Below are 115343 nucleotides of genomic sequence, written 5' to 3' on the forward strand. Positions count from 1 at the left end.
CGTCCCTGATCCATGAAAACATACCGGGTAGCCACGCTTTGTAATTCAGATAACACATGACTTGAGATTAAGATCGTCACTTTTTTTTCCTCATTCAAGGTCTGAATAAGCTGACGGATCTCCACCTTCCCTTCCAGATCCAAACCGTTAGTCGGTTCATCCAGAAGCAGGAATGTCGGATGAGTCATCAGGGCAAGCGCCAGTCCCAGCCGCTGCTTCATCCCGAGGGAAAACGCCCTGAATTTCTTCTTCCCGGTAGTAAGAAGCCTCACTTCCTTAAGGGCTTGATCGATAGAGGTTTTGCCTGCGATGCCCCGTTGCTGGCGGTAATATTCCAGGTTCTGCCTAGCCGTAAAGTCCGGAAAAAATGCGGGTTCTTCAATGAGTGCACCTATTTTCCTGCGTTCCTGCCTAACCTCGGCAGCTTCACTTTTTCCATACAAAGTGATTTTGCCTGCCGTCGGAAAGACCTGTTCGGTAATACATTTGAATAATGTAGTTTTACCTGCGCCATTTTTACCAATTACTGCACAAATATCACCTGCAGCAATGTTCAGGTGGATATTCTGGAGTGCGTGTGATTCCCGGTAGGTTTTACTTAGTCCCTCAATCTCCAGTATACAATGCATCATCGTAATGACTCCCTTGCAATTTGATAATTCAATTGTATCCAGGTCACCCTTAATAAGCTTTAAGCAAAACCTTAAGAAACCTTAAAGAAGTTAAAGCTACACCACTTTGAACCCGATACCCCAAACCGTACGGATATATTCCTCTTCGGTAACCGCGGCGATTTTGGCCCGCAAGTTGCTGATATGTACATTAATGGTGTTGTCGTCTCCAAGATACGTCCCCTGCCAGATATTCCGGTAGATCTCACTTTTCGAGAAAATCTTATCAGGCTTGGACAGGAGCAGCGCCAGAATTTCGAATTCATATTTGGTTAAAGTCAGCAATTCGCTGTTCAAGGTGACTTCACGCCGCTGCTTGTCCATGATCAGTTCACGTACACGGATAATTTCTTCGTCAGGATTCACCGCATGCAGATACTGTAGACGCCGAAGCTGTGCCTCCACTCTAGCCATAACTTCTTCCTGATCAAAGGGCTTGGTAATATAATCATCCGCACCTAAACGCAGCAGCCCCACCTTGTCCTCCAGCGTACTTTTTGCAGAAATGACAATGATCGGAACCGTGGATTGTTCCCGGATTTGCGGAATCAACGTTTCTCCAGGCATTCCCGGAAGCATTAGGTCCATCAGCACCAGCTGGTATGCTTCAAGCGACAGCCGAAGCGATGCTTCACTTCCTGAAAATGCAGAGACGGCAGTAAGTCCTTCGCCCGTAAGCATACGGCACAGCAGGCGATTGATATCGGCATCATCTTCTATTACGAGTACTTTGATGTTTGAGTCATCCACTTAGGTTACCTCCAGCTAAAATTATGTCCAATTCCCGCTCCTTCTCTGGAAACGTAATTTGCATTGGCTCTACTACTCTATTAATCTTAACGTATTGTGACATCATCCGGTAGACCGGACAAGGGGGAATCGTTCATGGAATGGGACAACGTATTCGGAATCAGTTATCAGAAGCAGCCTGGCCTAACGGAAACAGAGCTGGAGCAATTTATGCAGAGCTGGCACAAACCGCTAACGGCGCCGGAAATCGACGAAATCATCAGCCGGCAGCGCAATCCCTTCCCGGTTGCCCATCCGCTGCATGCGCAGTACGCTCCGTTTGACCCCGGCTTATGGTCCATCCCGCACAAAGCGCTGCCTGCAAGTTATCTGGACTTTCTGCGTTATTCTAATGGCGGGGAGTTTGTGAACGGGGAACGCTACTTTCAGTTTTTTAGCGCGGCTGAATTAAGACCCATGCTTCTGGCCTATGAGTTTCCGGAGTATATGCCGGGAGCGGTGCCCTTTGCGATGGACGGGAGCGGTAATCATTACATTTGGGATATGCGCATGGAAAGGGACGCCCTGGAATATCCGATTCTTGTATCCCATTCCGGCAACCTCGGCTACGAGGATTCCATTGTTATTGCGCGATCATTCCCGGAGTTATGCCACGGAACTACTTCAGTGGACGATGAACTGCACGGGTAGGACTGCTGGAGCAAGAAATAAAAAGCCTGAAATCGTCCCAGCGCTATGCTAAGACGACTTCAGGCTATACTTACAGCTGTTTAATTCCGACCACGGGCTTGAAATACCCTTTAATATACACAGCCTTGGTTTTCTCGGCTTCAATGGTCAAATCTTTTAAGATAATTGCACCAGGTTTCAGCTCGATATTCATAATCTGCCTGGCTGTGAAAAGCCGTTGCAGCAAAACCCCTATGATGGTAAGACTGAAGATGCTCCAAACATACGCGAAATAAAGTAAAAAGCTCCCTTCTTCCGATAAATAGAGCATTGAAAAGATCGCAATTCCTATCGACACACATAGCGATATAGTCATCATAAGCTCCGCAGGACGTCTGCCTTTGTATACCTCTACCGGGTCCATACCTTCACCTCATTCTTTTAATATCCTTGTTAAACCAATGAATATAACCACAACGGTGACAAGTTAAGGTGTTCGCGGAACGGTTGGCAAAATCAAGGTTCAAAAAACTTAAGAAAGCTGTATTCAGCTGCGCGTATCCATGCTCGAATTTATCATATTGGCAATGAACACAAGTGACATAAATTCCATTGGCCTGATAATAACCGGGACCTGTTGATTCCTTAATATTCTTGGCAAACAGCTTAAAGAACCTTTTCGCCTCATTTGGCATAGCAGTTATCCTCCATTTAAATATAGCTTTATATATACATACGCTTCCGTTATTTGGGAAGTTTCGATTACTTGCTTCATACAAAAAAACAGCCTGCCGGAAAGGCAGACTGCTGTAATTCCTATAACGATTCACGGATCACTCTCTTGTAAAAGAGTACCGACAGGAAGCCGAAGACCGAATACAGTACTGTATAGAACAGCATGACCAGGATCATCGGTGTAAGCATCTCAGTACCGAAGAAGAACCAGCCGGATTTGACAGCAAAGTAGCTATGACTCAGGCCGAAGACCAGCGGAATGCCGAAATTGAACAACTGCTTGAATTGGATGCCGCGTAGAAGGTCGCTCTGGGTAAAGCCCAGCTTGCGCAGGATCGTATAGCCGCCTTTTTCCTCCTCGCCTTCATCCATCTGCTTGAAGTAAAGAATACAGCCTGAGGTAATGAGGAAGGTCAGGCCCAGAAACCCGACGATGAACATAATCATCCCCATATTACTCCGCTGGTTCATTTCGTACTCATGCTGGGAAAAGCTTGGCTCCTGCGGAGCTTGGTTCTCGTAAATTTGATTCGCGGTGTCCAATTTCGACCGGTCGGTGATTTCAATCCCATAATAATTCGCTACCTCTTTCTTTTTTTGCAGTTTGGGATCGAGCACTTTAACCAGTTTCTGATAAACGGACTCATCCACCACGAATACTCCGGAGCCGGAGGCATAATAGACAGGCAGGGTAGGCTGACTGGATACACCGTTCAGCTGCAGTTTAATCGTCCCGCTTGAAGTCAGGAACCCAACCTCTCCGGTCTCTTTCAGTGTTATTAATTTTTCCAAAGCACTGCTGTAGCCCATGAGACGGGTCTCACCGGGTTCCAATTCTACACCTTCGATGCTGATGTCACTGACAACAGAGGTGGATAGGAGGCGGTCCCGGGAGGCTGTGAACGGTGAGAAGTCCATAATTTGAGTGGCATCTACATCCACCCCAACCGGATAGATATCAATTTCCTTGTACTTGATCTGCTCCTTATTGAGCGCTTGAATAAACTTCTCCTTCGCCTCGGTCCGGGCAAAGCCAAAATCATGCGGGGAACTTTCTTTGGCTGTCGCTTCCGCCGAATAATAGGAGATATAGCTTAAAGACAACAACCCGATGGCCAGTGCAGAAACCGTCGTGATGATCGTCAAGAGCAGCGCGTTCGATTTCATCCGGAACATGATCGATGAGAGCGACAGTACCTCGTTGATGGACAGGTAACCCTTTTTGCTCTTGCGGATCGCGTTGAATACAAAGCTGACCGAACCTTTATAGAAGAGGTAGGTGCCGACAATGACTAAGCCGAGAACCAAGATCATGATAATCATTAATTCGTTCATGGCATTGAACTTTCCGCCGAAAAGCTGGGTCGACAGATAATACCCCCCTGCAACAAATCCAATGCCTAGCAAACCCATGATAATCTCCCACAGCGACATTTTTTTAATCCGCTCCTGAGTCGTGGAAGTGACCCTGAACAGGGAAAGGATGCTCTGCCCTTTAATGAACACGTAGTTCATGATCATAATCAGCAGGTATATCGCGGCAAAAACGATTACGGTCTGCAGCAGCGCCTGCGTGGAGAAACGCAGCTTGGCCAATTCATCCACTTCAAGGATTTTGAACAAAATCATCAATATCAGCCGTGACATCACAAATCCCGCACCAATTCCGATGATCATGGAACCGAAATACAGAATCAGGTTCTCCGCACTGAGCAATTTGAAGATTTTACCCTTGGTGAGTCCTATCAACTGGAACAAGCCGATCTCCCGGCTGCGCCGTTTAATGAAAATCGTATTGGCATAGAGCAGGAAAATCGCAACAATGACCACTAGCAGCACAGAAGAGGTGCCGATAGCTGCCCCACCCTTTACCGAACCTTTGACTTCGTCCATGGCCGGATCATATTTAAGGGTCACAAAGGAAAAATACAACGCCACACCGAAGATCAAGGCAAAGACGTAAAGATAATAATTTTTAATATTTTTTTTCAGATTGCGCAGAACGATATAATTCAGGCTCATTGCTGAACACCGCCCAATACGCCCTGAGTCTTGATAATATCGTTGAAGAAGGACTGCCGGGACTCATCACCTTTGTTCAACTGCGTATAAATTTGCCCGTCACGGATAAACACCACCCGGCTGCAATAGCTGGCCGCCACAGGATCATGCGTAACCATGACGATGGTCGCCTGGCGTTTGCTGTTCATGTCAGAAAGCTTGTTCAGCAGATCGGAAGCCGACTTGGAATCCAGCGCCCCTGTAGGCTCATCTGCAAAAATGATGCTCGGGTCATGCACAAACGCCCTTGCCGCCGATGTCCGCTGCTTCTGCCCGCCGGATATTTCCGAGGGGTACTTATCCTTCAACTCGTAGATTCCCAGTTCGCCCGCTACCTGTTCAAACTTCTGATGGGCATCCTTCTTGGAAATACCTGTGATGGACAGCGGCAGCATCACATTTTCTTTGACCGTTAGCGTATCCAGCAGGTTATATTCCTGAAAAATAAATCCGAGATGATGCTTGCGGAATTCAGCCAGCTGTTTTTCCTTCATGCCCGTAAATTCCTTGCCTTCGATTTCGATCGTTCCCTGGCTTACGCGGTCAATGGAGGACAGCACGTTCAGCAGTGTCGTCTTCCCTGAACCGGACGCCCCCATAATGCCGACAAACTCGCCTTTATTTACTTGAAGGTCAATGCCTTTCAAGACCTCTTGTTTATTGAATTTCTTTCCGTAGGTTTTGTAAATTTTATTAGCCTGCATAATAATCATGTTTCACCCACTCCTTTTCTATAGTTCTATCATAAGCGGGATGTTGTTCTTTTTCCTGCGATTCGCCGAACAAAGTGAAGAGGCATGTGACATTGTTGTCACATGCCCGATATCTCCTGAAAAGGCCCAGCCATTCTCAGAATGTATAGGCTGGACTTGCCGTATCCGCCCAAGCCAGCGTTCCATCCGGCGACCAACGGATCTTCGAGATAGCATAATAGTCCTGCTGGCCTTCATGTGCAAAAACATCCTTATGCAGCGGCTCTCGCGAGAAATCGTTCAAATGTGTTCACAAGCCTTCAATCTTTACAAACTCATTCTCCCGTGGAAAAATCAACGTAAATACTGTTCCTTGCCCAAATACGGAATTCACCTGAATATTGATCCCCAGCGGCTCCGCTACTTGCCTAGTCAAATACAGTCCCATCCCGGTAGCGGCCCCTTCCTGACGCCCGCTCGTTGAGGTGAAGCCTTTATCAAATATCCGCGGCAGATCCTTAGGGTCAATTCCCCGTCCGAAATCCTCAACGGTAAGCACAACATGACCATCTCTTTCCGTGCTCAGGATGAGGATATCGGAAGCTTCACTGTATTTCACGGCATTCGTCAGCAGCTGCCTGAGCATAAAGCCTAGCCACTTGCCATCGGTCAGTACTTCTTCGGACGTAAGGAATACGTCGAAACCAATGCCTTTGGGAATACACCAGGATTTCAGCGCCCGGATCTCCTTGTTCAGAACCGGCTCCAGCTTGACCCTTTCGATAAATAGGTCATTGCGCATAAAGGGAATCCGTTTCTGGTGAAGCTGCTGGTCGAGCAGATGATGGACCCGCAGCCATTCGTACATTAACTGCTTCTGTAGCGTCTCGTCCGGAAGACGTTCGATCATCAGCTGCATTGCCGTTAGCGGAGTTTTGACCTCATGAATCCACGACAGCAGATCATCCTTCTCCGATTCCAGCAGTTGAAAATTCACCGAGGTCTCCTGCCGGTAACGTTCCGTTTGGGTGATCACCGCTTCCTGCACTACCTTTTCAAACGGGCTCTCGGCTTCACCCAGAACACCAAGATCATAAGTCTGATCCCAGGCTTCCATGTTTCTGTAGAACCGGGTCTCCTTGGGATATCGGAGAAACATAAATGCGGTACAGACCAGCAGATTCAGCAGTATTATGTACAGCATCGGCATTAACGGAATAGATGTATAGTTGTACACCCGGCGTAATGTGGCTTGGATTTTGGCGATCAGCACCTCGAAATGAAACGGCTTCTGAATAAAATCATCGGCTCCCAGCTGCATAGACATCACCATATCGCTCGGATGATCGCGTGAGGACAGAAAGATAATCGGCACATTGGAATGTGCACGCAGCAGCCGGCACCAGTGGAACCCGTCAAACTGAGGCAGCTGGATGTCGATCACGACCAGCTCCGGTTTGATCACCGTGAATTCCTGCAGCACCTTGCCGAAATCCGAAATGCCATAGACCTCATAGGACCACTGGGACAACCGGTCCTTGATCTCATTGAATAACGTAACATCATCTTCGATAAGCATAATTTTAAACAAATAAAGCCACCCCGCTTTGAATCCTTGGACAGATTCATCTTTTTGTAGTGTCCATCTACATTATCATTAACTATTTCGTTATGCCAGGTCAATATTACTTAATCCCCTTTACAGGAAAAACCCGCTGCGAACAACGCAGAGGGTTCATTATGAGTATTATGCCATTTCATCCAATCGTACGAATCTAAGGTGTCTTGTCTTCAATTGCGGCAGCACCTCGTCTAAAGCCTCCAGCATAAAATGAGGTGCCTGTGAGTCTGCACCCACTGTCTCGCCGCTGTCATGCAGTAACACAACGGAGCCGCCAGTAATTTGGTCAAGCAGCTTTGACTGGAGGCGGGTCTGACAGACCCGGCTGCTCCAGTCACCTGCCGTAATTGACCATAGTGCAATCCGGTACTCCTTGTAACGGAAGTAATCAAACATATTCATTAAGCCCCAGGGCGGACGATAGTGGTCGGGTCTGGTGCCAACAATACCTTCTATAATATCTGCGGAACGATCCAGATGTTCACTGCGAATCGTTTTAGGCAGCATTAGCCAGTTGGAAGTATGACAATAATTATGTATGCCAATCTGATGGCCCTCACGGTCAATTCTGCGAACAAGCTCGGGATACCGTTCCGCTTGCGATCCCAGTACGAAAAAGGTTGCCTTAACCTGATGCCGTTTCAATAAATCGAGTAATTTCGGTGTATATTCCGGATGTGGCCCATCATCAAAAGTGAAGGCCACCTCTCCCTTTCCTTTACCTTTGCGGAAGACCCCCCATCCGGTCATCCGCGAAATTAAGCTTGGAATGAACATATAAAAAGCGGCAATACAGAGTATTCCTCCTATTAAATAGTTAAACATGGTTCGCCTCCCCCTTTATTGGCAGCTTATCCGGACAGACGCTGTTCGGGTGAGAAACGCTTCTTCAGCGATCCCCGCGAGTGAACCAGAAGCATGGGTACAAGCTGATCAGTGCGCCGGTCAATTCTTTTTCTTCCTTCCGGATGCATAGCTGACAGCAGCAGGCGGAGGTAGACTGTTGTAATTCTCGTAAAAAATCCCGATTTCATCTGCTGCTGCTCAAAGCCCAGACCATGTGTCAAACCGCGATGGAGCAGCGTGATCCCCATTAACGCTTTCACCTGCTGGTACTCCGACTGCGATTCAAAGGCTTCATTAATTTGCTTCATTGATTTACGCAGCAGCCGGGCCGTTTGCAGTGCCGCACGATCCGAGCCTTCGGACTTAATAAGCTTCAGAATTTTTTCATTGTCCAGGTGAAGCTCCCCTACCCACTCTCCTTTATGGATAACTGTTGAATCCTGGCATACAATGGCCTCGCCCCGATGTTTTTTTAGCATCACCGAGCATATGCCAAAACGCGATGTACTCGCTCCCCGAAAATATGTAAGCACCGAAAATGCCTTTTCCCACATCATCCAGAGGTTTTGAACCGTAGTTTTCCGTATTTTGATTTCCAAATGATACACCTTCCTTACTTAGCTGTTCTTTTCCCTAATTACTATAGTAGTGATCAGAAATTTCTTTTTTCTTATGTAATTCTTACGTTATTCTTAAGTTGTTATTGCCCCTAATACTCTACTCCTTTCAATGCAATCCGCTGTGCTGTCATACTTCCTTTATTTGACGCTATAGATAGGAATCCCCCTGCAACCGGACCAGCGGTCACAGAGAAATGAGAAGGGAATGCCTTCTATTGTTTATTCACATCCTTCAATCTTCCAGACTCATAATCATTGAATGTAAACGGATGCCTTCCGGCAAATCTTCCTTGGCGACACTGATAAGAGATCTGGTAAACAATTTTCCTGACATTTCTTTGTCCGATGGATTCTGATCACTTGCAGGCACTGCCTCAATTTTTAAAATTGGTTTTTCAGCTGCGGCATGTTCAGCCGGAAATGTTAGCGATTTTACCTCAAATCCCTTTGTTACCGACTCTGTTTCCCCGATGCTCACGCAAATGAAATACTCTGTGGGGGTTTCCTTCACTAGATATCCGCCGGGTGCTGAATTTTCGTACTCTTTATACCGGTCCGTTACTTCCTTCGGTAAATTTTCGGTATTACTCCACTCCCAAGTAAAATCAGTCGAATGCTTGGAGTAGAGATGTTGTGTAAACGGAATACTTGCACTCTGTTTATTACTATCTATTTCTACAGTTTTGGTTTCAGTCTTAGTTTCCGTTACTCTATGATTCCCATTTCCCTCTATGTCCGCGCTGCACCCCAGCTGCAAGCCTAACATCAGCGTGATGATACAAGCTCCATATCTTGTTCTGGACAATGATTAATCCCCCTTATTGGCAAACTCCTTTTTCGCTTCTTCCCGGAAATCATACCACAATTAGCCTTTTCTGTAAGGCTGTTCTGCACCTCAGCTCCAGCAACATCATTCAAGAAATGTTCTTTTGTCCATATTATAATGGCTACATAGAACCGGAAAAGAAGGTGCAGACAGTGACTCGTGAAGTACGCACGGTAGTCTATGATACGGACTTAAAGCTTGAAGCGTATCGGTTTGAAGGAATAATGCAGAAGTTCCCCAACCATTTCCATGACTACTATGTCATTGGATTCATTGAACAGGGCAAGCGGTATCTGGTATGCAATCATGAAGAGTATATTCTTAATAGCGGAGATGTGATTATCTTTAATCCGCAGGATCCCCACGCCTGTGAACAGCTGGACGGCAGAACGCTTGACTATCGCTGTATCAATATAGAGCCGGAGATAATGCGCCATTATGTGCTGGAAATTACGGGGGCGGGCGATCTGCCCAGATTCACACCAACTGTTCTTTACCAGAGTGAGCTGGCCATGTCCCTGCATGAGCTGCACCGGATGCTGCTGGAGGAACAGTCCGATTTCCAAAAAGAAGAACTATTCCTATTTCTGCTGGAGCAGCTCCTGAGAGAATACTCCGACGCAGAACTACCTAGCCCCAACCGGGAGCTTACCATGGAAATCAAAAGCATTTGCCAGTACATAGAGTCACATTATATGGAGAGCATTACGCTGAATCAGTTAACGGGCTTGACCGGCTTGAGCAAATATCACCTGCTGCGTCTATTTACGAAACAAAAAGGGATATCGCCCTATTGCTACCTGGAAACGATTCGGATTAACCATGCCAAACGCCTGTTAGAACAAGGGATGCTGCCCATTGAAGTGACGCTCCTGACCGGATTCAGTGATCAGAGCCATTTCACCAATTTCTTCAAGAAGCTGATCGGTCTAACGCCTAAGCAATATATGCGCATATTTACGACCCGGCAGACAGAATCAAAAGCATCTCCGGAGATTACGCCATGATGGAGGAGCGCAAGGCCACTGCCGGACATCTGCTCGCGTTGCTTACCATTCTGATCTGGGGTACAACTTTTATCTCTACTAAAATACTGTTAGTTGACTTTACACCCATTGAAATTCTGTTCTTCCGCTTTATCATCGGTTACGTCGCATTGAGTCTTATTTATTCGCGTCCGCTTCGGACGAAATCATTCAAAGAAGAGCTGCTGTTTATCGAGGCTGGGCTCTGTGGGGTAACGTTATATTTTCTGGTGGAAAATATCGCCCTTGTCTATACGCTCGCATCCAATGTTGGCGTGATTGTTTCGATTGCGCCCTTCTTCACGGCGCTTGCCGCTCACTTCTTCCTGGAGGAAGAGAAGCTGAATTCGCAGTTTATGACCGGGTTTCTGATTGCGCTGGCCGGTATTGTGTTAATCGGGCTGAACGGGAGTTTCAACCTGCAGCTGAATCCCATTGGAGATCTGCTGGCCTTCCTGGCCCCTGCCTTATGGGCAATCTATTCCGTACTGATGCGGAAAATAAGCGCATTGCAGCATCATACGATCGGGGCTACCCGCAGAGTGTTTTTTTATGGGCTGCTGTTTATGCTCCCTGCGCTTTTACTGTTTGATTTCCGTCTTGGCCTGGACAGATTACTCAGCCTTTCCAATGTATCCAACCTTCTTTTCTTAGGTCTGGGAGCCTCGGCACTCTGTTTTGTCACCTGGAACCGGGTGGTCGGAATCCTTGGAGCGGTAAAAACAAGCGTGTACATCTATATTGTGCCTGTAGTTACGGTTGCCGCCTCTGCCCTGTTCCTGCATGAGAATATCACTTGGGTCACTGTAGCGGGAACCTTGCTCACCCTCGCCGGCTCCTACATTTCCGAGCGAAAAGCAATAACGGTCCACGGGAAGAGGATCGCTGCAAAAAGTGGGGATTGAGTTTTTCCGTATGCTCATTTGAACGTAAATCCACTGTGGATGGTGCCACCTGCCTGTTTCACCTGTTCGGTGATTTCTGCAATAATATACTATATGCATGCTAAGATCGCCTGTATTATTCATGGGAATACACTTTAGGAGGTCCTCATGAATATTACAGCTTTTATCATCTATTGCGTTGTTATCACCTTCACACCCGGGCCCACCAATATTGTGATCTTATCTTCAGTGCAGCATTTCGGTGCAAGAAAAACCATGAAATATGTATACGGAGCCACGATTGCCTTTGGCCTGCTGCTTGCCGCTTCTGCTGTGCTGAACCATGTGCTTGCCGGAGTGATCCCGAATATTGTGAGTATTATGCAGATCATCGGCAGTGTCTATATGCTCTATCTTGCCTATCAAATCTACAAGATGAATACAGGGAAGGCCACACCGTTCCACAATACCAATTTTTTGTCAGGCCTAGTGATGCAGTTTGTGAATCCAAAGGTGATCATATTTACTTTAACGGTGATTCCCAGCTATGTGATGCCTTACTATTCCTCCTCTTTAGCATCATTTCAGTTTGTAGCTATCATTACGGTTATCGGGTTTCTGGCGTTTATGACCTGGGTCATCTGTGGTACAGTCTTCAAGAAATTTCTCCAGCAGCATCAAAAAATAGTCAATGTTCTAATGGCGCTGTTTCTGGTATACTCTGCAATTATGGCATCGGGAATCATATAGAGAGTGTTGGGGGTGAGAGTATGGAGCAATTTACGTATAAAAAATCTGCAGATGTCCTTGCTCTGGCGGCAAGTTTTGCCGATTTCACCTATAAAAAACATTGCCACGAGGAGTATGCTGTCGGCGTAACCCTGCGCGGCATTCAGCAATATAATTTGAGCGACAGCTTCCAGTCCTCCCACAGGAATGGCGTCATGCTGTTTAACCGCGAGCAGTATCATGACGGCAGGTCCTACGATAAGGAAGGCATTGATTATGTTATGCTCTATATCAAGCCCGAGCTGGTAGCTGAGATCCTGGGGAAGAAAGAGCTGCGTTTCCAGACCCCTATCGTATACGACGTCAGCCTGGCACGAAGCATCTGCGCCCTCAGCCGGGCCATTCTGGACGGTAACGACGAAACGCTGTGTACGGAGCGGTTGATCAATCTAATCGGCATGTTATCCAAAACAGCGATGGACGCAGAGCAGCGGAAGAATAACCGGCTAGTGAAACAGGCGAAGGAAATGATGTACGGCAGCATCGGCAATGTGCTCAAACTCGATGATCTTTGTACAGAGTTTGGGATGTCCAAATACCAGCTGATCCGCGAGTTCAAGGCCCATACAGGGATCTCGCCCTATCAGTTTTTTCTGAATTGCAAGGTGGAACATGCCAAACGGTCCATTGAGGCCAGCAAGGATATCTACACGGCCGTAGCGGAATACGGATTTGTGGATCTGACACATCTGAACAGGCATTTCAAAAGTATGTTCGGGATTACTGCATATGAGTACATGACACAATTACAATAATACAATTACGGATCACCCTAGATGCCTATGGCATCTTTTTTTTGCCGTTTTATGGCTTGGATCTCCATCATAAATTTACTCTTTACAAAATATTGACTATGGGTTATTTTAACATTAAGTAATTATTAAATATTAACCAACTATCCATAAGATTTAAAATATTCAATCCTGAAATTGGAGGACAGTATGCAAATTGCGATGAAGGATATGTTACTGAACAATATTAATTTTGCTTACAATGAGGCCATCGAATTGATAGTGTCCATGGGAATGATCGCTTGTAAGGGAGAGCTTACCTCCATGGCAGAGGATTACAAGATTAAGATGGACCCACTCGTAGCAGCCTACTTTGAGGACGCACGGGTCCGTTTGTCACCTCATTCCTACCGGGAGCTTCAGTTTTTTTTCAATTATAACTTTTTCCATAAGGCACTCGATTTTGCTTTCTACGAATCCATCTGCACATATCCTGATCCACAGACTGCAGAAGCATGGATTGAACGGCTGGAGCAGAGACCGGCAGAACAAGTGGTAGCCGAAATGGTGTATGGCGTGTATTCCGATAAATTGGAGGATCTGCTGGAAGGCAATGACTGGGAGGAAGTCAAGAAGGATGTTCATTTGATGTCTGAGCTTGTGGCAAGAACGAAACCCCAGCCTGAGGTTGCCGGGGCGCAAGGACCGCTGCTTGAATGTCTTGCTTTCCCGGAAGAAACGAAACTGCGGTATATGCAGCTGCTCCATCAATTCTACAAGGATGTCTTTACCTATTGGAAAGAGCGGTTACGAATGGAGTCTGAACAAGCCACTCTACATTACGAAGCACTTTTCCTGGCCGATCCCGTCCGCTTCATTAGGGATATTAACAAAAATGAGCCTGCGCTGTATGATGAACCGACGACTTTTCATATCAGCTTCTTTTCGCAGGTGGGCAATCATTTTCTTAATTTCTGGACGGAGGCTGGAAGGGTCGGATGGGTGATATTTGGGGTACTCAACGACCGTGTATACGGACCTGCTGCTGACCGGGAGAAAACAGAGCTTTTCTTAAAAGCATTCTCGGATAAAAGACGCCTCGACTTCCTGCTGCTGTTAAAAAAACGCCCGCATTACGGGCAGGAAATCGCCGCGGCCCTTGGCATTACACCGGCAGCTGTAAATTACCATTCCAACTTCTTATTCTTTCTGGATCTTCTGGAAATTAAAAGAGAGGATCACCGCTTATATTACCATCTGCGCATAGATAGATTAAGGGAATTGCTGGCTTTAACCACAAAAGTCATGCTGGATGAAGATTAGACTGGCTTAACAGGAGTACAGGAAAATTTGAGAATAAGGGGAGTGTCCCTCGTGAGTGAATCAAGCCATGCAGCAGCCGGCAACAAGGAATCCGCTGCTGTTTCCAGCACAACTTTCCGTTTATTTAAACTTGGCAGGCCTTATTTAGGCTGGTACATTCTATTATGCGCCCTGGCAGCAGTCATCTCTCTTACAACGGTTGGTGTAGCCGAAGCTTTACGGCGAATTATTAATTCGGCTACAAATCACAATATGCCGGGCCTGACCTCCGCCACCCTGTTTGCCGTTGTCATTATGTTCGTCGATGCCGCAGCCAACTTTCTAAAAAGCTATTTGTCAGGTGTACTTGAGGTCAAGTCGACCTCCCGGCTTCAGGTATCACTTCTGGGCAGACTGCTGAACGTGCAAATGAAAGAGCTGGATCGTTATCATTCTGCAGATCTGATCAGCCGGATTAATGATTCCGCCTCTGCGGCCCAGCATGGAATCAACCAGAAAACCATTGACCTGTTCAGCAATCTGCTGCAGATTGCTTTCCTTCTCACCTATCTGTTATCGCTTCAATTTGCGTTAACCTTGGGAACGATCATCATTTGTTCCCTGGTTCCACTCGTCATGCTTCCCTTCACTTCCCGGCTGCGCTCCATGCATGAGCAAAGACAGAAGATCGAAACCGCGCAGCAAATGTTTATTCAGGATACGGTCCAGGGTGCCGAAGTCGTGCGTGCCTTCTCTCTTGCCCCCAGGCTGCACCAACAATTTGCCGCCCGGGTAAAACAATATTTCACTATTCATATACCGCTCACCCGTTTAGAAGCTGTTGGCTATAATATGCCACTGGTCGTTATCCTTGGCGGACTGCTCTACGTCCTCTCTTTTGGCGGATATCTGGTCATCGGGGGGCGTTTGGATGTGGGGGCTGTGGCGGCCTTTCTGATCTGTTTTGAGCAGATTTCAAATCCGGTCTCGAAGCTGGCCAACCTGTGGACGGAGTTGCAGATGTCTTTAGCGCAAGGCAAAAGGATGTTTGAAGTGCTGGATTTACCGGAGGAAGCGGCAAATTACGAAGCTGCAGCTTTAAATTCCCGGATGGAGATAACTGAAGAGCCCGATCCGGAAATGATCAGCCGATCCGATATTTCTTTTAACAACGTAACTTTCCGCTATGATGCCGCTCCAGTATTAAACAATGTGCAGCTTACCATACGACCCGGGAAGGTGACTGCATTAGCAGGCCCCAGTGGAAGCGGAAAAAGCACCCTGCTTCATTTGCTGCTCGCAGCCTATGAACCGGACGAAGGGGTTATCTGCTGTGGCGCTCACCCCTTAACCAGAATCCCGCTCCGGCTCTGGCGTGAGCGAATTGCCTACGTGTCCCAGGAGCCTTATCTGTTCTCCGGCACTTTCCATGAGAATATAGCCTGGGGAAAATCCGGTGCCACAACGGAGGAGGTCATCCAAGCAGCCCAAAGAGCCGGCATCCATGAAGTCATTATGAGAACGCCCTTACAATATGAGACTACTATTGGGGAACGGGGGTTAACATTATCCGGCGGGGAACGGCAGCGTCTCTCCATTGCCCGGGCGTTTGTCCGCGAGCCCAAACTTCTGCTGCTCGATGAACCCACGGCCGCACTGGACAGCCACAATGAGGAGCTGATTCAGCAAGCCCTCAGGGAGCTCATGCATGACCGGACAACAGTCGTTATTGCCCATAGATTGTCCACTATCCGTGACGCCGATCAGATTTATTTCATGGAAGCAGGATCTGTAGCAGAAACAGGCACACATCAGGAGTTAATGGCACTAGAAGGCAAGTACTTCAAAATGGTTGAGACTTCGATGAAGCAGAATCACGATTTGCTTGAGGTCAGGGAGGGTCTGGAATGAATGCAAAAGCGTCCGCAAAACTCAAGCTTGGATATGTACTGCGCAGGTTGATGACCTTCTCAACCCCCTACCGTATCGGGTTAATGGCGGCTGTATTACTGCTCTCGGCAAGGCTAGTCTTGGACATCGGCTTTGCAGCCATCCAGCAGGTGTTTATTGATACCATCAACAGCTCTAATATGCATTCCCTTACCCGCATTACCGTTATTTGCGCCATCGTCTGTTTTATCATTATTATCTGCCTCATGCTGCAGCATTACTTCCGCTTTATTACAGAGAGCCAAATGGCTTGGGCGATTCGCGCCAAGCTGTTCGACAAGACCCACCGGCTTCCCTTCCGCGAAGTCCAGTCCATGCATTCAGGAGATTTGGTCTCGCGCAATAACCGGGATGCAGGTGCGGCCATTGGCATGATTAACGGCATCGTCTATGATTTGGGCTATAATCTGCTTTTATGTCTCGTTTCTTTTCTGTACCTGGCGAAAATGGATGTCTGGATCGCGCTGCTGGCGCTCGGTTCGGGACCGGTTGTGTTTCTTTCCGGACGCTTCTTTGACCGCAGACTCCGCAAACTGTTCACGGAGATCCATCAGAAGGAAGCTGAGCTGCGGGGTATTCTGCAGGAAACGCTGCAAGGAATGAAAGTGGTCCGGGCCTTTTCCCTGGAGGACAATCTCTTGAACCGGTATGCAGCCGGACGTGAGCAGTTGAACCGGCTGCAGCGCCAAAGAGCACTGCTGAACACGCTGCTCTGGCAGTCCTCTGCCTTTATCAACAATATCGTAATGGTGGCCTGCGCTGCGCTGATCGCAGTCTCTGCCGTAAGAGGCGGAACAACAGCCGGTGAAGTACTCGCCTTCATCATTCTGATGGGACGGGTACAGTGGCCTTTTGTCCACATGTCCCAGACCTGGGGTGGTGTTCAAGAAGCGTTAGGAGCAGCCGACCGCGTATTCGCTGTACTGGATGCAGATGAGGAAGGAGCACCACATTCTTCCCCGGCTTCGTCCCCTCCTCCCCCCGCTTCGGAGAAGTCGGCTGCATTAAGCCTACAAGAGGTCAGCTATAGCTATTCCGGCCGAATAGAAACGGAGCCGCCGCTGTTTGAAGGCTTCAGCCTGCAAATTCAGCATGGAGAAACGGTCGCTGTTGTAGGTCCAAGCGGTTCCGGCAAAACAACGCTTGCCCGCTTATGCTGTGGATTGTATGCACCCGATGCCGGCAGCATCTCAGTTTATGGAAGAGCGGTTCAGGAGCAGCTGGAAGAAGCCCGGGCACAGGTTACTTATGTACCGCAATCCCCTTATTTGTTCTCTGGTACGATTAGAGACAATATAGCCTTCAGCTCTAATTCAGCCAGTGAACAAGAAATTTACGAAGCCGCCCGGCTTGCGGGCGCAGCCGAGTTTATCGCGAAGCTTCCGGGCGGATACGATACGGTCATCGGTGAACACGGCTCGAGTCTTTCCGGCGGACAACGGCAGCGAATCGCTATTGCCCGGGCCTTTCTTCGTGATGCACCGCTGCTTTTGCTGGACGAAGCCACTTCTGCTCTGGATAACGAATCCGAGCGGCTGGTTCAGGAAGCGTTGGATCACTTGATGAACAACAGGACTACACTGGTAATTGCACACAGGCTTTCAACCGTACGGAACGCATCCAGAATTGTTGTACTGGATCAGGGGGTAATTGCCGAGGAAGGCACACATGATGTTTTGCTCGCCCAAAACGGGCTTTATGCACAGTTATATAACCTCCAGTTTAAAGCAGCAGAGGCAGAAGCATCCCTATTTGAAGAATCACATGCAGCTATACTGCCTGCTTAGTTTATAGTTGAAGCACACAAAGGCTCGAATCCCCGGCGCAGCTGCGCTAGGGTTCGAGCCTTAAATCATTCCGGCGGGGGTTGATTAACTCAGCATATTTATTGGTGTTTCCCCCAGTGAAGGGATGAGGAATTTATGATCGATAGGAGATGACATCACGATTAGAATCGTGTAGGTCCCGTATTTATCACATTGATTTCCGAACTCTTCAAGCGCTCGCGTAGAATCGCTAATCACTTTCAACAAATAGTTGTGCTCCCCGCTTATCCGGTAACATTCGACCACATCGGGAGCGGCCCGGCAGAAATCAAGGAATGCGTTACAATCTCTAGAATGAAACAATATATAGGCGGCAGCCTGCTTGCCAATCTTTTCAGGGGATATGATGGTGCGATACTCACTGATGATCCCCTTCTCCTCCATGCGTTTAACCCTCTCTGTAACTGCAGGCTGTGATAAGCCGACGTTTTTCCCCAGTTCTGTCATAGAAATTCTCGCTTGGCTCTGCAGGTGGAACAGGATTTGCTTATCCACATGATCCATTATAGTCAGCTCCTTTAAAATTCAGGTCAATTGGTTAAAACAAATATAATTTAATCGTTATACAGCCGAGTTACCTTTGTTACGTTATGTAACCAAGGTAACTTATTTTATATAATAAGCCTACAATAGTAAAGTGTCCAAGACTTTAACTATTCCGAGAGGATGGAGACCATGTATACATTATATTCAAACCCAAGTGATCCGCAATGTTTGTCGGGCCGCATCGATGAAGTATTGGATCGGACGCTTGCCGACAAGAGGTTGGTAGGAGCCGTCATTAAAGTGGCGATAGACGGAACAATAGTTTACAGCCGCGCTGCCGGTTATGCTGACCGCGGGCTGAACCGGCTCATGAGTGAAGATGCTTTATTCCGGCTCGCCTCGGTCACCAAACCTATTGTTTCCACGGCTGCCTTAGTGCTGGTTGCGCAAGGGCGCCTGCAGTTGGACGACCGTGTTGACCGTTGGCTTCCGGAGTTCCGCCCACGCTTGCAGAACGGCGAACTCGCGCAATTGACGGTCCGCCATCTAATGACGCATACGGCGGGTCTGTCTTACCGGTTCTTCCAGGAAGAGAATAGTTCCTATCAGCGGGCAGGGATTTCGGACGGCATGGATCAGTCCGGAATCACACTGGAAGAGAATATGCGCCGCCTCGCCTCTGTGCCGCTTCTCTACACGCCAGGCACCGAGTGGAGATATTCCATAGCAACGGATGTGCTGGGTGCAATCATCGCCCAGGTCACAGAAACAACGCTTAGCGAAGCCATAGATTCACTGGTAACCAAACCGCTCGGCATGAGTGACACCGGGTTCATTGCAGCTGATCCAGAACGGCTGGCCACCCCCTATGCCAACGACTACCCGGAGCCGCGGCCATTACTTGATCCCGACAAGATTGCCTTTGTGGACGGTACAGCAGGCTTCCTGCTTGCTCCAGGCCGGGCACTTGATGCCGCCGCCTATCCCTCCGGTGGAGCCGGTATGGTTGGCAGTGCCGGGGACTTTTTGCATCTGCTGGAAACATTGCGCCAGGGCGGGGCCCCTTTGCTGCCGGAATCTCTGATTCATGAAATGACTACCAATCAGATCGGTGATCTGCCTATGCCCTTTTGGCCAGGACGGGGATTCGGTCTTGGCATTACAGTACTGAAAGACCCTGCCGCCGCAAACACTCCTGAATCACCGGGAACATGGCGGATGGGCGGCACTTATGGTCATTCATGGTTCGTCGATCCTACGCAGCGGCTCAGCGTTGTGGCATTTACCAATACCTTACTGGAAGGCATGTCCGGCCAGTTTACGGTTGACCTTTGTGACGCAATTTATGCCGGCATCAGATCATAGAGAATGAGTACAGGAGAGGGTGCTACTCAAATGAGCCAAAATACAACTTCTTCCGCACAGCATGACTCCGGCACTTCTGAGCGGCTCCCATGGGCTGGCTTGCTCGCCCTCGCGATGACGGGGTTTATCTGTATTCTCACCGAAACGGTTCCAGCCGGCTTGCTGCTGCAAATTGGTGATGGGCTTGGAGTCTCTGAAGCTCTAGCCGGTCAGCTTGTCACTTTGTACGCCCTCGGTTCATTGTTGGCCGCCATTCCTTTAACCGCCGCAACACGCGGATGGCGGCGGAGGCCCCTGCTGCTGCTATGCATTATTGGTTTTCTCGTATTCAACACCGTCACTGCCTTTTCATCTAATTATATATTGACACTGGCAGCCCGCTTTTTGGCCGGCATCTGTGCCGGTGTCCTGTGGGGGATGATCGCAGGTTATGCCCGCCGCATGGTGCCGGAATCACTTAAGGGGCGGGCCATGGCGGTGGCGATGGTCGGCACGCCTCTGGCCCTGGCCATCGGTGTCCCTGCCGGAACATTTCTTGGCACCTTCGTCGGCTGGCGTGCTGTGTTTGGAATCATGTCACTGCTTGCGCTGCTGCTGGTCTTCTGGGTGCTTTGGAAGCTGCCGGACTACCCGGGCACAAGTGCCGATAAGCAGCTGCCGCTCTATAAGGTTTTTGTTATTCCCGGAGTGCGGCCGGTTCTGGCAGTCGTTCTCGCTTGGGTACTGGCCCATAACATCCTTTATACCTATATTGCGCCATTTCTTGCGCAGGCCGGACTTACCCGGCGTATTGACCTGGTGCTGCTTATTTTCGGTATTACTTCACTGGCAGGCATCGGGATTACCGGTATTCTGATCGACCGTAAATTGCGTCCATTGGTTCTGATCAGCCTCGCAGCATTTACTTTGGCCGCCATTGCACTTGGCATAAGCAACCATCCCGTCGTAATCTATCCTGTGGTTGCTGCATGGGGATTGACGTTCGGAGGCGCTGCAACAATGCTGCAGACAGCAATTGCTGAAGCTGCCGGGGAGAGTGCCGATGTCGCCCAGTCTATGTTGGTGACGGTATGGAATCTGGCGATCGGCAGCGGTGGTGTGCTGGGCGGGGTTCTAATCGAAACGCTGGGTGTCGCCTCATTCCCCTGGGCATTGTTTATTCTATTGCTGCTTGCGCTGTTCACCGCTTGGCGAGCGAAGGTATATGGATTTCCGGCGAAGCGGCCTTGAGGAGATTGACATGTGAGAGAACCGGCCAGCTTTGTTGCCGGTTGAGCCAGACAAAGCAAATACACCGTCAGCAATCTGACGGTGTATTTGTTTTCTCCCAATCCTTCTTGAACAAGTTTGCTCCCTTAAGCAGTACACCTTCTACACCCTTTTCGCAACCGGAATCCAGATTTCGCTTTTGTAAGTCGGGGACGTTACATCTTTGCTCTCATTCCATAAGATTTCCGGCCCTTCGGTCTGCTCATAGTTGGAAGAAGGGAACCACTCGGAATAGATCCGTCCCCAAATATTTTGCAGGGTAGCCGGAAAAGGTCCGATGGACTCGAATACCGCCCAAGACATTGCCGGAACCTCCAGCACCGAGAAGGTCTCGGGACATCCCAGAGTGGTAGCCACTCCGATGTAATGATCCAGTTCCCCCTTTTCTTCCATCCGCCCCTCGGAAAAGTTTGTGGACGCGCTTATCAGTCCCAGGGGTGCGACATTCGAAAGCTCCTTGAGCTTGGAGAGGGTTGGCAGATCCAGGCTTTGCCACATTGCTGAAATCTCCGGATTCACCCCCTCAAAAATAATAGGGACTCTCTTCTTGATCCCGACGATATGGAATGCTTCCTTCTCCTCAATCCGGTAGTTCATTTCATTTCCTCCTCTGATCATGAGCTGAAAAGTCATTCGAGGAAAGGACTTCAGTGAAGGTCCTGCGGTTCTTGCTTCTGAGGGCAGAACACCGTGAAACTGCTGGAATGCCTTGGTGAAGGCGTCCGGTGAACTGTATCCATAATTCAGCGCAATGTCGATAATTTTGAGCTGGCTGCTCTGCAGATCGAAGGCCGCGAGCGTCAACCGTCTACGCCGTACATATTCCGAAAGCGAAAGGCCGGCGAGAAAAGAGAACATCCGCTTGAAATGATATTCCGAGCATAATGCGCGTTTTGCCGCTTCCCGGTAATCAATCTCCCCAGTCAGTTGTTCTTCGATATAAGCCAATGCATGATTCATGTTCTCCAGCAGGTTCATCTTCGCTCCTCCTCTCCTCACATCCAGAATAGCAATAATGGAGCACAGTCACCCGACAATTCGTGCACTATTAATGACGGGTCCTTAGAAATTTAGATCATTGGTTATTCCACACCACGCACGTACTGCTCTATGTAAGTAACTGCATCAGCAAAATCTCCAGGCAATATTCATACTATAATCTTTTCTCTAAAACAGCTTCATCATGCTTAATATACCCGCAGCGTGCATATGTGGCAATCGCCGGATGATTCGTTTTTCCTGTCAAAATCTTCACTGTGCCTACACCGCGCAAGCGGAGCTTAGCTTCCAGAAAGGCAAGCAGTGCCACCGCCACGCCTTTCCTCCGGGCTGATTCCTGAACATACATTTCCGTAATTTCACCATGACTTGCTGCGTAGCAGAAGGATTGTGAGCTCTGCGCGCAGGCAAAGCCGACGACTTGGTCCCTTAATTCGGCAACGGCAACTAACTCGTTCCCAGTGTTCAAACTTTCGATAATTTCCGCCTCCGGACGCTTATCCCCGCCATTAAACTCATAATTTAACCTGGACAAAACATCCGCATCTTTTATTGTAGCCAGCCTGACTAATGGAAGCATTTATATTCACACCCTCAGCAAAAATATAATGAAACTTACATTCCCGCAGCCGCCTTAATTTGCTGCCTTTGGGTTGTGATTAACTCCTGTAAACGGTCTGTTCCGAACGCGCCTGCCGTGAAGGCATTCCCCTTGGGATAATATACCATACGGAAAGAAGTGCCGTCTTGCAGATGCACCCGCAGGAACACTCCGTATTCATGTTTTGTTTGCTTATAGACTGCATCAAAACCAACATTCTTCAGAGGCAGCAGTTCACGAATAAATTCTTCGGAGGCCTCTTTAGTGAAATCACCAATCTGACTGCTATCCATACCGCTTTCCAGACTAACTTTGTCCACTTTCCCTGCAATATCCAGCAGGTCTCCGATAGTGGCTGCCTTTGGATTCTCTTCTACTTCATAAATCTTGTTATCCGCTACCACCCGATATTCGGATCTGTAGCCTTCCAGCGCATAGATCACTGTACCCACAGGAAGAAATGCGGCATCCCCGTTTTTGACGACATGATCGGTACAGGCATTATCACTCACCTTAAAAGACACTTCCCCAACCTTATCTCCCCGTTGATCCGCAGGTACCGGCTTGGTTGCATCATAATTATGAGAATACCTGATATCATTGATCATCAAGAAATCCACCCATTCAATCTCGGCATAGCAGGGTTCTGACGTCTGCTCCGGCGCTGCTTCAGGTGCAGCAGTCCCGGCTATTGGCTTCACACTCGCCTTATTTGTCGTCCCACAACCGGCTGCGAGCAGCAGCAATATAAGCAGTATTGAAATCGGCCCGCCACTTTTTATCCATTTCATCATCGTAATTCACCTCTGTTACTATTGACGGGCTAGTATACCTTGATGTTACAGCATTTACCAAAACTTTTTCATATTCTTATTAGTTATTCGTTATGAATAACTTTTTATATAAAAGTTCTCCATATGTGCTAAAATATAAACAAATAAAGGAGGGATGCTGATGAATAACCATAAAGTTAAAGCTAATGGTCATTATGTTGAATTAGATTCGCTCAGAGGCATCGCTTCTGTTCTGGTGCTTATTACACACCTGATGATTGTCTTCCCCATGATTTACTCGCCCAGTTCGCCGCAGGATAACCTGACTCTCTTCGTGCTCAAATATTTGCCGTTCACAAGGGCTCTGTTTATCGGCGGTCCGGAAGCTGTCAAACTATTCTTCGTGCTGAGCGGATTTGTTCTGGCTTTACCCTTTCTTAAAGGAACTACAATCCGGTACTTGCCCTACTTGCTCAAGAGATTTCTCAGAATCTGCATCCCTTTCTATGTTGCCATATGTTTAGCGGTACTTCTCAGCATAGTGATCCAAAGGAGCTCCATTCCTGAACTGAGTGAGTGGTATAATTCCATGAGCTGGACTACGCCGATCTCAGCCAGACTACTCTTGGGACATTTTTTCCTGATCGGCAGCTTCAATGTGAATGCATTTAACAATGTAATTTGGTCGCTGGTTCATGAAATGCGCATATCCATTCTGTTCCCCTTGATGATGTATGGAGTGATCAGATATTCATGGCAAAAAAACGTCGCAGCCTACCTATTGGCTGGTATTATCGGTTTTTATTTAGGCGGATACGGAGATACGGTTGGTTATATGCTGCTGTTTGTGGTCGGCGCATTGCTGGCGAAACACAGAGCTTTTTTCATCAAACATTATAAAAGAACCGGATCTCTCCCGAAAATCATTCTTTTTACCTTTGCCTATGCGTTGTATTCGCTGCATGCACCAGGAAGCAACCCCTTAATCACAGGTTTGGTTTCCTATATCAACATGCTCGGGTGCGGCTCGTTAATAATCATTGCCTTATCCAGCGGGAGATTCTCAACAATCCTGAGAAATAAAATCGTCAGCTATCTGGGGCGGATCTCGTACAGCCTGTATTTATATCATTTCATTATCCTGGTAGCTTCCATTAAATTATTGTACGGAATCATCCCTATTGGCTTCATCCTCTTGCTAACAGCCGCGGCTAGTATTTCCATTGCTGCATTGTCCTATCATTTTATAGAAATCCCGTCTATTAAATGGGGTAAAACACTTACACGCAGCAGGGATACCGCCATTCAGCAGCAATACGCACTTCCCCCATCACAATAAGGTTAGCCTATTCTAAAAGGTGCAAAGTGATTGAGTCACTATGCCCTTTTTGGGCTTGACAAAAAAAACACCTTGCTCGTTTGGTATCATGGGAGCGCGAGCAACCATGCCAATAAGAAAGTGTCTGAACATTGATTAGTTGAATTTATTTAAGGAATCAATTAAGCGTCTTAAGTCGTTCAATAAACGCTGCTTTTCGTCTACGGTCCAGTCCGTCAAGGCTTCTTGTAAGATGCCATTTCGAGTGGAGTTAATTTGAGAAAAAATCTCCTTTCCGTGATTTGTTAATTCAGAAACACGAATTCTAGAATCATTCCTTGCCGGATAAGTATGGACCAATCCGGCTATTTCCAATTTATCAATTTGACGGCTAACACTGGAGTAATTTTTGCCCATCATGGCAGCCAAATCGCCGACACTAGTTGACTGAAGACGCCCAATGCCGATGAAAACACGAAAAGCTGCTGCTTCCATGTTAACGCCAGCATGGGCAATCATTTTCTTATGGCGATCTGACTGATTAAGCATTGTAGTCAATTCAATCAGTGTACTAAAAAGTTTATCTTCCATGTTCCTTATTTTATCATTATAACGGGACGAGGTGTCAATGGCGCATTCCAGGCTATTTCGATATCTTCTAAAGAAAATGTTGTTGTAGCGATGTGGATCTTTCCTTTTGAAGCAAGATCCAAAACACTTTGTGCAGATGACAGCATATTCAATTGTGAAACACTTCTGCCGCCACTGCCGACCAGCTCGATCGTAGATGCACGAAGTAATGAAGAGGGCATATTGATGGATTCTTGCCCGGACGCAGTTCCTATACTAACAAATCGCGTTGGGCGGCTCCCACCAGCTTTTGCAGCAGCAGAGAGAATGGCGAAGGCACTGTCACCCCAGAGATAATCGAGTACAACATCTACTCCATCCGCAAAAGCTGGCTCCAGGGCTTTCTCAAAAGCATTTTTGCCGTTGTCAGTATTCATGTCAAATGCAACGAATTCATCTGCTCCGATGGACTGTAGCTTTGTGTGGTTTCGTCCTGTTGCAATAATTTTTTTTGCGCCTAAATGTTTTGCAATTTGAATGGCCAAACTACCGGATTCACTAGTTGCACCGTTAATCAGAACCGTTTGACCAGACTGGAAATGCGCCCGATAGACCAAAGCAGCCCACGAGGACATAGCCGGGTTTGTGATTGCAGCGGCGGTTATTTCATCAATCTCTTTGGGTAAATGTATAATCATATTTTTTTCTACAATTGTTTGTTGAGCTAAACTCCCATAGGGTGCGGCAGGGAGCGCAAAGTAAACACGAGATCCATCTGCCAATGTGCCGACACCATCTGCACCAGCTACAAGTGGAAAGTTTGTTTCTGATGAATAATGCATGCCTAATGAACGAAACTTACTAAGTTTACTTAAAGCAGCGGCCGAAACGTTAACAATAACTTTGTCAGCGGATTCAATGGGGGCAGGAAATTGACCTAATACGGGAGGGATTCCCGCTTGCTTAACAATTGCGGCTTTAATCATTTGCATTCTTCCCTTCAATTCATTTATGTGCGTTTTGCACATATATACCATAACATAAATGCGTGCAAAACGCACATATTTTGCGGACTAGTTTATGTATTGTATTTTGCTGCTGATATTCACTCAAAAACCCGAACAATTTCTCGCCGATTTCGCGATAATTGCTCGGGTTTTCTCTATTCCCTCTATTTCTGCCATGAGGGATTCACCTGATATCTCTAGTGCGAAAGCTAAGTAACTAATAAATCAGTGCCCTTAACTCATTATGAATTCTCTCTGGGATCTCATAGCCCTGTCCACTGTCTTCAGTATCTACCAGCAGACCCGTTATCCCCTCTTGTTCGCTATCCGAAATGTTTAGCACATACTTTTTTTGCGTGCCGTCAAGGTAAGAAATATGCATTAGAAAACATGTAACATAATTCAGTTCACCATTTATTTTCACTGCCTTGTTCAAGGCATTTGCAAAGACTTCAAGTTCATGTTCATCGGTGAAGGTTTTTTCAGTAAATGGTCCAGACTTGTCTGCCCCTTCTTTGCATAAATCAGCACATTCCAGCCTGATGCTCTTGATCCTGGTGTCCTTTATTCGGAGGCTTGTCAAGATCCCGATAAATTCCTGTTTGGTTTCCGCAGCTTTATCATTGTTGGAAAAATTCAAAATATATAAAATTTCTTCTTTATGCGGAATCACCGCATAATAGGTATCATGAGTCCCTGTAAGACCGGACGCTGCAGAGCCGTTGTCGGCATCCAAAGTAAATAATCTGCTTGTTCCCATGGGAATATCAAGCTCCTCCTCAGAAGTCAGCGAGCTGTGATTGGGCATTGCCATTTTCTTGAAATCAAAGTTCTCCACAAATTCACTGGCCGATACTTCGCCCCTGGCCTCACCTTGCTCATCTTTAATTACATAAACCTTCGGATCAGAAGTATCCAATCCCCAGTTTGCCGGCAAGTCCATATGGAGTGTAGACAAATCATAGGACTGTTGAACCGCAGGAACGGCTGCGGAGGTATCCTGCTGTTCTAACGCTGTAGGGGGTGAGCTGGAGCATCCGCCAAGCGTGACTGCTGACAAGATCCATACGATCATTATTTTTTTGGACACAAGCATTACTTATTCCTCCCCATTCATGTAAATTAATGTCCCCGAATATCAAACGAGGCATCATATCCTCCATCATACAAAATGATAAAGTAATAACCGGAGTAATCTGCGATGTCTTTTAATGTATCAAAAGTCAAAGAGCCGTGTTCTAAATGTACCGAATCCACAGAAGCTCCTGTAACAGGCAGGACTTCAGTGATGACCGGGTATTCTCTGCTCCGCTTGGCATTTTTGAAAGTTTCCTTACTGTAAAAGCTTGTCAGCTCGTCAACAGATAATGAAGAATCCACTAGAATTGCAGCCAAAAAGTCCAACCCGTTGCCGTTTCCATTCAGTTTGCCAAGTATAGACTCCCTTTCTACAATCGTGGTTTCAGGCGGGAGCTGATGTTTGCTAAATTGTTTCTCGAACTTGGATAAGTTCACATTGTTAACCAATGGCATGATCAGGAACAGGGAAACGAATAACACTATAATAACCAAAGGAATGACCAGAAGGGTTAATCCTATCTTCTTCAACATAACGGGTCTACTCCTTCACGTCTTGATAGCAGGTTTCATATTGGTCCTTTAGCAGGAGGCTTCGGCAAGCAGAACCTGACTCCTCATAGATCTCGGTTTTCACTTTCAGTTCAATATTCCGGTATTCATTATATTCTGAACTTTCATTGGTGATCGAGAGAATATCCGAAGCTTGCCAGTCCATGAAAAATTCGTCTTTGTGCTCGCTGGAATATATGATTTTCTTCACGCCTGTCTTGCTTTGCTCGACTTCGACAAGATACATTACACCGCCTGCAGCGCCACCATATGGGATATAATACGCGCGTGCATTATACTCACCTTCGGGTGACTCAATGGGACCACTAAATAGGGTAGCTTTCCCAAGATCCTTAAATTGATAGAAATATCTTCTATAGCCCACTAAACCTAAAATGATGATTAGTAGCAGAATTAATACAATCGTTCTTTTTTTCACACTAAACCTCCTATGTGTAAGGATCGCAGTCCATCCATATTGTACCATATAGGGTTTATCAGAATGGACTGGATTGTCATAAGTGGAAACGGCTTCGCCGTCCTCAAAAGGACGGTATCCGTTTCAGCGAGAAATAGAAGGATAATTTATATAAAAAAACCTGCAGACGCTGTGCCATCGTGGCACTGTCTGCAGGTTTCTCGAAAAAAAGTATGATTGCACTAAATGAACTTATTTAACTTCTGTTGCTCCAGTTACTTTACCATCCACTGCTGCGGATGCTTTCACATCTTCGCTGGCAAAGTAGAGGTTACCATCAATTGTAGCGGATTCATGCAGGTTAAAACCTTTTGCTTCAACATATACATCACCTTTGATCGTCCCGCCTTGCACTCTGAAGTTTTCACTTTGTACGGTAACCTTAGGTGCGGTAAGTGTGTAATTTGCAGTGATTTTGTGATCCGCATCCTGTGCATAAAGAGCAAGCTTACGGTAAACTGCGTTCTCAGCAACACCTTTATCATGGAACTCACCGGCTACAACAACGTCCTGATCAACAGTAACATCATTCAGAATAGCAACAATCCAAGTTCCTTCTGCACTTACAGCCTTAGTAAATGCAGCCGCTTCATTAACGATGGAAGCCGCCGATGTAGCATCTGTCTGAGCTGCCGCCGGAGAAGCCGTAGCAGCCTCATTTGCTGCTGGAGAAGCAGTTGCTGTCTCATTCGCCGCCTTATCATTGTTCGCACCACAACCCGACAATAATGCAACCGATACCCCTGCGACTAGCAAACTTTTAAATAGTTTCATCTCAAATCCCCCTAATTTTTTTTATAAATTTATTATATATTAAAATTTTATAATAGTCACGTGAATTATTTCACACTACTGTGTTTTTTCATATTTCGACAAGACATGATAGACCTCCCCGGTTTGCCGCAGGAACACATAAATCCCCGCTTACCTTCAGCCTAAGGTAAACGGGGATTTATGTGTTCAATCCGTTCTTCAATTCAATCATTTCCTCCAGCAACAATCCATATCCCTGACATGGTGATTGTTATTCATATTTCGGTAGTCCCCGTGCGCTCCCTTTCGGAGTGTTGCTCCATGTCCTGCATATGGGATGAGTTCCCGCGTACTCGATGTCACGAAAAACGTTTTCACGGACGTTTCCCCTACTGTGAGCCATCGTGTTTAGTACGCATCGCTAACCTTTTTCAATGGAATCACGCTCCTTCTTCCGCAAGATGAATCCTGCTTGAATAGCTGTTCCTTGGTCCTGGTTACCTCTGGATTCCCGCATACCCACGGTCTGCGAAAAGATGTTGTCACTTACACCTTCTCCGGCAGCAGCCGATTCCGGCATGCATCGCTAACGGTAGTACATCGGGGCCTCTCCTTTCCTACATTCATTTCTAAATTTAGGAATGAGTCCATCACCTGTAACCGCTTGCTGCTGTTCTTTGTGGCTACCATCTGGTGATGTCTATATCTTAACGCATTACACCTAAAAATTAAACCTTCATAATATTATGTATTCTGTCGCAATTCCTGGAAAATCCTGATCTCTTGCAATGAACCGCCCAGACCTAAGTATTTCTTTGAATTTTGGACTATTGTGCGTAAATACGCAAAAACCGCCTTGAGATTCCAAGACGGCTGGTGATCTGAAGCCAAAAATATTAATCCCTAATCAGAAATATGTATTCAAACAGCAAAATAAAAAAGGCGGTGAACATTCCTACCGAGTTAATCACCGTAAGTTCTGCCACATAATTCTCGCTTTGAAAATGAGAAAAGAAGGCGACAGTCCAAAGCACCGCAAAAAAAAGCGGGATCATTCCGGAAACAGCTCCAACGGCTGCCCGTCTGCCCCGGTAGATAAACAATGTAATCTCCGAAACGGTATAAACGATAAAAACAATGATCTCAGATAACTTAATCGAATCCGGAATGTGGAGCTTGAAAAGATGCATGAGAGCATACTGCAGAGCCAAAACAGTAAATAACCAGTTGTTAAACGAAATCTTCTTAAAGATCAGCATTAAATCGACTCCCTTAAACAGAGTAATCGGACTGCTGTCATATGGCACGGATGATCCTGAAGATGCAGGCCGATTCCATAATGATATCGCTTACATTATACTGGAAAATTTTATAAAATTCTGTGGATATCCTATGACATTTGATCTAAGCACGTTGCATCACCCTTTCGCAAGGCCCAATGAATCCCGGCTGATTGATCAGCGCCCTGCAGATCGCCACTCTGTTATCTGCTACCCGAAGAGTAGCGATTTGTATTCTTCTTTATGCAATTCTATTTTTTGGAGTTTGTGAAAAATAGTTCTTATTACTTATTTTACCATATATATTTGAAGTCACGAACAAGAAAGAGTAAACTTCAAATATTCCAATATATTCCTTTAAGCCGTCTTTGAAAAACATATTCACCTTAATAAGTATATATTGGAAAAGAACACTGTTATATATCAAATATATGACAAATCCGTTCCATGAGGGAAGCGACGCGACCGTTCATGATTTATATAATTTTGAATACTGGAATTATGGAAGCGGAATGGGCATACCAGCAAACTTTGTATCACTGGTAAATAACTATGCAGCCGATAACCAGAGACTAGGAGTAATCGTTCCTTATGACATTTTCTTCTACATTAACACCCGTTAAAAACTAGGGAAGTGGGAGCCAGGTACATTCTTGGTTCCCACTCTGTATGCTGAATAATTTCTTTTCAAAACTGGTATAGTATAGTAAGTTAATTATTATTTCACTTGTTTGGAGGCTAATTATGTTCAAGAAGTTGAGTCTATATATTTTTTTAATTTGTATGCTGACTTTAATAACTTCTTGCTCTACTGCCGTAGAGGACAATAGAGATTATAGAGAACCGAATATTCTTATATTGCCCGGGAAGTATCGGTTGTTTCAAAGTAGTGAAGAAGTCAACTTCATAAAGGGGAGGATGGATAAAGACCCGGTAGTGGTTGAACCCATAATTTCTGAAATTGGATGGAATAAGAAATACATTGTATTTATACGTTCTGAACCTGGAAAAGACACTTCAGAGACTCAAACTGGTGTGTTGAGTGTTGATAACGGCAAAATTATTATCTTAGATGGCAACAAGAACATCCAAAAATACCTAGAGGAAAAAGGTATGGATGACATAGAAATGTTCACTGTACAACAGTTGATAAGTGAGAAGAAGAAACGACTAGAAAGTGAAAATTAAGATTCTTAAGATATGTTGGGCAAGGAAGAACAAAGGACTGTCTCACTCGTAGAATAATCCACTTATGAACTGCACCCCGTCAAGTAGACAGCGTAAATAATAAAAGATCCTTAAGCGGCCTTAGTCCTGAATTCATTGGGACTGAGGCCGTTTAGTTTTGCCTGTAACCGTTCGTAATTGTAAAAATGTATGTAATTATCAATGTCTTGTTGGAGCTCTTCAAAGGTTTGGTAGGTATGCAAGTAGTACTTCTCACATTTGAGTGTCCCCCAGAAGGATTCCATGGGTCCGTTATCAATACAGCAACCCACCCGGGACATGCTTTGCGTTAGTTCTGCCTCGTCCAGCATCTGCTTAAAGTGCAGAGAGGTATACTGGAAACCACGGTCGCTATGAAGTAAGGGGTGGGTCTCTGGTGCTGCCTGCAAAGCCAACTCCAGCGTCTTAAAAACCAGCGAATTATTATTAGAATGACCCAGAACGTAAGCAACAATGGACTTGTCATGTAGATCTTTTATTGCACTTAAATACGCCTTCCGCCCGTTACCATATTTAAATTCCGTTACATCGGTTACCCACTTTTGGTTTGGCATTTCCGCCTCGAATTTACGGTTCAGTACGTTCTCTGCAACCTGCTGAGGCGCAGAGCCTACGTACTTCTTCCTCTTTCTGCGGATGACGGACTGGATGCCTTGGAGCCTCATGAGACGGTACACTCGCTTCGCGTTAATGACTCTACCCATTTGTCTGCGCAAATGCAGGGTCAATTGACGATACCCAAAGATTCGTTCCACCTTCTCATACAGGAGAAGCATGGCCTGTGTAAGTTTCACGTTGTCGGTCTCCCGGGAACTGGGTTCACGATTCAACCATTTGTAGTAGCTTGACCGTGAGATCCCTGCGATGTTACACAAAAGCTGAATAGAGCAAGACTCCTCTTGCTGAACGGCCTGAATAGCCAGGTAGATGTTCTCCTGACGAACGTGACTTAGCGTCTCCTCCTTTCGAGTTCCTCTAACTTTTTTAGAAAAGCATTCTCTGCACGCAGCCGCACATTCTCATATTCCAGCTTTTGCATCGCGAGTTTGTGGCGATCTGCTTCTGTGAGCTCTTCAGGTGCTTTGGTACGTCCTCTGCCGTCTCGTAATGCCTCTTCGCCGCCTATTTCGTACTTCTTCACCCAGCTATATATTTGTTGGTAAGAAACCTGGAAATGGTTTGCTGCCTTTGTGTAGTCTTGTCCATTCGACAGGCAGTACAGCACGATATCCATCCGTTCCTGCCAAGTGGTTACGCGTCCTTTGGTCATAGCTCTAGTTCCTCCTGAATTAGCTGTTAAGCTGCTGCTATGACCATTATACTTCTTAATCCAGTTGGCGAGTTGGGTTCGACTTGCGATCTTATACTTGTCGATGATTTGATATTGCGACAATGCCCCCTCCATATAATCTTTAACGGCCTGGCGCTTAATTTCCACAGTATATTTTCGGTTGCAGGACCGGACTTCCAGCCCCTCAAAACCGTACAATTGATAACGTCGTCGCCACTTCACTAGAGATGTTTTAGATAATCCGTACTTTCGAGCTGCAGCCTTGAGCCCGATCTGGCCGCATTCAACCTCTTGGAGAATCGTTAATTTTTCAAATGCTGTAAACTTCTTTTGTTCCATAAAAATACTCCCCATACAGTAACAGGTTTTTATTATTTCACCTGTCTACTATATGGGGAGCATATCACTTATTGGACAGCCCCTAGTGACTTGAAGCCAAACTCCCGGCTAGTTTTGTAATGCAAATTTCATTCCTTAACCTATCGCTCAGAATTCCAGGGTCCGCAGCCAGGAGGACAACTTCTCTTCCCTCTGCTTAAGATCGCCTTTTTCTTTGTGATATTTGCCTAGCCAGTGTTCGGAAGCCATTCGGCCATCCAGCATGTAGAGCACCCGCTCTGCCCCGGCAGCGACCTTGGCATCATGGGTAACCAGAAGAATTGTGGTTCCCGAACGGTTAATCTCCCCCAGGATTTCCATGATCTCACCGGCAGCCTTGGAGTTCAGTGCTCCCGTAGGCTCATCGCCAAACAGAATATCCGGCTGATTGATCAGCGCCCTGCAGATCGCCACTCTCTGTGATTGTCCGCCGGACACCTCTGTAATTCCCCGGTCAGCCAATGCGGAAATGCCTGTTCTTTTCATAAGATCGGCAGCTCTTGCATTGATGGTTCTGCGGCTGGTCTTTTTGGCCCGGTAAGCGGACAGGATGATATTGTCGCGGATGTTCAGATTTTTTAACAGATGCATCTGCTGAAAAATGAAGCCCATACTATGCAGGCGCAGCGCCGCCAGTTCGGTTTCGGAAAGGGCGCTGAGCTCCTGCCCCTTAAAAAGAACACTGCCCGCTGTCATTGTATCCATACCGCTTAATGTATACAACAATGTTGATTTGCCGGAGCCTGAAGGTCCCATCACTGCTGTGAACTCCCCCTGTGGAATCTGCAGGTTGATCTCTTTTAATACAGGCTGCTGCGTTCCTTGCCCGTTTGAAAAAGTTTTGTTTAATCCCTTAGTTTCTAATATATGCATCCAGTTGTCGCCCCCTCAATCGGCTATCTTATTCGTGAACCCGGACTTGTGAATGGGTCCTATACTTCCTATAGTAGTAACCGCCACGGCCAGCATGAGGCTAACCGGAAGAATCAGATAGGCCAGCACCGGATCAACCTCAAGCTGAATTCGGGAAGCACCCAGGAATGATCCGAGAACATGCACCAGACTTTGACCGATCGTTCCGGCCGTCAAGATCCCAAGCAGGCTGCCAAGACCGGCGATCAGCAGCGTTCTGGCCAGATATTGCCGGCGGATATCAGCGACCGTGAACCCGATGCTTCGCAAGATTGTAATTTGTGTGGAATCCTTCGCCAGCAGCATTTTTAGAAACAAGGACGTAATCAGTACCGCTATCGAGATGGAAATGGCGATCGCGAGTATAGTGACCATCCGCAGCTGCTTAACTGTATTCCCCAGGGTCTGAGCTAAATAGCTGTCCAGATAAGTGATTTTAGCCGGATAGAATGCCTCGGCCAGCTCTTCTATTTTCCCGGCGACCGGAATTTCAGGCTGTACATCCACCGCTACCACATACCACATTACAGTCTTTGGATCATAGGGCAGCTGCGCTTTAGCCGTCCGCCCTCCATTGGTGATATCCTGATAGATTCCGCTTACCGTCAACTTCCGTTCTTTCCCTCCAGCCTTGAGAAGAAGACTATCCCCGACCCGTTTATTCAGCTCCTTGGCGTTCAGATCAGACAGGGCGATTGCACTTCCGCCTTCAGGGGCGCCGCCTTCTATGTATGACAAAGGAAAGATGGAGAAATCTCCTGTTTCCACATTGATATTCTCCCAGACGTCATCACTTCCCAATACCTTAAAGCGGGAGGTAATGAGCGGCGATAATTTTTTGATGTCCGGATCCTTCTTAAGTGTTGTGAGCATTTGTTCAAACCGCCGGGCGGTATCGCCTGACTGCTGAAGATCAATCCGGATGGTGCTCTGTCCTACGCCCATATAGGATATAAAGTGCGGGGAGCGCAGCGTATTCAACAAATTCACCGGCATGATGATCATAAACAGACAGATCACCACAACCAGCAGTAACACTCCGAACATGCTGAAGCGGCTGTACACATCTTTTAACCCTAGAAAACCATTCACAGGCAGCCATTTACGGTTGCTGAGTGTAAACGATGACGTATGTGTTCTCCCCACCCCGGCAGTACCTGACCGCAAGGCTTCAATGGCCGTGATCCGGTTGAACCTTCTAAGAATCAGCCTGCAAAAGAGCACAACAATCCCGAAGCTCAGACTGACAGCGAGTAAAGGAACGATATGCTGAAGCAGCCCCTTCGGAGCCGCGCCTAGGTACAGGCTAATGTTGGCTGTAAACAACCGTGCAGTAAAAAGTGACAATCCATAGCCGCAGCATGAAGCCAATGCGGCCAGTATGATGTATTTGGCCATATAGATTCTTCTGATATCCTGCCGCGGCAGCCCGATTGCTTTCATGACTCCGATCTCCCTGTAATCCTCCTCCATGGAGGCGATCATCGTAAATCTGAGGCACAGGATAGCAATCACCATAAGCAGGAGGCTCACCAGTATAATGACAAGGGCTATAATTCCGTCGGTTAGAGCATTCAGCGTCTTAAATAAAGGGTAATCAATGGTCGGTCCTTTATCCGGCAGGCCGGCAAATTGATAGCTATTACGGAACTCAGTAAGCTTGCTGCTATCCTTGAGCTGAAATTCAATCAGATATTCCACTTCGCCAAGCTTCCCCCGCAGCGCTGTGTAATCCGCCTCATTTACGACAAAACGTTTGGAGCTGACAATCGCCGGATTCATTTGGACATCCCGGACAAAATCAACGATCACGAACTCTCTGGTAAAGGACCCGGAGGTAACATTGACCTTATCCCCGATATTCAGCTGCTTCTGTCCCTTATAGTAGATAGGAACGGCAATTTCGCCGCGTGAAACCGTGATCACCTGATTATCCAGATTCAGCAGCAGATCGAATTTCTGATTCTGCTTCACAAAACCGATATCCATGACGCTGGCGGCTTCCGACTTTTGCAGATTGCCCAAGTACACATTTGAGCCGTCGACCGTAAGCATCTCAACCGTCTGCTGATCCTGTACAAGCGGATTTTCCGAAACAAACCGTTTAAGGGCGGAATCATCTAAGGTTCCGGAATGCATTTGCACAAAATGGGGAGTCTTGGATGCGGCCAGCAGCTGATTCAGCGAGCCGGTCAGTTCCATAATGATGTGCGAAGCAGAAGCAACCAGCAGCGAAGACAGCATAATAAAAATGAACAATCCGCCGGTGATGATTTTATTGCGTAAAACATCTCTTTTTACGATTTGCAGCAGCATCTGGCTGTCTTGCCTCCTTCTCTGATATAGAAACTCATGAATGTTGTTGTTCAAGAGCCCTAATAGATTTGATTCTTGGAACAATCACCGCCACAATTACTATCAGCAAACCGCAGACGATGAACAGGAGTCCGATACCCCGGCCTTCTCCTGTACCCAGCACCTTGCCCACTGAGGAAGCAAGACTTCCCCCGCTGCGCAGCAGCGGATTAAAGACATGATCTGCCAGCACTCCGGCAACAGCATAAGCGGCCACATACCCGAGTTGTGAAAGAATGCCAATGATCCCCCAAGCACGGCCTTGTGCTTCGGCGGCGATATTTTTTCGGATCAGCACGTCAGCACAGGTGTTAATGAAGGGGAGTGCCGCGAAGAACAACAATCCGGCTGCAGCGATAAAATATAGATTTGTAGTCAGACCGACCAGTGCAAAGAAACCTCCGGCGAATCCCAGACTTACAGCCAGCACCTTGGCATATTGGCCCTTAATGCTGAACATCCCGATGAACAGACTGCCGATCAGCATGCCAATTGCACTAACGGATTCCACTGTGCCCAGGGTTTGCGTATCTGTAAACGGCAGTAAGAGCGGGGTAAACAAGGTCTGGAGAAAACCCACATAGAATGTAACCACCGATAAAATAACCGTAAGCTGTAGAACACCTTTCACGGAAATGAGCGTATCCCAACCCTCCTTCAGGTCTCTTGCAAAGGACTGCCGTGTTTTCGCTGGAAACTCAGCCTGCAGGTTCTTTTTCACAGCCAGCACCGCAAGCACGGTCACCACAAAAGTAGAGATATCTATAATCAGCACAGCCTTTATATCCATGTAGCCAAGCAACACCCCGGCAATCAGCGGAGAGAGAAGATATTTGGAGGAGGCTGCAAGCTGGACCAGCCCGCTGGCCTTGGCAAACTGCTCTTCGGTCAATAATTCGGTAATGGTCGCCTTGTAAGCCGGTTCGAGCAAGGATACGAATATGGAGCTGAAGGCCACTCCGAGACAGATTTGCCAAACGGGCGGATCGCCCAGCAGCATGATAAACAGTAGGAAGACAAGTCCAAATGCGGAGCATAGATCACCCGTGATCATCATCAGCCGCCGGTCAAAGCGGTCAGCCAGCACGCCGCCGATTGGACTGAGCATAATGGAAGGCAAAAAAGCGCAAAGCGTTACTAGCGCTACACTGGCTGCAGTCCCTGTCATCTGGTAGACATAAACACCCAGCGCAAAAGCGGTCAGCCCACTGCCCATACTGGATATCCATTCTCCTGTCCATAACACCAGAAACTTGCTGAAGGATTTATTGTTCTGTTTCCCCATCCTTTATCCCCGCCTTTCCATCCTTTCCATCAGCTGCAGGCGGCTGCCCGAACATTTGTGTGACATAGGCGAAGCTGCCCTGTTTGGCACCCAGAGAGGTTTCCATAATATGAATGAAAGCCTCGATCTTGCGGAGAATTTCCTCCGGCTGCCACTGGAAGATACCTTCATCCAGCAGAAACTGCGAGGCCACCAGCAGAAACTCAACCGTTTCCCGGGGATAAGCGGTATGGAACAACTGCTCCTCGATGCCCTGCTCAATAACTTCTGTTAATACAGGTGTCAGGCGGAGAATGGTTTCCGTCAGGCTCTTTTGATGAAGCTGGGCATTCTCCGCCTGATGGAACTGCTCAATCAGTTGCTCCTTCCCTTCCGAGTCCGGCTTCTGTGCCATAATGATCCTCAGCAGCTTCTCGTGAACAGATAGCCTGTGATCGGAAGCAATCTCTTTCGCAGCTTCTACCCCGGCATCAATGAACCGCATAACCACCGCATCCATTACCTCCTCCTTCGATTTGAAGTAATAATAGAAGGTTCCCTTGGCGATTCCGATCCTCTGCAAAATATCGTTGATTGTAGTTCTGCTATACCCCTGGGTGAAAAAAAGCAGCTCTGCCGTATCTAAAATTTCGTTTCTGCGTTCTTCAGGTTCCTTGGAAATCCGCATAATTGTATTCCTCCATTTCATCGACCGACCGTCGGTCTATAATGATTATAGTGAGTCCCCCCTCTATTGTCAATCACTGGATTAAGAAAACAATCGCACGCAAAGAAGCTCCCGCAAACTTAGCTGCAGGAGTTTTTGTATTCATGTGATATTTACATCCTTTGATTAGACACTCAGCGTTTCCATTGCAATCTCCCATTCTCCGGCATCATATTTGATGTGATGGAGACTGGTATATGTACTAGGGTAAGCTTTGCCTTTATTCGACCACTCTACCCCATTTAAAATATGATAAATAATATTAATAACTCCGCCATGGGTTACAATTAAAATATTCTCCTCCCCCTTGTTGAGGAGCTGCTCCTCGCATAACTTCTTAAAGGTTGCCTGTATACGGTTAAAAAAATCAATCGGACTCTCCCCGCCCGGGAATTCCTCATCCATCCGCAAAGTCGAGAAATAGAGACCCGGATACTGCTCCTCTACAAGTTCATGAGCCATCCCGGCGATGAGGCCATTGTTCATTTCTCTCCAGTTGTTGCTGCTTTCGAGTGGTAAGCGGAGTTCACTGGCAATCTCGGTTGCGGTTTCAACCGCACGGGTTAAATCACTGCTAACCACCCGGTGAATGTTGTAAAGATTGTGGTGCGCTTTAAGGTACTGCCCCAGCTTCTGCGACTGTTCAATTCCTTCTGCAATTAACCCACGCTGGCTCCATCCACCGCGGAATCCCTCATCATCTTTACCGTGTCTGACCAAATAGATTGACATTGTTCTCCCCCCGCAACCATTCTGTTATATTGTGAGCTGTTCCTGATTTCACTTGAATACTGGATGGGACAGCCATTCCTCCCTCAGCAGTCCCATTTGAATTGAATCATAAAATTCTTTATTTGTATGTTAATATTATTGGTTGAAAGGCAAACTATCGCGAAAAAGCCGGGTTTCACCCAAGTGCTCTCCCGATATGATAATGAAAGGATCAACCCAATGAACCTATCCTCAATTTCTGCAGCGCTAACAACGCTCGATTTGCGCAGCTGTCTGATCAGCCGGGACAACAGGCTTGTGCTTGAACACTATAGAGCACCAAATATAGCCACTGAACTGGCCAAAATCAATTCCTGCACCAAAAGTGTGCTCTCCGCACTGATCTGCATCGCGATGGACAAGGGGCTGCTGCCGCAGCCGGATGCTCCGCTGACGTTATTTTATCCGCAGCTTAGCCTTGACCCGGATCATCGTAAAACAGAAATCACACTGGAGCATCTGCTCACGATGTCTGCCGGTTTCAACTGGACTGAATTTGGCGGGCAGAACTCATTCCCCAGGATGACCCGTTCTCCGGATTGGGTCCGGTTTGTGCTGGAACAGCCGATGTCGGACACACCCGGAACCCGAATGGAATACAACTCCGGCGTTTCCCAGCTGTTGTCAGCCATTCTGAGGCAAGCGGCTGGCATGTCCACCGCCAAGTTTGCCGAGCACTATTTGTTTGGCCCTTTGGGCATTAAAGATTATGAGTGGGAGGTTGATCTTCAAGGCGTTCATACGGGCGGGTTCGGGCTGAAGCTGCGGCCTTCCGACCTGCTGAAGCTGGGACTGCTCTATCTACAGGAGGGCATGTGGGAGAACTCAAGGCTCATTTCCCCTGAACGGGTCAACCGATCTACGGAAACCGCACTTCCTGTAGAAGCCCCCTACCGCGGCGGATATGGCTGGCACTGGTGGACTGATGTCTACACCTCTTCTGCTCAGGAGTCACCTGCAGCTTCCCAGGCATACTTTTATGCCCGCGGGTATGGGGGACAGTTTGTTTATATTTTGCCGGAGCTTTCGACGGTTGTGGTTCTGACCGAAGATCCGCGGCGGAAAAAGAAACCTCCTGTTGATGTGTTCCGTGAAATCATCGCACCTGCACTGCTTGTCCCGTGATCAAGCTTTCACTTTTAGTTTCGGAATTTGGTTATGAAGACCATTCTAATTCATGCTGAACATTCTCCCCTTACAAAAAAGCACCAAAAAAATACTTAAACGCCTCCTGGGAATAGCCATCTTCACCCCGCCAATTGGCAACCGAGATAAAATCGCCGTTGCCGCCCCGTCCCGGGCGCGGCTCGTTCGATGGCGGCAGGATACCGGCGTATCCCCAAACCTCCATCACGACATCGCGTTCCTGTTTGCTGGAAGGGAAAACATCTTTCCAGCGTTTCTCCAGCTGCCGGGCAGCATCCTTCGCGCCGCAGTCCATAACTGCATCCGTCATTGCGGTGAGTATGTCCAGATCCTCCCTGCTGACATGCAGGTTCTCCTCCCGGGCAAGCATCTCCAGATCAAGCCAGCAATAGAGAAGCCAGTTCAGGCGGACTCCTCCCCATTTGATCCGTTCAAAATTCAGCACATTCCAGTCCTGATTCACGTAGGCCTTGTCTGAGATCAGCTGTGCGTTATTGCAGTGGCCGCATGAACTGAACATGGACGGTTGTGCAAGAAGCTCCCCATAGGTGTGCACAGTCAGCTCCGAGGTTAACGCCCAGCTCGACAACGCGCTCCGCAGATGGACCTTTCGGGTTGACAAGCTGTGCAAGAATGCTGTGGCCGCCCACTCTTTGCTGATAATCTTCTGGTGCAGCTCACATAACCTCTTAATCACCGCATCATGTGTGATGTTCACCGGATCGAACATAAGGCCCTTCTCTTTGGCATATTCAAAATCCGCTCCGCTGTAAGGAGACGGACTGCTCTTCCAGCCGCCGGATGTCCAGAAGGTACTTAACAATATTTTTTTGGCTTCTTTGTCCATGAAGTCTCCCCCAGTCCTTTAAAGGTTAATAGAAGGCTTCTGTTTCTAACAATATCAGTTCTGGAAGCGTCGCCTTCTGTTGATTATGTAACTGTATGTATTACCCAAATAAAGACAAAAAGACTCCGGCGTTTGCCAGAGTCTTCCTGAAACTATTATGTCTGCCTGTTTAGTGCTGCTGGACGCTATGATTCACGACCACATCATCCGAATGTCTGCCCCCGGCGAATTCAATTCCGTCCAGCGCGGACTTGCCTGGCAGAAGCTCCTGGGAAACAATATTCCCGGTGTGGTCCAGATACGATTCCACGTCTACAGAGCTGTGATACAGGCAAATCTCATCACTCCAATTGTCCCCGGATATCCGCAGCGCCGTAGCTTCCAGCGCAGACAACTCCCGGCCCTCCAGCGTGACCGGCATTCTGCTGATCCGGATCTGCGGCTGGACCGTCCCATAGGGAACAACAAGCGTTTCATAAACTGCTCTTCCCGCAGTGGACATGGACCGCTTCGCAACCGGATTCACGTAATATTGACCCTGCCTGAAATCAAGACCGCTCTCCAGTGTAAGCTGATCCTCAGCCTGCTCCTGTTCCGGGAATAGAAGTAGCACATTGCTGTCATTATGGTTCGTATGCACCTGCCGGCGGTCCCACTGGACTACCGTATCGCCTATTGGCAGGTGGAAATATTGCTCGTAGGTATGCTGCTCTTGCGCCTCAAACAGATCCACAATCAGCCAGTAACGGTTCTTCACAAAAACTACCTTACGGGAGTGGATAACAGGATCATCATAGCGGGTATAGCCATAATGGCTCGCGAACCAATAATCATAATCTTTGCCATGACGCGCATCCCATATTTTACAGGTTGCGGTTTGCGGCGTATTCCAATGCAGGCTGCGCACATGCTGATCCTGCCCGTCAACGACAACCGTGTTATGCGCTCTTGTCGATACGGCATATTTGCGTTCCTTATTCCATTCGAACAGTCCCATGCCGGAATCGGCCAGCAGTTCCCGTCCTCCGGCATAAAGAATCAGGCTAAGCGCATCGGAATGGGCATGTCCCCCAATGCCCACCCCTGCCCGCATCGCCAGATACATAGCCTCCTTCTCCCAGCTCTGCCGGGAGAAGAGGTATCCGCCAACGAGGAAGCAGGCGAAGGGTTCGGGTGCCGGTCCGGCTGGGATGGCCTCATAACGCCCGGCCGCTTCCGGTCCCAGCCGCCAGAGCAAGGCAAACGGCAGCTGGGGATGCCCCAGGAATTTAAAATCCCCTCTTCCAAACAAATAGGCGCCCAGGCTCATCGTGTTGCGCAGCTCGTTTTCCGCCTGTGCATCGGTATCTCCAAATCTGGCAAGCTGCATGTCAGGCGTCATCAGATGACTCTGCACTTCCAGCATTTTCTCCAAGATTTCACTATACTCCAAAGCCTCAATATTCAGTTTTTGAAACAGCGGCACCAGTTCATACAAGTCGCGCATCACTACCTGGTGATAGTTCGGGCTGCCTTCGAATTGTACCCCGTCCTCATAGACGTTGTCCCGGATGTGGCCCGGAAGCTCACGCCGCGCGTATTCCAGCCATTGCTGCGCCGGCTTCAGCTCCGGCAATAGCAGAGAGACCTGGATTAGACCGCGCAGCTGCATGCACACATGGTTTCCGCTCCGGGCATGGTATTTACGGACATACTCCCCATGCTGATAGAAGGATTTGATCAGCTTCATTTTGATCTCCGGAGTGAAAGCCTTTGAACGGTAGAAAACAATGAACGCTTCCGGCAGCATGAACAGCCGGACCCCTACCGACAATGGGTCCCAGGTGCAGTGCTCGCCCCGAAAGACACCTCCGCGCGGCACAGGGTTGTCATCAATGAAATCCTCCATCATGTTGCTGAAGCATTCGGCAAATTTCTCGTTGCCGGTCAGGCAGTATCCCCGGGACAGCCGCTTCAGATAGGCGAAGCGCGTCAGGTGAAGCTGATATTGCGAGCTGTCATACAGCCAGCTGTTCCAGTCATATGCGCCGCCAGGAAAAACTGCCCGTTTCTCTTTGAACAGTGGAATATCGCCTTCCGCGATCCGTTCTGCTTCCGCGATATCCTGCAGCGCTTCCGGGAAATCTCCATACCGGCTCCTTGCCTCCTTCATCAGTTGCGGCACCTCGCCAACGGCGAAGTAATACCGGGTGAGCTCAGCCGCTTCAATCCGGTGCAGGAAGGCATCCCTTGCTCCGGCTATATCGCCCTGTTCCATGAAACAGCGGACAGCCTCCATGCCGGGCAGCTCCAGATTCAGCATAGTGCCGATAAACTCTACATCTGTCGGCAGCGGTTCCGTATATTCTGGATCCTTGCGTAATTCCTTGTACCCTTTTTGCTTCATAGCTCTCCCCTTCTTAACAAAGCGGCGAATAACGCCTTATTCTTTGACCGAGCCGAGCATGGCTCCCTTGGCAAAATATTTCTGCAGGAACGGATATACGATAACGATAGGCAGCATTGCCAGCAGGATCGCCGCATTCTGTACATTTGGCCCCAAATTTGCGGCAAGCTGTGCATCTAGTGCCGCTTCGGCGGATATATTCGAGGCGCTGATCGCCACCATCTGCCGCAGCAGCGGCTGGATCGGCCAGCGTGTCGTATCGTTCAGATAAATGACTGCCGAGAAGAACTCATTCCAGTACTGAACCATAAAGAACAGCGCAAACGTGGCAATGATCGGCTTCGAGAGCGGTATTACTACCGAGAACAGGATGCGGAATTCTCCCGCCCCGTCGATTCTTGCCGCTTCATCCAGACTTGGCGGCAGGCTCTGGAAGAACGAGCGGATCACCATCACGTTGTAGGCGCTGGATACCGCCGGAAGGATAACAGCCGCATAGCTGTCGATCAGACCGAGATTTTTGACCACCAGATAGTTCGGGATCATGCCGCCATGGAAAATCATTGTGAAGAAGATCAGCAGCAGAATCAGACGCCGCCCCGGTATTCCTTTTTTGGACAACGTATAGGCCAGCATGATCGAGACAACCAGGCTTAGGCAGGTGCCGATCACTGTGATAATGACCGAATTTTTGATTGAGGTCAGAAAGGTATCGGCATTCAGCAGGTATTTATAGGCATCAAGCGTCCAGTGCTTCGGCCAGAGAAAGAAATTGCCGGCCATCGAATCTGCTGGCGGACTGAAGGACACCGCAATGATGTATAGAAAAGGCAAAATGACTGTAAGACTGATCAGAATAATGATCGCTGCAATAATTCCGTCAAACCAGGTTATCCGTGCTTTCATCTTGTCTCCACTCCCGTCTAGAAAATGCCTTCTTCGCCCAGCAGCCTGGCCGCATAATTGGCCCCCACCACCAGAATCAGACTGACAATTGATTTGAACATGCCTACCGTGATCGCATAGCTGTAATTGAACTGCTCCAGTCCGACATGGTAGACAAACAGGTCGAATACATTGGAGACATCCAGGTTAAGACCGTTGGACATCAGGAATATCTGCATAAAGTTTGAATCCAGCGAGGAGCCGAGCCGCAGCAGCAGCAGCACGACAATCGTACTTTTGATCCCCGGGAGCGTAATGTTCCAGATGTTCTGAAAACGGTTCGCTCCGTCGACCTTGGCCGCCTCATATAATTCAGGATTAATTCCCGCTAAAGCCGCCAGGAAAATGATGGTACCCCAGCCTGCATCCTTCCAAATGGACTGGAAGATGACGAGCGGCCTGAACCATTCATTGCTGGTAAGGAACATCGCATCGGTATTGAACCACTGTTCCAGATAGTGATTGATCACTCCAGATGGCCCGAAAAATGAGATGGTAATTCCGTAAATGACCACCCAAGACAAAAAGTGGGGTAGATATACAATGGTTTGTGACACCCGTTTGAACAGCTGCATCCGCAGTTCATTCAGCATAATAGCGAGCAGTATCGTAAAAGGAAAATAAATTACAATATTCAGCAAGCTGATAACCAGTGTGTTTTTGAGCAGAATATAAAAATTCGGAGTTCCGAAAAATTGTCTGAAATTAGCCAGCCCTACCCAAGGACTGTCCATGATTCCTTTGAATGGACTGTAGTCCTTAAAGGCCAGTATTAGTCCCGACATAGGCACATAATGAAACGTCAGAAAATAAAGTATTCCCGGTGCAGCCAGCAAGTAAAAGGGCCACAGCTGCTTAAACCTTGAACCACGCAGCGATCTCTGCATTTTTTGCCCTCCCATCCATTATTCATGAACGGGACCCTGAGGCGCAGTCCCGTTCATGTCTATTTGTATTTTCAACTATTGATTATCGGCGTTATATTGATCCATCAGGTCCTTGGTGATTTGCGCACCTGTTCCCTTGGTCCAAGCGTCAATTTCCTTCTGCACATCATCCCAGGCGCCTTCACCCAGCACATATTTCGTCATGACAGCATTCATTTTCTTATAGCTGTCCGGATTTTTGCTTGCGGTTTCGGAATTGTAAGCCAGGAACGGATTTTCGATGCCAAACTTACTGATGGTATCCAGCGATGCCTTCTGTACGGCGAGAATGTCCGCTTCCTTGGATGTAGCATACACATATGGATCTATCCGGTTTTCCAATATAAAGCTATTGGGCTTGTCCAGATCCGCCTGCTTCAGCTGTTCTTCCGTCTGGGTAACAATCCCGTCCTTCAAACCGCTAGAATGAACACCGGTTACCCCACCTTTGTAGAAGGCTACGTTTTCTTCAGAAGCAGTAAAATCAAGGAAATCCACAATCTGCTGAATTTTGTCTTCCGGAACAGAGCTTGGAATCGTCCATAGTCCGTAATACCCGGTCATTACAGCAACGCCTTTATCTCCGGCAGGACCTTCAAGCACATCTATAATGGCAATTTCCGCGTTCGGGTCCACCTGTTTCAGCTTGGACAGATTGGCTTCCCCGAGATCACTTACGTTACCCGCAAATACACCGGCTACGCCAGCGAGAAATTTACCGCGTGCCTGCTGCTGATTTTTGAGCACCGGAGCATCTTTGTCGATTAGTCCCTGGCTCCAGGAGTCCTTCAGCCAATCCAGATAAGTCTTGTATTCAGGAGTCTGGAAATCCCGGACCGGAGTGCCGTTGTCCACCTTCCAGGTGAACGGAATGCCAAGTGCAAACTGGATCGGCATGACTCCGGCAAAAGGTCCCGGGGCATTGATACCATCTACCCCAAAGATCGAGAACGGAATTGTTTTTCCGCCGCCTGCCGGATCTTTTTCCTTGAACACTTTCATTGCATTTGTCAGCTCATCTAAAGTTTTCGGAACTTCAAGGTTGTATTTGTCCAGCCAGTCCTTGCGGATCAGCATGCTGGCTTCGCCTCCGCCATATAGGCCACGGGGACGCGGAACGCCGTATACCTTGCCGTCTACTCTTACATTCTTCCAGACCGCTTCATCAATCAGATTGATATTCTCGGTCTTTTCCAGATAAGGCGTCAAATCATGGAAGGCCCCCATCTTGACCAGATTGCTGAATTTGTCATCCTTCCCGCCGTCCATTAACAGCAGGTCGTAAGAATCTCCGGCAGATACTGCAACGGACAGTTTATCCGCGTACGCTTCGGAAGGAACAAAGGTGATATCCAGATCGACATTTCCGCGTTTTTCCAGATTCTCAAGCGCTTTATTATTTTCCGTGACCGGCGGATTGCCGAACAGAATCGTCATCGCCTTGATCTTCGCCGCCTTGGTGCTGCCCGCAGTCTGTGCTGTTCCTGCCGGCTGCCCCGAAGCCTCTCCCCCGTTATTCTCTGCCGCATTGTTATTGCCGCCGCAGCCGGCCAGCGCGGAAGCCATTAATACCGTAGATGCCAGAACAGGTACAAGCTTGTGTTTGAATTTCATTGTCATCCCCCGTTTTGTTTGATGTAATCCAGTGAGTCCCTGCTTACAATTTGGATTATAGAGAATCCGCTTACATGTGAACATGCCGATTTCGAGCCAAAGTGTATCCGTTTTTCAGATTTGCGCAAATCAGGGTATCCTTCACCGCAGCCTAGTACTATAATTTATTTAGACATCTCAAGAGACGGAAGTGAAGACATGTTATCTCCTTTTTTTTCATTTTTGACGCGAAGCTTCTATATCAAAATGATTCTGGTCATGCTTGCCATCTCCATCATTCCGCTGATTGTATTGTCGTATATTTCTGTAAGCGTCTCCAGCAGGACGGTTGAGGAGCAGGTGAACCGGCTGAATGCCCAGCTCGTAAATCAAGTTGTGGACCGGATTGAGCTGACCATGTCCAGATTCCGTGAGCTCAGCGAACAGTATTCGCGGATGTCCTCGATTCAAGGAGCACTGGTTTCGCCTTCCGATCAATATTTTGAAGAGGTTGTCCGCAAAAAAGATCTGATCTCCGTACTCAGCACCGCTTCGGCGATTATCGGCAATGTTGAAGGTCTGCAGGTGTATTCCGCTGTGACCGGCGAGATCCTGTCTTCCACCGAAGCCCCTTCGCCGATGGCAGCATCACCTTACAAACCTCTGATTGAGCATTATCTGGAGTCCGGTAAGCCGGGGCTTTTCTTGGATAAGCATTCATTGCCTGAGCTCGATATATTGAATAGTTCGACTTATTATATCTCCCGTATCCCGTTTTACCAATACGAGGATTTGCAAGGCATTTTGCTGATTTCGATGAAAAATGACGAATATCTGCGCCAGATCCAGAATATCCAGCTAGGCTCCACAGGCTCTATCGCTCTGGTAACCGATGACGGCAAATCCATCGCTACTACAAGCAAGCTGGGTGGAAATGCAGAGGAAGAACGTATCCACAGCATATTAAGCCATTGGAAGAATCTCCAGCAGCCAGGTCAGTTCCGCATGGACTCTTCAATTATTTCCGTCAAGCAGACGTCAACCTATGATAAATGGGTTGTCATTTCAGAGATTCCATCCAAGCAGCTCGGGGAGAGTACAGTGATTATCCGCAGAACCGTGATGTATTTCCTGATCCTGCTCGTTGGGCTTGGCGCACTTTCTGTTGTCGGCTTCGGTTATCATCTGTACCGCCCCTTGCAAGCCGTACGGCGACAGGTCGACGCCATCAAGAAAGGACGTTTCGATGCGCGGGTTACGCATTTTGCCAACAATGAAATCGGGGATCTCGGCCGGATGCTGAATACGATGGCTGTCCGCATTCAAGATCTGCTGGCAGATCTGCATGAATCGGAGGATTTGAAGCGCAGACTGGAAATCAGGGCGCTGCAGTCTCAGATTAACCCCCACTTCATGTATAACACGCTGAACACCATCCGGATGTTCGCGATCATGAAGGACTATGACGGGATAAATTCGCTGATGGGCCGTTTGGTCGCACTGCTCCGCTATTCGATGGAGAATTACGAGCAGACCGTTATGCTGCAGCAGGAGCTTGACTATCTTGAGGATTACGTAGGTCTGCTCAATATGCGTTATAAATGCCGGATCTTACTTGCGCTGGAGATTGAAGAACCGCTGCAGCGGCTGCAGATTCCTAAGCTGAGCCTGCAGCCGCTGATCGAAAACTCTGTCTTTCACGGTATTCTTCCCGCCAAGGTAAGCGAAGGCCATATTACTATTAAAGTCTTCTCTATTCCCGAATCGTCCGCAATCATGATCGAGATCAGGGATGATGGCATCGGTATGGAGGCTCAGGAGCTGGAGAAGCTGAAGCTTCATCTTCCCCGTGAAGAAATCAGCGACAATATCGGGCTGCAGAATGTCTGGATGAGAATGCGGCTGATGTTCGGCCGGGACACCCAGATTATGCTTGCCAGCAAACCCGGGGAAGGCCTGGCGATCACTTTCATACTTGAACAGGACTCGGTAAGAGTAAAGGGGGAACAGCATGAGTAACTACAAGGTCATCCTTGTTGAAGATGAATACCCGGCCAGAACGGTCTTCCGGCATATGATCGAGCAGCGCAGCGACCTGTTTACTTTTAGCGGGGAGGCAGAAGACGGCCAGGAAGGCCTGGAACTATTTCTGCAAAATAAACCCCAGCTGATAGTTACAGACATCACGATGCCGGGGATGAACGGACTCGATATGCTGCGGGAAATCGAGAGCAGCGGCCTGCCCCGGCCGCAGATTGTTATTCTGACCTGCCATCAGGATTTCCATTATGCCCAGCAGGCCATTCATCTGAAGGCGGATTCCTACCTGATAAAGGATGATTGTCTCTCCGACCCGGAGCTGCTGACCCGCACTCTGGAGGAGCTGACCCGCAAGGCTGTTTCGCTTGAAGAGACACGGGAAAAACAAATGCTGCTGGAGCAGAGGGTCCGCTCAAGTGAAATTGAGATTGAGCAGGGTTTGTTTCTGGAGATGCTCCGCAATCCCGCCAACGAATCGAGCTGGCTGCAGAGCCTTGAGCAGGCCGGTATTCCGGTTGGCCGGGGCCGATTTAGAGCCTTGGTGCTGGAGCTGGACAGAAGCTCCCTGCGTTTCTCCATGGACCAGCTTGAAGAACTTAAGCTCTGGCAGTTCGCCGGCGTCAACGTTCTGAAAGAGCTGCTGGACAACCAAGGCGTGGGCAAGGTAGTCACGCTGGACCAAGGGCGTTTCTTTGCAATCTATACGGACGAGCGCCGGCTGGAAGCATCCGGGCTGATGGAGCAGATCCTGGAGAGCTTTGCCTCTAATTTGAAGATAGGAGCCATAGCACTGGAATATGTCTTCGAAGCAGGGACAGGCAGTGATGCCGGCACGCTCAAAAAGCTGGCTTCCACTGCTTATCCCTTCTTCTACCAAGCCAATCAGACCTTAACCGGTGAAGAGTGGCAGCAATCCCTGAAATTCCAGCGCATTCCGGAGCCTAACAGCCGCTTCTGGATCAAGGTGCTGAAGACTGCCCTGCTGGAGTCCCACTTGAGTTCATCCGCGCTGGACCAGCAGCGCAGCGCCTTTTACCACCAGGCTGCAGAGCAACACTGGGAACCCGAGCAGATTAAATCCCTGTACCTGAGAGTATTTTTGGAGCTCAGTCAATTTATTGTCGACGCGGAGGGGGCAGCCGACCTGAAAGCTTCCTGCCGGAAGAAGCTGGAGGAATGCCAAACCTTCCATTCTGTTCATGACGCCATCTGCAGTTCCTTCCGCAAGCTGCAGCAGCTGCAGGGTGAGGGCACGAAGCTCGATGCCTCGATGTCGAGAATTATCCGGCGGATGCACGAGGATTTGGCTTATCCCTATAAGCTTGAAGAGCTGGCCGCCTCGATCAATTACAGCGTTCCTTATTTCAGCAGTATGTTCAAGAAAACCGTAGGCGAGAGTTTTATCCAGTATTTGACCCGATTGCGGATAGAAAGGGCCAAGCTGCTGCTCTTGACCTCCGATCAGAAAACCTTCGAAATCGCCGAAGCAATCGGGTTCGAGAACTACCGCTCCTTCAACCGCATCTTCAAAAAAGAAACCGGGTTCTCTCCCTCGGATTTCCGCAGGATCGGTGCGTCTGCCGAAGCCAGCGTCTAGAATCCGCTGGCTCCTAACGTCAAAAGGCGCCTTCAGCATTAAACTGAAGTCGCCTTTGATAAGTGGTGAAGCTATTCATTAGTCGCAGCACTCAAACCACTTTTTGCAGAATCAGAGGTTGCTTGCTCTATGCAGCCTGACCTACCTGTGATTCCCGACCGTTTTGCCGGCTGGATGGTTGACCTTGTTTCTGCGCATCAGGTTGTAGGCCAGATAGATTCCATAGATCAGGTATAAGATATTCAAGATGGAAACCAGCAGAACTTCCCGGTCCAGATTCTCATAGCTGACCAGCGCAAGTGCATCATAGGCAAAATGAAACACGATCAATGGAATAATGTGGTTTGTAGTTTCAATAAGCAGTGCAAATATGAAACCGAGCAGCAGCGCATTAATAACCTGCAAAAGAATATGTATTATATTACTTCCGTTTAATGCATTAGCCATATGTAGGACGCCAAAAAAGACGGAGGAGAACACGATGTAAAACACCGGCCCCTTGAATTTCAGTTTATCCCTGATGATCCCCCGGAAAACGGATTCTTCCGTAAAGCCCACCAGCATGGTGAAAATTACAATAACCAGAATGTCGACCGCAGAAATCTCAAAGTTGATGCCGCTCATAATAGGTTGTACAAGTGCGATAATAAGCAGCGGTACATAATAGAGAGCTTCTTTTGCCCTGGACACGCCAGTGCTTCTGAAGCCGAATTGGGCTAATGAGCGCTCTCCTTTTGTCATATACAGCGTTACAATAACAGCCATGACCAAAAATGCTACGGCTTGGGCAATCTTCAGCCCCGTATCGTCCAGTTCCATGATGGTTCCGGCTGCGGATGCAACTGAGATCAATACAATCAGCAGAACCCCCAGCATGAGTGAAAATAAAATCGGATGCCCTTTTGCAGTGTTTTTTACCATTACTCGTCTCCTCTGTTATACAATCTAGTGTTCATCGCCATACAAGGGCAATAATGGATTTATTGTAATCCTTTTCTGTGACTTGCGCCATATTTATCTACATAATTCCTCTATGATTCCTTTTTTTAAGCTTTAACTGTTCTCCCCAGTGGTCCATCATCCCAGACCTGCACTTCAATATATCTCTCCGGCCCATATGTGCCATCTCTGTTCCATTCCTGAGGCAAGCCATATTTCTGAATGAGCGCTAAGATTTCTTGGTAGGTGTAAACCTGCCTGCGATATTCCTTGCCGTCATTCACCCGCGGGCTAAAGGTGGGAAACAAATCGCCATAGGAGAATGAGAGGGTGTCCAGTTTAAACTGTGAAATAGGTATTTGTACAAAAGCACTTTCCTTATACCAGTCACTAAGCCAGTCGCATGGGCCAACTACCATATAATGCGGGGCTTTTCTTACAGGCTTCCCGCCTTTTGAGATGAACAGTTCTCTGGCTAATCCCTCTAACTCCCGTCTGCGCACTAAATACCCCTGATCTCGGCGGGAGGCCATCACATCGTTTTGTTTGCGGATTGATTCCAGAACTTCGTCTGCCTGCGCTTCGCTCAAATCGGATAAATTGGCAAATGGACCTCTGGACTGCTCATAATAATGATATAAATAGTCAGCGGAGCTCTCCATACTTACACCTTGCCTTTCTATAATGAATAGGATCAGAAGGAGGCTCCCGGCTTCATTTCATACAGTTGAAAGGTATCCTCATGAATTTCAATGGCGATCACTGTATCTTCTTTCTCAAAAAACTGCACATGTCCCATTCGGCGGTCTTCCAGTTCTGCCCATCCCGCATCATCTAATTTCTGAAAATAACTTTCGGGCGGGTATAGTCCCTGCTCTCCCCCGATATTATCCAACTCGTAGCTGACGCCTATTTTTATATTGGGGTTGGCGGAGTTTGTCGTTATTTCCCCTTGTTTTGCAGCCTCTGGAATTGGAAAGTCATCATGGATAGCGGACTCCGCATACCCTGTTTCTACATGCTTTGAGGTGGTGCAACCGTTCGCAAAGAGCAGTGAAGACAGTAAAATGACCGCAAAAAAGCATTTGTTCAAATCTGCCACTCCTTAATGTTCATTCATTCGATAGTTGTATATTTGATCTTCTCTGCCCAGCTTAAACTGCAAAGTATTGCCTTCACGTTTGATTAACTTCAATTCGTCTCCGTAATAAGGCACGTCGTTCGTTTCCGCATATTGCTGCTGTTCCTGATTCAACAGCTCCTTGTACAGCCTTCAAAGGTGGCATTGACACTCAGAAAGGTCCCAAGCCCTTTGGCGGTATAGACAGCATGAGCCGCATCCCAGCTTACTGTCTGCCCTTCCAGTGCCTGCACCACAAAGCGGGCAGGAAGATATAATTGCTCTTTATACCGGAACGGCGCTCCTCCTAATTGAACTGTTTTCCCATCAAGCACAGCAGTCTTGCTGCCAACCGTGACAACCACTGTTTTTTCCCATCCAACGTATTTGGCCCGTAGATCTGCCTTATCCCAGGCAACCTGCAGACCCGCCTCTTCCAGCAGACTTGCCGGGACAAACGTAGTGCCGCTCTTAACCAGTGCCGGAACAGTACCCTTGCCGCCATTCGCCACGTAATAAATGAACGAAGCATGGGTAGCCGCTGACGATATTGCCGGGAACAGAAACAGCAAAAGCAGTATTGGAGTAAACATCCATATCTTTCTCATTACCTATCCATACCCTTTCTTCACTTTACTTTATTTTCAAATTCACAGATAATTATAAGACTCATGGTTTTCCAAAAAGTTGCAGCTGCGGATGAGGAGGCAGGATATTTATGTTGGAGGGATGCGGACGTTTGCTGCTTAACTTCTATTTGGTTTGCTATAAAGTCATCCTTAATATACTGAGCCTCGACCGGACGCCGCTGTTTACCGTTCTCTTCGACAACCACATATTCTGCGGTTTCATCTCTCTAAAAACAATATTGCACTTTGAAATGATCCTGCTGCTCTCCAATCATCTCGTACAGGGTTATGATCTGGTATGTATAGCAAGTGAACGAATTCTTATCCGGTTCCATACCTTCAAGGAGCCTGGCCTCATCCTGCTTACTAATAGATAACGCCCGCCGTTATTTCTATTAAAGGAGGATTATTTGCTATGGGTAACAATCTGTATAGCCGCATAGAGGCGAAGTTCCAGGAGCGTAAGCTCAAGCCTTATTATGAAAAAATTAAACTCATCCGCCAGCTTCCAATGAAGAACTGGAGCGACATCCAAATCAGGCGTTGTGCCAGGGAAATGAAGCTGAAAGCCCAAAGTGGTGCACCGCTTGAGGATTTAATGATCCAAGGGGCAGCACTTGTAGCTGAAGCCGTGTGGCGATTCTTGCAGATCCGTCTCTTTGACGTACAGCTCGCAGCAGGACTGGCTCTGTGTGATGGTTATCTGGTGGAAATGCAAACCGGGGAAGGGAAAACGCTGGCTGCCATCCTCCCCGCTTACTTACAGGCGCTGCAGAGAAAAGGCGCTCATATCTTTACCTTTAACGATTATCTGGCTCGGCGGGATGCCGAATGGATGGGCCCCGTCTACAGGGGGCTGGGTCTCTCCGTCGGTTATGTTGCAGAGGGGCAGCATGTCGAGGAAAGAAAAGCAGCATATGCTGCCGATATCACTTATTTGTCTTCGAAGCAGGCTTGCTTTGATTACTTGAAGGATTCGCTGGTATATACTCCGGCCCACAAAGTGCAGCGCCCCCTTCACTGCGTACTGGTTGACGAGGCGGATTCCATACTCATTGATGAAGCCCGGATTCCGCTTGTCATCGCAGGAGAAACGGACAAGAAACGTGCAGGTAACCGTGAAATGCCGTTGATCGTGAAGCAGCTCATTCAGGGGCCGGATTATGATACGGACGAGCATGGGCGGAATGTACACCTGACGGAAGCCGGAGCGCTTAAGGTTGAGGTCATGCTGAAATGCGGAAATTTATATGAGTCCCGCAACTCGGATACGCTCGCAGAGCTTCACTGTGCGCTGCATGCAGAAGCTTTATTAAAGAAAGATGTCGATTATATTGTAAGAGACGGCGCCGTGCTGCTTATTGATGAATTCACCGGGCGAATTGCCGAGAACCGGCATTGGCCAGACGGTCTGCAGACAGCAGTGGAAGCCAAAGAAGGGCTGAGCATTCAGTCCGGCGGCAAAATTCTTGGAACCATGACGCTGCAGCATTTTTTAAGCCTCTATGCCCGGCTCTGCGGGATGACAGCAACGGCGTTATCCTCCGCGGATGAGTTTAGAGCCTATTATGCCCTGGATGTGATGGTGATTCCACCGCATCATCCCTGCAGAAGAATTGATTATCCTCATGTAATATTCACGCACCGTGAAGCCCAGCGGCAGGCTATTCTTAGTGAAATTTCTGCCATTCATAAGACGAAGCAGCCCATCCTGATTGGTACAGCCAGTGTGCAGGCATCCTGTCAAATGGCAGCCGACTTGCAGAATGCTGGCATTCCATGTAACCTCCTGAACGCGCAAAATGATCAATGGGAAGCGGAGCTGATCGCCAGAGCAGGCCGGCTGAATATGGTCACCGTTTCAACTCATATGGCAGGCCGGGGTGTCGATATTATTCTGGGCGGAGGCGATGCAGAAGAATACTGGGCAGTAAAAAAACTAGGCGGATTGTATGTCATCGGTACAAATCTGCATGAAAGTGTACGTGTAGACCAACAATTGCGTGGCCGTGCAGGCCGGCAGGGAGATCCCGGCTCCTCCCGCTATATGATCAGCCTGGAAGATGATTTGCTCGTAAGGTTCGGCTTAAGAGAGTCGCTTCCAAAGGAATATCAGGACCTGCAACAGGATTCTCCGCTTAAGGGTTCCAGAATCTGCAACCTGATCAACCATATTCAGCTAGTCATGGATGGCCAGCATATTGAAATCAGAAAAACCTTAAATAAATATGCAGATTTGATCGAACAGCAGCGGCGTATTCTTTTCAAGAAACGGGAGGCCCTGCTTGGTGAGTTTTTGAGACCAACCCTCTTAATGACAAGAGTACCTGCAATTTACGAACAATTATGCCGCAGGTTCGGGAAAAAAAGGGTTGAGGACACCGAAAGATTCATCACACTGGTTCAAATTGATAACGGCTGGGCTAATTACCTGGCTTACGTTTCTTCTGTGAGGGAAGGCATTCATTTGGAAAGCCTAAGCCACAAAAATCCGCTGCATGAGTATCACCGGCTGATCATAAATGCCTATGCAACACTGGAAGAGAGGATCGAAACCGCTGTGGTGGAACTTTTTCTGACAACGGACTTTAGCTCACTGAAGATGGATTTCCAATTGGAAGCTTTGAGAGTCCCCTCAGCGACATGGACGTATATGATCAACGACAGCTTTTTTCAGAACAGAATCAATCTTTTATAAAAGGAACAAGCACTTTGATTGCGGGTCCGGTTTCCCCCATCGTCCGTCACGGTCTTTGAACTCCTTATTGACTGATGATTAATTTCATTTGTTCAACAACTCCGTCCACATCGTGGCTGCTTGTATCTATTTTAGTAGTCCCCATGTTCCGGTATAAGCTTAAACGTTCGATACTGCTGAGAATTTGCTCTTCCGGTCTATGGGCTTGCTCCATCCGCTGCCTTAGTGCAGTCTCCGAAGAGATCAAGGTAATCGTTTGTAGATCAAATTCCAGATCATCTAGCCGTTTCAGAAGACCTTGCAAGATCTCTACGCGATGAAGTACCCAACTGAAAATGACATATTCAAATGTAGAGTTCGTCAAGAAGCTTCTTAGCTGATATGTAATGTTATTCTCCACCATGGCTCTGTTTTCATCGTTTACGATCCAGGGATTCATCATCCAGCACCAATCGCCGTCCAGCCATACGGAATGATTTAGCACCCCGTTCAGACTTTTGCATACGGCGGATTTCCCGACACCCATTGGGCCGTTGACAACAATTAACTTTTTCATGACATCCTCCTGCAAAAGGTATTTACACATAGTTCCAATGAACTATTCTTTTTTATAAATTTCAGTAGGAAATGATCCCTTTGCATGATATAATCTCTTAGTCCATCATCGAGAATTTATCCCCATTGAAAGTATGGGTTTGCAGGAGGATCACTATCATCATGAACAATCAGATTAAAATAGTCAAAGTATCTGCAGAGATTGAAAAGGATGAATTTGATATTAAGGTGAGTCCTTGGCGATTGCTGCTTGAGACCAACCGTTATTACGAGATCAAACCTGAGCTTGGACCTGTAAAGAGAATCTATAAAGAGAAGCTTAATACCATTACCGATGAAACAAAGTCTTATGCCGATGGTTTTCTCTCCTGCTCCGCTTTTTGCATTGAAGACAGGGTTAACGAGATGCAGTTGGAAATCCTGCACAAACTGCAGTTGAAAATCAATGCCTTCAGAGATGAATTGCAGTTAAACCAAAAAGCAATCGAACAACAAAAATTCTTACCTATAATAGAGGGTTCAACGGAATAAATGAGAAGTGGATTTCCTCACAAAGTTAAAGAGCCGCAGGTGCGCAGTAGTCGCATCTTCGGCTCTTTGTCGTATTGTTCTATACCAGCTCTGCGTTTTTCAGGGCATGCTCCCAGCTTGGAAAATAATACAATGCGCTCCGCATCAGCTCCGGATCCTGCTGTTTTACCTGCTTTTTGTTGATTGTTCCGTTGGATTGAAGCTGCTTGATCCGGTTGATAACTTCATCAGATCCCAGTGTAATAACCACATCGCCACTCCTTTTCCTTAAGTCTTCTTCCATATTTTTCTCCATCCTGTAAAGTTCTATACAGATCTCTATTGAAAAAGAGTGCTCCATCAGCCATTCTCCCGGCTGATAAAGCACTCTTACATCATAAATTAATGGCTTACGAGGTAGGAAGCATCCAAGATGATAGCCACCCGTCCGTTCCCCAGAATGGTCGCTCCGGATAGATGGTTCAAGGTCCCGAGCATGGTGCCGAGCGTTTTGATGACCACTTCCTGATTGCCCAAGATTTCATCCACCGCAAAGGCAGAAATTTTGTCGACTGACCTGACAATGACAATCGAGATCGTTTTGGAACTGCGCTCAACACGCGGATAATGCAGCTTGTCCCGCAGCCAGGAGAACGGCACAATCCGTCCATGGTTAATTATCGCCTGCTCCCCTTGGATCGTCTGAATCTCTTCCGGGTGAATACGAACAATTTCAGCAATGTTGTACATGGGGAGAATCAATACCCGGCCTGACACCTTGACCAGCAACCCCTTGATGATCGCCAAGGTGAGCGGAAGCCTGATTGTGAATGTCGTCCCTTGACCCGGCTCTGTATCAATATCAATGATTCCGTTCAACCTTCCAATTTGGCTGCGGACAATATCCATTCCCACCCCACGTCCGGATACATCACTCACCTCGGATGCCGTCGAGAAGCCAGGCTCGAAAATGAGATGAAGCGCTTGAAGCGGCGTCAAATGTGCAGCCTGATCCTCTGTAATGATGCCTTTGCGAAGCGCGGAAGCCTTGATATTCCCGGCATCAATGCCCTGACCGTCGTCTGCCAGGGAAATCACTACATTATTCTCTTCATGGAAGGAGGACAAGGTAATGCGCCCCTTCGCCGGTTTGCCTTTTGACGCACGCACTTCGTGGCTTTCGATTCCGTGGTCTGCACTGTTGCGGATTAAGTGGATCAAGGGATCGCTCAATTCCTCGATAATCATCCGGTCCAGCTCAGTTTCGCCGCCCTGTACCACCAGCTCTATATCCTTTCCGAGCTTTTGCGCCAGGTCTCTGACCATACGCGGGAACCGGCTGAACAGCTGGTCTATAGGCAGCATGCGTGTCTTCATCACGCCTTCCTGCAATTCCTTAATGACACTGCCCATATGATCGGATACGCCACTGATGCTCTGCAGCGCTTTAGCAGGGTCATTGCGGATGCCGGCCGTCTTCAGATCCGCTAGTGAGGTCTGGTCTATCAGCAATTCACCGACCAGATTCATCAGATGATCGAGCCGTTCCACACTGACCCGGACCGTCGGCTGATTACCTTTGACCCGTTCTTCTGCCGGAGGCCCGGACTGTGGCATATTTGCCGGCACTTCTTTAGTTATTATCTCTCCGCCAGCAGCTTCTCCCGATTCGAATGGAGTAATCGCCAGAGTTTGCACATCTGAATCCCCCTCCAGCTGTGACTGGATCAGCTGCGGCTCTTTCGATGTTGCAACCACTACAGCGAATCTGCCGTAACGGCTGTCTTCATCTTTATTTACAACTTCACCTGGTGAAAGTGAAGCAGCAATAACCGATCCGCAGACATCTTCGATCCGCTGCAACAGGATGAAATGGCGTGCTGCCTTCATCTGGCAATCCTCTTTCAGCGAAACGCCGATCATCAGTATCTGTTCCCCGGCGGCAGTGGCTTCCTCTACTTTAAGACTCTCAGCGGCACTTAACACAGGCGGGCGCACCGGCTCTTGCTCTGCAGGTTTATTAATCAGCGCTTTAATCTCCGAAACCACAGAACTGCAGTCATCATAAGCTTCCCCGCTGATATATTGGCTGCGCAGCTTCTTCATGGCATCCAGTGCGCTAAAGAGTGTATCAATCAGAATTGCGGTGATTTCCGGTTTTTTCTCACGTACCCATTCCAGTGCATACTCCACTTCATGGGTCAAATCACTCATTTCCCGGAAGGCCATCGTTGAAGAAGAGCCTTTGATCGTATGTGCGGCCCGGAACAGAACTTGGATCAGCTCGGACGAAGGAGATTGTTCAAGGGTCAACAGGGACTGGTCCATCCGCTCCAACTGGTCGTTCAGCTCTTCTATGAAAATATCTCGGTAGGCAGACAGCTCCATCATTATTTATATTCTCCTTTCTATCCGCCCAATATTTCCTCGAGCTTCAAGATTCCAATAAGCTGGTCTCCCTGTTGTCCAATGCCATGAAAAACACCTTCTCTACTTCGGCTATGCCCTCCAGTAGGCGGATGAATTTCTCCGTAGGTAGTCACTTTGTTCACTTTATCTACGATCAAGCCTACGAATTCATCCCGGCAACGGACTACGATAATCCGGGTTTCTCTTGTATAGGGCTCATCCGACATACCAAGCAGATTGCGCAGGCTCATGACACAGACTACTTTGCCCCGGAGGTTCACCACGCCCTTAACTTCATTCCTGGTGAACGGTATATCCGTGATGCTCAGCATCTTAATGATTTCATGAATCTCTTCGATACGGATCGCACAGGTCTCGGCACCCACGGCGAGTTCAATATATTGTTCCTTCTGCAGCGTGGACATATTGTCACCTTCAGTCTGTAAAATTAGTGGGTTTTGAATGCGGCAGCAGAAATGGCCAATTCTTCAGAGAGCTGAGCCAAAGACTGGCAGGTAGCTGCAGTCTCTTCAGAAGCAGCGGCGGACTCCTCACTAGAAGCCGAGATTGCTTCTACCGAACTCATAACCTCTGCAGCCTGTGCAGACTCTTCTTCGCAAGCCGCAGCAATTTCATTCACTTTAAGCGCGGAGTTATTCACCATCGCGATAATTTGCTCAAAAGCCTGGCTGGTCATCGAAGATTGCTCCACACTTTCGGACACGGCCCGGACACTTTGCTTCGTATTTTCCTGCATCGCTTTAATAATCTTCGTAATTTCCTTGGTCGCCTCGCTGCTTCGTTCCGCCAGCTTACGGACCTCATCGGCTACAACGGCAAAGCCGCGGCCCTGTTCTCCGGCACGGGCTGCTTCAATGGCTGCGTTCAACGCAAGCAGGTTCGTTTGCTCGGCGATATCGTCAATGACCTCAATAATATCGCCAATCTTACTGGAGTCATCTTCCAGCTGAGTCATCTTATGATTCACAGCCTGCATTCCCTGAAGGGATGTCTCAACCACATGTCCGCCTTCACGGGCAGTTCTGACCGTATCATTAGAGAGCTCTGCTGCTTCTTCTGCACTAACAGCCACAGAGTTAATGGCAAGCGACAGTTCTCTGAAGAGTTCAGTGATGTTGGCTGCCGCAGCCGACTGGCTGGTGCTGGTGCTGGAAATTTCCTGTGTGCTTGCTGAAATCTCCTCGGAGGAAGCGGCAACACTTTGCGAATTCATCACGATACTATTGATTAATTCCTTTAAGCTAGTCACCATCCGGTTGAGTGCAGATGCTAATTGACCCACTTCATCCTTGGAGGAAACCTCCGCTTGTTGCGTCAGATCTCCGTCAGCCACCGCGGAAGCGAGACTAAGCATCTGCCGTAAAGGTCTAGAAATTGAGCGTGCAATGAAAGTACCAATAATGATGCTGATAATGACCGCAGCGACTACCACGGCTATAGTAACAACCAGTGAGGTGTTATAGGTTTGTTCCGAACGATGGTTGGTGGCTTCTGCCAAGCTTGCATTGAAAGTAACCAGCTCCGTCAATGTTACTGCAACCTTTTCTGACTGCAGGCTCAGAACTGTTTTATTAAATTCGTTAAATGCTGTCATACCCTCATTCTCTGCGATGGACATGCCCTGCTCATAAAGCTTTAGATAGGATGGGTATTCGATATCGAACGTCCGCAGCAGTTCCTGCTCCTTCGTGGTATTGGCTACCGTACGGAAAGTATCGATTTTTTGTTCGATACTCTCACGGGCTGCAGCAATTTCGGTCTTGATCTTAGCCTTAGCTTCAGCTCCGCTCTCTGTACTCATATTCCGCAAATATAAACGTAAATTCATATAATTGATTTGTGCTGCAGATAGATCCCTTACGGAAATCAAATTGTTGTTGTACATTTCATTTGTGTTTTTATTCATCCCCCGCAGCGTCGATATCGAATAGATACCGAATCCCGCCAAAATCACAGCGACTAGCAGAAAAGCTGAGATGATTTTCTTTGCTGTTTTCATGTTACTGAACCACTTCATGAGTACTCCCCCTGGATACGATCTTTGTGTGTGCCCGGTATTTAGCTGTGCAATTACGCAATCTCCCAGCACGCCTCCCGGACAGCATAGATATATTTCGACAAATTTCGTCGATTTCTGAATAGTTTATTTTTGCATTGCCAAAAAAAAATCCCTTCAATTACGAAATATACGGAATCGTTATTTGCGCAAACATTATTACAATATACATATCCAACCAGATATACACTATAATCACCTTTAACTTCAGCGGAAATGAGGGAGCTCTCATGGGAAATAAAGTACCCGTCAAAGAAAAGATTTTTTTCTCCGGGGGATTGCTGGGCCAGAATATTCTATACAGCTTTATGTCGATGTACATTTTGTTCTTTTACACCGATTTATTGGGCATACCTGCTACCACGGCCAGTCTAATTCTGGTAGTAGCCAGCATAGTCGATGCCTGTCTTGATCCGGTAATGGGGATGATTACAGACAAGACCCGCACAAGATGGGGGAAATTCAGACCCTATCTGCTGTTCGCCCCCTTCCTTATCGCGGCTGCTACGATTCTATGTTTCTGGGATTTCGGAGGTTCCCCTACACTGACGTTAGTAATCGCCTCCATCTCCTATCTGTTATGGGGTATGTTGTATACCGTATGTGATACGCCGCTCTGGGCATTATCCTCTGTAATCTCCAAAAACCCGGATGAACGGACGCTGGTAGTTACCTTAGGGAAAATTGGCGGTACCCTCGGAGCCGTAGCCGTTACCATTGGTGGCATCCAGCTGCTGCTTGCTTTCGGCGGCGAGAGAAACACGGATGCTTACCTTTATTCTGCAATCCTCGTAGCCGCTGTTGCGGCGGTCTCTATTTTTCTCACTGGATTAACCTCCAAAGAAAGAGTAGCCCCTTCGCCCGACAAGATTTCCTTCAAGACAAATCTGCAGACGATTTACAAAAATAAGCCTTTGCTGGCCCTGCTCGCCTCACTGCTGATTATCAATTTGATTAACGGCATCAGGCAGAGCATTCAATTGTATTATGTGATTTATGTCTGGGGGGATGCGGTGTATGTCACTCAGGTGGGGATCAGTCTTGTTGTAGGGATGCTGCTGGGAATGATAGCCACTCCGAAATTGCTGAGGTTGTTTTCCAAGAAAAAGATGTTTATCGCCTCTTGCCTTCTGGGCAGCTTATCCTGTGTTATTCCCTATCTGTTTGGGGACGAGAATAGGATGTTTGCACTTGTCTTCTTCGGGATCAGCTTCTTTTTTTCAGGGATGACCATTATTGTGAGCACATCCATGCTGCTGGATACGATTGACTATTCCGAATGGAAGCTGGGCTTCCGGGGGGAGGGTATTGTTTTTTCAACGAATACATTCATCACTAAATTTAGCGGAGCTGTCTCCAGAATCATCATCGGTACAAGCCTTGGCTTCATGAACTATGTTGAGAACCAGCCGGTAACCCCGGGTCTCCAGCATGGGCTCAGCTTTGTGATGTTCATCCTGCCGGCGCTTTGTTTTGTCGCTGCCATTATCCCTATCCTGTTCTATAATATTAGCGACAAGCAAAGAGATCGTATATTGTCCGATTTGGAATTTTCCCGAGCTTTATAATCGTCTGAATCTCATACAATATGAATAAGGAGTGAATGGATATGGATTCATCTGCATTGCATACCCTTATGGCCCCTCCCGAACTCACGGGATGCCGCAAAATATTATGTATTCAACCCCATCCGGACGACAATGAAGTCGGAATGGGCGGCATTATTGCCAGCTTCGCGGAAAAAGGCTGTGAAATCAACTACCTGACCGTAACGAATGGTGACCTCGGGGCAGAAGATGAGCAGCTGTCGCATGAAGAGATTGCCAAGATCCGGCGAGTTGAGCTGGAGGCAGCGGGGAGAATGCTGGGCGCTACGGAGTTTCATCAGCTGCAGCATGGAGATGGCACACTGGATCATGTGCCTTCATTAGCCGGGGAAATCGCCGAAATCATTCGAACCGTACAACCCGACGCCCTCTTCTGCCCCGATCCGTGGCTGGCCTATGAAGCGCATCACGATCATATCGTTGTTGGTAAGGCAACGGCACAGGCCTTTCTCCTAGCAGGACTTGCCCGTTATCCCAAAGGCACTTCAACCAAACCGTGGCAGCCGCAGGCCATCGGGTTTTATTTCTCGTCAGAGCCGAACACGGTCATTGACATCACCGGAACTTTCGAGCAGAAATTTGCTGCAATGTCCCGGCACCGCAGCCAGTTCAGTGATGAAATTCTGGCCCTATACCGGCTCTACTTTGCAGAGAAAGGCCGGCAGTTGGCCCGGGATAAAGATTTTGAAATGGGGGAAGGGCTGAAGGTGTTGTCTCCGCTGCACATGCATTGCTTCGTGGATGCGAAACGGATCTGAGGTCAGGAGGGTTCAGTGCGATAAATGTAAAAAGACACCAACGAAGCGTTGATGTCTTTTTACATTCGGGCTAAGGACTATCACATGCCCCTTCGTCTCCAGCCAAACACTTGCACATGTACAATGGCTTTGGTCACCCAATGCGTCAGTACATACAATACAATAAACAGAAGCACGAACGGCCTGAACAAAATCCAAATGATGAACCAGGCCAGAATAATCTGCCAACGCTTCATTCTGCGCACGAGCCGGGTAGGCCATAAAAAAATCCGTAGCAGCTTGTGCTGCTGCTGGAGCGCCTCCAGGAATTCGCTCTGAATCTGCTTATCGTCAGGGCTTAGGCGTACCGCATTTTTCATGTATGTTTCTTTAAGCTTGTAATCCCCGCGGTCGCCCGCAGCCCATCCCAAATATAACATCACATATGGCATTTCGGCTCCATATTGAACCGCTTGACGGTCAAGCTCGGCTGACTCTTTCATATTGCCCAGCAGTGCCTCTGTATAGCTTAATGTAGCCAAATACAGCGGACTCTCCGGTCTTAGTTCCAATGCAAGCCGCAAAAGCTCCCTCGACTCTTTGTATTTCTGCTTCTTGTTTAGAAGATTAGCCTTCAGAAAAAAGTAATGAGCTTCATAAGGATCAATCCGCATCGCTTCCTGCAGATTCTCATTCAGCGCTTTCTCGTTGTCCGTTTCGTAGTAGACACTGACGCGCACATACCAGGCCAACGTCTGCTCCGGGTCCCGGATCAGTGCCTCGTTCGCCCAATACAGCGCCTTTTCATAATTATCCATGAGATTATAAATATGGGCAATCAGTGCAAAAACATCCGGATCCTCCGGCTCTTCCCGCAGTGCCTGCTCTGCTTCTGTCAGAGCTTCCTTGTAACGTTTCCACTCGATGAGCTGATGTACCGCTTGAAGGGTATTTTGCTTAAATTGATTCTCCACTGTCAGCGCCTCCGTCACTCATCCCGCTATTTAATTCCGTGTTTCTTGGCATAGTCCAATACGATCTGGTAGTCCCGGTTGACATCGCTGAAGGTCGCATAATTCTTCGCGGTTGAGAACCATTCCAGTGTCGTAGCCTTCCGGGACTTCGCTGCTTTCTTCAGGTCATCATTTGTAATCGGCTGGATCTCTCCAGTCTCAAAGGTGCGCTCCATCGCAGATTCTATGGCATCGCTCACCACCTGCTCCAGATCGGCACCCGAGAAGAACTTTGTATCTGCTGCAATCTTGGGCAGATTCAAGGCTAGAGCAGGTTTTCCGGCCATCTTCAGGCCCAGAATAGTCTCACGTTCGGACTCCTCCGGCGGCGGGACAAACACCAGGTGGTTGAAGCGGCCCGGACGCCGCAGTGCGGAATCGAGATACCAGGGTGTATTGGTGGCACCGATGACAAACACATTCTCATTCTCGGCTTGCAGACCATCCAGCTCCAGCAGCAGCTGATTCACCAGCATCCGGTCATGATGCTGGCGCATCTGATGGCGGCTGCCGCCCATCGCGTCCAATTCGTCGATGAAGATGACGCACGGTTTGTTCTCTCTGGCTTTCTCAAAAATATTATGCAGGTTGTTCTCACTTTGGCCCACATACATCGCCAGGATGGCTTGCAGCTCGATATGCATAAAATTCGCTTCAATCTCACCGGCTACCGCCCGTGCCAGAAAGGTTTTGCCGCAGCCTGGAGGCCCGAACAGAAGCAGGCTGCCGCCCGCTTCTTTGCCGTAAGCTTTGAACAGCTCCGGCTGCTTCAGCGGCAGAATAAAGTTCATCCTGATCTTCTTCTTCACTTCTTCCAGACCGCCTACATCGGCGAAGGTTTCCTTAGGTTTCTCTGACTCGATAAGCGTTTGATCCTCTTTACTAAATTGAATGAGTTTCAGCCGCTTGCGCCTTTGTTCCAATAGCTCATCATGATCATCGGACATTCATCTCTCACCCCTATGGTTAATGAGATCAGTTTACCATATTTTAATAGGATTTGTTGTTACACCAGATGTGTTCTCCAGTGCTCCCAAGCGGTCAAATAGTCCTTCAAGTCCTGCGGATGGACTCTGGCACAGATGCCAATCCGGCAATACAGCTGGAAAACTACCTCTTCTATCAATCTGGAATGTCCTATTGCCTTCTGCTTGAGCTGGTCAAACGCCTTAAACAAGGTGACCCTATTCAAGTCATCCGGTGAGGAACAGAAAGCATAAGTGAAGTCATAGATGAGTGGTCCAACCATCGGCGAAGGGTCTATGACGCCCACCAGGCTGTGATCCTGAAATACAAAATTATGAACACCTGTATCGCCATGCAAAAGATACTTGTCCTCCGCGCCGGAGATTCTGCCGGACAAGGCTTGTACTTTATCATAATCCTCCGCAGGCAATATATCCCCCACATTGGAGCGTGCCTCTTCTAAACTGATTCTATTGAACTCAGCCCATGAATCCCGCGGCATTTCCAGGCGTCCCCATTGTGGCGCAGATGAGGTTTCATAATGGTTCAGAAGACCGATTACGATGCCTGGCAGCCAATCTATCTTGGCACCGCGGTTATAATGAGTTGTACCGGCAGTATAGGTATACAGAATGTAGTTCCCATGCGGATCGGTATACAGCAGTTTAGGCAGCAGTGAACTCCCGGGATACGCTGCCAGCAGCAGTTCGGCGCAGGAATTGCTCTGCGGCGTGTCTACCTTCAGCACATATTTCTTTTCCTTATTGACGGTCAGAATGTATACGAGACCTTCGGTCGTTCCTTTCATTTCCTCGTTGACTTGACTGTTCTGTTCAATCACTCCCAGGTCCTGAAGTGTATCAACTATCGCCTGGATATCAGGTCGCAATGTCATTCTAATCCGCCTCCAATTTTATACCTATTCTCTATTATAGGGACGGGTGATCCACAAGAGATAGGTATAGTTTGGATCTATTCAGACTTTGCACTTATTGGGCTTCTTATTGTAATTCCAGAGCGAATCTCAGCAGACGGCTGAGCGCTGCGGGCAGTACCGTAACATGGCCCTCTTGCGGGAATTTGACGAGGCTGACCTGCAAGCCTTCTGCAGCAAGCGGGGCGAGCAGAACCGGCAGCTTCTCGGCATCCTCAACCATATGATCCAGCTCTTCTGCGCCAATGGTGATCAGCAGTTTCCGCTGTAGTTTCAGCCCAGGGTACATGGCGGAGAACCGCTCCTGCTCAACCAGCAGGGAATAACCGCCCCACCAGACCGAAGGGCTGCCGGCAGCGTAATGGGTGAACAGTTGCGGCCGTGTGAACAGGGCATGCAGGACGAGCAGGCCGCCCAGCGAATGTCCGAACAGTGACTGGCGCAGGCTATCCACAGGAAACAGCCCGGAGATCAACGGCATGATCTCGTTCTGCAGCAAATCGAGGAAGCTGTCCGCGCCTCCATGTTCAGGCCAATCACTGCCGTCTGGCCGCTTCGGCAGTGATTCTAACTCCGCAGGCATCGTGAAATCATAGCAACGGCGGGTCATGTCAAAGGGTTCGCTGGAGGGATAACCGATGGCTACAATCACAACAGGATCATAGCCATGCGGTTTGCGTGTCTGCAAGCGCGCGGACTCTGCCAGCGTATGAAATACGGCATTCCCGTCGAGTGCGTAGATGACCGGGTAGCCCTCCGGCGGCGCTTCCCCGGAAGGATGGGAGATAAGGATCCGGTACTCCAGATTCCGCTCACCTGCGTAGAGAACATGCTCTTCGCAACCACGGTGCGGATAACTCCGTTCAAGTTCTTTACTCATTACACTTCCTCCTAATGATAACCATTCTCATTATTGGAGATTATAAAGGATACACGCCCGGGTATCCATGGACTCTATCCTGCTTCGGGCTTGGACAATGTGCTAAAAGCATCAATAACCGCTCTTCCAGCATCCGGTCAATCGCTACGGCCGGATATTCAAAATGCGTTCAACAAAAAGAGACACTACAATGTGTCTCTTTAGGAAATGCTTGTCTAATACGCCTGCCCTTACAGGATTACACAGCCAGCCGGTAATATGGCAGAGTAACTGTCGGCCTAAAGCCCAGCTTTTGCGCCAAATAATATGAACCTTGATTTTCCAAACGACAAGCCCATACCGGCTCCAGATTATGCTCCAGACAATAATCGATCAGTGCTGAGCATACAGCAAGTGCGCAGCCTTTTCCGCGGTGATTCTCCGCCGTTTCGATTCCGATCTCCAGCTGGCCCGCAGTGCGGCAAGACGCAAAAGAGGTAGCGGCAGCTTCTCCGCCTGAAACTAAAGTGTAGCCCATCCCTTGGGCAGCAAAATGCTCCTCATCCCGCCAAAAAAAACGGGGAACGACCGCTCCGCTCTGAGCCAGGAACTGTTCTCTGGTCGTACGCATGATAATGCCGTCAGGTCGCGGAAGCAGCGCCTTAGCATCCAAGTAGGCTTCTCGGTTGAAGCAGAAGTTCACTCTTGTATTCCGCTCAATGGCCCTGGAATTATTCTCCAGGGATGACATACCGCTATTTATCAGAGAGCTGTTATGAATAGATAAAATAGAATCAAGGATAGGAGTCCACTCTCCTGCCGGATCACTTTGCAGCCACTCCGCACTCTGTCTCATTCCTGCTAGATTAGTCATATAATCATGAAGTCCCCGTGTAAACGCCTCGTTGCCGGCCTCTCCAAACAATAAAGACATACCATAGGAATGCACCACATAGAAGGCACGGGGATTGTGCACAGCATCTACATAAACGCTGCCGGGAACAAGCTGCTCAAGCACTGCCCGTGCAAACATTGTGTTAATATTCACATGATCGAGCAGCGGCAAACCCTTGAAATAATCCTTGTTTTCAAGTTGTAACATGTTATCCTCTCCCTTCTGTAAGTAGTCGATTGAAAAGCCAGCGGAAATTCCATTCATATACATGTGACATCATCCAATGATCATAAGGTGCCGGTATCCCCTTCTCCAGCCAGCGATCTGCGGATTCTCCACTCTGGGCAGCGTTTTCCGCGTAAGCCTGGATATCAGTAAGGTAACTTATCATCTCTGCAAGGCTTTCCCTGCCGGTGACCCCGCCATGCCCGGGAATAACCAGATTGACATCAATCTCGCGATCAATCCGTTCCAGGATCTCAATCCAGGCAACCGGAAAGCCGCTCAACATCGCCGGGTGGGAGTGGCTTAAGATAAGATCACCGGCAATCAGCACCTTGGCGTCTTCGATATACACCATCGCATCGCTTTCCGTATGCCCGCCGCCATAGGTGAGCAGAGTACTCGAACGGGCCGAGCCGTGAATGATCAGTTGCTGCGAGAAAGTAACGGATGCTGTCACTCTATGGATCATAGGCGTTGCCGCCAGCAGCGCAGTCTTGTCGGCAATTTCATAACCGAGTGCGCCGCGGAGCCGGGGATCTGCCGCAGCCTTTTTCCCTTGTTCCAGCATTTCAATTTGATTTTGCAGACCGCTCTGCCAAATATTCAGTTCTGGAGCCCCGCCTTGAATCAGCGCCTCCCGGGTGAGTGCTGTGGAGATAATGATGCTGCCGGCAAATACCTGATTGCCATAATGATGATCTCCATGATAATGCGTATTGACTATGTATTTCACTGGCTTACCCGTAAGCAGCTCTGCCGCAGAACGCAGGAACTCGGCTGCCTGCGGAAGACTGAAGGTGTCTACAACTACTGTTACATCGCCCAGATCTATGATCGACGCGTTCCCCAAAGCTCCACTTCCGGGAATAACAATAGCGGCCCAGACACCTTCCGCCACCTGCTGCAATGTAAAATAAGGGTTCGTATGCTTGACCTCCTCTATATCTACCTATAATGGTGCGAATCTCTCATGCCTTTCTTCAGTGAGCGATCACAGATTTATCAGACATTATACTATATTATGGGAAGCTTGGAGTAATCATTTATTAGCACAAAAAGCAGCGGAGTGCCTCTTAGCACTCCGCCGCTTTTTTAACCAGTGAGTTCTGTCTTGAACTATGCTCTTTGCTTGCGTGTCATTACATCAAAGATTACAGCTGCGGCCAGCACGCCGCCACGGATCATGTACTGATAGGAAATACCAACGCCTAGCAGGTTCATGCCGCTGGAAAGTGAAGCCATAACGACCGCACCGATAATGGAACCGGTAACCTTACCTACCCCGCCGGCAGCGGATACACCGCCAACATAAGCAGCCGCAATAGCATCCAGTTCAAACAGCGTTCCTGCTGTGGTAGTCGCCGACTGCAGGCGGGAAGTGAACAGAATCCCCGACAGTGCAGACAAGAGTCCCATGGAGCAGAATACAATGTACGTAATTTTCTTAACGCTGATCCCGCTTAGATTTGCGGCTTCCGGGTTGCTTCCGACTGCGTAGATATGACGCCCGATTACAGTGGAGGTCGTCAGAATGTGATAGATGACAACGACGATCATTACGATGACTACTGTCCACGAGAAGCCGTTGTAACCTGCGAGAATCCAAGTGATGTAAGCAATGATCGCGGACACGAAGACCAGCTTGACGGTAAACATGCCGTTTGACAATACTTCGAAGTTGTATTTGAGCTTATTGTTCCGTTTGGAGAATTCAAAGTAAATGAACAGGACGATAATGAGTGCGCCGATAATCAGCGACAGCAGATTCAAATTGCCAACCTTGGCGATAGCCGGGATAAAGCCATTGCCAATTGCATTGAAATGTTCATCCTTCACGATAATGGTTCCTGTCTTCTCCGTTACGCGGAGCAGCGCACCTCTGAAGATCAGCATCGCTGCCAGAGAAGCCACAAAAGAAGGAATGCCCATCTGTGCAACCAGGAAACCGTTAAAGAGACCAACAATAATCCCCATGATCAAAATAAGCGGAATGGTGAAATAGACCGGAACTCCTGCCTGCGTTAAGAAGATGGCGGCAATTGCCCCCAGGAACCCGGCTGCAAAACCGACGGATAAATCGATATGCCGGATCACAATGACCAGTGTCATTCCGACAGCCAGAACAGCAATGTAGCCAGTGGCATCAATCAGGTTGCTTATATTCCGAGAAGACATAAACAGTCCATCCGTCATGATCGAAAAAGTCAGCATAATGACGAATAAAGCAATGTACATCCCATAATCCCGGATATTAACCTTGATCAATGATTTCGCTTCGTTAAATAATTTCACGGGTCTTCCTCCTATTGCGTAGCAAGTTTCATTATTTTTTCTTGATCTGCGTCCTTGGCGGACAGCTCGCCTTTGATTTTGCCCTCGGCCATGACATACACGCGGTCACTCATTCCAAGCACTTCAGGCAGCTCCGAGGAAATCATGATGATGCTCATACCCTCGCTGATCAGCTTGTTCATAATCGTATAAATTTCGAATTTCGCTCCGACGTCAATACCGCGTGTAGGTTCGTCCAGAATGAGCAGGGTCGGTCCTACAAACAGCCATTTGCCAAGGGAAACTTTCTGCTGATTGCCGCCGCTTAAATTACCGACCAGTTGTTCAACAGACGGGGCTTTGATATTCATTGATTTTTTATATTCGTTCGAAATCTTCACCTCTTCATTGGTATTGATCATCCCCTGCGAAGAAATGGCCTCAAGATTGGAGACTGAAATATTTTGCTTGATATCCTGAATCAAAAATAAGCCGTCGCCTTTCCGGTCTTCCGTCACATAGGCGATTCCCGCATTGATTGCGTCTTTGGTGTTCTTAAATATTTTTTTGGCGCCGTTCATATATAAGTCGCCATGTATTTTATAGGATTTCGGATTGCCGAAGATGCTTTGTGCCAATTCCGTCCGGCCTGAGCCCATCAGCCCGGCGATACCGACGATCTCGCCCTTTTTCACGTGGATGTTCACATCCTTGACCACATCCCGGCCCAGCTTGGGGTCAAATGCCGTCCAGTTCTTGACCTCCAGCACATCATTTCCGAAATGCTCAGTATTCCGTTTAGGATAGATATCATCGATGTCACGGCCGACCATGTTCTTGATAATTACACTTTCCGATATTTCATTCTTGGCAGCATCAAGCGTGCATATCGTCCGTCCATCGCGTAGCACGGTGACATGATCGGCTATAGCAATAACTTCCTTCAATTTATGGGAGATCATGATGCTGGTAATTCCTTGTTTCTTCAGTTCTCTCAGCAGTTCCAGCAAGTTCTCACTGTCATCTTCATTAAGTGCGGCTGTTGGTTCATCGAGAATAAGCAGCTTCACATCCTTACTGAGCGCCTTGGCGATTTCGACCAGCTGCTGCTTGCCGACACCCAAATCCTTAATCAGTACTTCAGGATTGACGTTAAGATTCACTTTCTTCAGCATTTCCTTCGCTTTGACAATCGTCTGATTCCAATCAACGATTGCGCCTTTCTTCACTTCGTTCCCGGCAAAAATATTCTCATATACGGTCAGATCCGGAAACAGGGCTAACTCCTGATAAATAATTGCGATCCCGGTTCTGACGCTGTCGCTAATTCTGCCAAAGCTCTGCACGTTGCCTTCATAGACAATATCCCCTGAATATGTTCCATGCGGATACACCCCGCTAAGCACCTTCATGAGTGTGGACTTGCCGGCACCGTTCTCGCCGACCAGACAGTGAATCTCGCCTTTGCTAACTTTGAAATTGACATTCGAGAGTGCCTTTACACCGGTGAATTCCTTGGAAATATTATTCATTTCTAAAATATATGGATTCATAATTAGCTTGTGCTCCTTCACAAAACAAGTCTTAGAATAGAGGAATAGTGATAGATGTATCTATCACTATTCCATCTAAACTATATTCAGGTGCGTTTACAGTCCCGTGAACTCGCTTGCTTCGTAATATTTTGAATCAATGAGTGCTGCTTTGACATTGTCCTTGTCAACGACTTGAACATCGGTTTGCTTCGCTTGTACTTCAATCTTGCCGTTATCGTAGGAGCCGGTTGTTTCAGGCGTTTTGCCGTCGAGAATGGAAACCCCCATGTTGATTGCATCTTTAACGAGGTTGCGCACATCCTTGAACACAGTCATTGATTGTTTGCCGTCAATGACGTATTGGATAGAAGCCTTCTCAGCATCCTGGCCGGAAATGATGAAGCTGGTCACTGCGGAATCCGAAGCGAATACGTCAGCAATGGAACGGGCTGTGCCGTCATTTGGAGCAAGGATGGCCACATCACCCTTTTGATCAGCGCTTGCAGCGGTCAAGTGAGTTTGCGCTTTGTTCTTGGCTTCGTTGGCATCCCAGTTTGTTGTCACCTGGCTGATGATTTTGCTGCGTTCCTCACGGGTCAGCTCTGCTTTATCCTTCAGAGCAACAGCTTCACTGGAGTTGGCGATGGTGAATGTGCCGTCAGCAATCTTCGGCTGAAGCACAGACCAAGCGCCTTCAAAGAACAAAAATGCGTTGTTATCCGAAGCTGCACCCGCGTACAAATACAATGGCTGGCCTTTGCCTTTGGCATGATCCACCAGGTATTGGGCTTGTGCTTTACCTACTGCGATACTGTCAAAAGTTACATAGTAGTTAACGGCATCCGTGTTGTTAATCAGGCGGTCATAGGCAATAACCTTGATGCCTGCTTTTTGAGCGGCCTCAGCTGCTGCAGCGGCGGCATCACCGTCTTGCGGACAAATGATCAGGACTTTAATGTCTTTTGCAATCAAGGCTTCTACGTTTTCTTTTTCTTTAGCAGAAGAACCTTGGCTGAACAAAATCTCTGAAGTATATTTTGTGTCTTTTAATGCATCCTTAAATCTTTGCTCATCCTGCACCCATCTTGGCTCATCTTTAGTCGGCAGCACGATGCCTACATCCACCTTACCGCCTGCACCGTTACCGCAAGCGGATACCAGCACTGCAAGCATCATGGCTACAAGCAATAGTGGTATCGCTCTCAAAGACTTTTTCATTCTAAAAAACCCCTCCCTGTATTTGGCTGGTGCTGTTGTTTACAACATGATGTTATCATTGGTGGTATCCTCCCGGAATAGAAAATTCTCCTTTGTTTCTTGAATATCCTCACATCACGGTCCAGCACATTATTTTCATCATAAAATACTGCACATGGCTATTTATTATAGGAAAGGTTTGATACAATTCTATTGACTTGTTAATGGCATAACATTAGCTTTCTCACATAATAGATTGACCTGAAAGGAAACGAAGAGATGATTATTCCAATCCCTGAAGTGAATTTTGACACTTCCCCTTACTATAATCCCGTGCTTAAAAATGTGGTCATTCTGGCTACCGGCGGCACCATTGCCGGAAGTGGGGAAGCCCACAAAACATTGAATTACGAACCCGGCGCCCTGCCGATACAAGACCTGCTGGACAGTGTCCCCCATCTGGAGCGGATCGCAAATTGCGCCGGAGTACAGGTCAGCAACCTTTGCAGTGCCGACATTACCAGCGACCATTGGCTGACGTTGGCTACATTGATCAACACCCTTGCCCTCCGCGAGGATATTCACGGATTCGTCATTACCCACGGAACCGATACCCTTGATGAAACCTCTTATTTCCTGAACCTGGTCATCAAAACCGACAAGCCGGTGATTATTACCGGATCAATGCGGCCTGCAACTGCGATCAGCGCAGATGGCCCTCTGAACCTGTTCCAGTCGGTGGCGTTGGCAGCGAATCCGGACGCTTCCGGTCAAGGGGTTATGGTTGTTTTTGCAGAGGGGATCTACAGCGGCAGAGATGTGCAGAAGGTGAATACCTTTAAAGCCAACGCCTTTGACGAGCGGGATTTCGGCTGCCTGGGCTACATGCGCGACAGTCAGGCTTTCTTCTATACAAGATCCCTTAAAAGACATACCACTGCAGCACAGTTCGACGTATCGGCTCTGAGTGGATTGCCTGAAGTGTCAGTCGCTTATTTCCACGTCGATGCCGATCCGGGCATACTCGATTACCTGGCTACGATCTCCAAAGGAATTGTAATTGCGGGAGCGGGCGGAGGAATATACAGCAAACCGTGGATTGATAAAGTCGGGAAACTTAAGAACAACAACATTCCAGTCGTCCGCTGCTCGCGGATCTCCAGTGGAATTACGCTGAAGGACTCTTACATTGACCTTTCCGCCAATTCGATTCCCTGCAACAGCCTAGTGCCGCAGAAAGCGAGAATTCTGCTGTCGCTGGCACTGACGCAAACTGTACAGTACGATGAAATTGCCACAATGTTCAATGAGTACTGAGAGTTAAACAACAAACCGCCCGTGGATTGTCCACGGGCGGTTTGTTGTAGGACTTATTCTTCAATTTCAACGATAATGTTAACGATAGATGCATCGTGGTTTTTAATGCGAAGTGGAGCTGTGAAGGCAGAAATTAGCTTTTTGCCAACCAACGGCGCTGGATTAATGTCTTCATAAATGAGCATAGTCTTCTCTTTATACTTTTCATGATCTAAGAAGGCATGGTGGACAAAATAACCGTTTCTTTTGGCTTCACTCATATTTTCAATGCTCAAGGTATCAATAGCCACCGCTTTGCAGTTTGGCAGCTTCGTCCGGATGTATTCAGCGGCTTCAGTAGAGACGGCGGGGAAATTATTGGCGTATTTCCCGAAATCAGTATCCCGGTATTTCCAGTGACTCGTGTTGAAAATCAGAAGATCCGCTTCATTCAATTCTTCATATTCCTTTAGTTTTTCGACGGTGATAAAGCCGTTCGGGCCAAGCGGGCAATCAATTAGTAGCGGCTTCCGGTAGATGAAGTCTTCTATCGGAATAGCATCTATTCCCTTACCGTTATTCATGTGATGCCACGGGGCATCGACATGGGTACCGGCATGAAGATAAATACTTAACACACTTCCGTTCCAGTCATCCCCTTTGTCTAAGCGCTCTCTAGGCTCTAATTTCACTTCTGGCAATCCTGGAAAAACAGGCATTCCTTCATAAATTGGATAACCGATTTCGACGTATTTTGGCATATTAGCTGCTCCTGTAGTTTAGTTATGACTGATTGGATTTCAGAAATTGCTCCAGTACACTGTCAATCATCCCGTGGTCTTCTCCGCCAGACAGGCCGGAGACGGAAATCGTTCCGATCGGACCGACGCCCCGGATCAGCAAAGGGAGACATCCGCCTTCGGCGGCATACTCCAGCGGTTTTCGGCTTATATTTCTTTCATATCAAGCTTGGTGAGCGGGAGTCCCAGAAAAGCGGCATAACGTCCGGCAGCCTGTTCCAACTGTTCTTTAAGGACGCCGTCCAAGGATCTAAAGGGGTATACTATCAGCTCGGCACCTTTTTTCTTGAGGGTACGTTTCCATATCCCGATGACCTGTCCATCCCATACAATCGTCGGCATAAATACACCGTTGTTGCCGGGAACAATTAGCGGAGCGGTCTCCGGCTCAAGGACCGCACTGCGGTCCTTGTAGCCCAGAATATACTCATCGAAGCCCGGAAGCAGATAGACACCGGAAGATTTACCGGTCTCTGTTCCTTCAACCGGTGTATTCGGCATCCAGTACTCACCGGATTCTATAACTTCGCTTATAAGCTCGTTGCTCACCGCGTCCAGTCCTGCTCTGGCATCCGTAAGCGTCATGCCTGTCCACCAGGCAAAATCATGTACGGTTGCAGGCCCGTGGGTCGTAAAATACCGCAGGGCAAGCTCAGCGAGTGACTCATCGAAGGACAGCTCCCTGGACCCGGTCACCCATTCATCCAGCAGGACAAAGGTTTGCTGCTTGCCGTGCAGAGGCCCAAAACAAATTAATGCGTTATACGCGCAGTGCCACAGGATATGGTAGCCCCGTTGGCTGGCAGTGCTGATCCCCTCATCCTCCAGCAGCCGAAGCAGATCAGGGCGCGTAACACACCGCCCTCCTTTTAAGGCATGATAGATGATCCTTCTGGAGCGCTCCAAAGTCTTATCGTCCAGCTCCAATTGTTCCAGCCTGCGTTTTGCCGCCCGCAGCAGCCGTGGAGCGCATAGCTGAAGCATCCACTTCACATCTTGAGGTGGTACACAATGAATGGTCCCGCGAAGTGACCAGGTCAGAAGAATTTCCCGTTCCGTGACGGCCCGCTCCACATCGGCCAATCCCGCCGATGCTGTGCGCAAGCCGATAGCCCAGACCGCCTGCATATAGTCCTGTGCCTGCAGCGCACCTAGTGCCCTTACGACCTGTTCCGGCTGGTGGAACGCGGGACTGCTGATGTGCTGGTTCAAGAGCCGAAGGCCGGCAATCCGCTTGTTAGTCACTTCTATTCTCCTTTGCTAAAACCTTTTGAAACCCTTTCTCTCCCCTAGTATATTGAACGGGCCGGTTAATTGTCTATCCGAAATACTACGGCCCAGGCAGGAAATTGGAAGTTGTCCAGCGAAGTTAATACCAAAAAGTGACTTTAAAGCGAGGCGGTTACACTGCAGCAGTTTATGATTGGACAATATGGAGGGTTTGATTACGAGAAATACCATAAAGACTTTAGAAACGGATTCTATGGAATAGAGGCTTGTTCATTCACCACCGCAGAAGATATGCAGCATTTAATCGAAGAATCCCGCAGCAAAGGATTTCAGGTTGGCGTACATTTTCCGTTCCGGGCTGACACCACCAGGCTACGCGATCCCCTATTCCTCTCCACAGACGGGCAGGTGCGTGAGGATGCCTATCAGCATGTCCGGGAAGAGCTGGATGTTCTGACAGCCCTTCAGCCGGAATATATTCTATTTCATTATCCGAAACCTGTGATTCTGGATGAACGTGTGAATTGGACAGGATGGCGGTTTGGAGATTCCCGGGAGTTTATCTATGAATCTGAAATCACGCTGGAAGAGCTGATAATGCGCAGCGAGCAACTCTTTGAATGGCTGAATGCACAGAGCCTTCAGTATCAATTTGTCCCCGTATTGGAATTTGATACATTAAACAGATATATTTACGACCACGATTTTTTCGAGCAATTATTGATCCGGTACCCCCGGATTAAGCTCTGCCTGGATACTGCGAGGTTATTTCTGCAGGACCAGCTCGACCCGTATTTTGACGCCAGAGCCATCCTGAGAAAGTTTACCCGCTATGCAGGTCTGATCCACCTCTCCAATGTTCAGGTGAATGACAGCGTGCACAACAGCCACTATCCGGTTCTTCCGGAATTAAGCCCGCAAGACGGCTGGGCACCAATCGAGGATTATTTGCGGATTATCCGTGAGGAGAACAGTGACGTAAAAATCATGTTCGAGCACCGCTCCGACCTTATTTCAGAGGAACAATTGAAACGCTGTTATTTATGGGTTGACGGAATCCTGAACGGAGCAGCGCAGCCGGACAGCGGGAACATTTCATTCTGATGGTCAACTCTCCATGCGCAATATTACCTGAATTGACATAAATTTTAAGGTTTTCATTGTATTTGTTCATTGCAGCTTGTAATAGAGACCCGAAAGAATATTTTTCTATGGACAAGGCCATGATACAATATGGAAGTATGCGCTTGGCTTAATTTAACATTTGAGGAGTGAAGCATGTGTCTGTTGATGTGTATTTGAATTTCAATGGGAACTGCCGTGAAGCTGTAGAATATTATGCTGCGGTGTTTGGTACAGAGGCTCCACAGATCATGACCTTTGGAGATTCGCCGCCAAACCCCGAGTATCAGCTTCCTGAAGAAGCCAAATCCTTGGTCATGCACTCCAGATTAAACATTGACGGCAGCAATGTAATGTTCTCTGATGTGTTTCCGGGCATGCCTTTTACGGTGGGGAACAATATCAGCCTCGCTCTCGTATCCCGCGATGAAGAGCAGCTCAAATCCTGGTTCCATCAGTTGAAAGAAGGCGGAACAGTAGTCATGGAGCTGCAGGAGACCTTCTGGAGCAAAATGTATGGGAGCCTGAAAGATAAATTCGGCATTGAATGGCAGATCAGCCACGAGAATGGCGAAGCAGGTAAGTAAGAATAATGCATCTTGATATATAAAACAGAGAATATAGAATCCCGTTCGTTTTCCGCAGGGTTCTCTATTCTTTTTTTGTGGGCAAGAAATCTCATTTCTTGAAATAAAAAACAAGCTGAGACGGTTGTTACAGGTTCGAGAGAAGTTAAAAATCTTTTTATTAATGCGTTTACATACTAAACTATGGTTTAATTAAACTACCGCTACGCATTTATTCCACTGTAAAGGAGTCGAACCTATGGAAATATCCTCTTTTTTGCTGCCCAAAGATCAGGTCGCATTTATTGCTTCCTCCATATCCATGCTGGAAGCTATGGAGCAGCTGGAACAGCATTATTATTCTGCGATACCCATCATTGACGATGAAGGCAAATATGTTGGAACCTTATCAGAGGGCGACTTGCTATGGAAGCTGAAGAACACAGCGGACCTCGGCTTTGAGAATATGCGCGAGGTTACCGTAAGCGAGATCCAGAGACATGTGCATAATGAAAGCGTGGAAATTCACGCCCAGATGGAGGATATGCTTACACTCGCCGCAGACCAGAACTTTGTGCCTGTCGTCGATGGCGCCGGAGTCTTCCTCGGTATTATCCGCCGCAAGGATATCATTGAATATTACACCCGGAATATAACTGATTAATTCGCGAATACAACCAAGGCCTCCCCCGCAGAAAGCGGTGGGAGGCCTTGGTTGTATTTTTACTTATAATATCTCAAACACATTGGTAAGTCTTGTTAGTTCAAAGATCTTCAACACATTTGAATTCAAGGATTGCAGTCTGATCGTGCCGCCATTCTCCACGCATTTCTTATAAGAGCTGACAATCACCCCAAGCCCGGTGCTGTCGATGAACCGGCAGCCGCCGAAGTCAAGCAGAAAGCTTGAATACCCAGTGCTGATATAACTGCGGATATCTTCTCTAAACTTGCTTGCTTCTTCTACGGAAAACATCTCCGGCATTACAATAATAATCTCGCTCATGTCATTTCCCCCTAATTATAAATTTCTCAACGAGGAATTCCAGCTCATTGGCCATGGCGCTGACCTCCTGGGCGGAAGAGACGAAATTGTTGACTGTCGCCGCTTGTTCCTCGGTTGCACTGGATACACTTTCGCTGTTCATTGCCGCCAATTCAGAGATCGTGCCCATTGAGTCAATGAGCTTGATGATCTGATCGGAGGTGGCAACCTCGTCTTTGGTAATCTCCAGGATTTCCCGCACACTATCGTTAATCATCTCCACCGATTCAATGATATGGATAAATGCATGATCCGTTTCATTAACGATTCTCACTCCGCCCTCCACGGCTTCCGAGGCGCCCCGCATCGAGTTCACAGCTTGCGCAATCCGGGAGACCATATCATGTACCAGCGATGAGATTTCGTTTGCCTGCCTGTGCGTTTCATCCGACAGCTTCCGCACCTCTCCGGCCACCACGTTGAAGCCGCGCCCGTGTTCTCCCGCTTTTGCAGCTTCGATGGCGGCATTCAGCGCCAATAAATTGGTCTGCTTGGCGATGGCATTAATGGTTCCGATAATAGTGGAAACTTTGCCGGACAGCTCGCTCACAGTCTGCAGCTGCTCTTCTGTCTCCTTGGTACTGCTGTTGATCGTATCCATCGCCTCAACCGTATTAATGACCTTGATTCTGCCATCCTGTGCAGCCCGGTTGGTGCTGTCCGCATTCAGGGAGGTCGCTGCCGCCTTGCTCTGAGCCAGCTGCACCAGACTGGAAAGCTGCACCAGAACCTGCGAGGCATTCACTACGGAATGGTTGTTATTCTCCGCACCGGCGGCAATTTCCTGAGTGCTGGAGCTGATTTCTTCAATCGACGCGCTGATTTCCTCAGAAGAAGCCGCCATTTCTTCCGACATGGAGGTTAGAACCTCCGAACCCGCCCTTACTTTCTCTATAATGGCTTCCTGCTTGTCAATCATTGCATTAAAGGAATCGCTTAGCGACTGCAGCTCATCCCCTGATGTAATGGCCGTATGTACTGTTAAATCACCGTCACCAGCCTGAGCCATGGCCTTCTCCAGCTTCTTGATAGGACTGATGATATTCCGGGTGGTGAAGAAATACCCTGCAAGAAGAGCTACCAGAATGAAGGCAATAACAACGATCAGTGTCGTATTTCGGATTTCTGTTGCAGACGCCATGTATTCCCTGTAATTCGCAGTGGTCGCCACAACCCAGTTTCCTACAGGCTGAAAGGACACATATTTATAGACGCCTTCATAGGTATAAAAGCCATGGGAGGCTTTGCCGCTTTTCATAATCTGTACAAGCGCATTTAATTCCTTATTGCTGTTGCTGTCCAGATTTTCTGTGAGAATCTTGCTTTTATCAGGATGATAAACCACAAGGCCTGTACGGTCGATCATATACCCGTATCCGCTCTCGCCAATTTTCACTTCGGCTACGGGCGCGGAAATGCTGTCAAAGACGATTGTCCCGATCAATACACCCTTAATAACATTATTCTGACGCAGCGGATGGGCAATCGCGACGATATGCTGATTGGTTTCCCTGGAGGTGAGGACACCGCTTATCGCCTCTTTCCCCTCAAGCGCCTGCTGAAAATACTCCCGGTCCTGCACATCCAGCTCCGGAGCTTCTGAACTGCTGGTAAGCAGCGCCTTGCCGTTCACATCAGCAACGATCAGCGATTCAAGCAGCTTGGCGTTGTCTTGCTGGATACCGGAAAGATAACTGAAAGACGCCTTTCTTTCTCCCTCCGAGGCTGGACTTGCAGCGAAATCGGCCAATGTGCTGTTTTGGCTGGCGATTTCGAGATAATTGCCTACCGCTTCAAGCTCGCTCTCAACAGACTTGGCGGCTGAACTTGTTGTTGTTCTTAATTCCTCTTCAATTGTCGTTTGCAGAGCATTTGCCGCCAGTTTGTAAGAGATGATACCGGAAACAAACAACGGCACGCTAATGATGAGGAACAAAAGAATGCTGATTCTAACCTTTAAACTTAACTTCACCGAATTCTCCCCTTTTCTATTCTCAGAAAACAGTCCTCAGAAGAAAGCCTGTCAATTAGGACATACATTCTTGCTGATGTACATCGTATTTCGGATCATCTCCACACTATCCGAGAAGCAGCGGATTAAGTACAGCCCTCTTCCTCCGTCATCCAGCAGCTCGTCACTACTGATATCCTGCGGAATAACGAGATCCCGGCCGCCTTCTCCGGAGTCTTCGACCTGAAGCTTAAGCAGCTCATCTCTAAGCAAATACCGGATATAGATCGGCTTCGTGCAATCGCTGAGATTTCCGTGATAATACGCATTCGTAATAGCCTCAACCAGAATCAGACGGATATCAAAAGCATAGGCTTCCAAATCAAGCTCTTCGATAATTCCGTCAATAATTCCCTGTGTATGCTCCAGTCCGTGAAGCAGCACTTCCTTATGTACAGCGTTCATAATTCACCCCTTGTCTCACTGGATATTCAGGCTCAGCCAGGTGCAGTCGTCCTGCAGACAAACGCCCGCAACCTTATCGTGCAAATATTCGTAATCACGGCCTAACTCCGCTTCTTCAAACAAAAGCTCCATACCGTCACTATAGAAGCAGAAACGGTCACCCGATCCAAATGCAACAGCCTGCTGCTCAAATTCACTGTCGCTAAACATGCCCAGCGGAGCTCCTTTGACTGTTATTTGCTGGCCGGGCTGCGCTTTCGGCACATAGATGAATTCATTGATCCCGGCCCCTGCTGCCTTAAGCACTCTGGCGGCGAAATCGAGATGAAAGCAGCAGCCGGCAATATAATCCTCTCCCAGATATTGTCCCGCTTTCAGATTCAAATCCTTCAGAACCTGAACCGGCTCTATTGAAGTGAGCAGACTGTCCAGGAACAGTACACGCAGCGCGGAGATGCTTAATGCGGCCGAAATGCCTTTGCCGGTGACGTCACCGATGATTCCGATGACCTGTTCATCATCAATTTTGTGAAAGATGAAGAAGTCGCCGCTGAGTGTTGTAGCAGGAACGTAGATCTTGTCCAGCACTGCCCTATTCTCCAGAGGAAAAGCAACAGCATGGCGGTGCTCTTGAAGCTTGACCGCCCGTTCAAGTTCCTTCTTGTTCTCCGTAATATCCCTTAATACCAATTGCAGAGCTACTTCTTCTTCATATACAATCGGTACGCCCGAGATCTCCAGATCAAAAATATGTTTGTCATGCCGGATAAAACGCTGCTCGATCCGAAACCGGTCCTTCATGGAACCTTTGGTTTTTAGTTTTTTATACTCCGTGCTGCTAAGCGGCTCCTCGTAAAAAAAATCATCGATGCCCCTACCAATCAGTTCCTTCTTTTTCCTGCCGAACATCTTCTCGGTCTGCTGATTTGCAAACAGAATCGTTCCCCCGCTGTAAACCAGAATGGCTTCAGGACAGAGATCAACCAGATCCCTGTAACGTTCTTCGCTTTCCCGGAGTCTTTGTTCGGAGCGGACCCGCTCGCTGATGTCATGAATAACGGTGTAGACACATGTCTTTCCTAACATCGTCATGATCCCCGTATGAATCTCCACCACTATGATCTGGCCTCCGGCTAACTGATGTCTATCCATAAATACCTGGTTTCCCAGATATTCTCCGCCGGGCATCGCCTTATCCACAAAGTCCCGATCCCCCGCCTCACCCTCTGCATTCAAGTCCGAGATATGAAGTTTTCTGAAATCACGGAGGCGGTAGCCATAGAATTCGCAGGCTGCCCTGTTCGCATCAACGATGCTTCCGTCATCCGGATCAACCATTAAGGTTATTAAATGGTTATTCTCATAAATACAGCCATAGTGCTCCATACACTGCTCAGGGCTGGGTGCGCCATGCTGATTCTTGCAATGTTTGTCTGTTGCCATTTCTGATCCTCTATTCCCCTTTAGCCTTGAGTTACCATTATATTCATTCCCTCCCCATAAAACCGTGAATTCCGACACATTAAGACAAATAACCAAAAAAAAATAAACCCGGTCAGCGCCATGACATACATGAGCGGCTGACCGGATTTACCGGCAGTATTTCCAACCAAACTACGATTCAAATACTTAAGATTACAGCTCCGTCAAAATAATTGTTCCCTGCGGAGTTATCGCCAGGGTGTGCTCATATTGCGCCGACAAGCCGCCGTCAATCGTCCGGGCTGTCCACCCGTCCGCATCTACCTTTGTGCGGTAGCTTCCGGTATTTAGCATCGGCTCAATGGTGAACACCATGCCTTCCTTAAGACGCGGCCCTTTGCCTGCAGGTCCGTAGTGAGGCACCTCCGGGGCTTCATGCATTTCAGAGCCGATGCCGTGCCCGATAAAATCACGGACGACTGAGAAACCGTTCGACTCGGCATATACCTGAATGGCATGGGCGACATCGCCAATCCGGTTGCCTGCAACTGCCTGCTCTATGCCCTTGAACAGTGACTCCTTGGTCGTTTCCAGCAGCTTCGCTGCCTGATCGCTGATGTTGCCTATCCCGTAGGACCAGGCAGAGTCGGCCAACCAGCCGTTAAGGTTCACGACCATATCAATCGTTACAATGTCACCGTCTTTAAGCGGCTCATGTTTGGGAAAGCCATGGCAGATTACATCGTTCACGGATGCGCAGGTTGCGTAAGGATATCCATGATACCCTTTTTGCTCAGGTGTTGCCCCTTGGGAAAGAATGAACTTCTCGGCAAACTGGTCAATTTCCCAGGTCGTAATTCCGGGTTTCAGCATTCCGGCAATTTGCCGGTGGCATTCAGCAAGAATCTTGCCTGCTGCACGCATTTTTCCGATCTCTTCCATCGATTTCATGATGATCATCACATTCGCCTCTTCTGTACAGAACGCATTACTCACTATAATGGCTCTTGGATATGTTATGGGTACTCTTTATATTATGTAAGAAAACCGCCGAAAATCCAAATTCATTCTTCGATTATGAGATTAACCGCGAATCGCGGGTAGAAATTCTCTAGTACAATCCTCATTTCCCCCACAAAACAAAAGGAACCCATCCTCCGTATTGCATTGGAGAACAGGTTCCTTTGTTAATCAGTCATGGAAATTAAGCCCCGAGGTGACGGCCTTCACATAGCCGCTGCGGATGACAAAATCTCCGAAGTGTTCGCCCGCCGCGCGTTCTTTGGCAAAGCGATGAAGAATAGGCTCCAGCGTTTCAAGAATTTCATTCTCGTCGATATTTTCCTTGTACAGTTTGTTCAGCCTGTCTCCGGTAAAGCCTGCACCCAGATACATATTATATCTGCCCGGAGCTTTGCCGATAAAGGCGATTTCCCCCAGTGCCGGTCTGGCACAGCCATTCGGGCAGCCGGTCATGCGGATGACAATCTCTTCGTTGCGGAGGCCCGCTTCATCAATGATCAGCTCCAGCTTATCGAGCAGGAGGGGAAGATAACGTTCCGCTTCGGCCATGGCAAGACCACAGGTTGGCAAAGCTACACAGGACATAGCGCTGCGCCGCAGAGCGGTGTGCTGCGCTCCGTCGGTCAAACCGTATTGCCGGGCAAGTTCGTCCACCTTACGTTTCTTTGCACTGCTTACATTGCCAATAATCAGATTCTGATTCGGCGTCAGACGGAAATCCCCGGTGTGTATCTTAGCGATCTCCCGCAGTCCGGTCATCAGCGGATACCCTTCCTGGTCCTGAATCCGCCCGCTTTGGATATACAACGTCAAATTCCATTTACCGTTGATGCCCTTCACCCAGCCGTAACGGTCGCCGTTATGGTCGAAATGGAACGCACGGGCAGCCTCCAGCTGCCAGCCCAGCCGGTGATGCAGCTCGCCCGTAAACCAATCCAGACCATGCCGGTCGATGGTATATTTGAAACGGGCATTCTTGCGGACGGAGCGGTTGCCATAGTCACGCTGAATCGTGACGGTCTTCTCCGCCACTTCAATCATCTGCTCCGGCCGGCAGAAGCCGATCACCCGCCCAAGCTGGGGATAGGTGTTCGTATCGCCGTGCGTCATGCCCATCCCGCCGCCAACCGAAACATTAAATCCTACAAGCTTGCCTTCCTCCAATACCGCGATGAAGCCAAGATCCTGGGAGAAGACATCGACGTCATTGGAGGGCGGCACTGCCAGACCGATTTTGAATTTGCGCGGCAGATAGACCGGTCCGTAGATCGGTTCCACTTCTACGCCTGCCTTGCTGTCCACAACCTTCTCGCCGTCCAGCCAGATTTCATGGTATGCCGGAGTACGCGGGGATAGATGATCGCTGATCTTCCGGGCCCATTCATACACTTCAGCATGTGTTTCGGACTGATACGGATTCGGGGCGCTCATCACGTTGCGGTTGACATCTCCGCAGGCAGCGAGTGTGGTCATCAGCGTATCGTTAATGGTCTTGATCGTCTTTTTCAGGTTCCATTTCAGTACACCGTGCATTTGAAACGCTTGTCGTGTCGTCAAACGGAGTGTGCCGTTGCCGTATTTATGGGCAAGCTCATCCATGACCAGCCACTGTGCTGCAGTAGCGACTCCGCCCGGAGCCACCACACGCAGCATGAACTGATAGGCCGGCTCCAGCTTGGAACGCTCACGCTCACTGCGCAAATCCCGGTCATCCTGCATGTAGCTGCCGTGAAATTTGAGCAGCCGGTTGTCATCCTCTGGCAGTCCTCCGGTTACCGGGTTGCGCAGTGTCTCCACAAGTGCGCCCCGCAGGTAGTTACTCTCGATCTTTATATGTTCAACATCACTAGGCGGGCCGCCGATCGGCTTCACCGCTGATTCATTATTCGCCATAGCTGAACCTCTCCTCCCTTAATACACATCGCGCTGATAACGCTGTTCCTGCTGCATGTGCTCCAGGTAAGCTGCTGCCTCTTCCGGGCTTAAGCCGCTCTCCCGCTGGATCACAGTGACCAGTGCGGAATGAACATCATGGGCCATATGCTTCTCGTCACCGCATACATACACATGCGCACCTTCCTGCAGCCAGGCATACAGCTCACGGCTCTGTTCCAAAATGCGGTGCTGTACATATACTTTCTCTTCCGTATCCCGGGAGAACGCAACGTCCAGCTTGTTCAGCACGCCGTCCTTAAGCATTCTCTGCCAATCCGTCTGATAGAGGAAATCGGTCACGAAATGCCGGTCGCCGTAGAACAGCCAAGTTCTGCCGCTTGCGCCCTGCTCTTCCCGCTCTTCCAGGAAGGATCGGAACGGGGCTACCCCCGTACCCGGCCCGATCATAATCACGGGAACCTCGGAATTGGCCGGAAGTTTGAAATTCGGGTTGTTCTGAATATAGATCGGGAGGGTATCGCCCGGCTGTACCCGTTCAGCGCAATGGACCGAGCAGACGCCGTAACGGTCACGGCCATGTGACTCGTACCGCACCGCGCGAACCGTGAAATGAACCTCATCGGGGTTCGCGTTATAACTGCTAGCGATCGAATACAGTCTTGCGGGCAGCTTGCGCAGAATGGTTACAAAGCTGCGCGCAGGCACTTCCCATGGTGCGAAATCCTGAACCAGATCCAGCAGATCACGTCCCTGGATATATGACTTCAGCTCCTGCTGATGATCCGGAGCAAGCAGCGCATGAAGCCCTGCCGATGCGCTCAATTGTGCCGCCTGTTCCAGCAGCGGCTTCGTCAGGACTGTAATTTCATAATGACGCAGCAGCGCTTCACGCAGAGTGCCTTCCTCCCCCTTCTTATTAAGGGGAACAGATTCATCGCTATTCCAGCCCATAGCGGCAATAATATCCGCCACCAGCTGAGGATGATTCTCCGGGTACACTCCCAGCGAGTCACCCGGCTCGAAGCTCAGATTGGAGCCGGCAAGCGACAGCTCCAGATGGCGGGTCTCGCGGTCAGAGCCGCGTCCGTTCAGATTAAGATTTTCCAGCACTTCAGCATGGAAAGGATGGTTGCGTGAGTAGACTGAATCCGGCGACTCCGCATGTTCAGCTGCCTGTACCGCTTCCTCAGCAATTGCCATTGCATTCTGCGGACCGCTAAGTGAGCTGATAACCTGCTGGAACCATTCCGCTACCGGTTCATCGTAATCGAGATCACAGTCGACGCGCGGGCTCAGACGCCGTCCGCCCAGCTCTGCGAGACGCTGATCGAAATCCTTGCCGGTCTGGCAAAAGAACTCATAGGAGGTGTCGCCGAGCGCCAGTACGGAATAACGCAAATGATCCAGTTGGGGCGCTCTCTTGCTATAGATAAATTCATGGAAGGCCCGGGCATTATCCGGCGGTTCGCCTTCGCCGTGCGTGCTGACCAGCAGCAGCAGATTCTCGACCTTCTTCAGACCATTCGGCTTGAAGCCGTTCATTGCCGACACAGTAACCTGGAAGCCTTGCTCCTCCAGCTTGCGGGACAGGCTGGACGCCAGACGCTGGCAGTTGCCGGTCTGAGAACCGAACAGCACCGTCACTTCGCGGGAGATTTGCGGCTGTGCCGCCGGGGAGACGACTGCCGCAATCCCCTCTGCTTGCAGCGGCGTACCAGTGGAAACCGCTGCCGCATTTCCCTGCAAAGACAACGCGGACAAATATCCGCCGAGCCAGATCTGCTGCGTCTCTGTCAACGTCGGCAGAAGGCGGTTCAGAAGCTCAACCTGGTTCTCGTTAAATGGACTGTTCGTAACTTGTAGTTGCACCAATATCGACCTCTCCTTAACATGAAATCTAGTTCCCTCTTAACCTCATGTGATCAGGCTATCATAATTAGATGAAACGATCAACGAACTCTCCTTATCATAAAATTTGGGTTTATTAGTAATATTGTCTATAAAACGCATAAAAGCTGCTTAAATCAGAGTAAATGACCCCGATTTAAGCAGCTTCATTACAATTAATGATAACTTGCATTAGATAAAATGATACTTAATATTCAGCTTTTGATTACTGATTCGCGATCTTACGGACATGGTTCTGCATTTGGAGAGGCGTTGTTCTCCCTTTGCGGCGCAGCAGAAGCATGAGCGGAAAACCAAACAGCACGATGATGGCAGCAACGACAAATACATCATTTACTCCCATTGTAAATGAGAGTAGGGTGATCGAATCGGAACTCGCTGCACCGGACGCTACGAGCTCTTTGGAGTGAATCCCGGATCTGCTCGACAAGAGCGAGGTAAATACGGCGATGGCCAATGAGCTTAATACATTGCGCACCCAGTTGTTGATCGAAGTTGCATGACCTGACCATTCCACCGGAATCTCCTCCATGGATGCCGTGCTGCTTGGGACATTGGCCAGACCGATCCCCAGATTACGCACAACCATCGCCCACAAAATAAAGTTGTGCGAAACATCCACATGCAGCCTGCTCAGCATAAACAAACCGGCAAAGATAAAAGCAATTCCTGCGGAAATCAGCTTCACCGGACCGAACTTGGGATACAGCTTGCCCACAACCGGGCTTAACAATGCCAGCAGGATGGATGAGGGCAGCAGAATCAGTCCTGTTTTGAGCGTCGTGGCGCCTTGCACAGTCTGCAGGAAAAGCGGTGTTAAGTAAGTGCCGGCATACATCGCCACCGTTACCAGACTATAGATGCACAGCATAGCCGTGAACCGCAGGTTCTGAAATACGCGCAGATTCAGCAGCGGCACTTCCGTCCGCAATTCACGCAGGACAAACAAGAGGAGAAGAACGATCCCGGCAGCGATTAACAATAGAGTTCTCCAGGAACCCCAACCCCAGCTGCTGCCTTGGCTAAAAGCAGTCAGAAGCGCGAGGCTGCCCGTCACCACCGTAATCAGGCCGGGAACATCGAATGACTTCGGTACATTCATCCGGTAGTAAGGGATTAACAGTTGGGTTAATATAATAGCGACAAGTCCCACCGGGATATTAATCAGGAACAGCCAGTGCCAGCTGGCATACTGCAGCAGCCAGCCGCTGAAGGTCGGCCCGATGGCCGGCGCAACCATTGCGGACAGCGACCACAGGCTGACGGCGAAGGGCCGGCGCTCAATCGGAATGACCTGAAAGATAATCGTCATCGTGCAGGCCATAATCAGTCCGCTGCATGAGCCTTGAAGCATCCGGAAAATGATCAGCATCAACGGGTTACCCGATACGGCGCATAACAGGGAGAAAAGTGTAAAGCCCGATAAAGCGAACAAGTAAAGTCTCTTATAACTGAATCTGCCGCCAAGATAACCGGCCAAAGGTGCCGTTACACCTGTTGCCAGCATAAAGCCGGTAACCATCCATTGCATCGTGTGCAAGCCGGTATGGAAATGATTCATTAGTAGGGGAACAGCAATGTTAATCGTTGTGGTGCTTAAGACAGAGACAAAGTTCCCGAAGAATATGGCAATCATAATCGGCCAAAAAGGAACTTTGCCTCGTTGTTCATGGTTCTCTTCCATGGCAGTTCCCCCATTATTTATATGTCTACTTTTACATAGGTGAGTTAACTTAAATAATGTTATAATCGAATCTACAATATGTCAATGATGACATAGCAGTAATACTCCTGATGAAAACGGATTAATTTAGATTGGAGGAACTCATAGTAATGAATACTCTGTCTTACGGGCTCCTTGCCCTGCTGACTGCCAACTCGCTGTCCGGATACGAGTTAACGCAAAGCATTAAGCCGCTATGGCGTGCGGGCCATAGTCAAATTTATCCTCTGCTGGTAAGTATGGAGCAGAAGGGATACATCTCCTACGAGCGCATCGAGCAGTCAGATAAGCCGGATAAAAAAATATATACGATCACAGAAAAAGGACTTGAACAATTGCGGGAGTGGGTTGAGACGCCGGCTGATCCTCCCGTGTTGCGGGACGAACTGCATTTCAAGCTGTACAGCCTGTGGCTCGCAAGACCAGAGGAGGCTAAGGCGTTACTGGTAAGGCGCGCGGAATTCTGCAGGAGTGAGCTGGACCGGTATAACCTCATGATTAAAGCCAATGAAGCCCTGTGCCAGGAGCGCGGAGAAACCCGCGAGCTTAAGGCAACGACGTTCGGGCGGTATTTGCTGCTGCGCAAGCGGGTTATGGATATGGAATCTTCTGTAGCCTTTTGCGAATGGGCCATCGGGGAACTTGAATCAAACGCCGGTCCGCTGGAATAAAGGTTCGATGTATTGCAGCAAACGATCAGTAAATCCCAAAGAAATAGGGTTGTCCATAGTCATAATAATGACTAATTGGACAACCCTATACTTAAAACCGGGGGTAAGAACAGTCACGCCTGTCCGGTGCCGCTGCCTTTCACCCGTCTTCTCTTGGCCGTGCTGCTCTTCACCTGATCAATAATCAGATGGATCACGATCAGGATGCCGCCGGCATTGATTGCCAGATCGGCCAGATTCATGATGCCGCCGCCTTCCCCGAATACAAGAAAATCCGTAACCTGATGGAAAATTACGCGGTCTATTGCATTGCCGATAGCACCCCCCACCAAAAATCCGCTGGCGGCTTCAAGCAAGGGTCCTCGCAGCACTCCTTTGCGACGGTAATAAAAAATCGCGACTACAAATACTGCCGCAACAATCGAGAAATACTTCCCAAAACCCTGAAAAGAACTGAAGGCCGCACCACTGTTCTCATAATAAGTAAATTGCACGTAAGGGTTCCAGAACGGAATGGTCTCCCCCAGCTGCATGTTTAACCGCACCATCCATTTTGCAGCCTGGTCCGCCAGTACCACCAATATTGAAATCAGGTAAAAAAGCATCTCTGTGCTCCTTTCACGTCTGCTAGACTCACTCCATTAACGGTTCATAAGGATAGCTTATCACAGAGCACCACACGGATTCACCTTTCAGAGAAATGTTACATTCGAAAGCCTAATGGTTAAACACTCTTAGATTATAAATCGTTTAGTTGAGGGTGGGTACCAAATGGAATACGGAGCGATATTTATCAAGCTGATCGCGGGTTTTATCGGGTTATGGGCAATGACAAGATTGCTGGGAAAGAAGGAAATCTCCGCCTTGACGCCTTTTGACTTTATCTCTGCGGTGATTCTGGGCGATTTGGTCGGGGACACCATATATACACCAGAAAATTCCGTGCTGATGCTGATCTTTACACTGGCTGTTTGGACCGTATTATCCTTGACGTTCGAGAAGGTTACCCAGCGAATCCGCGCGCTCCGCAAACCGCTTGAGGGCGAACCGGAATTTCTGATCCGTGACGGAGAGATCGATCTGGTCAAGCTGCGCAAGAACAACCTTGACTTCGACCAGCTGCGGATGATGCTGCGGGCTAAGGATACTTTCTCTGTCAGTGAGGTCGCTTATGCCATCTATGAGACGAATGGTTCTTTGAGCATTATGAAAAAGCCGCAATTCGAGGCAGCCACCCGCGAAGACCTGGCTGTTTCCATACAGGAAACCACGCTGCCCCAGAGTATTATTGAGGACGGGATCATTCAGCGGCGTACGCTAAGGGAACTTGGCCATGACGAGGCCTGGTTGGACGGCGAGCTGCGCAAACTGGGATATTCGGGCCCGCAGGCTGTAGCTTATGCTGAAATCACTGAAGAAGGCGAGTTTGCTGTGGTCTCCTCGGTTTCCCACTAAAGAGACCAAAAAAAAGGATATGCCCGGTGTTCGGACATATCCCCACTCTATCAGAATCTTGCTGAATGGTTTACCAGGCGTAGGCCTCCGGAGCCGGACGTCCCGGTCCCGGGAATATTTCATCCAGCTTCTTCAGCGTGACTTCATCCAGAATGATCTCAGTCACGCGCAGCGAATCCTCGAACTGTTCGATAGTTCTCGGTCCGATGATGGGCGCAGTCACGGCTGGATTCGCCAGCACCCACGCCAAAGCTACCTGGTCCTCATGCTCGCCAAGCTCCTTGCAGAGGGCAGAGAACTGCTCCAGCTGGCTGCGGTGCTGCTCCAGCTTGGCGGAGCGGGCGCTGCGCACACCGGTCTTGGCCAGCGCGTTGCGGCCGAGCAGACCGCCCGCAAGCGGACTCCACGGGATGACGCCAAGTCCCAGTTCCTGCGATGCCGGCAGCACCTCAAGCTCCGGCGTCCGTTCGAGCAGATTGTACAGATGCTGCTCGGAGACCAGGCCCAGGAAGTGGCGCGCTTTCGCCTGCGCCTGAGCATGTGCGATATGCCAGCCGGCAAAGTTGCTGGAACCGATATAATCCGCCTTGCCCTGGGAGACCAGGATTTCAAAAGCACCCCATAACTCTTCCCAGGAAACATTACGGTCAATATGATGCATTTGGTACAGCTCAATATGATCGGTCTGCAGACGTTTCAGCGAGCCCTCGAAATGTCGTCTGATCTTATAAGCGGATAACCCCGAACCTGAATTGGGACCGTCCTGCTCATCAAGCATGTCATTGTAAACCTTGGTCGCCAGCACCACCTTCTCGCGCCGTCCGCCCCCCTGCTGAAACCAGCGTCCGATAATCTCTTCGGTCCAGCCGCGCCGTTCCTGGCCGCCATAGACATTCGCAGTATCAAAAAAGTTAATGCCGGCATCCAATGCGGCATCCATGATCCTGAAGGCGTCTTTCTCCCCGGTCTCCGGGCCAAAATTCATCGTGCCGAGACATAATTGGCTGACCTTTAAACCCGATTTTCCCAAATAACTGTACTTCATTGCAATTCCTCCCTTTCATCCCTGTATGGTTGTCCGCATTCCCTCCCACTATAAGCCTTAGAGTCCACTTTAAGGCAAGCTTTTTTTCAAGAAAAAAAACAGGCCTTTTGTGCATGGCCTGTTCTTGCTGCTCCAAAATAATTCTCCTATTCCCCATCATGACCGCTGTCCGGAAACAGCACTTCTCCAGTTCCCTGTTCAATCGCTATGATTTCCTGCAGGGTAACCGACAGATCACCAGGGGGATAAGGTTTGGTCAAATACTTCTGAACATTGTTCATCAGACTTTTATCTGTTTTGTCCAGCGCCGAGGAAATAACTATCGGAACGTTCGCTGTCCGCTCATCATCCTTCAGCATGCGGATCAGGTCCCAGCCATCCAGCTCATCCCCCAGCATCAGATCCACGACAATCGCTACAAAAGGTGTTTTCAGTGCCTGATCAAACGCCTGCTGTGGATGATAATGATGTGTCACCCGGAAGCCTTTGCCCTTCAGTTCCTCCGACAGCAGCAGGGAAAGACTGTAATCATCCTCTACAATCATTACGTTTGGCTTCGCTTCCTTCTCCGAATTCCATTTATAAGGCTCATCTTCATGCCGGCTGCCGCTATGATTCAGAACCGGAAGACTGAACCATACAGTGGTGCCTTCGCCTTCCACCGAATCAATGCCGATCGCACCCTTCTGCTTCTCAATGATTTCCTTGCAGATGGCCAGGCCTAGACCTGTTCCGCCGATCCGTTTGGATGCGCTGTTGTCTACGCGTCTGAATTTCTGGAACAAATGGCCGATCTGATTCTTAGGAATCCCCAGCCCGTGATCCTGGATCTCCACAACAATCCGCTCGGGTTCATTATGCAGCAGCACCTTGATCTCATTGCTGTTCGGTGAGAACTTGATCGCATTGCTAAGCAGGTTGGTCAGTACCTGGACAATCTTGTCCTTGTCCACTTCCACCTCTGCATTCCGCGCTGCATCCTCCAGCAGAATATGGTGGGTGCCACTCAGTTTGTACTGGTCAATGACGCCAAGGACAAGCGAGCTCAGATTGACAGGCTCGGCATTGTACTGCTGGGTGCCTGACTCCATCCGCTGCAGATCCAGAAAATCATTGATCAGATCGGTCAGCCGGTGCGCCTCCCTATGAATGGTCTCCAGATATTTCAGCTGCTTCTCCGGCTTCATTGTTCTGGATAACAGCAGCTCTGTGAAGCCGAGCACACTGGATAACGGTGTCCGCAGCTCATGGCTGACCGTGCTGACCAGTTCGGATTTCATCAGATCCAGCTCATATTCCCGGGTAATGTTCCGGTGCACAAACAACGTACCGAAGCGGATCTCACGGCGGAATACCGGAATAGCATATACCTCCACATGTTTCATCGCTTCCGTGCCAATGGAATATTTGATCGTGCTAGAGTCAAAAAATGTTTCGGACATCGCCGTTTGGTAGAACAGCCGCAGATCATCCTGCTCATTGGCCCTGTGGATGAAATGTTCTGTCCAGCGTTCCTTAAGGACTACTTCCCCTTCAGTCCATTCATCGTACCCGAACAGCTGGCCAAGGGCTTTATTCATCTGCAGCATCGTTCCGTCCATTTGGACAAACTGAATTCCTTCATTGACGTTATTGACAATGTCCCTGTTCAGCATCCGGCCATCTTCTATTTCTTCATACATGAACAGCCGCTCAATGGCCAGCGCCACCCGGTTCATCATGCCTTGAATCTCGTCGGTTTCTTCTTCGCCAAAGGAATGTCCGATCCGGGTACCGCAGAATACAGCCAGCACCTCATCATCAGCATTGATAACCGTTGTGTAGTAATCATAGGAATATATGCCTTCTGGAGAAATACCCTGCTCCCGTAAGGATGCCGGACGTTTTGTAATATAGGATTTCTCCGTTTGCATGCGGAACAGCATATCATTATTATCACTATCAAGATAACGTTCCACATTCTCAAGAGGTACGCCTTTAACGACAGCAATTTTGTCTTTGACCATCAGGAAAAAGCTCGAGTCGAACGCATATTGCTCATTCATAAACCGGATAAACTTTTCGGCGAACTCCTGCTTGTCCAGAGTATAGGTAATGTCATGGTTAAGCTGATTGCTCCGCTCCAGCAGAATCTTGGTTTGTTCCGTCTTTTTCAGGGTATCCGCCAGCTCCTGCTGCACACTTTTCATGGAAGAAATATTGTTGGCGATGAGAATGTACTGGTAGACATGGCCTTCATCATTCAGATAAGGCATCGCCGTCAAATGCAGCCAGATCACCGAACCGTCCTTGGCCCGAATCTGAATCTCGTCGCTCCATACCCCGCCCGTGGTCAGCTTGCGGAGAATTTGCTGCGCCTGATCACCTGAAATATTATAGAGCTCGAACAGCCTGAAGGTGTAACCGATGATCTCCGGGTTCTTATACCCCGTATACTCGCTCAGATTCTCATTAGCATAGGTGAATATGCCTTTGTTCGAAAGAATAGCGACTGCGGAGGACTGATCCAGCGCCTTCATCATGCTCTCGATCTCGCTTAAAGACCGTTCCAGCTTAAACTGCTGATCCTGAAGCTCATCCTGCTGCGCATGCAGTTCTTCGTTCTGCATCGTCAGCTCTTCTTCTTTGTCCTGTATGCTTCTCGCCATATTCAGGAATGCTTCATAGAGCCGGCCGATTTCATCCTGCCGCTGAAGCTTGCTTAGCAATACAGACCGGCCTTCCGCAAGCGAAATCGTTGCCTCTTCCAGCTTCACGATCGGATCAATGAGAACCTTTAGAATCCTCCAGATCATCAGGGTGAATAGAAGCAGCAGGAAGCTGCTTAATACGAACGCCGCAATGGTAAACCTATTAGCTTGCTTAATGGAATCGGCAGCCATTTCGTTCAATTGTGCATCTGAACGCGCTTTGTATTGCTTCGTGTATGAAAGGAATTTATTTACCGCCTGGGTGTTGCCATCCTGTGCCAGCGCCCGCAGCGCAACATAATTATCTTGCTCAACCAGAGCGATCGCCTTAGGCAGCGTAACCTTTTGATAATTTTGACTGTATGCCGTCAATTGGTCCTTGAACTGCAATTCTTCCGGGGACAGCTTCAGCAGGGAATACGTATTAAGGACTTCCCCCAGCTTCTGCAGCGCTTCATAGGCGAGCTTCAGCTCATTATCATTTTTCAGCGCCGTGTAGCCTCTCACCCGAAAAAAAACATCATTCAGTGTTGTTGCCAGTTCATTGATCGTCTCCGCCTTGTTCTGCAGCACTTCACGGTCATGGCTCAACTTGTTCTGCTGAGAAGATATATAGAAGAACAAGAGCAGGCCAGTCAGTACGATGAGAACAAATAAGCCTGAAATAATGCGGAAATATTTATCTTTGATGCTCAAATTAACGAATTTTTTTCTTTTCACCAAGGATACCCTCCACGATCTGCAGGAGCTCTGTCGGACTAAACGGCTTAGGCATGAAATAACGCGCGCCCGCCTCCCTGGCTCTGCTCCGGTCCATTTCCTGCGCCTTGGCGGTCAGCATCATTATCGGCGTGGAGTTCTTCATGTCCTCGTCCAATTCAGACAAAACTTCAATACCGGTCATTTCCGGCATCATATAGTCCAATATCACCAGATCGTAGAGATCATCTGATAGCTTGGCAAGTGCCTCAACCCCATTTTCAGCGGTACGAATCTCCACATCTTCGAGGTCCTCCAGCGTATCTTCAATCAGCATGCGCAGAACATCTTCATCATCTACTACAAGTACTTTTTGCATCTTTCTCTCTCACCTTTCAATGTACCCTAAACCATTATCAGCGTTTCAGCGCTAAATGTTTCAGAACAAAAATCTGTGGGCCAGCCGTTCAATTCTAATGAGCAGCTCCGGCAAGTGAAACGGCTTAATGACATAATCGTCGGCGCCCATTTGCAGGGCATGTATAATATCCCGCTGGTCGTTCCGCCCGGTCAGCATGATCACGAGAATATTCACTTCCGGATAACTGCCGCGGATCCGCTCAAGCACCTCCAGCCCATCCAGCTCCGGCATAATACCATCAAGCAGGATGATAAATTTCTCCTCGGGAGCATACCAATCCGACTGGAGAAACTGCGGGCCGTTAGAATAGCTGCTTACTTTCACTCTGGCAATGCTCTCCGGCTCCCAAGCTTGGAACTGATGGGTCACTATTCTGCGGATCAGCGGATCATCGTCGACGATGATGACATTCAGAACCGACTCCAGCTTACCTGCCGGCAAATGCTCGTCATACAAAGTGGTCTGGTTTCTGCCGGCATGTTTGCTGGCATACAGCGCCTGATCTGCTTCATCAATAAGTTTATCGGCATTGAGGTGAGATTCCGTTACCTCTGTGATCCCGGCGGAAAAGGAAACATTAAATCGTTCATTTTTGGCCCAAAACTCTTTCAAAGAGAACTGCTGCTGAATCCGCTCGATGACAAGCATGGCCGATGCGGCACCGGTATTGGGCATGAACAGGGCAAACTCTTCACCGCCATAGCGGCAGAATGTATCCTCCACCCGGATTGATTTCTGTACCAGCCCGGAAAAAGTCTGAAGCACCTCATCTCCGACCAGATGGCCGTAGCTGTCATTCACATGTTTAAAGTAATCCAGGTCCATAAGCGCAAGCGAAAATGTCCGCGCGGTCCGCTTGAAATCGGAGATCAGCTGCTTCATCGTTTGATTAAAATATTTGCGGTTAAAAGCCCCGGTCAGCTCATCCACGATTATGGATTTTTGCCATTCAAGCTTCAGCTCAAAGCGGTTCTTAATGAGTACCAGGAACAAATCAATATCTACAGGCTTCGGAATATAATCCATCACCCCCAGCGAATAGGCATACATCTGGACATCCTTGGAATGTTCACCGCTGACGATAATAATCGGAATACGCTCTTTCTTCGCCTTGCCGATGATTTGTTTCAGGACATCAATCCCGCTCTGATCGGGCAGCAGGATATCCAGCAGGATCATGTCCGGCTTACTTTCATAAAAAATTTTGAGTCCCCGTTCGGCGGATAATGCAATACTCACAAAATAGGACTGCTTCTCCAGCGATTCCCTTAAAAAGGCTACAAGCTCTACATCATCATCAATGAGCAGAATTTCGTATTGCTTCTTGCCGTCAGGCAACATTGCCGCTTGCAAACCCGGGACAGGTATTGCTGAGTTCATCAATTGCTCATCAAAAAGCCCCAGCAAAGGATACAAATAATCCCCCCACTCGGCCTCTGTCCAATTTTTATAAGATTCATCCGAGAAATAAAGCAATGTGCTGCCGGCATACTCCTCCACCAGGTGAAGGCCTACCGTTCCGGCCGTGCCCTTTAAATTATGCAAAAAGCGGTAGATTTCCTTTTCCTCGACGTCTGGCTGTTCCGACCACTTTTGCAGGGTTTGCCTGGTACGCTGCTCAACCAGCTCTTTGTATTTTCTAGTTGTCATGGTTACTCCTTCAGACGATCATGTCAATCTATTAGTTGATCATATATTTTTAACACTGTCAACTGTATTCTAATGAAATTAGGGCATAAGATCAAATTTATGATCAGACTGACAAAAAACCTTTGGTTGATGACTACAACATCATTTGCAATAATAAATGCAACGGTTCATTCCGTTAATGCGGCGGATGAACAGAGAATAGATAAATAGGAGGCTTTTTCATTGAAGGGGATTATAACAGTACTGGGAAAAGACAAAGTAGGGATTATCGCCAAAGTCTGTACCTACCTTGCAGGCCACAATCTGAACATTCTCGACATTTCGCAGACGATTGTGCAGGACTATTTCAACATGATGATGATTGTTGATATTTCTGCGCCAAGCAAGTCCTTTGAAGAGATTGTGGAGGACCTGCAGCAGGTGGGCGAAGAAATCGGCGTTGAAATCAAGCTCCAGCACGAGGACATTTTCAATATTATGCACCGCATTTAGCTAGCAGCGAAAGGAAGAGATAGGGATGATTTCACTTGTGGAAGTGCAGGAAACGAATAAAATGATCCGCGAAATGAATCTGGATGTCCGCACCATTACGATGGGAATCAGCCTGATGGACTGTGCCCATACGGATTTGCGGGTGTTTAACCAGAATGTGTATGACAAAATCACCCGGTCCGCTGAGAAGCTGGTGAAGACCGGGGAAGATCTGGAGCGGCAATTCGGCGTACCGATTGTCAATAAACGGATCTCCGTCACCCCAATCTCCATTGCAGCCGGTTCCGTGCATACGGATACTTATGTTCCGGTTGCCGAGATTCTGGACAAGGCGGCCAAAGAGGTGGGCGTCAACTTTATCGGCGGCTTCTCGGCGCTTGTGCAGAAAGGCTGCACCAAAGGCGACCGGATTCTGATCGACAGTATCCCAGAAGCGCTGGCTGTGACGGAAAGAGTCTGTTCCTCTGTGAATGTAGGCTCCTCGCGCAGCGGGATCAATATGGATGCCGTGAAGCTAATGGGCGACATCATCCTCCAGACGGCGGAACGCACCAAGGACCGTGATTCCATCGGCTGCGCCAAGCTGGTTGTCTTCTGCAACGCCGTTGAGGACAACCCCTTCATGGCCGGAGCCTTTCACGGCGTGGGCGAGCGGGAATGCGTGATCAACGTTGGGGTCAGCGGCCCTGGTGTCATCAAGCGCGCACTGGAAGAAGTAAAGGGCCAGGACTTTGAAACGCTGTGCGAGACGATCAAACGAACCGCCTTCAAGGTGACCCGTGTAGGACAGCTTGTTGCACAGGAAGCCTCCAAACGGCTGGATGTGCCGTTCGGCATCATTGATCTGTCGCTGGCACCCACCCCTTTGGTCGGTGACTCCATCGCCGAGATTTTCCAGGTTATGGGTCTCGAGGAAGCCGGAGCACCCGGCACCACGGCAGCGCTTGCCATCCTGAACGATAATGTCAAAAAAGGCGGCGTCATGGCCTCCTCTTATGTCGGCGGACTTAGCGGCGCGTTCATCCCGGTCAGTGAAGACCATGGAATGATCCAGGCTGTTCAGCGCGGTGCGTTGACGCTGGAGAAGCTCGAAGCGATGACCTGTGTCTGCTCCGTCGGCCTCGACATGATTGCCATTCCGGGCAGCACCAGCAAAGAAACCCTCTCCGGCATTATCGCTGATGAAGCCGCAATCGGCATGGTCAATAACAAGACAACCGCCGTCCGCCTGATCCCGGTTATCGGCAAGGAAGTCGGCGAGATGGTCGAATTTGGCGGTCTGCTCGGCTACGCCCCGGTGATGGCCGTGAATCCTTTTAACTGCGCCGGGTTCGTGAACCGGGGCGGACGTATTCCCGCTCCAATTCACAGCTTTAAGAACTAATATTCCAAGTGGAAACGGCATCCGCCGTCCTCAAAAGGACGGTATCCGTTTCATCGAGAAATAGAAGGATAATTTATAGCGTGAAGCAGATAAATTCTTATATTTGCACAAAAGCGCCGCCTCACCTCATAAGGTGGGCGGCGCTCTTTTTGTAAACCAACCGGGTGATAGAACAGTTCACGGCTTAGAAGACATGACCCAGCTTTTCCGGTCCTACAACCAGATAGAAGCTCTGAATCTGCTCCCCTTCCAGCACCAGACATAGCACGGCTTTAACCTCGCCATCCTGCCTGAATACCAGTTGGTCTTCGCCGTTGACGGTTTCTACAGACGGCTCCAATTCCCGCAGCCGGTTCAGCACCCGGCGCGAGGTCAGCAGCGCCAGCACTCCCTTGCGGCCAACCATCGGCCTAAGGATCGTATGGACATCCTGGCCGCCGCCGTCGGCAATAAGCACGGGATGATCGGACAGCAGTTCCAGCATCGCACTGACATCATAAGCGGTAAAAGCCTCGGTAAAGCGCCGCAGCAGGCCAGACCTCGCCATTCCTGTCCCGGACCCGGCCATGGCTGCAGAAGGCTCGGCCTGAAGCGTGCGCTTGGCCCGGCTAAAGATTTGCCGGCAATTGGCTTCCGCTTTGCCCAGCATTTCTGCGATATCCCCATAATCGTACTGGAAGGCTTCACGCAGTACAAATACCGCCCGTTCAGTGGGCGATAGCCGCTCAAGCAGCACCAGAAACGCATACGACAGCGTATCCTTACGTTCCACTGCGGCTTCAGGTCCGTCATAAGGCTCGCTTACCGGCTCAGGCAGCCACTCGCCGATGTAGGTCTCTCTACGGCTGCGCGCCGAGTTCAGCATATTCAGGCAGCGGTTGGTAATGCCTTTTGCCACATAGGCCTTCATATTGTGAATGCCGGTCCGATCACGCCGCTGCAGCTCGGCGAAGCAATCCTGCACCGCATCCTCCGCATCAACCGCTGTTCCGAGCATCCGGTAAGCTATGGAGAAGGCGTAAGCCTTGTAACTGAGAAACAGCTCCTCCATCCCCGGTGCTTGAGATGCAGTTAACTTTGTGCCGGTCTCGTTGCTTTGTGGTTTCAACGGCACTTCCCCTCCTACTCCTGATGTTATCCTCAGCGACTTAGAGGACAGCTCCCGGATACATTCCTGTAGAAATCGCTAACCGGTTCCAGCAATTGATCGTATTGATCGCCATAATCCAATCAACAAATTCTTCTTCGCTGAAATGCTCCCGGACCTTCTCATATACATCGAGGGGCACGCCGGCTTCACTGATATGTGTGACAGCTTCGGCAAGCTCAAGCAAAGCTCTCTCTTTATCCGTAAAGATCGGCGCCTCGCGCCATACCGTGACCAGCAGCAGTTTATCCTGATAATCCCCCAGCTTCAGCAAATCCTTGGCGTGCATATCCAGACAGAAGGCGCAGCCGTTCAGCTGAGATACCCGTATTTTGACCAGTTCAGTCAGGAGCTTATCGCTGCCCCGGCCTGCGGTATGCTGCTCCAGCGACATCATTGCCCGGAAAGCGGGCGCGTTCACTTCTCTGTAATTGAATCTCAAACTCATCATAATCTCCTCCTCAATGTGTTTACAATACTGTAGACAACCGGGCGGATTATTTTGTGACAGCAATCTCTATTTTTTGTGAAAAAAGGTGTGAAAGCGCCTATGGCTTGTCTTAGCCGGTCTACTTAAGCTGCCGCTCTCTTGTCTCTTCTTACCGTGATCAGCCGCCAACCGGTAAGCAATGCCGAAACCAGACAAATTGCCGAGGAAGTCATAAACACAACATGCATCCCCGAGAGGAAAATATCCGGACGGCCCGGAACCAAATCGGTTACCCGATGCCCTGCCTTACTGCTCATCACATTAAACAGGATGGAGGTGGCGATGGTGATGCCGACAACCATGCCCACATTGCGGACCAGCGAGTTGACACTGCCTGCGGAACCGAGCTGTGTCCGCGGCACTTTGGACATGATAAGTGAATTGTTGGGCGATTGGAACAAGCCGCTGCCGACACCGAGCATCGCGATCCACAATCCGACCAATAGCACAGAGCTTCCGTCATGCAGCCGGGCCAGCCCAAACTGGGCGATAACCATCACGATTAATCCGGCAAAGGTCAGGAACTCGGAACCGATCTTATCGGACAAGGCTCCGCTGACCGGCGAAACCACCACCATGCAGATCGGAAACAGCATAAGCAGAAATCCGGCGTAAAAAGGCGACAGATTCAGCATGTTCTGCGCATAGAACGGGGCAATGATGTTGAAGCAAAAGTTGGCCACGAACACGAGAAACGCGCACAAAATGCTGAGTGAAAATAAGGGGTTCTTGAACAGCGACAGCTGCAGCAGCGGCTCCGCGCGGCGCAATTCCACGGTAATAAAAGCAATAAATGCAGCAACTGCGATGAGCAGCGCCGTGAGGATGCGGGCATCCCCATACCCAAGCTGCTGCCCGAGCAGCAGTCCGGCAAACAGCGTTAGGATAAACACCGCGAACAGCATGCTTCCGGGAATGTCGATTTGCGATTTTACCCGTACCAGATCCTTAGGCAGAACCTTCCATCCAAGCACAACGGCAATCAGGCCAATCGGAAGGTTTACCCAGAAAATATATTCCCAGCCCAGTGTTGAAACAATAATCCCGCCCAGACTCGGTCCGGCGATACTGCCCAGCGATACGAAGGTGCCGATAAGCCCCAGCGCTTTGCCCCGCTCTGTAGCCGGGAAAATATCCGTCACAATCCCCTGACTGTTCGCCATAGTCATGGAGGCCCCGATCGCCTGAATCACGCGCGATATTATAAGGAACGGCAGACTTGTGCTCAGACCGCAGAGCATTGAGCCAATGATAAAGACGATCGTGCCGATTTTGAAAATCCGGATCTTGCCAAGCATATCTCCAAGCTTCCCGAAAAGCAGGATGACTGCGCAAATAGCCATCAGATACCCTGTCGTTACCCATTCCACCTGAGCCACCGGCAAGTTCAGCTGCTTCACCAGCACGGGCAAGGCAATATTGACAATACTTCCATCGAGCGTTGACATAAAGGTAAAAAGATTTAAGACGATCAGGATACTCCAGCGTTTCTTCTGGATGGCGGCATCATCCTGATAGGTTGCGGCAATGGAACTCATAACTAACACCCTCTTGAATCAGTTTTTAGAGATAGTTGCACGCGCAACTATCAGACATTCCCCAGTGTACCGCAAATTAGTTGCGCACGCAACGACTTTGTTGTAATATTTTGAACAGATAAAGGGGTGCAACAGCATTTAACCTAAAGAGGTGTCATTTTTGAAAAAAGAACCGATTGGCAAGTTGATTTCCAACCTTCAGCGTCAAAACCAGAAATATTTAGCCCGGGAGTTGGCTCCTTATGGGATCGGCAGCGGCGGGCAGCACAGCTTTCTTAAGCTGATCCTTGGCCAGCCTGGAATTACCCAGGATCAAATGACAAATGAGATGAAGTTCGATAAAGCAACAACCGCCCGGTCCGTCAAACATCTTGAGCATTTGGGTTATATTGAACGGAGAACCGATCCGAAAGACCGGCGCTCTTCGCTACTGTATCCGACCGCTAAGACACTTGAGTTCGCACCGGTATTTCAAGCTATAATGGATGAACTTAACCGCAAGCTTTCGGCCAATTTAACGGAGGAGGAAGCAGATCTATTGGTTACTCTGCTCCAAAAGATCAGCATAAATTCCGGAGAGTTGTGAATCGGGGAAGGGAGGATTGGATGGTCCAGGGCAAAGGGCTGGGCTTGTCCGATTAACAGCAAAAGGAGGAAGCAGTCGCCACGATGTGCTGTCCTCAGAACTTATCAATTCACTCGCGGCAGGCTTTATCTCAGACTAATACCCTCCAGAATATAGTCCCAGGTCTCATTATCCCCGGCCCGGTTCGGAATGCTCAGTGAACTGATGCCGGGGAGTCCCCATTCGTTATCAATCACTGAATCCAGTCCGTCCACTCCGTTTACGATCAGCATATGGAAGGTTCCCAACGTTAACGAGCCCAGCGCTTTTTGAAGCTGCAGTGACTCTTCATAAGTACTTCCCCAGCGGATGAACAACGCCTTCCGGCTGACAATCAGCTGATCCAGCAAGCGCTGGCTGCACATGTCGATTTTATCCTTAAAGCCCGGATACACGGAGCCCCACTCCTGCTCCTCGAGAATAGGAAAATCATGAACGGAAATCACATAATAATAGTAATCTTTTATAAAATACGATCGGACCGGCATTACAACTTCATTCTCCACGAAGACATCATCCCCTTCGTCCGGCACCTCATTCGGCAGCTCCATGTATTCCGGGAATGGTCGGCTGAGCAGTAGGTTCACATCTGTAAGGGATAACGAAACGACCCAGTCCAGAGGCGATGAAAAAGTCCTTAACCCCCTTCTGCGCAAATGCGCTGCCGGTTCGCAAGAGCTTCCCAGGCATACAATGCAATCATAAGCCCCCTTGATCTCCTCAAACCTCATCTGTCCTCACCTCTATCCTGTTTTTGTATTATTTAATGCCCTTGAGCCAAAAATGCTTGGATGCTAGATTAGGAATGTTTTGCCCATTCATAAAAAACAAGTTAAAATGTAAACCAATATGAAAAAAAGTGAACTTTCAGAAAGGAAGCAAGGCTCATGTCGATTGTAAGTGTAAAAGAACATTTCCGTACGTTTAACAAAGAGCAGGATGTACTGGAGTTCGCCACTTCCAGCGCTACCGTAGAGATGGCGGCGGCGGCGATTGGGGTAATTCCTGCCCGTATAGCCAAAACCTTGTCCTTCCGTAGGGTAAAGACGATGCCATTCTGGTCGTTGCTGCAGTAGACGCCAAGGCCGACAACAAGAAATTCAGAGAAGTCTTCGGTTTCAAGGCGAGAATGCTCATTCCCGATGAAGTTCTGGAGCAGACGGGTCATGAGATCGGAGGGGTTTGTCCATTCGGCCTCGCCCGGAGCTTAAAGTTTATCTGGATATTTCCATGCAGCGCTTCGATACGCTGTTTCCGGCCTGTGGCAGCACCAATTCTGCGATAGAGCTGACCTGTGATGAACTAGCCCTGTACTCTAAAAGTACGGACTGGGTGGACGTGTGCAAAGACTGGGATGTGCCGCCACTGTCCGGGGACGGACAAGCCTTATGAAGATAAATCCGGCCAAGGGCCACACATCGCCATCGCAGTAAGGAGCAGCGGGAGAATATTCTTTTCTGGTTAGACGAAATGGTTTGGACAACACAGAAGGCCGGATTTCCCTGATGGGAACTCCGGCCTTCTGTCTGTTCGGGCGCTACGGGCAGCGGAAGCATTTTTTCACCGGGATCCGAGCAATTACAAGCTGATGAGGATACTCACAGCGGCTTATCAACCTGTGAAGTAGCACGTACTCATAGTTACCTGCTTTCTTCAATGTCTTCTATCCTTACGGACCGGACTCAGGTGCAGCTATTCCATCGATTACAGCCATGATTCGCACCAGGATCAGCATATAACGTCACTGGAGTCCGAATGTCCAAAAAACACACGATCTATCTTAAATAAGGACGCTGGGGTCCGAAAGCTTGTTTATACAACGCTAGAGCTGCTAAAGCCACTCACTCGAAACCAAATGTCTAATTGCACTCCACCCGTAATCTCCTTACATACTTCATTCTTTACGTTTACGTCACTTTAAATCTCAGTCAACACCAGAACGGCGTCTTATTCTATCCCTTACTCCCTATCCACCCCCCACCTTCCTTTCCATGACCGCCAAAGCTCGCTATTCCGCCGTATCGCCCATTTGCTCCGCCTCTCTGCTTTTCACGATCACATTGACTTCTTGGGTGATCTGATCCCCGCCCTGCCTTTTCCATTCCGCCACAAAAGTATCAAAGCTGCTCACCGGCGTATCACCGACGATAATATTCAGGAAGGTCTCGCTCTCCAGCTTCTGCAGCGCCGGCCATACACTCTGCATATGGGTTGTGCTGCCATAAAAAACGCTGCGCACGCCCTCGATCGCCGTCGTGGACAATACGGCTGCCCCGTATTTGTAAGAATTGGCTGCTTTCCAGCCCTCCAGATTCTTCTTCGGCTGCTCCTCCTCGGCGAGCCACCGCTCATAGATGACCCTGGTATCCGGGTCCAGCAGATCCGGGTCGATCTTGCCGTGCAGCGCCTGCTGAATGTCCGCATAATGCTTCTCAATAGCGCCGGAATAATCTATCAGCAGATCAAACGGGTAATACGCACGCGGCTGAATGCCGGTCTGCGCCGAGAAGTCATCCAGTTTCTTGACTTCCTCCGTGTTGGGGTCCCGTCTTCTCTCCAGCCGGGTGAAGACGTTGAGCAGCTTCATAACGGCTTCGGGATGCTCATACCCTTTGCGGACGACCAGATAGCGGTCAGTGACCGGCGCCATATGCGCGACGAATTTGCCTGCGCTGTCCAGCGGCGCGGCATAGGCCCGCCATTCCGCCTTTGTATCAAGTGCCACTGCCTCTGACAACGGATAGTAGGGCATCCACCACGGGCCGAAGAACATCCCCGCATTACCGGAGATAATTGGCTCCTGCGTTTCTTTATAAAGCGCAAATTCAGGGTCGATTAGGCCGCGTTTGTACCAGTCGGCCAGCTTGGCTAACGCTTCTTTGGTTTCCGGTGCAACTGACCCGTAAACAATCTCGCCGCTGCCCGTTCTGATCCAGTTGGTAGGAAAAGCGTGAAAGGCGCTGAACACGGAGTCCAGGCCATTCACATGCGGCTTGGTTCCGTACACGATATTTTTGTAGGCGCTAAGCCCCAGCGTATCCCGTTTACCATTGCCGTCAGGGTCCCGCTCAACAAACGCCTTCGCGATGGCTTCAATATCCTCAAAGGTCCTCGGAGCCGGAAGCTCCAGCTTGTCGAGCCAATCCTGGCGGACCCAGAGCAGCGACAGGGAATCCGCATTGATCGCCACATTCGGCAGCCCGTACAGCTTGCCGCCCCGGGAGGCATCGCCGAGCGCCTCGCCTTTGGTCGAATCATACATATCCTTGATCAGCTCTGAGCCGTATTGCTCGTATGTTGCGGTCAGATCCGCAATCATATCGCTGTCGATCAATTTTTTTAATTGATCCCTGTCCACAACCACGGCATCGGGCAAATCGTTGCTGTCGATAGCCAGCTGCACTTTTTGACTAAATGGCTCCTCGCCTTTTGCCTCCCAAGAGTGGATAACCCTGATGTTCGTGAGGTCCTCCAGATACCGGGAAATCGGGTTATTGTCATTGCTGTCGCCAGTGTTCAGCCGGGAATCAGGCACTTTGAACCCTACGCGCATTACGACAGGGTCTTCATATCTGCCATAAGCAGCAGTTTCGGCGGCACCGCCGTCCGGTTCGCTCCCTGCGGAATCCGGCTGCACCCTGCTGCCTTGGCATGCCGGCAGACAAAGCAGCAGCATGGCGGAGACGCAAACAGTAAGCCTCTTCATCAGGTCCTCATCCCCTCCGCACGGTATTCACTCGGCAGCTTGCCGACACGATCCCGGAACAGCCTGCTGAAATAACGGTCATCCTCAAAGCCTGATTTGCAGGCAATCTCGCAAATGGGTTCATTACTTTCCAGCAGCAGCGATTTGGCCAGATTCAGCCGCATCCCCCGCAGACTCTCCCCAAAGCTCTCACCGGCAAAGCGGGCGAAGCACTGGCTGAAATAACCCCGGCTCATATTGACAGCGGCTGCAACATCGCTTTGATTAATTTTGTCCCCGGCATGGCTTCGCATATAACGGACAGCCCGGATGAGGCAGAGCATCACCTCTTTGCTCAGCCCAAGCTCAATCATCCGCCGCTGCGCATGATCGGAGAACTGCCGCAGCCAGTGTTTCCATTGGCACCAGTTCAGGTTATTCCCTGCCGCCGCTTGCAGCTGCGCCGTCTCCTCGGGCTTCAGCAGCAGAGCCCCCCAATTCCCGAGCAGTGCATACCCAAAGTCGGAAACCCGCTGCGGTGAAGGCTGCTGTATCACTACTCCGGCCATAAAAGTCTCCCATCCGCCCCGGTCTATCGTCCATCTGAGATTCAGCGCTCCTTGTAGAACATCTTCCTCATCACTGAACATCGTTGCTTCCGATGCCATTACTTTAAGCTCTGCATAGTTCAGTCTGGCCGGTTCCTCGGCTCCGCCGGAATAGAACAACGCATGTTGCGCTGACAGCCCAAGGATCTTCTCCACTTCCTGCAGGCTTTGATGCCGCAGTCCGCTCACCAGCGCCGTCTGCCAGCGGCCCCCAAGCACTTGCTTGAGCTCACGGCTGCCATCTTCCTCCGCAAACCGCTGGTGCAGCGGCGTGATCCACATGTCCTGAAAAGTGATCAGCGGATGGTTCTTCACCACCGAGAGCTGAAACAGCTCTTCCTCGCTGGCCCGGGGGTCCAGCGGCAGATAGAGCAGCGCCTTGTCCGCAGCGATAATCCTGCCCTCGCCGCGGCTAAGCGACTCCCGGGTGCTGTCCTCCCACTTGATCCGTTCCACCAAACGGCGGATCGTCTCATCCGCGTTCTCCACCTCCAGTAGTGTCTTCACGATGTAATCAACCGCACCCAGGCGCAGCGCCTCCTGCACATAATCAAATTCATGATGGCAAGTCAGCACTACACAGCGGATGGCTGGGAACCGCTGCCGCACCTGCCGGATGAGATCAAACCCGGACATCCCCGGCATGGTGAGATCGACAAACAGCAAATCGGTCTCCTGCTCGCGGAGCAGGGCCAGCGCGGCGTTGCCGTCCCCGGCCTCGCCGACAATCACAACTCCAAAGGACGACCAGTCAATCAGCGAGATGAAGCCTTTGCGCACAAGCCGCTCGTCATCGACCACAACAGCCTTAATCATCGAAGTCCTCCTTGCTTTTCTTAGGTATGATAATGGATACACATGTGCCTTCACCCGGGTTGCTGGTAATTTGCAGTGTCATCTGCTCTCCGTAATACACCCTCAGCATCCGCATGACATAGGAGAAGCCAATGCCGAGTCCCCGCTTTCTGGCACCGTCATCCGAGAGCAGCTCTTCAATCTTGTCAGGGTCCATTCCCGTTCCGTTATCCTTCACACACAGCAGAATTTCATCTGCACCATGCGCAGTAATCATAACCTCGACCTTCCCGTTATCACTAAGCCCGTGATAAATCGAATTTTCGACCAGCGGCTGGAGCAGAAAACGCGGAACCGCAGCGGACAGCACATCTTCCTCCGCCTGCACATTGAACTCAAATTCATAGTCGTAACGGATGCGCTGAAGCTCCATATAATTGCGGATGGCTTCGATTTCTTCACCGATCGTAACAATAATGCTCTGTTTGCCGAGATTGTAATGCAGCACCTTCACCAGCAGTGTGACCAGCTTGTCAATTTCCTTCTGCCCGTTCAGCCGGGCGAGCCATTGCACTGTGTTCAGCGTATTGTGCAGGAAATGCGGGTTGATCTGGCTGAGCAGCTTCTCAATCTCGAACTGGCTTTTCTGCTTCTCATTGCGGGCTACAGCCAGCAGCAGATCATTGACCTGATCCTTCATCTGCTGAAAGTTGCTCAATACAAAGTCAAACTCCTCCACATTCGTGAAGGCAACAGGGGCGGTAACATTTTCGGCCATACGGATAATTTCCACGTTGACTTTGCGCAGAGGGCCATAAATCCGCTTCCAGATCAACCAGGCCAGAACTCCGGCAAAGAGCAGTGTGGAGAGGGCGAGCAGAATCATTTTGTAGAACCAGGAGTAAATTTCGCTGTTAAATACCGATTTCTTCACGACAGCCACCAGCTTCCAGCCCTGCGGACTCTCGTATCGGAACAGATGGTAGCCGTCCAGCTCCTCATGCGGAAGCCCCGGAGATTTCCCGGCCGCCTTGACGATCTTTCCGGGCAGCTTGCCGTCGATGACATGGGTAAGTGTGCCGCTCTGGTTGACCAGCAGATGGTTTACCTTCATTCCATAGGCTTCCTGCTTGAAAATTTTGCGCAGCAGACTGTAGTTCGTCTCCAGATAGATATATAGCTGATGCTGGCCGCTCACCCTGACAATCCGCTGCTCGGAGAAAACCACGTTATCGCCTACAGCATACATCGTGCCATGCGGCCCGTAATAATCAGCTCCGTTATAGCGCATAAAAGAAGGCAGCGTGCTGAGATCAAAGTTCCTCCGCGCACTCATGTTGGTAAACAGCACCGGGTCCTCGCTGCCCGGCATAATATAGGCAGTTAACCCTATGTAAGGATTGGTGAAGTTGACCAGATTGATCTTCTGGTTGATCGAACTCATAATCTGCGATTTGCGGTAAATCTGCTTCTCCAGCAGAAAAGCAGACATTTCCTCCACAATCTGACCGTCCAAAGCAAACTGCTTAGAGGCAAAATCAAGGTTGTCGATAGCATTCTCCAGGCTGAGCGCCTCCTGGCGCAGACTTGCGCTGATCCCGCTGCCGATTTTCCCCGAAAGAATCGAATAGATCGAAGTGTAGGATATAATTCCGACGATCAGGAGCGGCAGCAGCGTACCAATCAGCAAATAAATCACCAAGGTAGTCCGCAAAGATTTAACTGCCGGTGTATGGCTCCCTGGCTTCGTTCTGCACATTTTCCGTATCCTCTCTTCTTTTTGTAAGCGTTTTATATAATAGAATTAGAATACCAGATTTAACCTGAACTGAAAATAATAAGGCAGAACAGCTCACCGCGCCGCCCTGCCTTATCTTTATGCTCTGTCCCTGCTTACTTTACACTTTTGCGGGCCTCGAACAGCTCCTCCGCTTTTTTGACCGAAAATTCAATAACGTCGGCATAGCCGAGACCATTGACCTTGTCATGCATTTCCTTGTTCAGCTTGTCAAATTCAGCCTGATTTTTGGCAAAAACCATTTTCCAGGAAATCTGCTGAATGACTGTACCGATCTGTTTGTTTTTCTGCTCCAGCGTTTTATCCATGATCAGCGGCTCTTTGCCGGTGAAGCCCTGCGGCGCAACGGCGAGCAGATTGTTTTTTTCAAAGTATTCCTTAGCCGTCAGTACGCCCATCTTTACTCTCCAGTTACTATCAAGCTTCGATGGATTGCGTTCCAGTGTTGTCTTCCACAGATTGTGGTCATACGGCTCGCTTGTCTCGGGATTCTCCATCGCCGGAACAACAAACGAGAAGTTCATCTGATTTGACCCGTAATAATAGTCACCGCCGCCGAATTCTTCAGGTACTTGGGTGTTCTGCTGGTCCGTGTAAGCCTTCCAGCCGAAATCGGTGACTACTGGCTGGCCATTGCTGTCAATATCCCAGGTCAAACCCTTAGGACCGTTAGGTACAGCTGTTCCGCTGCCTGCCGAGAGCATCGCGCCTTCCGGCGTATACATCCAATTGAGGAACTCCATAATCCGTGCAGGCTCCTTGGCCTTTGCTCCGATGGAAATAATGCCGTTGCCGCCGTACACATTGAAGCCTGTTGAATACATCAGTTCATCCTTGAACGGCACCAGTGCAAAACCTTTGCCTTCCGCCGTTCTTTCCGCGGTATTGTAGTTGGCGGCACCAAGCCATGGGAACCAGGAGAATAGAATACGGCCATCCTTGTATTTCGCCACCACATCATCAAATTTCTGAGTCAGGGAGTCAGGATCGAGCAGCCCCATTTGGTTGGCTTCGTAATACAGCTTGAGCGACTTCATGTACCAGCTGTCCTCAGAGAGAAAATCATAATATTTCTCTTCATCGGCTTTGACGTAGACTGCAGTATCAGGGATTTCATCATAGCCCAGCATGTTGGCGAATTGCTTTGCCAGCGTCATTTTGTAGTTGCCGTCCCAGTCGGACCAGAGCGAGAAGGCATAGGTTTTTTTGCCTTGCTCATTCTTCGGCTCAAGCTCCTGCATCTTTTTCAGGACCGGCAGGTAATCCTCAATGGAGTTAATCTCCGGTGCCCCGATTTGCTGGTACAGATCCCAGCGTAAATCCGGTCCCCAAGTCATATCCTTTCCTTCGGAAGGGCCGGAAGGATTGGTAGCAACACTGTTTCCGATGCCATAGACTGCGCTGCCCCCGCCAAAGGCAATTTTAGCCTTCTCCACAGCTTTCGGGAATTGCTTCATGATATCGGCGCCGTATTTATCAAGCAGCCCATCCTGCGTCCAGTCCAGCAGCAGCTTTCCTTTGATCGCATTGGGATAGTGGTTTTTATCATCCCCGAAGACGATGATATCTCCAAGATCGCCGGAAGCCATCATTGCCGAGATTTTGGTGTCCCCGCCGGTCAGATTAGAGGCGACGATATCCAGCTCGATGTTGAATTTATCCTTGATGACCTTAGCGAACCAGCCGGTCTGCGGACCCGCATAGTTGGCGGTTGTTGAGAATACCGTCAGCTTCAGCGGTTTGGAATGATCAAGTGCGCCATCATCCGGTGCAGCGGTTTCTTTTGCCGCATTCGTAGCCTCGGTGACCGGTTTATCTGTACTCTCCGCTTTGCCCCCATTGCCTGAATTCCCGTTTCCGCCGCCGCAGGCTGCCAGAACGAACACCATGATGGCGCTCAGCAGAAGCAGCGATAACCTTCTGAACTTCATAGCTTGTTACCCCCTAAAAGTTTTGTGAGAATCTGCTCCTCTTGAATCTGCATCGAACAAAACTCGTTTCGAAATCATACACTCAGCCCTTGACTGCGCCGATCATAATGCCTTTGACAAAAAAACGCTGGAAAAACGGATACACAATCAGAATCGGCAGTACCACAATCATCGTTACTGTCATCCGGACCGAGGTCGGTGTCTGCATGTTCTGGACGCTGGCGGCCATATCCGGTGAATTACGGATCAGCGCTGCCAGCGAACTGGACTCATTTAAGTAACGCCAGAGCAGAAACTGCAGAGTGTAATATTTCGTATCGGTCATCAGAAATGCGGTATCAATGAAGGAATTCCACTGGCTTACCGCCGAAAATATCGTAATCGTAGCCAGAATCGGTGTCGTCAGCGGGACAATAATACTCCAGAACACCCGCAGATAACCTGCTCCGTCCATGCTCGCGGATTCCTCCAGTGAAGGCGGGATCGCCTCCACAAAGGTTTTGACCAGAATAATATTGAAGGGCGTAATGATCGTCGGCAGAATATAAGCCAAATAATTGTTGGTCAGATGCAGGTTGTGCATCGTAATGTACCAGGGAATCAGCCCGGCGCTGAAATACATCGTAACCACGACGCTGCGGTACCAGATTTGCCGGCCCCACATCTCCTTCTTGGTGAACAGATACCCCAGGAAAGCCGAAGCGCCCACGGTCAGCATTGTGCCGACTACTGTACGGTAGACCGACACCAGCGCCGCATGGCTGAGCCCGCTGATCCGCAGCACCTTGAAGTAGTTGTCGAAATGGATCTCACGCGGATAATATTTGATATAGCCTGCTGCACTGAGATCATTGGAGCTGATCGTGTTGATGAACAGATAATAGAACGGATAAATGCAGCTCAGGGTGAACAATCCGAAGAGCAGATAGTTAACTCCCTGGAACAGGGCATCGCCGGGCTTAAGCTTTTTTCGCAAGTGGAGTCACCCCCTTAAATGATAGATTCGTCGCGCACCACTCTCGAAAGCGTATTGGCCGCGAACAGCAGAATGACGCTGACGACCGATTTCAGCATGCTGACCGCCGTGGCGAACGGGAAGTTGTTGGCAAAGGCGATATTGTACACATACAGGTCCAGCACTTCGATGGCATCCTTGTTCATTGCGTTCTGGAAGGCAAAATACTGTTCCATCCCGTTATTCACAAAGTTCCCGATCGAAAGCAGCAGCAGTACAAAGAAGGTAGGGATAAGACCGGGCACGGTAATATGCCAGATTTTGCGGAACCGGCTGGCTCCGTCCACCTCTGCCGCTTCATACAGCTCCTGGTCAATGCCGGCAATCGCCGCCAGATACAGGATTGCCCCCCACCCGAGCGATTTCCACCAGTACCAGGCAATCATCGTGACCCAGATATTCGAGCTGGAAGCAAGGAAATTGTATCCCTCATCGACTATACCCAGCTGCACGAGTATGCCGCTTACCACCCCGCTATCCACGGAAAACAGCGAGAACGCCAGCGCATAGACGAGAATCCAGCTGATGAAATTCGGAATCGTGGTCAGTGTCTGTACGAACTTTCGGTACCAGCCCGACTTAATTTCGGTGAGCAGTATCGCAAAAATGACCGGAAAAACAGAGGTGATCAGCCCCAGGGAGCTCATCGC

109 protein-coding genes and 1 pseudogene (2 of these 110 running past the window's edge) are annotated in these 115343 nt (G+C 48.9%); 31 read left to right on the forward strand and 79 right to left on the reverse strand.

Features of this window, described 5'->3' with window-relative positions; translation table 11 throughout:
- Positions 1-632, reverse strand: the 5' portion of a protein-coding gene (locus NST07_RS21500) for an ABC transporter ATP-binding protein (RefSeq protein ID WP_341094228.1). Its footprint begins 292 nt before the window's first position; only the first 632 of its 924 coding nucleotides appear in the window; its start codon is at positions 630-632; its stop codon lies off the left edge, out of view.
- A 96-nt stretch (positions 633-728) separates the two neighbouring features.
- The gene (locus NST07_RS21505) at positions 729-1421 is read right to left on the reverse strand and encodes a response regulator transcription factor (protein WP_341379049.1); all 693 of its coding nucleotides are present in this window, start codon (positions 1419-1421) and stop codon (positions 729-731) included.
- A 135-nt stretch (positions 1422-1556) separates the two neighbouring features.
- On the opposite strand from NST07_RS21505, the gene NST07_RS21510 reads away from it, so the two are divergent.
- A complete protein-coding gene (locus tag NST07_RS21510; RefSeq protein WP_341094230.1) occupies positions 1557-2111 on the forward strand; it encodes an SMI1/KNR4 family protein in 555 nt (184 codons plus the stop codon).
- Between the two features lie 70 nt (positions 2112-2181).
- Here NST07_RS21510 and NST07_RS21515 read toward each other — a convergent pair whose 3' ends face one another.
- The 9 genes from NST07_RS21515 to NST07_RS21555 all read right to left on the reverse strand — a co-directional run bounded on the left by NST07_RS21515 (position 2182) and on the right by NST07_RS21555 (position 9470).
- Positions 2182-2514, reverse strand: coding sequence for a hypothetical protein (locus NST07_RS21515; RefSeq protein ID WP_342480149.1), 333 nt, complete (start codon positions 2512-2514; stop codon positions 2182-2184).
- Positions 2515-2518: 4 nt separating this feature from the next.
- Complete coding sequence (locus NST07_RS21520) at positions 2519-2785, reverse strand: zinc ribbon domain-containing protein (RefSeq protein ID WP_052092171.1); 267 nt, start codon at positions 2783-2785, stop codon at positions 2519-2521.
- A 121-nt stretch (positions 2786-2906) separates the two neighbouring features.
- The gene (locus NST07_RS21525) at positions 2907-4847 is read right to left on the reverse strand and encodes an ABC transporter permease (RefSeq protein ID WP_341094232.1); all 1941 of its coding nucleotides are present in this window, start codon (positions 4845-4847) and stop codon (positions 2907-2909) included.
- Positions 4844-5599: an ABC transporter ATP-binding protein gene (locus NST07_RS21530; protein ID WP_341094234.1), complete on the reverse strand. Its 756-nt coding sequence runs from the start codon at positions 5597-5599 to the stop codon at positions 4844-4846. The genes NST07_RS21525 and NST07_RS21530 overlap by 4 nt, the downstream gene beginning before the upstream one ends.
- Positions 5600-5735: 136 nt before the next feature.
- Positions 5736-5882 carry a hypothetical protein gene (locus NST07_RS21535; protein ID WP_342480150.1) on the reverse strand — a complete coding sequence of 49 codons (147 nt, stop codon included), beginning with the start codon at positions 5880-5882 and terminating at the stop codon, positions 5736-5738.
- Between the two features lie 6 nt (positions 5883-5888).
- Positions 5889-7169 (reverse strand): ATP-binding protein, encoded by a 1281-nt coding sequence (locus tag NST07_RS21540; protein ID WP_342480151.1) that lies wholly within the window; start codon positions 7167-7169, stop codon positions 5889-5891.
- A gap of 156 nt (positions 7170-7325) precedes the next feature.
- Positions 7326-8024: a polysaccharide deacetylase family protein gene (locus NST07_RS21545; protein WP_341094238.1), complete on the reverse strand. Its 699-nt coding sequence runs from the start codon at positions 8022-8024 to the stop codon at positions 7326-7328.
- Between the two features lie 26 nt (positions 8025-8050).
- On the reverse strand, positions 8051-8602 hold the full coding sequence (locus NST07_RS21550; protein ID WP_341380385.1) for a polysaccharide deacetylase: 552 nt from the start codon (positions 8600-8602) through the stop codon (positions 8051-8053).
- Positions 8603-8897: 295 nt separating this feature from the next.
- Positions 8898-9470 (reverse strand): hypothetical protein, encoded by a 573-nt coding sequence (locus NST07_RS21555; RefSeq protein ID WP_341094240.1) that lies wholly within the window; start codon positions 9468-9470, stop codon positions 8898-8900.
- Between the two features lie 173 nt (positions 9471-9643).
- Between NST07_RS21555 and NST07_RS21560 the strand changes: the two genes are divergently transcribed.
- The 7 genes from NST07_RS21560 to NST07_RS21590 all read left to right on the forward strand — a co-directional run bounded on the left by NST07_RS21560 (position 9644) and on the right by NST07_RS21590 (position 17959).
- A complete protein-coding gene (locus NST07_RS21560) occupies positions 9644-10498 on the forward strand; it encodes an AraC family transcriptional regulator (protein WP_342480152.1) in 855 nt (284 codons plus the stop codon).
- Complete coding sequence (locus NST07_RS21565) at positions 10498-11421, forward strand: DMT family transporter (RefSeq protein ID WP_342481962.1); 924 nt, start codon at positions 10498-10500, stop codon at positions 11419-11421. Before NST07_RS21560 ends, NST07_RS21565 begins: the two co-directional genes overlap by 1 nt.
- A gap of 147 nt (positions 11422-11568) precedes the next feature.
- Positions 11569-12150: a LysE family transporter gene (locus NST07_RS21570; protein WP_341094241.1), complete on the forward strand. Its 582-nt coding sequence runs from the start codon at positions 11569-11571 to the stop codon at positions 12148-12150.
- Between the two features lie 20 nt (positions 12151-12170).
- Positions 12171-12944 carry an AraC family transcriptional regulator gene (locus NST07_RS21575; protein ID WP_341094242.1) on the forward strand — a complete coding sequence of 258 codons (774 nt, stop codon included), beginning with the start codon at positions 12171-12173 and terminating at the stop codon, positions 12942-12944.
- Positions 12945-13142: 198 nt separating this feature from the next.
- Positions 13143-14243, forward strand: a complete 1101-nt coding sequence (locus NST07_RS21580) for a hypothetical protein (RefSeq protein WP_341379056.1) — start codon at positions 13143-13145, stop codon at positions 14241-14243.
- A 51-nt stretch (positions 14244-14294) separates the two neighbouring features.
- On the forward strand, positions 14295-16133 hold the full coding sequence (locus NST07_RS21585) for an ABC transporter ATP-binding protein (RefSeq protein ID WP_342480153.1): 1839 nt from the start codon (positions 14295-14297) through the stop codon (positions 16131-16133).
- Positions 16130-17959, forward strand: a complete 1830-nt coding sequence (locus tag NST07_RS21590; protein WP_342480154.1) for an ABC transporter ATP-binding protein — start codon at positions 16130-16132, stop codon at positions 17957-17959. The genes NST07_RS21585 and NST07_RS21590 overlap by 4 nt, the downstream gene beginning before the upstream one ends.
- Positions 17960-18043: 84 nt before the next feature.
- On the opposite strand, the gene NST07_RS21595 is transcribed toward NST07_RS21590, so the two are convergent.
- The gene (locus NST07_RS21595) at positions 18044-18502 is read right to left on the reverse strand and encodes an Lrp/AsnC family transcriptional regulator (RefSeq protein WP_341094246.1); all 459 of its coding nucleotides are present in this window, start codon (positions 18500-18502) and stop codon (positions 18044-18046) included.
- Between the two features lie 171 nt (positions 18503-18673).
- Between NST07_RS21595 and NST07_RS21600 the strand changes: the two genes are divergently transcribed.
- Together NST07_RS21600 and NST07_RS21605 are read left to right on the forward strand one after the other, a co-directional pair.
- Positions 18674-19849: a serine hydrolase domain-containing protein gene (locus tag NST07_RS21600; RefSeq protein ID WP_342480155.1), complete on the forward strand. Its 1176-nt coding sequence runs from the start codon at positions 18674-18676 to the stop codon at positions 19847-19849.
- A gap of 30 nt (positions 19850-19879) precedes the next feature.
- Positions 19880-21079 carry an MFS transporter gene (locus tag NST07_RS21605; protein WP_342480156.1) on the forward strand — a complete coding sequence of 400 codons (1200 nt, stop codon included), beginning with the start codon at positions 19880-19882 and terminating at the stop codon, positions 21077-21079.
- Between the two features lie 141 nt (positions 21080-21220).
- Here the strand turns inward: NST07_RS21605 and NST07_RS21610 are convergent, their stop codons facing one another.
- The 3 genes from NST07_RS21610 to NST07_RS21620 form a co-directional block, all read right to left on the reverse strand.
- On the reverse strand, positions 21221-22096 hold the full coding sequence (locus NST07_RS21610; RefSeq protein ID WP_342480157.1) for a GyrI-like domain-containing protein: 876 nt from the start codon (positions 22094-22096) through the stop codon (positions 21221-21223).
- A gap of 175 nt (positions 22097-22271) precedes the next feature.
- A complete protein-coding gene (locus NST07_RS21615; protein ID WP_341094250.1) occupies positions 22272-22697 on the reverse strand; it encodes a GNAT family N-acetyltransferase in 426 nt (141 codons plus the stop codon).
- Positions 22698-22732: 35 nt separating this feature from the next.
- Positions 22733-23512, reverse strand: coding sequence for a hypothetical protein (locus tag NST07_RS21620; RefSeq protein WP_342480158.1), 780 nt, complete (start codon positions 23510-23512; stop codon positions 22733-22735).
- Between the two features lie 160 nt (positions 23513-23672).
- Here NST07_RS21620 and NST07_RS21625 point away from each other — a divergent pair, with 160 nt between their 5' ends.
- Positions 23673-24830, forward strand: a complete 1158-nt coding sequence (locus NST07_RS21625) for an acyltransferase (RefSeq protein ID WP_342480159.1) — start codon at positions 23673-23675, stop codon at positions 24828-24830.
- A gap of 135 nt (positions 24831-24965) precedes the next feature.
- On the opposite strand, the gene NST07_RS21630 is transcribed toward NST07_RS21625, so the two are convergent.
- From NST07_RS21630 to NST07_RS21665, 8 genes are all read right to left on the reverse strand, one after another.
- Complete coding sequence (locus NST07_RS21630) at positions 24966-25400, reverse strand: MarR family winged helix-turn-helix transcriptional regulator (protein ID WP_342480160.1); 435 nt, start codon at positions 25398-25400, stop codon at positions 24966-24968.
- Between the two features lie 5 nt (positions 25401-25405).
- Positions 25406-26365, reverse strand: coding sequence for a zinc-binding dehydrogenase (locus tag NST07_RS21635; protein WP_342480161.1), 960 nt, complete (start codon positions 26363-26365; stop codon positions 25406-25408).
- A gap of 238 nt (positions 26366-26603) precedes the next feature.
- Positions 26604-27329 (reverse strand): hypothetical protein, encoded by a 726-nt coding sequence (locus tag NST07_RS21640; RefSeq protein ID WP_341094255.1) that lies wholly within the window; start codon positions 27327-27329, stop codon positions 26604-26606.
- Positions 27330-27508: 179 nt separating this feature from the next.
- On the reverse strand, positions 27509-27997 hold the full coding sequence (locus tag NST07_RS21645; RefSeq protein ID WP_341094256.1) for a hypothetical protein: 489 nt from the start codon (positions 27995-27997) through the stop codon (positions 27509-27511).
- 7 nt (positions 27998-28004) lie between these two features.
- Positions 28005-28454 (reverse strand): DUF5412 family protein, encoded by a 450-nt coding sequence (locus NST07_RS21650; RefSeq protein ID WP_342480162.1) that lies wholly within the window; start codon positions 28452-28454, stop codon positions 28005-28007.
- 231 nt (positions 28455-28685) lie between these two features.
- Positions 28686-29267 (reverse strand): hypothetical protein, encoded by a 582-nt coding sequence (locus tag NST07_RS21655; RefSeq protein WP_342480163.1) that lies wholly within the window; start codon positions 29265-29267, stop codon positions 28686-28688.
- Positions 29268-29667: 400 nt separating this feature from the next.
- Complete coding sequence (locus tag NST07_RS21660; protein WP_341094259.1) at positions 29668-29826, reverse strand: hypothetical protein; 159 nt, start codon at positions 29824-29826, stop codon at positions 29668-29670.
- Positions 29827-30142: 316 nt separating this feature from the next.
- Entirely contained in the window at positions 30143-30505 is a 363-nt protein-coding gene (locus tag NST07_RS21665) for a hypothetical protein (RefSeq protein ID WP_341379067.1), read from the reverse strand.
- Between the two features lie 452 nt (positions 30506-30957).
- On the opposite strand from NST07_RS21665, the gene NST07_RS21670 reads away from it, so the two are divergent.
- Both NST07_RS21670 and NST07_RS21675 read left to right on the forward strand, forming a co-directional pair.
- Positions 30958-31149, forward strand: coding sequence for a hypothetical protein (locus NST07_RS21670; protein WP_342480164.1), 192 nt, complete (start codon positions 30958-30960; stop codon positions 31147-31149).
- A 121-nt stretch (positions 31150-31270) separates the two neighbouring features.
- Positions 31271-31714 (forward strand): hypothetical protein, encoded by a 444-nt coding sequence (locus tag NST07_RS21675; RefSeq protein WP_342480165.1) that lies wholly within the window; start codon positions 31271-31273, stop codon positions 31712-31714.
- Between the two features lie 110 nt (positions 31715-31824).
- Here NST07_RS21675 and NST07_RS21680 read toward each other — a convergent pair.
- The 6 genes from NST07_RS21680 to NST07_RS21705 all read right to left on the reverse strand — a co-directional run bounded on the left by NST07_RS21680 (position 31825) and on the right by NST07_RS21705 (position 39412).
- A protein-coding gene (locus NST07_RS21680) for an IS3 family transposase (RefSeq protein WP_342480166.1) occupies positions 31825-33383 on the reverse strand; the annotation gives its coding sequence in 2 pieces (ribosomal slippage) (positions 31825-32750 and positions 32750-33383; 1560 coding nt in all).
- Between the two features lie 147 nt (positions 33384-33530).
- Positions 33531-34295, reverse strand: coding sequence for an ABC transporter ATP-binding protein (locus NST07_RS21685; RefSeq protein WP_341094264.1), 765 nt, complete (start codon positions 34293-34295; stop codon positions 33531-33533).
- Between the two features lie 15 nt (positions 34296-34310).
- On the reverse strand, positions 34311-36650 hold the full coding sequence (locus NST07_RS21690; RefSeq protein WP_342480167.1) for an FtsX-like permease family protein: 2340 nt from the start codon (positions 36648-36650) through the stop codon (positions 34311-34313).
- A gap of 34 nt (positions 36651-36684) precedes the next feature.
- Positions 36685-37974: an MFS transporter gene (locus NST07_RS21695; protein WP_341094266.1), complete on the reverse strand. Its 1290-nt coding sequence runs from the start codon at positions 37972-37974 to the stop codon at positions 36685-36687.
- Positions 37955-38641: a TetR/AcrR family transcriptional regulator gene (locus NST07_RS21700; RefSeq protein ID WP_341094267.1), complete on the reverse strand. Its 687-nt coding sequence runs from the start codon at positions 38639-38641 to the stop codon at positions 37955-37957. The genes NST07_RS21695 and NST07_RS21700 overlap by 20 nt, the downstream gene beginning before the upstream one ends.
- Positions 38642-38806: 165 nt before the next feature.
- Positions 38807-39412 carry a histidine phosphatase family protein gene (locus tag NST07_RS21705; protein WP_341094268.1) on the reverse strand — a complete coding sequence of 202 codons (606 nt, stop codon included), beginning with the start codon at positions 39410-39412 and terminating at the stop codon, positions 38807-38809.
- Positions 39413-39631: 219 nt separating this feature from the next.
- Between NST07_RS21705 and NST07_RS21710 the strand changes: the two genes are divergently transcribed.
- A complete protein-coding gene (locus NST07_RS21710; protein ID WP_341094270.1) occupies positions 39632-40576 on the forward strand; it encodes a serine hydrolase in 945 nt (314 codons plus the stop codon).
- 70 nt (positions 40577-40646) lie between these two features.
- Here the strand turns inward: NST07_RS21710 and NST07_RS21715 are convergent, their stop codons facing one another.
- The 5 genes from NST07_RS21715 to NST07_RS21735 form a co-directional block, all read right to left on the reverse strand.
- The gene (locus NST07_RS21715) at positions 40647-41444 is read right to left on the reverse strand and encodes a hypothetical protein (RefSeq protein ID WP_341094271.1); all 798 of its coding nucleotides are present in this window, start codon (positions 41442-41444) and stop codon (positions 40647-40649) included.
- A 169-nt stretch (positions 41445-41613) separates the two neighbouring features.
- Positions 41614-43830, reverse strand: a complete 2217-nt coding sequence (locus tag NST07_RS21720) for an alginate lyase family protein (protein WP_342480168.1) — start codon at positions 43828-43830, stop codon at positions 41614-41616.
- A 36-nt stretch (positions 43831-43866) separates the two neighbouring features.
- A complete protein-coding gene (locus tag NST07_RS21725; protein ID WP_341094273.1) occupies positions 43867-44736 on the reverse strand; it encodes a carbohydrate ABC transporter permease in 870 nt (289 codons plus the stop codon).
- 17 nt (positions 44737-44753) lie between these two features.
- Positions 44754-45662: an ABC transporter permease subunit gene (locus NST07_RS21730; RefSeq protein ID WP_341379074.1), complete on the reverse strand. Its 909-nt coding sequence runs from the start codon at positions 45660-45662 to the stop codon at positions 44754-44756.
- Positions 45663-45737: 75 nt separating this feature from the next.
- On the reverse strand, positions 45738-47315 hold the full coding sequence (locus tag NST07_RS21735) for an extracellular solute-binding protein (RefSeq protein ID WP_341094275.1): 1578 nt from the start codon (positions 47313-47315) through the stop codon (positions 45738-45740).
- A 222-nt stretch (positions 47316-47537) separates the two neighbouring features.
- Between NST07_RS21735 and NST07_RS21740 the strand changes: the two genes are divergently transcribed.
- Together NST07_RS21740 and NST07_RS21745 are read left to right on the forward strand one after the other, a co-directional pair.
- Complete coding sequence (locus NST07_RS21740; protein ID WP_341094276.1) at positions 47538-49313, forward strand: histidine kinase; 1776 nt, start codon at positions 47538-47540, stop codon at positions 49311-49313.
- A complete protein-coding gene (locus NST07_RS21745; protein WP_341379076.1) occupies positions 49306-50931 on the forward strand; it encodes a helix-turn-helix domain-containing protein in 1626 nt (541 codons plus the stop codon). Before NST07_RS21740 ends, NST07_RS21745 begins: the two co-directional genes overlap by 8 nt.
- 141 nt (positions 50932-51072) lie before the next feature.
- On the opposite strand, the gene NST07_RS21750 is transcribed toward NST07_RS21745, so the two are convergent.
- The 5 genes from NST07_RS21750 to NST07_RS21770 all read right to left on the reverse strand — a co-directional run bounded on the left by NST07_RS21750 (position 51073) and on the right by NST07_RS21770 (position 53598).
- Entirely contained in the window at positions 51073-51852 is a 780-nt protein-coding gene (locus NST07_RS21750; RefSeq protein WP_341094278.1) for a CPBP family intramembrane glutamic endopeptidase, read from the reverse strand.
- Positions 51853-51977: 125 nt separating this feature from the next.
- Positions 51978-52532, reverse strand: coding sequence for a hypothetical protein (locus NST07_RS21755; RefSeq protein ID WP_341094279.1), 555 nt, complete (start codon positions 52530-52532; stop codon positions 51978-51980).
- Between the two features lie 32 nt (positions 52533-52564).
- Positions 52565-52963 (reverse strand): hypothetical protein, encoded by a 399-nt coding sequence (locus tag NST07_RS21760; protein WP_341094280.1) that lies wholly within the window; start codon positions 52961-52963, stop codon positions 52565-52567.
- Between the two features lie 12 nt (positions 52964-52975).
- The gene (locus tag NST07_RS21765; protein WP_341094281.1) at positions 52976-53125 is read right to left on the reverse strand and encodes a hypothetical protein; all 150 of its coding nucleotides are present in this window, start codon (positions 53123-53125) and stop codon (positions 52976-52978) included.
- On the reverse strand, positions 53122-53598 hold the full coding sequence (locus NST07_RS21770) for a copper amine oxidase N-terminal domain-containing protein (protein WP_341094283.1): 477 nt from the start codon (positions 53596-53598) through the stop codon (positions 53122-53124). The genes NST07_RS21765 and NST07_RS21770 overlap by 4 nt, the downstream gene beginning before the upstream one ends.
- Positions 53599-53708: 110 nt before the next feature.
- On the opposite strand from NST07_RS21770, the gene NST07_RS21775 reads away from it, so the two are divergent.
- Both NST07_RS21775 and secA2 read left to right on the forward strand, forming a co-directional pair.
- Positions 53709-53996, forward strand: a complete 288-nt coding sequence (locus NST07_RS21775) for a hypothetical protein (protein WP_341094284.1) — start codon at positions 53709-53711, stop codon at positions 53994-53996.
- A gap of 38 nt (positions 53997-54034) precedes the next feature.
- A complete protein-coding gene (gene secA2, locus NST07_RS21780; protein ID WP_341379079.1) occupies positions 54035-56317 on the forward strand; it encodes an accessory Sec system translocase SecA2 in 2283 nt (760 codons plus the stop codon).
- Positions 56318-56381: 64 nt separating this feature from the next.
- Here the strand turns inward: secA2 and NST07_RS21785 are convergent, their stop codons facing one another.
- Positions 56382-56873, reverse strand: a complete 492-nt coding sequence (locus NST07_RS21785; protein WP_341094287.1) for an AAA family ATPase — start codon at positions 56871-56873, stop codon at positions 56382-56384.
- 161 nt (positions 56874-57034) lie between these two features.
- Between NST07_RS21785 and NST07_RS21790 the strand changes: the two genes are divergently transcribed.
- Complete coding sequence (locus NST07_RS21790) at positions 57035-57403, forward strand: hypothetical protein (protein WP_341094288.1); 369 nt, start codon at positions 57035-57037, stop codon at positions 57401-57403.
- Positions 57404-57482: 79 nt separating this feature from the next.
- On the opposite strand, the gene NST07_RS21795 is transcribed toward NST07_RS21790, so the two are convergent.
- The 4 genes from NST07_RS21795 to NST07_RS21810 form a co-directional block, all read right to left on the reverse strand.
- Positions 57483-57686, reverse strand: coding sequence for a hypothetical protein (locus NST07_RS21795; RefSeq protein ID WP_341094290.1), 204 nt, complete (start codon positions 57684-57686; stop codon positions 57483-57485).
- Positions 57687-57784: 98 nt separating this feature from the next.
- Positions 57785-59773, reverse strand: a complete 1989-nt coding sequence (locus tag NST07_RS21800; RefSeq protein ID WP_341094292.1) for a chemotaxis protein CheA — start codon at positions 59771-59773, stop codon at positions 57785-57787.
- Between the two features lie 17 nt (positions 59774-59790).
- Complete coding sequence (locus NST07_RS21805) at positions 59791-60216, reverse strand: chemotaxis protein CheW (protein ID WP_341094294.1); 426 nt, start codon at positions 60214-60216, stop codon at positions 59791-59793.
- Positions 60217-60239: 23 nt separating this feature from the next.
- Positions 60240-61829 carry a methyl-accepting chemotaxis protein gene (locus tag NST07_RS21810; protein ID WP_341094296.1) on the reverse strand — a complete coding sequence of 530 codons (1590 nt, stop codon included), beginning with the start codon at positions 61827-61829 and terminating at the stop codon, positions 60240-60242.
- Between the two features lie 269 nt (positions 61830-62098).
- On the opposite strand from NST07_RS21810, the gene NST07_RS21815 reads away from it, so the two are divergent.
- Both NST07_RS21815 and NST07_RS21820 read left to right on the forward strand, forming a co-directional pair.
- On the forward strand, positions 62099-63436 hold the full coding sequence (locus tag NST07_RS21815) for a glycoside-pentoside-hexuronide (GPH):cation symporter (protein WP_342480169.1): 1338 nt from the start codon (positions 62099-62101) through the stop codon (positions 63434-63436).
- Between the two features lie 41 nt (positions 63437-63477).
- Positions 63478-64233 carry a PIG-L deacetylase family protein gene (locus tag NST07_RS21820; RefSeq protein WP_341094298.1) on the forward strand — a complete coding sequence of 252 codons (756 nt, stop codon included), beginning with the start codon at positions 63478-63480 and terminating at the stop codon, positions 64231-64233.
- Positions 64234-64313: 80 nt separating this feature from the next.
- Here NST07_RS21820 and NST07_RS21825 read toward each other — a convergent pair whose 3' ends face one another.
- The 9 genes from NST07_RS21825 to NST07_RS21865 all read right to left on the reverse strand — a co-directional run bounded on the left by NST07_RS21825 (position 64314) and on the right by NST07_RS21865 (position 74128).
- A complete protein-coding gene (locus tag NST07_RS21825) occupies positions 64314-65186 on the reverse strand; it encodes a tetratricopeptide repeat protein (RefSeq protein ID WP_341094299.1) in 873 nt (290 codons plus the stop codon).
- Positions 65187-65212: 26 nt separating this feature from the next.
- Positions 65213-66172 carry an ATP-binding protein gene (locus NST07_RS21830; RefSeq protein ID WP_341094300.1) on the reverse strand — a complete coding sequence of 320 codons (960 nt, stop codon included), beginning with the start codon at positions 66170-66172 and terminating at the stop codon, positions 65213-65215.
- 59 nt (positions 66173-66231) lie between these two features.
- Positions 66232-67086 carry a phosphotransferase gene (locus tag NST07_RS21835; protein WP_341094302.1) on the reverse strand — a complete coding sequence of 285 codons (855 nt, stop codon included), beginning with the start codon at positions 67084-67086 and terminating at the stop codon, positions 66232-66234.
- Between the two features lie 106 nt (positions 67087-67192).
- Positions 67193-68005, reverse strand: a complete 813-nt coding sequence (locus NST07_RS21840; protein ID WP_341094304.1) for an alpha/beta hydrolase-fold protein — start codon at positions 68003-68005, stop codon at positions 67193-67195.
- A 238-nt stretch (positions 68006-68243) separates the two neighbouring features.
- A complete protein-coding gene (locus NST07_RS21845) occupies positions 68244-69086 on the reverse strand; it encodes a GNAT family N-acetyltransferase (RefSeq protein WP_341094305.1) in 843 nt (280 codons plus the stop codon).
- A gap of 1 nt (position 69087) precedes the next feature.
- On the reverse strand, positions 69088-70002 hold the full coding sequence (locus NST07_RS21850) for an MBL fold metallo-hydrolase (RefSeq protein WP_342481963.1): 915 nt from the start codon (positions 70000-70002) through the stop codon (positions 69088-69090).
- Between the two features lie 218 nt (positions 70003-70220).
- Positions 70221-71396: a sugar ABC transporter permease gene (locus tag NST07_RS21855; RefSeq protein WP_038594145.1), complete on the reverse strand. Its 1176-nt coding sequence runs from the start codon at positions 71394-71396 to the stop codon at positions 70221-70223.
- A gap of 11 nt (positions 71397-71407) precedes the next feature.
- A complete protein-coding gene (locus tag NST07_RS21860; RefSeq protein ID WP_342480170.1) occupies positions 71408-72928 on the reverse strand; it encodes a sugar ABC transporter ATP-binding protein in 1521 nt (506 codons plus the stop codon).
- Between the two features lie 96 nt (positions 72929-73024).
- Positions 73025-74128: a sugar-binding protein gene (locus tag NST07_RS21865; protein WP_341094308.1), complete on the reverse strand. Its 1104-nt coding sequence runs from the start codon at positions 74126-74128 to the stop codon at positions 73025-73027.
- 258 nt (positions 74129-74386) lie between these two features.
- Here NST07_RS21865 and NST07_RS21870 point away from each other — a divergent pair, with 258 nt between their 5' ends.
- Positions 74387-75424, forward strand: a complete 1038-nt coding sequence (locus NST07_RS21870) for an asparaginase (protein WP_341094310.1) — start codon at positions 74387-74389, stop codon at positions 75422-75424.
- A 53-nt stretch (positions 75425-75477) separates the two neighbouring features.
- Here NST07_RS21870 and NST07_RS21875 read toward each other — a convergent pair whose 3' ends face one another.
- From NST07_RS21875 to NST07_RS21885, 3 genes are read right to left on the reverse strand one after another with little or no spacing between them, the layout of a single operon-like run.
- Entirely contained in the window at positions 75478-76164 is a 687-nt protein-coding gene (locus NST07_RS21875; protein ID WP_341094311.1) for a cyclase family protein, read from the reverse strand.
- A gap of 22 nt (positions 76165-76186) precedes the next feature.
- A complete protein-coding gene (locus tag NST07_RS21880; RefSeq protein ID WP_341097719.1) occupies positions 76187-76354 on the reverse strand; it encodes a heme-binding protein in 168 nt (55 codons plus the stop codon).
- The gene (locus NST07_RS21885) at positions 76351-77448 is read right to left on the reverse strand and encodes a winged helix DNA-binding domain-containing protein (RefSeq protein WP_341379086.1); all 1098 of its coding nucleotides are present in this window, start codon (positions 77446-77448) and stop codon (positions 76351-76353) included. The genes NST07_RS21880 and NST07_RS21885 overlap by 4 nt, the downstream gene beginning before the upstream one ends.
- 174 nt (positions 77449-77622) lie before the next feature.
- On the opposite strand from NST07_RS21885, the gene NST07_RS21890 reads away from it, so the two are divergent.
- The 3 genes from NST07_RS21890 (at position 77623) to NST07_RS21900 (ending at position 79785) form a co-directional block, all read left to right on the forward strand.
- Positions 77623-78537 carry a TIM barrel protein gene (locus NST07_RS21890; protein ID WP_341094315.1) on the forward strand — a complete coding sequence of 305 codons (915 nt, stop codon included), beginning with the start codon at positions 77623-77625 and terminating at the stop codon, positions 78535-78537.
- Positions 78538-78713: 176 nt separating this feature from the next.
- Entirely contained in the window at positions 78714-79142 is a 429-nt protein-coding gene (locus tag NST07_RS21895; RefSeq protein WP_342480171.1) for a VOC family protein, read from the forward strand.
- 238 nt (positions 79143-79380) lie between these two features.
- Positions 79381-79785, forward strand: coding sequence for a CBS domain-containing protein (locus NST07_RS21900; RefSeq protein ID WP_038594172.1), 405 nt, complete (start codon positions 79381-79383; stop codon positions 79783-79785).
- Positions 79786-79848: 63 nt separating this feature from the next.
- On the opposite strand, the gene NST07_RS21905 is transcribed toward NST07_RS21900, so the two are convergent.
- From NST07_RS21905 to NST07_RS21940, 8 genes are all read right to left on the reverse strand, one after another.
- Positions 79849-80127: an STAS domain-containing protein gene (locus NST07_RS21905; protein WP_341094319.1), complete on the reverse strand. Its 279-nt coding sequence runs from the start codon at positions 80125-80127 to the stop codon at positions 79849-79851.
- 1 nt (position 80128) lies between these two features.
- Positions 80129-82138 carry a methyl-accepting chemotaxis protein gene (locus NST07_RS21910; protein WP_342480172.1) on the reverse strand — a complete coding sequence of 670 codons (2010 nt, stop codon included), beginning with the start codon at positions 82136-82138 and terminating at the stop codon, positions 80129-80131.
- 51 nt (positions 82139-82189) lie between these two features.
- A complete protein-coding gene (locus NST07_RS21915; RefSeq protein WP_341379088.1) occupies positions 82190-82582 on the reverse strand; it encodes an ATP-binding protein in 393 nt (130 codons plus the stop codon).
- A 15-nt stretch (positions 82583-82597) separates the two neighbouring features.
- Positions 82598-84025, reverse strand: coding sequence for a PAS domain S-box protein (locus NST07_RS21920; RefSeq protein WP_341379089.1), 1428 nt, complete (start codon positions 84023-84025; stop codon positions 82598-82600).
- Positions 84026-84217: 192 nt separating this feature from the next.
- A complete protein-coding gene (gene map / locus NST07_RS21925) occupies positions 84218-84964 on the reverse strand; it encodes a type I methionyl aminopeptidase (RefSeq protein ID WP_342481964.1) in 747 nt (248 codons plus the stop codon).
- 231 nt (positions 84965-85195) lie between these two features.
- Positions 85196-86920 carry an assimilatory sulfite reductase (NADPH) hemoprotein subunit gene (gene cysI / locus NST07_RS21930; protein ID WP_341094326.1) on the reverse strand — a complete coding sequence of 575 codons (1725 nt, stop codon included), beginning with the start codon at positions 86918-86920 and terminating at the stop codon, positions 85196-85198.
- Between the two features lie 18 nt (positions 86921-86938).
- Positions 86939-88792 carry an assimilatory sulfite reductase (NADPH) flavoprotein subunit gene (locus NST07_RS21935; RefSeq protein ID WP_341097720.1) on the reverse strand — a complete coding sequence of 618 codons (1854 nt, stop codon included), beginning with the start codon at positions 88790-88792 and terminating at the stop codon, positions 86939-86941.
- A gap of 244 nt (positions 88793-89036) precedes the next feature.
- Positions 89037-90515, reverse strand: a complete 1479-nt coding sequence (locus NST07_RS21940) for an MDR family MFS transporter (RefSeq protein WP_341379091.1) — start codon at positions 90513-90515, stop codon at positions 89037-89039.
- A gap of 149 nt (positions 90516-90664) precedes the next feature.
- Here NST07_RS21940 and NST07_RS21945 point away from each other — a divergent pair, with 149 nt between their 5' ends.
- Positions 90665-91225, forward strand: a complete 561-nt coding sequence (locus NST07_RS21945) for a PadR family transcriptional regulator (RefSeq protein WP_341094329.1) — start codon at positions 90665-90667, stop codon at positions 91223-91225.
- 113 nt (positions 91226-91338) lie between these two features.
- Here NST07_RS21945 and lspA read toward each other — a convergent pair whose 3' ends face one another.
- Positions 91339-91830: a signal peptidase II gene (lspA, locus tag NST07_RS21950; protein ID WP_341094331.1), complete on the reverse strand. Its 492-nt coding sequence runs from the start codon at positions 91828-91830 to the stop codon at positions 91339-91341.
- Positions 91831-91996: 166 nt separating this feature from the next.
- On the opposite strand from lspA, the gene NST07_RS21955 reads away from it, so the two are divergent.
- On the forward strand, positions 91997-92680 hold the full coding sequence (locus NST07_RS21955) for a DUF421 domain-containing protein (protein ID WP_341094332.1): 684 nt from the start codon (positions 91997-91999) through the stop codon (positions 92678-92680).
- Between the two features lie 70 nt (positions 92681-92750).
- Here NST07_RS21955 and NST07_RS21960 read toward each other — a convergent pair whose 3' ends face one another.
- The 4 genes from NST07_RS21960 to NST07_RS21975 form a co-directional block, all read right to left on the reverse strand.
- Complete coding sequence (locus NST07_RS21960; protein ID WP_341094333.1) at positions 92751-93725, reverse strand: aldo/keto reductase; 975 nt, start codon at positions 93723-93725, stop codon at positions 92751-92753.
- A 146-nt stretch (positions 93726-93871) separates the two neighbouring features.
- A complete protein-coding gene (locus NST07_RS21965; protein ID WP_341379094.1) occupies positions 93872-97135 on the reverse strand; it encodes an ATP-binding protein in 3264 nt (1087 codons plus the stop codon).
- Entirely contained in the window at positions 97113-97493 is a 381-nt protein-coding gene (locus NST07_RS21970) for a response regulator (protein WP_038594201.1), read from the reverse strand. Before NST07_RS21970 ends, NST07_RS21965 begins: the two co-directional genes overlap by 23 nt.
- Positions 97494-97553: 60 nt before the next feature.
- The gene (locus tag NST07_RS21975) at positions 97554-99185 is read right to left on the reverse strand and encodes a diguanylate cyclase (RefSeq protein WP_342480173.1); all 1632 of its coding nucleotides are present in this window, start codon (positions 99183-99185) and stop codon (positions 97554-97556) included.
- Positions 99186-99407: 222 nt separating this feature from the next.
- On the opposite strand from NST07_RS21975, the gene NST07_RS21980 reads away from it, so the two are divergent.
- The gene (locus tag NST07_RS21980) at positions 99408-99677 is read left to right on the forward strand and encodes an ACT domain-containing protein (RefSeq protein ID WP_019910116.1); all 270 of its coding nucleotides are present in this window, start codon (positions 99408-99410) and stop codon (positions 99675-99677) included.
- Between the two features lie 28 nt (positions 99678-99705).
- A complete protein-coding gene (locus NST07_RS21985; protein WP_256718062.1) occupies positions 99706-101061 on the forward strand; it encodes a PFL family protein in 1356 nt (451 codons plus the stop codon).
- 184 nt (positions 101062-101245) lie between these two features.
- Here NST07_RS21985 and NST07_RS21990 read toward each other — a convergent pair whose 3' ends face one another.
- The 3 genes from NST07_RS21990 to NST07_RS22000 form a co-directional block, all read right to left on the reverse strand.
- Positions 101246-102112, reverse strand: coding sequence for a sigma-70 family RNA polymerase sigma factor (locus tag NST07_RS21990; protein ID WP_342481965.1), 867 nt, complete (start codon positions 102110-102112; stop codon positions 101246-101248).
- Positions 102113-102209: 97 nt separating this feature from the next.
- Positions 102210-102656 (reverse strand): carboxymuconolactone decarboxylase family protein, encoded by a 447-nt coding sequence (locus tag NST07_RS21995; protein WP_342481966.1) that lies wholly within the window; start codon positions 102654-102656, stop codon positions 102210-102212.
- A gap of 125 nt (positions 102657-102781) precedes the next feature.
- Complete coding sequence (locus NST07_RS22000) at positions 102782-104236, reverse strand: MFS transporter (protein ID WP_342480174.1); 1455 nt, start codon at positions 104234-104236, stop codon at positions 102782-102784.
- 160 nt (positions 104237-104396) lie between these two features.
- Between NST07_RS22000 and NST07_RS22005 the strand changes: the two genes are divergently transcribed.
- On the forward strand, positions 104397-104822 hold the full coding sequence (locus NST07_RS22005) for a MarR family transcriptional regulator (RefSeq protein WP_341094343.1): 426 nt from the start codon (positions 104397-104399) through the stop codon (positions 104820-104822).
- A 125-nt stretch (positions 104823-104947) separates the two neighbouring features.
- On the opposite strand, the gene NST07_RS22010 is transcribed toward NST07_RS22005, so the two are convergent.
- Positions 104948-105592 (reverse strand): DUF1796 family putative cysteine peptidase, encoded by a 645-nt coding sequence (locus NST07_RS22010; protein ID WP_342480175.1) that lies wholly within the window; start codon positions 105590-105592, stop codon positions 104948-104950.
- A gap of 156 nt (positions 105593-105748) precedes the next feature.
- Here NST07_RS22010 and NST07_RS22015 point away from each other — a divergent pair.
- A pseudogene (locus tag NST07_RS22015) lies at positions 105749-106253 on the forward strand (YbaK/EbsC family protein).
- Between the two features lie 616 nt (positions 106254-106869).
- Here the strand turns inward: NST07_RS22015 and NST07_RS22020 are convergent.
- From NST07_RS22020 to NST07_RS22045, 6 genes are all read right to left on the reverse strand, one after another.
- Complete coding sequence (locus tag NST07_RS22020; RefSeq protein WP_341094347.1) at positions 106870-108567, reverse strand: extracellular solute-binding protein; 1698 nt, start codon at positions 108565-108567, stop codon at positions 106870-106872.
- Complete coding sequence (locus tag NST07_RS22025; protein ID WP_341094349.1) at positions 108567-109970, reverse strand: response regulator; 1404 nt, start codon at positions 109968-109970, stop codon at positions 108567-108569. The genes NST07_RS22020 and NST07_RS22025 overlap by 1 nt, the downstream gene beginning before the upstream one ends.
- Complete coding sequence (locus NST07_RS22030; RefSeq protein ID WP_341094350.1) at positions 109963-111708, reverse strand: histidine kinase; 1746 nt, start codon at positions 111706-111708, stop codon at positions 109963-109965. The genes NST07_RS22025 and NST07_RS22030 overlap by 8 nt, the downstream gene beginning before the upstream one ends.
- A 134-nt stretch (positions 111709-111842) precedes the next feature.
- Positions 111843-113678 (reverse strand): ABC transporter substrate-binding protein, encoded by a 1836-nt coding sequence (locus NST07_RS22035; protein WP_342480176.1) that lies wholly within the window; start codon positions 113676-113678, stop codon positions 111843-111845.
- Between the two features lie 82 nt (positions 113679-113760).
- A complete protein-coding gene (locus tag NST07_RS22040) occupies positions 113761-114654 on the reverse strand; it encodes a carbohydrate ABC transporter permease (RefSeq protein WP_341094354.1) in 894 nt (297 codons plus the stop codon).
- A 14-nt stretch (positions 114655-114668) separates the two neighbouring features.
- Positions 114669-115343: the 3' portion of an ABC transporter permease subunit gene (locus tag NST07_RS22045; RefSeq protein WP_342480177.1), read on the reverse strand. The gene runs 285 nt beyond the window's last position; only the last 675 of its 960 coding nucleotides appear in the window; its start codon lies off the right edge, out of view; it ends in the stop codon at positions 114669-114671.

The organism is Paenibacillus sp. FSL L8-0340, from assembly GCF_038593145.1.
Classification (GTDB): Bacteria; Bacillota; Bacilli; order Paenibacillales; family Paenibacillaceae; genus Paenibacillus_AQ.

Excerpts from the sequence above, each read along its gene's own strand:
- NST07_RS21510 (WP_341094230.1), top strand. The coding sequence starts at position 1,557 with ATGGAATGGGACAACGTATTCGGAATCAGTTATCAGAAGCAGCCTGGC.
- NST07_RS21515 (WP_342480149.1), bottom strand. The coding sequence starts at position 2,514 with ATGGACCCGGTAGAGGTATACAAAGGCAGACGTCCTGCGGAGCTTATG.
- NST07_RS21520 (WP_052092171.1), bottom strand. The coding sequence starts at position 2,785 with ATGCCAAATGAGGCGAAAAGGTTCTTTAAGCTGTTTGCCAAGAATATT.
- NST07_RS21525 (WP_341094232.1), bottom strand. The coding sequence starts at position 4,847 with ATGAGCCTGAATTATATCGTTCTGCGCAATCTGAAAAAAAATATTAAA.
- NST07_RS21530 (WP_341094234.1), bottom strand. The coding sequence starts at position 5,599 with ATGATTATTATGCAGGCTAATAAAATTTACAAAACCTACGGAAAGAAA.
- NST07_RS21545 (WP_341094238.1), bottom strand. The coding sequence starts at position 8,024 with ATGTTTAACTATTTAATAGGAGGAATACTCTGTATTGCCGCTTTTTAT.
- NST07_RS21550 (WP_341380385.1), bottom strand. The coding sequence starts at position 8,602 with ATGATGTGGGAAAAGGCATTTTCGGTGCTTACATATTTTCGGGGAGCG.
- NST07_RS21565 (WP_342481962.1), top strand. The coding sequence starts at position 10,498 with ATGGAGGAGCGCAAGGCCACTGCCGGACATCTGCTCGCGTTGCTTACC.
- NST07_RS21570 (WP_341094241.1), top strand. The coding sequence starts at position 11,569 with ATGAATATTACAGCTTTTATCATCTATTGCGTTGTTATCACCTTCACA.
- NST07_RS21575 (WP_341094242.1), top strand. The coding sequence starts at position 12,171 with ATGGAGCAATTTACGTATAAAAAATCTGCAGATGTCCTTGCTCTGGCG.
- NST07_RS21580 (WP_341379056.1), top strand. The coding sequence starts at position 13,143 with ATGAAGGATATGTTACTGAACAATATTAATTTTGCTTACAATGAGGCC.
- NST07_RS21590 (WP_342480154.1), top strand. The coding sequence starts at position 16,130 with ATGAATGCAAAAGCGTCCGCAAAACTCAAGCTTGGATATGTACTGCGC.
- NST07_RS21595 (WP_341094246.1), bottom strand. The coding sequence starts at position 18,502 with ATGGATCATGTGGATAAGCAAATCCTGTTCCACCTGCAGAGCCAAGCG.
- NST07_RS21600 (WP_342480155.1), top strand. The coding sequence starts at position 18,674 with ATGTATACATTATATTCAAACCCAAGTGATCCGCAATGTTTGTCGGGC.
- NST07_RS21605 (WP_342480156.1), top strand. The coding sequence starts at position 19,880 with ATGAGCCAAAATACAACTTCTTCCGCACAGCATGACTCCGGCACTTCT.
- NST07_RS21610 (WP_342480157.1), bottom strand. The coding sequence starts at position 22,096 with ATGAACCTGCTGGAGAACATGAATCATGCATTGGCTTATATCGAAGAA.
- NST07_RS21615 (WP_341094250.1), bottom strand. The coding sequence starts at position 22,697 with ATGCTTCCATTAGTCAGGCTGGCTACAATAAAAGATGCGGATGTTTTG.
- NST07_RS21620 (WP_342480158.1), bottom strand. The coding sequence starts at position 23,512 with ATGATGAAATGGATAAAAAGTGGCGGGCCGATTTCAATACTGCTTATA.
- NST07_RS21625 (WP_342480159.1), top strand. The coding sequence starts at position 23,673 with ATGAATAACCATAAAGTTAAAGCTAATGGTCATTATGTTGAATTAGAT.
- NST07_RS21630 (WP_342480160.1), bottom strand. The coding sequence starts at position 25,400 with ATGGAAGATAAACTTTTTAGTACACTGATTGAATTGACTACAATGCTT.
- NST07_RS21635 (WP_342480161.1), bottom strand. The coding sequence starts at position 26,365 with ATGATTAAAGCCGCAATTGTTAAGCAAGCGGGAATCCCTCCCGTATTA.
- NST07_RS21640 (WP_341094255.1), bottom strand. The coding sequence starts at position 27,329 with ATGGACTTGCCGGCAAACTGGGGATTGGATACTTCTGATCCGAAGGTT.
- NST07_RS21645 (WP_341094256.1), bottom strand. The coding sequence starts at position 27,997 with ATGTTGAAGAAGATAGGATTAACCCTTCTGGTCATTCCTTTGGTTATT.
- NST07_RS21655 (WP_342480163.1), bottom strand. The coding sequence starts at position 29,267 with ATGAAACTATTTAAAAGTTTGCTAGTCGCAGGGGTATCGGTTGCATTA.
- NST07_RS21660 (WP_341094259.1), bottom strand. The coding sequence starts at position 29,826 with ATGCCGGAATCGGCTGCTGCCGGAGAAGGTGTAAGTGACAACATCTTT.
- NST07_RS21665 (WP_341379067.1), bottom strand. The coding sequence starts at position 30,505 with ATGCTGATCTTTAAGAAGATTTCGTTTAACAACTGGTTATTTACTGTT.
- NST07_RS21670 (WP_342480164.1), top strand. The coding sequence starts at position 30,958 with ATGACAAATCCGTTCCATGAGGGAAGCGACGCGACCGTTCATGATTTA.
- NST07_RS21675 (WP_342480165.1), top strand. The coding sequence starts at position 31,271 with ATGTTCAAGAAGTTGAGTCTATATATTTTTTTAATTTGTATGCTGACT.
- NST07_RS21685 (WP_341094264.1), bottom strand. The coding sequence starts at position 34,295 with ATGCATATATTAGAAACTAAGGGATTAAACAAAACTTTTTCAAACGGG.
- NST07_RS21690 (WP_342480167.1), bottom strand. The coding sequence starts at position 36,650 with ATGCTGCTGCAAATCGTAAAAAGAGATGTTTTACGCAATAAAATCATC.
- NST07_RS21695 (WP_341094266.1), bottom strand. The coding sequence starts at position 37,974 with ATGGGGAAACAGAACAATAAATCCTTCAGCAAGTTTCTGGTGTTATGG.
- NST07_RS21700 (WP_341094267.1), bottom strand. The coding sequence starts at position 38,641 with ATGCGGATTTCCAAGGAACCTGAAGAACGCAGAAACGAAATTTTAGAT.
- NST07_RS21705 (WP_341094268.1), bottom strand. The coding sequence starts at position 39,412 with ATGTCAATCTATTTGGTCAGACACGGTAAAGATGATGAGGGATTCCGC.
- NST07_RS21710 (WP_341094270.1), top strand. The coding sequence starts at position 39,632 with ATGAACCTATCCTCAATTTCTGCAGCGCTAACAACGCTCGATTTGCGC.
- NST07_RS21715 (WP_341094271.1), bottom strand. The coding sequence starts at position 41,444 with ATGGACAAAGAAGCCAAAAAAATATTGTTAAGTACCTTCTGGACATCC.
- NST07_RS21720 (WP_342480168.1), bottom strand. The coding sequence starts at position 43,830 with ATGAAGCAAAAAGGGTACAAGGAATTACGCAAGGATCCAGAATATACG.
- NST07_RS21725 (WP_341094273.1), bottom strand. The coding sequence starts at position 44,736 with ATGAAAGCACGGATAACCTGGTTTGACGGAATTATTGCAGCGATCATT.
- NST07_RS21730 (WP_341379074.1), bottom strand. The coding sequence starts at position 45,662 with ATGCAGAGATCGCTGCGTGGTTCAAGGTTTAAGCAGCTGTGGCCCTTT.
- NST07_RS21735 (WP_341094275.1), bottom strand. The coding sequence starts at position 47,315 with ATGAAATTCAAACACAAGCTTGTACCTGTTCTGGCATCTACGGTATTA.
- NST07_RS21745 (WP_341379076.1), top strand. The coding sequence starts at position 49,306 with ATGAGTAACTACAAGGTCATCCTTGTTGAAGATGAATACCCGGCCAGA.
- NST07_RS21750 (WP_341094278.1), bottom strand. The coding sequence starts at position 51,852 with ATGGTAAAAAACACTGCAAAAGGGCATCCGATTTTATTTTCACTCATG.
- NST07_RS21755 (WP_341094279.1), bottom strand. The coding sequence starts at position 52,532 with ATGGAGAGCTCCGCTGACTATTTATATCATTATTATGAGCAGTCCAGA.
- NST07_RS21770 (WP_341094283.1), bottom strand. The coding sequence starts at position 53,598 with ATGAGAAAGATATGGATGTTTACTCCAATACTGCTTTTGCTGTTTCTG.
- NST07_RS21775 (WP_341094284.1), top strand. The coding sequence starts at position 53,709 with ATGTTGGAGGGATGCGGACGTTTGCTGCTTAACTTCTATTTGGTTTGC.
- secA2 (WP_341379079.1), top strand. The coding sequence starts at position 54,035 with ATGGGTAACAATCTGTATAGCCGCATAGAGGCGAAGTTCCAGGAGCGT.
- NST07_RS21785 (WP_341094287.1), bottom strand. The coding sequence starts at position 56,873 with ATGAAAAAGTTAATTGTTGTCAACGGCCCAATGGGTGTCGGGAAATCC.
- NST07_RS21790 (WP_341094288.1), top strand. The coding sequence starts at position 57,035 with ATGAACAATCAGATTAAAATAGTCAAAGTATCTGCAGAGATTGAAAAG.
- NST07_RS21795 (WP_341094290.1), bottom strand. The coding sequence starts at position 57,686 with ATGGAAGAAGACTTAAGGAAAAGGAGTGGCGATGTGGTTATTACACTG.
- NST07_RS21800 (WP_341094292.1), bottom strand. The coding sequence starts at position 59,773 with ATGATGGAGCTGTCTGCCTACCGAGATATTTTCATAGAAGAGCTGAAC.
- NST07_RS21805 (WP_341094294.1), bottom strand. The coding sequence starts at position 60,216 with ATGTCCACGCTGCAGAAGGAACAATATATTGAACTCGCCGTGGGTGCC.
- NST07_RS21810 (WP_341094296.1), bottom strand. The coding sequence starts at position 61,829 with ATGAAGTGGTTCAGTAACATGAAAACAGCAAAGAAAATCATCTCAGCT.
- NST07_RS21815 (WP_342480169.1), top strand. The coding sequence starts at position 62,099 with ATGGGAAATAAAGTACCCGTCAAAGAAAAGATTTTTTTCTCCGGGGGA.
- NST07_RS21820 (WP_341094298.1), top strand. The coding sequence starts at position 63,478 with ATGGATTCATCTGCATTGCATACCCTTATGGCCCCTCCCGAACTCACG.
- NST07_RS21830 (WP_341094300.1), bottom strand. The coding sequence starts at position 66,172 with ATGTCCGATGATCATGATGAGCTATTGGAACAAAGGCGCAAGCGGCTG.
- NST07_RS21835 (WP_341094302.1), bottom strand. The coding sequence starts at position 67,086 with ATGACATTGCGACCTGATATCCAGGCGATAGTTGATACACTTCAGGAC.
- NST07_RS21840 (WP_341094304.1), bottom strand. The coding sequence starts at position 68,005 with ATGAGTAAAGAACTTGAACGGAGTTATCCGCACCGTGGTTGCGAAGAG.
- NST07_RS21845 (WP_341094305.1), bottom strand. The coding sequence starts at position 69,086 with ATGTTACAACTTGAAAACAAGGATTATTTCAAGGGTTTGCCGCTGCTC.
- NST07_RS21860 (WP_342480170.1), bottom strand. The coding sequence starts at position 72,928 with ATGAATCCATATATTTTAGAAATGAATAATATTTCCAAGGAATTCACC.
- NST07_RS21865 (WP_341094308.1), bottom strand. The coding sequence starts at position 74,128 with ATGAAAAAGTCTTTGAGAGCGATACCACTATTGCTTGTAGCCATGATG.
- NST07_RS21870 (WP_341094310.1), top strand. The coding sequence starts at position 74,387 with ATGATTATTCCAATCCCTGAAGTGAATTTTGACACTTCCCCTTACTAT.
- NST07_RS21875 (WP_341094311.1), bottom strand. The coding sequence starts at position 76,164 with ATGCCAAAATACGTCGAAATCGGTTATCCAATTTATGAAGGAATGCCT.
- NST07_RS21890 (WP_341094315.1), top strand. The coding sequence starts at position 77,623 with ATGATTGGACAATATGGAGGGTTTGATTACGAGAAATACCATAAAGAC.
- NST07_RS21900 (WP_038594172.1), top strand. The coding sequence starts at position 79,381 with ATGGAAATATCCTCTTTTTTGCTGCCCAAAGATCAGGTCGCATTTATT.
- NST07_RS21905 (WP_341094319.1), bottom strand. The coding sequence starts at position 80,127 with ATGAGCGAGATTATTATTGTAATGCCGGAGATGTTTTCCGTAGAAGAA.
- NST07_RS21915 (WP_341379088.1), bottom strand. The coding sequence starts at position 82,582 with ATGAACGCTGTACATAAGGAAGTGCTGCTTCACGGACTGGAGCATACA.
- NST07_RS21920 (WP_341379089.1), bottom strand. The coding sequence starts at position 84,025 with ATGGCAACAGACAAACATTGCAAGAATCAGCATGGCGCACCCAGCCCT.
- map (WP_342481964.1), bottom strand. The coding sequence starts at position 84,964 with ATGATCATCATGAAATCGATGGAAGAGATCGGAAAAATGCGTGCAGCA.
- cysI (WP_341094326.1), bottom strand. The coding sequence starts at position 86,920 with ATGGCGAATAATGAATCAGCGGTGAAGCCGATCGGCGGCCCGCCTAGT.
- NST07_RS21940 (WP_341379091.1), bottom strand. The coding sequence starts at position 90,515 with ATGGAAGAGAACCATGAACAACGAGGCAAAGTTCCTTTTTGGCCGATT.
- NST07_RS21945 (WP_341094329.1), top strand. The coding sequence starts at position 90,665 with ATGAATACTCTGTCTTACGGGCTCCTTGCCCTGCTGACTGCCAACTCG.
- lspA (WP_341094331.1), bottom strand. The coding sequence starts at position 91,830 with ATGCTTTTTTACCTGATTTCAATATTGGTGGTACTGGCGGACCAGGCT.
- NST07_RS21955 (WP_341094332.1), top strand. The coding sequence starts at position 91,997 with ATGGAATACGGAGCGATATTTATCAAGCTGATCGCGGGTTTTATCGGG.
- NST07_RS21960 (WP_341094333.1), bottom strand. The coding sequence starts at position 93,725 with ATGAAGTACAGTTATTTGGGAAAATCGGGTTTAAAGGTCAGCCAATTA.
- NST07_RS21970 (WP_038594201.1), bottom strand. The coding sequence starts at position 97,493 with ATGCAAAAAGTACTTGTAGTAGATGATGAAGATGTTCTGCGCATGCTG.
- NST07_RS21975 (WP_342480173.1), bottom strand. The coding sequence starts at position 99,185 with ATGACAACTAGAAAATACAAAGAGCTGGTTGAGCAGCGTACCAGGCAA.
- NST07_RS21990 (WP_342481965.1), bottom strand. The coding sequence starts at position 102,112 with ATGGAGGAGCTGTTTCTCAGTTACAAGGCTTACGCCTTCTCCATAGCT.
- NST07_RS21995 (WP_342481966.1), bottom strand. The coding sequence starts at position 102,656 with ATGAGTTTGAGATTCAATTACAGAGAAGTGAACGCGCCCGCTTTCCGG.
- NST07_RS22000 (WP_342480174.1), bottom strand. The coding sequence starts at position 104,236 with ATGAGTTCCATTGCCGCAACCTATCAGGATGATGCCGCCATCCAGAAG.
- NST07_RS22010 (WP_342480175.1), bottom strand. The coding sequence starts at position 105,592 with ATGAGGTTTGAGGAGATCAAGGGGGCTTATGATTGCATTGTATGCCTG.
- NST07_RS22020 (WP_341094347.1), bottom strand. The coding sequence starts at position 108,567 with ATGAAGAGGCTTACTGTTTGCGTCTCCGCCATGCTGCTGCTTTGTCTG.
- NST07_RS22025 (WP_341094349.1), bottom strand. The coding sequence starts at position 109,970 with ATGATTAAGGCTGTTGTGGTCGATGACGAGCGGCTTGTGCGCAAAGGC.
- NST07_RS22030 (WP_341094350.1), bottom strand. The coding sequence starts at position 111,708 with ATGTGCAGAACGAAGCCAGGGAGCCATACACCGGCAGTTAAATCTTTG.
- NST07_RS22035 (WP_342480176.1), bottom strand. The coding sequence starts at position 113,678 with ATGAAGTTCAGAAGGTTATCGCTGCTTCTGCTGAGCGCCATCATGGTG.